Source organism: Bradyrhizobium sp. WYCCWR 12699, from assembly GCF_032144035.1.
In the GTDB taxonomy this organism is placed as follows: Bacteria; Pseudomonadota; Alphaproteobacteria; order Rhizobiales; family Xanthobacteraceae; genus Bradyrhizobium.
Genome location: NZ_JAVTJN010000005.1, coordinates 111736 through 227078, shown reverse-complemented (window position 1 = coordinate 227078; position 115343 = coordinate 111736). Strand labels below are relative to the sequence as shown.

Annotated in this window: 93 protein-coding genes, 1 tRNA gene and 3 pseudogenes (2 of these 97 only partly in view); 50 read left to right on the top strand and 47 right to left on the bottom strand. The window is 61.7% G+C overall.

Annotated elements, in window-relative coordinates; genetic code table 11:
- Positions 1–1572, top strand: the 3' portion of a protein-coding gene (gene rbbA / locus RPS27_RS05765; RefSeq protein WP_313753927.1) for a ribosome-associated ATPase/putative transporter RbbA. It extends 1191 nt beyond the left edge of the window; only the last 1572 of its 2763 coding nucleotides appear in the window; its start codon lies beyond the left edge, outside the window; its stop codon occupies positions 1570–1572.
- Between the two features lie 2 nt (positions 1573–1574).
- On the top strand, positions 1575–2687 hold the full coding sequence (locus tag RPS27_RS05760; RefSeq protein ID WP_212067823.1) for an ABC transporter permease: 1113 nt from the start codon (positions 1575–1577) through the stop codon (positions 2685–2687).
- A 16-nt stretch (positions 2688–2703) separates the two neighbouring features.
- Here RPS27_RS05760 and RPS27_RS05755 read toward each other — a convergent pair whose 3' ends face one another.
- The 3 genes from RPS27_RS05755 to RPS27_RS05745 form a co-directional block, all read right to left on the bottom strand.
- Positions 2704–3192: a DUF2059 domain-containing protein gene (locus RPS27_RS05755; protein WP_212067822.1), complete on the bottom strand. Its 489-nt coding sequence runs from the start codon at positions 3190–3192 to the stop codon at positions 2704–2706.
- A 25-nt stretch (positions 3193–3217) separates the two neighbouring features.
- Positions 3218–4432, bottom strand: a complete 1215-nt coding sequence (locus tag RPS27_RS05750) for an OpgC domain-containing protein (RefSeq protein WP_211415799.1) — start codon at positions 4430–4432, stop codon at positions 3218–3220.
- Positions 4433–4734: 302 nt separating this feature from the next.
- Entirely contained in the window at positions 4735–7791 is a 3057-nt protein-coding gene (locus RPS27_RS05745) for an AAA family ATPase (RefSeq protein ID WP_212067821.1), read from the bottom strand.
- Positions 7792–8069: 278 nt separating this feature from the next.
- On the opposite strand from RPS27_RS05745, the gene RPS27_RS05740 reads away from it, so the two are divergent.
- Positions 8070–8564: a hypothetical protein gene (locus RPS27_RS05740; RefSeq protein ID WP_249132017.1), complete on the top strand. Its 495-nt coding sequence runs from the start codon at positions 8070–8072 to the stop codon at positions 8562–8564.
- Between the two features lie 30 nt (positions 8565–8594).
- A pseudogene (locus RPS27_RS05735) lies at positions 8595–9177 on the top strand (MATE family efflux transporter); the annotation flags it as partial.
- A gap of 168 nt (positions 9178–9345) precedes the next feature.
- Here the strand turns inward: RPS27_RS05735 and RPS27_RS05730 are convergent.
- Positions 9346–10242, bottom strand: a complete 897-nt coding sequence (locus tag RPS27_RS05730) for an alpha/beta hydrolase (protein WP_313753926.1) — start codon at positions 10240–10242, stop codon at positions 9346–9348.
- Positions 10243–10643: 401 nt separating this feature from the next.
- Between RPS27_RS05730 and RPS27_RS05725 the strand changes: the two genes are divergently transcribed.
- Together RPS27_RS05725 and RPS27_RS05720 are read left to right on the top strand one after the other, a co-directional pair.
- On the top strand, positions 10644–12263 hold the full coding sequence (locus tag RPS27_RS05725) for a primase-helicase family protein (RefSeq protein ID WP_313753925.1): 1620 nt from the start codon (positions 10644–10646) through the stop codon (positions 12261–12263).
- Positions 12264–12608: 345 nt separating this feature from the next.
- Positions 12609–12863 carry a hypothetical protein gene (locus tag RPS27_RS05720; RefSeq protein ID WP_313753924.1) on the top strand — a complete coding sequence of 85 codons (255 nt, stop codon included), beginning with the start codon at positions 12609–12611 and terminating at the stop codon, positions 12861–12863.
- Between the two features lie 529 nt (positions 12864–13392).
- Here the strand turns inward: RPS27_RS05720 and RPS27_RS05715 are convergent.
- A pseudogene (locus RPS27_RS05715) lies at positions 13393–13677 on the bottom strand (transposase); the annotation flags it as partial.
- 689 nt (positions 13678–14366) lie between these two features.
- Here RPS27_RS05715 and RPS27_RS05710 point away from each other — a divergent pair.
- The 7 genes from RPS27_RS05710 to RPS27_RS05680 all read left to right on the top strand — a co-directional run bounded on the left by RPS27_RS05710 (position 14367) and on the right by RPS27_RS05680 (position 24000).
- A complete protein-coding gene (locus tag RPS27_RS05710; RefSeq protein WP_313753923.1) occupies positions 14367–15260 on the top strand; it encodes a hypothetical protein in 894 nt (297 codons plus the stop codon).
- Between the two features lie 103 nt (positions 15261–15363).
- Positions 15364–15753 carry a hypothetical protein gene (locus RPS27_RS05705; protein WP_313753922.1) on the top strand — a complete coding sequence of 130 codons (390 nt, stop codon included), beginning with the start codon at positions 15364–15366 and terminating at the stop codon, positions 15751–15753.
- Positions 15754–15794: 41 nt separating this feature from the next.
- Complete coding sequence (locus RPS27_RS05700; protein WP_313753921.1) at positions 15795–17111, top strand: HlyD family secretion protein; 1317 nt, start codon at positions 15795–15797, stop codon at positions 17109–17111.
- Between the two features lie 2645 nt (positions 17112–19756).
- The gene (locus RPS27_RS05695) at positions 19757–21004 is read left to right on the top strand and encodes an SIR2 family protein (protein ID WP_313753920.1); all 1248 of its coding nucleotides are present in this window, start codon (positions 19757–19759) and stop codon (positions 21002–21004) included.
- Positions 21005–21086: 82 nt separating this feature from the next.
- The gene (locus RPS27_RS05690; RefSeq protein WP_313753919.1) at positions 21087–22808 is read left to right on the top strand and encodes an ATP-binding protein; all 1722 of its coding nucleotides are present in this window, start codon (positions 21087–21089) and stop codon (positions 22806–22808) included.
- Between the two features lie 3 nt (positions 22809–22811).
- Positions 22812–23024: a KTSC domain-containing protein gene (locus tag RPS27_RS05685; RefSeq protein WP_313753918.1), complete on the top strand. Its 213-nt coding sequence runs from the start codon at positions 22812–22814 to the stop codon at positions 23022–23024.
- Between the two features lie 97 nt (positions 23025–23121).
- Entirely contained in the window at positions 23122–24000 is an 879-nt protein-coding gene (locus tag RPS27_RS05680) for a restriction endonuclease (protein WP_313753917.1), read from the top strand.
- Between the two features lie 425 nt (positions 24001–24425).
- Here RPS27_RS05680 and RPS27_RS05675 read toward each other — a convergent pair whose 3' ends face one another.
- The 4 genes from RPS27_RS05675 to RPS27_RS05660 all read right to left on the bottom strand — a co-directional run bounded on the left by RPS27_RS05675 (position 24426) and on the right by RPS27_RS05660 (position 30577).
- Positions 24426–25373 (bottom strand): hypothetical protein, encoded by a 948-nt coding sequence (locus tag RPS27_RS05675; RefSeq protein WP_313753916.1) that lies wholly within the window; start codon positions 25371–25373, stop codon positions 24426–24428.
- 494 nt (positions 25374–25867) lie between these two features.
- On the bottom strand, positions 25868–28579 hold the full coding sequence (locus tag RPS27_RS05670; RefSeq protein ID WP_313753915.1) for a family 16 glycoside hydrolase: 2712 nt from the start codon (positions 28577–28579) through the stop codon (positions 25868–25870).
- Positions 28580–29083: 504 nt separating this feature from the next.
- On the bottom strand, positions 29084–29323 hold the full coding sequence (locus RPS27_RS05665; RefSeq protein ID WP_313753914.1) for a hypothetical protein: 240 nt from the start codon (positions 29321–29323) through the stop codon (positions 29084–29086).
- 321 nt (positions 29324–29644) lie between these two features.
- The gene (locus tag RPS27_RS05660; RefSeq protein ID WP_313753913.1) at positions 29645–30577 is read right to left on the bottom strand and encodes a transcriptional regulator GcvA; all 933 of its coding nucleotides are present in this window, start codon (positions 30575–30577) and stop codon (positions 29645–29647) included.
- Positions 30578–30706: 129 nt separating this feature from the next.
- Between RPS27_RS05660 and RPS27_RS05655 the strand changes: the two genes are divergently transcribed.
- On the top strand, positions 30707–30943 hold the full coding sequence (locus tag RPS27_RS05655) for a hypothetical protein (RefSeq protein ID WP_313753912.1): 237 nt from the start codon (positions 30707–30709) through the stop codon (positions 30941–30943).
- 41 nt (positions 30944–30984) lie between these two features.
- Complete coding sequence (locus tag RPS27_RS05650) at positions 30985–31677, top strand: glutathione S-transferase family protein (RefSeq protein ID WP_313753911.1); 693 nt, start codon at positions 30985–30987, stop codon at positions 31675–31677.
- Positions 31678–31720: 43 nt separating this feature from the next.
- Here the strand turns inward: RPS27_RS05650 and RPS27_RS05645 are convergent, their stop codons facing one another.
- The 4 genes from RPS27_RS05645 to RPS27_RS05630 all read right to left on the bottom strand — a co-directional run bounded on the left by RPS27_RS05645 (position 31721) and on the right by RPS27_RS05630 (position 33583).
- Positions 31721–31990 carry a hypothetical protein gene (locus tag RPS27_RS05645; RefSeq protein ID WP_313753910.1) on the bottom strand — a complete coding sequence of 90 codons (270 nt, stop codon included), beginning with the start codon at positions 31988–31990 and terminating at the stop codon, positions 31721–31723.
- An 82-nt stretch (positions 31991–32072) separates the two neighbouring features.
- A complete protein-coding gene (locus RPS27_RS05640) occupies positions 32073–32399 on the bottom strand; it encodes a hypothetical protein (protein WP_313753909.1) in 327 nt (108 codons plus the stop codon).
- Positions 32400–32423: 24 nt separating this feature from the next.
- The gene (locus RPS27_RS05635; protein ID WP_313753908.1) at positions 32424–33332 is read right to left on the bottom strand and encodes a DUF1259 domain-containing protein; all 909 of its coding nucleotides are present in this window, start codon (positions 33330–33332) and stop codon (positions 32424–32426) included.
- A 17-nt stretch (positions 33333–33349) separates the two neighbouring features.
- On the bottom strand, positions 33350–33583 hold the full coding sequence (locus RPS27_RS05630; RefSeq protein ID WP_313753907.1) for a hypothetical protein: 234 nt from the start codon (positions 33581–33583) through the stop codon (positions 33350–33352).
- A gap of 527 nt (positions 33584–34110) precedes the next feature.
- On the opposite strand from RPS27_RS05630, the gene RPS27_RS05625 reads away from it, so the two are divergent.
- From RPS27_RS05625 to RPS27_RS05600, 6 genes are all read left to right on the top strand, one after another.
- Positions 34111–35145: a Cj0069 family protein gene (locus tag RPS27_RS05625; RefSeq protein WP_313753906.1), complete on the top strand. Its 1035-nt coding sequence runs from the start codon at positions 34111–34113 to the stop codon at positions 35143–35145.
- Positions 35146–35148: 3 nt separating this feature from the next.
- Complete coding sequence (locus RPS27_RS05620) at positions 35149–35745, top strand: ABC transporter ATP-binding protein (RefSeq protein WP_313753905.1); 597 nt, start codon at positions 35149–35151, stop codon at positions 35743–35745.
- Positions 35742–36542, top strand: coding sequence for an ABC transporter permease (locus tag RPS27_RS05615; RefSeq protein WP_313753904.1), 801 nt, complete (start codon positions 35742–35744; stop codon positions 36540–36542). The genes RPS27_RS05620 and RPS27_RS05615 overlap by 4 nt, the downstream gene beginning before the upstream one ends.
- Positions 36543–36685: 143 nt before the next feature.
- Positions 36686–36979 (top strand): helix-turn-helix transcriptional regulator, encoded by a 294-nt coding sequence (locus RPS27_RS05610; protein WP_313753939.1) that lies wholly within the window; start codon positions 36686–36688, stop codon positions 36977–36979.
- Positions 36980–36997: 18 nt separating this feature from the next.
- Entirely contained in the window at positions 36998–38311 is a 1314-nt protein-coding gene (locus tag RPS27_RS05605) for a DUF2130 domain-containing protein (protein WP_313753903.1), read from the top strand.
- Positions 38312–38524, top strand: coding sequence for a hypothetical protein (locus tag RPS27_RS05600; RefSeq protein WP_313753902.1), 213 nt, complete (start codon positions 38312–38314; stop codon positions 38522–38524).
- A 43-nt stretch (positions 38525–38567) separates the two neighbouring features.
- Here RPS27_RS05600 and RPS27_RS05595 read toward each other — a convergent pair whose 3' ends face one another.
- The 5 genes from RPS27_RS05595 to RPS27_RS05575 form a co-directional block, all read right to left on the bottom strand.
- On the bottom strand, positions 38568–40007 hold the full coding sequence (locus tag RPS27_RS05595; protein WP_313753901.1) for a S8/S53 family peptidase: 1440 nt from the start codon (positions 40005–40007) through the stop codon (positions 38568–38570).
- Positions 40007–40810 (bottom strand): hypothetical protein, encoded by an 804-nt coding sequence (locus tag RPS27_RS05590; protein ID WP_313753900.1) that lies wholly within the window; start codon positions 40808–40810, stop codon positions 40007–40009. Before RPS27_RS05590 ends, RPS27_RS05595 begins: the two co-directional genes overlap by 1 nt.
- Before the next feature lie 840 nt (positions 40811–41650).
- Positions 41651–43627, bottom strand: a complete 1977-nt coding sequence (locus tag RPS27_RS05585) for a RiPP maturation radical SAM C-methyltransferase (RefSeq protein WP_313753899.1) — start codon at positions 43625–43627, stop codon at positions 41651–41653.
- Positions 43609–43842: a hypothetical protein gene (locus RPS27_RS05580; RefSeq protein ID WP_313753898.1), complete on the bottom strand. Its 234-nt coding sequence runs from the start codon at positions 43840–43842 to the stop codon at positions 43609–43611. The genes RPS27_RS05585 and RPS27_RS05580 overlap by 19 nt, the downstream gene beginning before the upstream one ends.
- A gap of 555 nt (positions 43843–44397) precedes the next feature.
- Positions 44398–44562 carry a hypothetical protein gene (locus RPS27_RS05575; protein ID WP_313753897.1) on the bottom strand — a complete coding sequence of 55 codons (165 nt, stop codon included), beginning with the start codon at positions 44560–44562 and terminating at the stop codon, positions 44398–44400.
- A gap of 342 nt (positions 44563–44904) precedes the next feature.
- Between RPS27_RS05575 and RPS27_RS39645 the strand changes: the two genes are divergently transcribed.
- From RPS27_RS39645 to RPS27_RS05560, 4 genes are read left to right on the top strand one after another with little or no spacing between them, the layout of a single operon-like run.
- Complete coding sequence (locus tag RPS27_RS39645; RefSeq protein WP_409517543.1) at positions 44905–45390, top strand: DUF4236 domain-containing protein; 486 nt, start codon at positions 44905–44907, stop codon at positions 45388–45390.
- 8 nt (positions 45391–45398) lie between these two features.
- Positions 45399–46064: a VWA domain-containing protein gene (locus RPS27_RS05570; protein ID WP_182872398.1), complete on the top strand. Its 666-nt coding sequence runs from the start codon at positions 45399–45401 to the stop codon at positions 46062–46064.
- A gap of 4 nt (positions 46065–46068) precedes the next feature.
- A complete protein-coding gene (locus tag RPS27_RS05565; RefSeq protein WP_313753896.1) occupies positions 46069–46872 on the top strand; it encodes a PP2C family serine/threonine-protein phosphatase in 804 nt (267 codons plus the stop codon).
- A complete protein-coding gene (locus RPS27_RS05560) occupies positions 46859–48796 on the top strand; it encodes a hypothetical protein (protein WP_313753895.1) in 1938 nt (645 codons plus the stop codon). Before RPS27_RS05565 ends, RPS27_RS05560 begins: the two co-directional genes overlap by 14 nt.
- Positions 48797–48802: 6 nt before the next feature.
- Here RPS27_RS05560 and RPS27_RS05555 read toward each other — a convergent pair whose 3' ends face one another.
- Complete coding sequence (locus RPS27_RS05555) at positions 48803–49561, bottom strand: lysozyme inhibitor LprI family protein (RefSeq protein ID WP_313753894.1); 759 nt, start codon at positions 49559–49561, stop codon at positions 48803–48805.
- A gap of 641 nt (positions 49562–50202) precedes the next feature.
- Between RPS27_RS05555 and RPS27_RS05550 the strand changes: the two genes are divergently transcribed.
- Positions 50203–53106, top strand: coding sequence for a DNA methyltransferase (locus RPS27_RS05550; protein WP_313753893.1), 2904 nt, complete (start codon positions 50203–50205; stop codon positions 53104–53106).
- A gap of 251 nt (positions 53107–53357) precedes the next feature.
- Here RPS27_RS05550 and RPS27_RS39640 read toward each other — a convergent pair.
- A pseudogene (locus RPS27_RS39640) lies at positions 53358–53474 on the bottom strand (transposase); the annotation flags it as partial.
- 108 nt (positions 53475–53582) lie between these two features.
- Positions 53583–53789 carry a hypothetical protein gene (locus RPS27_RS05545; RefSeq protein ID WP_313753892.1) on the bottom strand — a complete coding sequence of 69 codons (207 nt, stop codon included), beginning with the start codon at positions 53787–53789 and terminating at the stop codon, positions 53583–53585.
- A gap of 658 nt (positions 53790–54447) precedes the next feature.
- Here RPS27_RS05545 and RPS27_RS05540 point away from each other — a divergent pair.
- Together RPS27_RS05540 and RPS27_RS05535 are read left to right on the top strand one after the other, a co-directional pair.
- Positions 54448–55266, top strand: coding sequence for a hypothetical protein (locus RPS27_RS05540; protein WP_313753891.1), 819 nt, complete (start codon positions 54448–54450; stop codon positions 55264–55266).
- A 140-nt stretch (positions 55267–55406) separates the two neighbouring features.
- The gene (locus tag RPS27_RS05535) at positions 55407–57146 is read left to right on the top strand and encodes a recombinase family protein (protein ID WP_313753938.1); all 1740 of its coding nucleotides are present in this window, start codon (positions 55407–55409) and stop codon (positions 57144–57146) included.
- On the opposite strand, the gene RPS27_RS05530 is transcribed toward RPS27_RS05535, so the two are convergent.
- Positions 57103–57179 (bottom strand) — tRNA-Met (locus RPS27_RS05530). The genes RPS27_RS05535 and RPS27_RS05530 overlap by 44 nt on opposite strands.
- Positions 57180–57549: 370 nt before the next feature.
- Here RPS27_RS05530 and RPS27_RS05525 point away from each other — a divergent pair.
- Positions 57550–58926 (top strand): coniferyl aldehyde dehydrogenase, encoded by a 1377-nt coding sequence (locus tag RPS27_RS05525; RefSeq protein WP_249132040.1) that lies wholly within the window; start codon positions 57550–57552, stop codon positions 58924–58926.
- A gap of 160 nt (positions 58927–59086) precedes the next feature.
- Positions 59087–60685 (top strand): choline dehydrogenase, encoded by a 1599-nt coding sequence (locus RPS27_RS05520; RefSeq protein ID WP_313753890.1) that lies wholly within the window; start codon positions 59087–59089, stop codon positions 60683–60685.
- Between the two features lie 230 nt (positions 60686–60915).
- Here RPS27_RS05520 and RPS27_RS05515 read toward each other — a convergent pair whose 3' ends face one another.
- Complete coding sequence (locus RPS27_RS05515; protein WP_212067818.1) at positions 60916–61677, bottom strand: SDR family oxidoreductase; 762 nt, start codon at positions 61675–61677, stop codon at positions 60916–60918.
- A 130-nt stretch (positions 61678–61807) separates the two neighbouring features.
- Between RPS27_RS05515 and RPS27_RS05510 the strand changes: the two genes are divergently transcribed.
- Both RPS27_RS05510 and RPS27_RS05505 read left to right on the top strand, forming a co-directional pair.
- Positions 61808–62320 carry a CvpA family protein gene (locus RPS27_RS05510; RefSeq protein WP_194404557.1) on the top strand — a complete coding sequence of 171 codons (513 nt, stop codon included), beginning with the start codon at positions 61808–61810 and terminating at the stop codon, positions 62318–62320.
- 125 nt (positions 62321–62445) lie between these two features.
- Positions 62446–63228 (top strand): SDR family oxidoreductase, encoded by a 783-nt coding sequence (locus RPS27_RS05505; RefSeq protein ID WP_212067817.1) that lies wholly within the window; start codon positions 62446–62448, stop codon positions 63226–63228.
- A gap of 144 nt (positions 63229–63372) precedes the next feature.
- Here RPS27_RS05505 and RPS27_RS05500 read toward each other — a convergent pair whose 3' ends face one another.
- Entirely contained in the window at positions 63373–63849 is a 477-nt protein-coding gene (locus RPS27_RS05500) for a DUF3775 domain-containing protein (protein ID WP_194404559.1), read from the bottom strand.
- Positions 63850–63963: 114 nt separating this feature from the next.
- Here RPS27_RS05500 and RPS27_RS05495 point away from each other — a divergent pair, with 114 nt between their 5' ends.
- From RPS27_RS05495 to RPS27_RS05450, 10 genes are all read left to right on the top strand, one after another.
- A complete protein-coding gene (locus RPS27_RS05495) occupies positions 63964–64812 on the top strand; it encodes an MBL fold metallo-hydrolase (protein WP_212067816.1) in 849 nt (282 codons plus the stop codon).
- 246 nt (positions 64813–65058) lie between these two features.
- On the top strand, positions 65059–65901 hold the full coding sequence (locus tag RPS27_RS05490; protein ID WP_194404561.1) for a fumarylacetoacetate hydrolase family protein: 843 nt from the start codon (positions 65059–65061) through the stop codon (positions 65899–65901).
- 156 nt (positions 65902–66057) lie between these two features.
- Positions 66058–66669 carry a glutathione S-transferase family protein gene (locus tag RPS27_RS05485; RefSeq protein ID WP_212067815.1) on the top strand — a complete coding sequence of 204 codons (612 nt, stop codon included), beginning with the start codon at positions 66058–66060 and terminating at the stop codon, positions 66667–66669.
- A 14-nt stretch (positions 66670–66683) separates the two neighbouring features.
- A complete protein-coding gene (locus tag RPS27_RS05480) occupies positions 66684–67553 on the top strand; it encodes an MBL fold metallo-hydrolase (RefSeq protein WP_212067814.1) in 870 nt (289 codons plus the stop codon).
- A gap of 122 nt (positions 67554–67675) precedes the next feature.
- A complete protein-coding gene (locus RPS27_RS05475) occupies positions 67676–68824 on the top strand; it encodes an alpha/beta fold hydrolase (protein ID WP_212067813.1) in 1149 nt (382 codons plus the stop codon).
- Positions 68825–68890: 66 nt separating this feature from the next.
- Positions 68891–69862, top strand: coding sequence for an iron exporter MbfA (gene mbfA / locus RPS27_RS05470; RefSeq protein WP_194404565.1), 972 nt, complete (start codon positions 68891–68893; stop codon positions 69860–69862).
- A gap of 170 nt (positions 69863–70032) precedes the next feature.
- Positions 70033–71505, top strand: coding sequence for an amidase (locus RPS27_RS05465; protein ID WP_212067812.1), 1473 nt, complete (start codon positions 70033–70035; stop codon positions 71503–71505).
- 171 nt (positions 71506–71676) lie between these two features.
- Complete coding sequence (locus RPS27_RS05460) at positions 71677–72030, top strand: nuclear transport factor 2 family protein (RefSeq protein WP_212067811.1); 354 nt, start codon at positions 71677–71679, stop codon at positions 72028–72030.
- Positions 72031–72422: 392 nt separating this feature from the next.
- Positions 72423–73733 (top strand): hypothetical protein, encoded by a 1311-nt coding sequence (locus RPS27_RS05455; RefSeq protein ID WP_409517542.1) that lies wholly within the window; start codon positions 72423–72425, stop codon positions 73731–73733.
- Positions 73734–74029: 296 nt separating this feature from the next.
- Positions 74030–75439 (top strand): hypothetical protein, encoded by a 1410-nt coding sequence (locus tag RPS27_RS05450; RefSeq protein WP_249132015.1) that lies wholly within the window; start codon positions 74030–74032, stop codon positions 75437–75439.
- On the opposite strand, the gene RPS27_RS05445 is transcribed toward RPS27_RS05450, so the two are convergent.
- Together RPS27_RS05445 and RPS27_RS05440 are read right to left on the bottom strand one after the other, a co-directional pair.
- Positions 75436–76524 carry a Zn-dependent alcohol dehydrogenase gene (locus RPS27_RS05445; RefSeq protein ID WP_313753889.1) on the bottom strand — a complete coding sequence of 363 codons (1089 nt, stop codon included), beginning with the start codon at positions 76522–76524 and terminating at the stop codon, positions 75436–75438. The two genes, RPS27_RS05450 and RPS27_RS05445, sit on opposite strands and share 4 nt — an antisense overlap.
- A 45-nt stretch (positions 76525–76569) precedes the next feature.
- Complete coding sequence (locus RPS27_RS05440) at positions 76570–78354, bottom strand: acyl-CoA dehydrogenase family protein (protein WP_212067809.1); 1785 nt, start codon at positions 78352–78354, stop codon at positions 76570–76572.
- Between the two features lie 229 nt (positions 78355–78583).
- Here RPS27_RS05440 and RPS27_RS05435 point away from each other — a divergent pair, with 229 nt between their 5' ends.
- Both RPS27_RS05435 and RPS27_RS05430 read left to right on the top strand, forming a co-directional pair.
- Positions 78584–79285: an SDR family NAD(P)-dependent oxidoreductase gene (locus RPS27_RS05435; protein WP_211415781.1), complete on the top strand. Its 702-nt coding sequence runs from the start codon at positions 78584–78586 to the stop codon at positions 79283–79285.
- 119 nt (positions 79286–79404) lie between these two features.
- Positions 79405–80235 (top strand): enoyl-CoA hydratase, encoded by an 831-nt coding sequence (locus tag RPS27_RS05430; RefSeq protein ID WP_212067807.1) that lies wholly within the window; start codon positions 79405–79407, stop codon positions 80233–80235.
- A 59-nt stretch (positions 80236–80294) separates the two neighbouring features.
- Here the strand turns inward: RPS27_RS05430 and RPS27_RS05425 are convergent, their stop codons facing one another.
- Positions 80295–80918, bottom strand: a complete 624-nt coding sequence (locus RPS27_RS05425) for a GNAT family N-acetyltransferase (RefSeq protein ID WP_212067806.1) — start codon at positions 80916–80918, stop codon at positions 80295–80297.
- Between the two features lie 67 nt (positions 80919–80985).
- Positions 80986–81189 carry a DUF1127 domain-containing protein gene (locus tag RPS27_RS05420; RefSeq protein ID WP_194404574.1) on the bottom strand — a complete coding sequence of 68 codons (204 nt, stop codon included), beginning with the start codon at positions 81187–81189 and terminating at the stop codon, positions 80986–80988.
- 110 nt (positions 81190–81299) lie between these two features.
- Here RPS27_RS05420 and RPS27_RS05415 point away from each other — a divergent pair, with 110 nt between their 5' ends.
- Together RPS27_RS05415 and RPS27_RS05410 are read left to right on the top strand one after the other, a co-directional pair.
- Complete coding sequence (locus RPS27_RS05415; protein ID WP_212067805.1) at positions 81300–82199, top strand: transcriptional regulator GcvA; 900 nt, start codon at positions 81300–81302, stop codon at positions 82197–82199.
- A gap of 140 nt (positions 82200–82339) precedes the next feature.
- Entirely contained in the window at positions 82340–83671 is a 1332-nt protein-coding gene (locus RPS27_RS05410; RefSeq protein ID WP_194404576.1) for an MFS transporter, read from the top strand.
- Between the two features lie 51 nt (positions 83672–83722).
- On the opposite strand, the gene RPS27_RS05405 is transcribed toward RPS27_RS05410, so the two are convergent.
- From RPS27_RS05405 to RPS27_RS05395, 3 genes are read right to left on the bottom strand one after another with little or no spacing between them, the layout of a single operon-like run.
- Positions 83723–84136: a Rieske (2Fe-2S) protein gene (locus tag RPS27_RS05405; protein ID WP_211415777.1), complete on the bottom strand. Its 414-nt coding sequence runs from the start codon at positions 84134–84136 to the stop codon at positions 83723–83725.
- Positions 84136–85245, bottom strand: coding sequence for an amidohydrolase family protein (locus tag RPS27_RS05400; RefSeq protein WP_212067804.1), 1110 nt, complete (start codon positions 85243–85245; stop codon positions 84136–84138). The genes RPS27_RS05405 and RPS27_RS05400 overlap by 1 nt, the downstream gene beginning before the upstream one ends.
- Before the next feature lie 24 nt (positions 85246–85269).
- Positions 85270–86328 (bottom strand): amidohydrolase family protein, encoded by a 1059-nt coding sequence (locus RPS27_RS05395; protein WP_211415775.1) that lies wholly within the window; start codon positions 86326–86328, stop codon positions 85270–85272.
- 143 nt (positions 86329–86471) lie between these two features.
- Between RPS27_RS05395 and RPS27_RS05390 the strand changes: the two genes are divergently transcribed.
- Positions 86472–86954: a CinA family protein gene (locus tag RPS27_RS05390; protein WP_211415774.1), complete on the top strand. Its 483-nt coding sequence runs from the start codon at positions 86472–86474 to the stop codon at positions 86952–86954.
- A 56-nt stretch (positions 86955–87010) separates the two neighbouring features.
- Here the strand turns inward: RPS27_RS05390 and RPS27_RS05385 are convergent, their stop codons facing one another.
- The 12 genes from RPS27_RS05385 to RPS27_RS05330 form a co-directional block, all read right to left on the bottom strand.
- Positions 87011–87286, bottom strand: coding sequence for a DUF1488 family protein (locus tag RPS27_RS05385; RefSeq protein WP_194408463.1), 276 nt, complete (start codon positions 87284–87286; stop codon positions 87011–87013).
- A gap of 77 nt (positions 87287–87363) precedes the next feature.
- Positions 87364–88833 carry an AMP nucleosidase gene (locus RPS27_RS05380; RefSeq protein ID WP_212067803.1) on the bottom strand — a complete coding sequence of 490 codons (1470 nt, stop codon included), beginning with the start codon at positions 88831–88833 and terminating at the stop codon, positions 87364–87366.
- A gap of 87 nt (positions 88834–88920) precedes the next feature.
- Complete coding sequence (locus tag RPS27_RS05375) at positions 88921–90255, bottom strand: HlyD family type I secretion periplasmic adaptor subunit (RefSeq protein WP_212067802.1); 1335 nt, start codon at positions 90253–90255, stop codon at positions 88921–88923.
- Entirely contained in the window at positions 90252–92000 is a 1749-nt protein-coding gene (locus RPS27_RS05370) for a type I secretion system permease/ATPase (RefSeq protein WP_194404583.1), read from the bottom strand. Before RPS27_RS05370 ends, RPS27_RS05375 begins: the two co-directional genes overlap by 4 nt.
- Positions 92001–92260: 260 nt before the next feature.
- A complete protein-coding gene (locus RPS27_RS05365; protein ID WP_194404584.1) occupies positions 92261–92530 on the bottom strand; it encodes a GlsB/YeaQ/YmgE family stress response membrane protein in 270 nt (89 codons plus the stop codon).
- A 113-nt stretch (positions 92531–92643) separates the two neighbouring features.
- The gene (locus RPS27_RS05360) at positions 92644–93621 is read right to left on the bottom strand and encodes an ABC transporter ATP-binding protein (RefSeq protein WP_212067801.1); all 978 of its coding nucleotides are present in this window, start codon (positions 93619–93621) and stop codon (positions 92644–92646) included.
- On the bottom strand, positions 93618–95033 hold the full coding sequence (locus RPS27_RS05355) for an amidase (RefSeq protein WP_211415771.1): 1416 nt from the start codon (positions 95031–95033) through the stop codon (positions 93618–93620). The genes RPS27_RS05360 and RPS27_RS05355 overlap by 4 nt, the downstream gene beginning before the upstream one ends.
- Positions 95030–95227, bottom strand: coding sequence for a hypothetical protein (locus RPS27_RS05350; RefSeq protein WP_211415770.1), 198 nt, complete (start codon positions 95225–95227; stop codon positions 95030–95032). Before RPS27_RS05350 ends, RPS27_RS05355 begins: the two co-directional genes overlap by 4 nt.
- The gene (locus tag RPS27_RS05345; RefSeq protein ID WP_194404588.1) at positions 95224–96285 is read right to left on the bottom strand and encodes an ABC transporter ATP-binding protein; all 1062 of its coding nucleotides are present in this window, start codon (positions 96283–96285) and stop codon (positions 95224–95226) included. The genes RPS27_RS05350 and RPS27_RS05345 overlap by 4 nt, the downstream gene beginning before the upstream one ends.
- Positions 96286–96287: 2 nt before the next feature.
- Positions 96288–97190, bottom strand: coding sequence for an ABC transporter permease (locus tag RPS27_RS05340; protein WP_194404589.1), 903 nt, complete (start codon positions 97188–97190; stop codon positions 96288–96290).
- Between the two features lies 1 nt (position 97191).
- The gene (locus RPS27_RS05335) at positions 97192–98145 is read right to left on the bottom strand and encodes an ABC transporter permease (RefSeq protein WP_313753888.1); all 954 of its coding nucleotides are present in this window, start codon (positions 98143–98145) and stop codon (positions 97192–97194) included.
- 197 nt (positions 98146–98342) lie between these two features.
- Entirely contained in the window at positions 98343–100001 is a 1659-nt protein-coding gene (locus RPS27_RS05330; RefSeq protein WP_212067800.1) for an ABC transporter substrate-binding protein, read from the bottom strand.
- A 199-nt stretch (positions 100002–100200) separates the two neighbouring features.
- Here RPS27_RS05330 and RPS27_RS05325 point away from each other — a divergent pair, with 199 nt between their 5' ends.
- A complete protein-coding gene (locus RPS27_RS05325; RefSeq protein WP_212067799.1) occupies positions 100201–101796 on the top strand; it encodes an ABC transporter substrate-binding protein in 1596 nt (531 codons plus the stop codon).
- Between the two features lie 122 nt (positions 101797–101918).
- Here RPS27_RS05325 and RPS27_RS05320 read toward each other — a convergent pair whose 3' ends face one another.
- Positions 101919–104150, bottom strand: a complete 2232-nt coding sequence (locus RPS27_RS05320) for a CHASE2 domain-containing protein (RefSeq protein WP_212067798.1) — start codon at positions 104148–104150, stop codon at positions 101919–101921.
- A 131-nt stretch (positions 104151–104281) separates the two neighbouring features.
- Complete coding sequence (locus RPS27_RS05315; RefSeq protein WP_409517541.1) at positions 104282–110551, bottom strand: VCBS domain-containing protein; 6270 nt, start codon at positions 110549–110551, stop codon at positions 104282–104284.
- A gap of 619 nt (positions 110552–111170) precedes the next feature.
- Here RPS27_RS05315 and RPS27_RS05310 point away from each other — a divergent pair.
- Positions 111171–111899 (top strand): transglutaminase-like cysteine peptidase, encoded by a 729-nt coding sequence (locus tag RPS27_RS05310; protein WP_212067796.1) that lies wholly within the window; start codon positions 111171–111173, stop codon positions 111897–111899.
- A 90-nt stretch (positions 111900–111989) separates the two neighbouring features.
- Positions 111990–113102, top strand: a complete 1113-nt coding sequence (locus tag RPS27_RS05305; RefSeq protein ID WP_212067795.1) for a lysozyme inhibitor LprI family protein — start codon at positions 111990–111992, stop codon at positions 113100–113102.
- A 177-nt stretch (positions 113103–113279) separates the two neighbouring features.
- Here RPS27_RS05305 and RPS27_RS05300 read toward each other — a convergent pair whose 3' ends face one another.
- Both RPS27_RS05300 and RPS27_RS05295 read right to left on the bottom strand, forming a co-directional pair.
- Positions 113280–114479, bottom strand: coding sequence for an ABC transporter substrate-binding protein (locus tag RPS27_RS05300; protein ID WP_212067794.1), 1200 nt, complete (start codon positions 114477–114479; stop codon positions 113280–113282).
- Between the two features lie 139 nt (positions 114480–114618).
- Positions 114619–115343 carry the 3' end of an AMP-dependent synthetase/ligase gene (locus RPS27_RS05295; RefSeq protein ID WP_212067793.1) on the bottom strand. Its footprint extends 1114 nt past the window's final position, so 725 of the gene's 1839 nt are visible here — the last part of the coding sequence; its start codon lies beyond the right edge, outside the window; it ends in the stop codon at positions 114619–114621.

Genomic DNA, 115343 nt, shown 5'->3' with positions numbered 1-115343 from the left:
CGGTTCGATCTCGCCGCCGTCGCCGATTCCCTGCCCGATGCGCTGCCGCTCGGGCTGCGGCAGCGGCTGTCGCTGGCGGTCGCCATGATCCACGCGCCCGACATCCTGATTCTCGACGAGCCGACCTCCGGCGTCGACCCCGTCGCCCGCGACGGCTTCTGGCAGATCCTTGCCGAGCTCTCCCGCAAGGACAACGTCACCATCTTCGTCTCGACCCATTTCATGAACGAGGCCGAGCGCTGCGACCGGGTTTCGCTGATGCATGCCGGCAAGGTGCTTGCATCGGACACGCCGGCCGCGATCGTGGCGGCGCGCGGCACCGCGACGCTGGAGCAGGCCTTCATCGCCTGCCTGGAAGAGGCGATCGCGGACACCACGGTGCCGGCCAGCCAGCCGCCGGTCGTGGCGGCCGAGACAACGGCCGCGCCGCGCAAGCGCAGCATGACTTTCAACCCGACCCGCATGCTCGCCTATTCCCGGCGCGAGGCGCTCGAGCTGCGGCGCGATCCGATCCGCGCCACGCTCGCGATTCTCGGCAGCGTGCTGCTGCTGTTCGTGCTCGGCTACGGCATCAGCATGGATGTCGAGAACCTGACCTTCGCCGTGCTCGACCGCGACGACAGTGCGATCAGCCGCGACTACAGCCTGCAGATCGCGGGTTCGCGCTATTTCACCGAGAAATCCCCGATCGTCGACTATGCCGATCTCGACCGCCGCATGCGCGCCGGCGAGATCGGCCTCGCCATCGAGCTGCCGCCGGGCTTCGGCCGCGACGTCAGCCGCGGCCGCCATGTCGAGATCGGCGCCTGGGTCGACGGTGCCAATCCGACGCGGGCCGAAACGCTGCGCTCCTATGTCCACGCGATCCACGCCAACTGGCTCGCGCAAAAGGGCCGCGAGCTCTATGGCGAGGCGGCGATCGCCGGCGCCTACCAGCTCCAGCTGCGCTACCGCTACAATCCTGACGTCATCAGCGTCGTCGCCATGGCGCCGGGCATCATCCCGCTGCTGCTGGTCATGATTCCGGCGGTGCTCGCCGCCCTCGCGGTGGTGCGCGAGAAGGAGCTCGGCTCGATCGTCAATTTCTACGTGACGCCGGTGACGCGGCTGGAATTCCTGCTCGGCACGCAGCTGCCCTATGTCGTGCTGGCGTTCGGCAATTTCCTGCTCCTGGTCGGCTTTGCCCTCGCGGTCTTCCGTGTTCCCTTCACCGGGAGCTTTCCGACCTACGCGCTCGCCGCGCTGCTCTACGTCACGGCGACGACCGGCATGGGACTGGTGATCTCGGCCTTCATGAACAGCCAGATCGCGGCCTTGTTCGGCACGGTGCTGATCACGCTGATTCCGGCCATCCAATATTCCGGGCTGATCGATCCGGTTTCATCCCTGCAGGGAGCTGGCGCGCTGATCGGGCGGCTCTACCCAACCACCTATTTCGTCACGATCTCGCGCGGCACCTTCTCAAAGGGACTGGCGTTCGACACCCTGCACAACGACCTCCTGATGCTCGCCATCATGGTCCCCGTCCTGGTGATCGCCGGCGCGATGCTGCTGAAGAAACAGGCCCGCTGATCATGCGCATCGACAACGTGCTCCAGCTCGGCATCAAGGAACTGCGCGGCCTCGTCCGCGACCCCATGCTGCTCGTGCTGATCGTCTATTCCTTCACGCTGGCGGTTTATGCCGGCGCCAAGGCGCTGCCGGAAACGTTGAACCGCGCCGCGATTGCGATCGTCGACGAGGACCATTCGCCGGTCTCGACCCGCATCGAGATGGCGTTCACACCGCCCTATTTCTCCGAGCCGCGCCTGATCTCGCAATACGAGATGGACCGGAGGATGGACGCCGGCCTCGACACCTTCGCGCTGGACATCCCGCCCCACTTCCAGCGAGACCTCCTGGCACGTAAATCACCCACCATCCAGCTCAACGTGGATGCAACGCGAATCTCGCAGGCGTTCAACGGCGGCGGCTATGTCGAGCAGATCGTCGGCGCGGAAATCGCCGAATTCCTGGCGCACACGCGCGACGCCCAGACCGTGCCGATCGAGCTCGCGCTGCGGGCGCGCTTCAATCCGGAGCTGAAGAAATCCTGGTTCGGCGCCATCGACCACGTGATCACCTCGATCACGATGCTCTCGATCATCCTGACCGGCGCGGCGCTGATCCGCGAGCGCGAGCACGGCACGATCGAGCACCTCCTGGTGATGCCGGTCACGCCGCTGGAGATCATGGTGAGCAAGGTGTGGTCGATGGGCGCCGTGGTGCTGGTCGCCTCCGCGCTGTCGATCGCCTTCGTGGTCAAGGGATGGCTGCAAGTCACGATCGACGGGTCGCTGGCGCTGTTCCTCGTCGGCGTCGCGCTGCAGCTGTTTGCCACCACCAGCATGGGCATCTTTCTTGCCACCGTCGCCGGCTCGATGCCGCAATTCGGGCTGCTGCTGATCATGATCCTGCTGCCGCTGCAAACCCTGTCGGGCAGCATGACGCCGCGGGAGAGCATGCCGCAATTCGTCCAGGACATCATGCTGGCGGCGCCCAACACGCATTTCGTGATGCTCGCCCAGGCGATCCTGTTCCGCGGCGCGGGCCTGGAGGCGGTATGGCCGCAGCTCGTCGCGCTCGCGGTGATCGGCGGCGTCTTCTTCGTGATCGCGCTGCGCCGGTTCCGTGCATTTCTGGCGTGAGACGCGCGGTGCGGCTTTAGAGCTTGTGGCCTTTCTGGCGCAGCGCCTCGATCAGGCGCTGCTTCAAGTCGTCGGCGGCCTTCTGGCTGACGTCCTGGCCGATCTGCGCACTCGCCTGCGCCAGCGCATCCGACTTCTCCAAAAACTTCTTTCCGGCCGGCTGGGCATAGAACGCCTCGATCTGGCGCAACTCGTCCACGCTGAAGCTCTGGGCGTAGAGCGCCGCGACCTGGTCGATCATCGATGCCAGCAACGGGGCGTAGACCTCGGAGCCGGGCGCCGTCATCGCGTCGTAGTCCCGCTCGATCTCCGGCCGATCCTGCGCCACCACCGGCCGGAGCCTGAGCAGGAGCTGCGGCAATTGGGCGCGATACTGGTCCGCGATCCTCAAGGTGAGGACGAGCTTGCGGGCCGCGGTCATCGCCTCGGGTGCGGGTGCTTGCGCCGAGGCGCCGCAGACCAGAAGCAGGAGGACGCCGGCGATGGTCAACACGCGTCTGGACATGGATGTCTCCGTGGGCTGGCGATGCTCAATGCGCCGCAGGCGCGGCGGCGGTCGTCGTCGGCGCGCTGTCCAGGGCGGCCTCGTCCTCTTCGACCTCGGTCACCTTCACGAACAGGTTCGGCACGCGCTTGGCCCGGTCGAGCAGCCAAGCCGCGCCGATCATGATGACGATGCCGAGGGCGGAGACGGCGAGCTGCTCCCAGATGCCCCTGCTGTACTGCGTCAGGATCCAGTGCGCCGAGAACGACAGGAAGACGCCGAGGCAGAAGATCGGCAGCGAGTGCTGGCCGCAGAGGATGATCGGGCGCAGCCAGACCCCATGCAGCGCGCGCCATTTGCGCGAGATGAGGTGAGTGACCCAGATCGCCAATGCAAGAAAATGCGTGAAGCGCAGCATGTCGAGGTCGGTCTTGTCGATCGGGTAGATCGACTTGATCATCCATTTCGGGATCAGGGCCTCGAGCGCATGGATGTGCCAGGTCATCACGATGAGGAAGGCGAAGACGAGCCAGGCCGCCGCCAGCACCATCGCCGTCCTCGACCAGACCCATTTGGCGATCGTGTCGATCTGTCCGATGCCGCACCAGGCCGCGAACACGAACATCAGCTGCCAGCAGAACGGGTTGAAGTACCAGGTCGTGCCGGGCGGGTAGGAGGCGATGTTCCAGTTGAACCAGCGCGACAGGACGTAGAGCAGGACGGACGCAGCAAGCGTCAGGTTGGGCCGGCGCACCAGGCACCACACGACGAAAGGCGAGGCGACCACCAGCGCGATGTAGAGCGGCAACACGTCGAGATTGACCGGCTTGTATTTCAGCACGATCGCCTGCCCGATCAGCTCGTCCGGATGCGACAGGAAATTGAAGACGTTGAACTCGTGCGCGTACATCGGATTGTCGAAGCGGCGCACGGTTCGTGCGATCTGCGCCGTGAACAGCAGGAACAGCATGATGTGGGCGACATACAATTCGAGCGCGCGCCGCCACAGCCGCTTGAGGGCCGCGAGAAACCAGCCGCCCGCGACGACAGGCCCGTAGATCCAGCCGACCAGGTAGCCCGAGATGAACACGAAGAACTCGGCAGCGTCGCTGAAGCCGTAATTGCGCAGCGTCAGCCAGGCCACGACGTCCTGCGGGATGTGGTCGAGGAAGATCATCCACAGACCGATGCCGCGGAAGAGATCGAGCCGCAGGTCGCGCTCGACCGGCGACAACAGAGCTGACTGGTCCCGAGTGATCATGGCCCCGCCTCTCCCGCTGGGCGTCGCGCCATCGCGGCGCCGGCAAAATGGATGCTAAAAAGAATCTCGCAAAAGTCACCTGGCCCTGCGGCCGGGGGCCGACGGTAGCCCAGCTTGGCCTTGGTGCAAGGGCTCTGCGGGCCGTCCCTCAGCGCCGCCGCCGACACGGCACCTGATCAAAATGTCGAAAAACAACCCCATGCACAGTAGCTAACTCATTGTGCTACCTGCGAGATTTATCCGGCATTTTAAGCCAAAGGCCGATCCGGGGCGGCCCTGTGCGGACTTGGCCGGGAGCAGCGTCAGATCAACTCGCCGCCGCGCGCCAGCACCTCGTTCAGCATCGCCTCGGCCTTGCGCTGCAGCGGCTGGGCGCCGCTTTCGGACGCGATCGCGATCGTCCCGCGCAAGGACGCGAGGATGGCCGCCCTGTTGTCCTCGGAGGTCACGGGCGTCACGACGGCTTCGCCGAACAGGGCCTCGGCCTCGAGGCCCGAAAACCCCTGCTGGCGCGCGGTGTTGCGCGCCTCGCGCAGCATGTTCTGCGCCGCCTGGACGTCGCCGAGGCGGCAGGTCGCGAGCGCAAGATAGATCGAGCTGCGCAGCACCGCCGAGGTATAGCCGACCGCCTTGGCCTCCTCGCGCGCCTCGGTCAGCATGCTGCGCGCCCGGTCGAACAGCCCCTGCTCGAGATAGGCCATGCCGAGGTGGCAGGCGAGCACCGGCACGAACAGCCGGATGCCGTGCTTCTGCGCCAGGACGAAACCGTCTTCGAGAATGGCGGCAGCCGCCGCCGGGTCGCCCCGGCCGAGCATGAGCCAGCCGCCGCTATAGGCGGCGGCGACGCGATCGTACGGGCGTGCGGTCTCCTCGGCGATCGCGGCCGCCTGTTGCTGGAGCTGCTCGGCGGCGGCGAGCTGCCCCATGACGGTATGGGTGAAGCTCTTCATCATGCAGCAGAGGAGGAGTGTGTATTTCGGGGGCGTGGCGAAAGGCGCAGCCTCTTCCATTCCCATGAGATGAACACGGGCCCGCGCGAATGTCTGCTCCGCCTCGCGATAACGCCCCGCGAGAAAATACGCTTGGCCAAGATTGTATAGTGCAAGGTTGCGCCACCCCGGATTAGCTGTCTCCTCGGCAAGACCGACAACCTCCTCACCGAGCGCAACGGCTTCGGTGGGTGTTCCGTAGAAGTTTTGCCCGCCGGCCATGACGGTCATGGCGGCAACCTTCCTGCCAACGTCGTCGATCTCGCTGGCCCTGCACTCGGCTTCCTTTCCCAGATCGACCCATTCAGCGATCCGACCGGACCAGATAAACGCCATGCGCGCTTCCATGCGGAGATCGATGGCATTTGTCTCTCGCGGACGCGTCAGCGGAGTCTTGTCCAGCGAACTCATCGCCGTCTGGAAATAATCGACTGCATCGGCATATGCGGAGCGCAAGAGACACTTTTGTGCGGCGCTTCTCCCGTAGCTGAACGCCTTCAACCAGTCTTTGGCACGCACAGAGTGATAACAGAGTGCGTCGGGATCATCTCTCAATGTTTCGTCGCTTTCGAAAGCAGCGAGAATGCGCGCATGGACGCTCTCGCGCACCTTTGCGACCATCGATTCATAGGTTACTTGGCGAACCATTTCATGCCGAAACTCAAGCGAGTACTCGAGATCGCTATCGATCCGGACGAGAAGCTCAGCGCGGTCGAGCGCCGCGAGGCAATCCTCGAATGCATTTCCAGGTAACTCCGAAACCTTCTGTACGACCGCTTCTTTCGACCGCGGCCCCAAGGCGGCGGCCACCTGCAAGACGAGGCGCTCCTGTCTCGACACACGATCCAGCCGCGCCGCAATCACGCCTTGGATGCTCGCGGGGATACCCAGTTCTTCGATGGGACGAACGAGAGCCAGGTCTCCCCACTGGCCGCGCAGCGTACCGTTATCTTTCAGGCCCCGGCAGACCTCCTCGAGGAATAGTGGGACATTGGCCGTGTGAGAAATGATCCGATTCTTCAAGTCGGCGTTTGTCGCAGATGTGCCAAGCATATCCGCCAGCATCGCCAAACCCGAATCATCGTCCAATGGGCGCATCGCGATCACCTCAGAGTGACAACGCGCGATCCATTCCGGCATTCCGTTCGCACGACTCGTGAGAAACACGAAGAGATTGGGCGCCTGGAGCGACGCAATGGCAGCAATAACGTTGTCGCTGGCTCGATCGACCCAGTGCAGGTCCTCGATGAGAAGAACGGCAGTCTTGCGTCGCGCCACGCTTTCCACGATCGCGCAGCTTGCCTCGGAGATCGCACGACCGCGCGCGTATGGCTCCAATTCGCTCCAACGCGGATCGGAAATGGGTAAGTCCAACACCGCATCGATTGCAAGCCGATGAACCGTCGACAAATCCGCTCGGGGATCTCCTAGGCGATCCGGGTCTTTTGCGACGGCCTCCAAGGTAGAAAGCACCAGGCGTTTCAGCGTACTGAACGGCGCCCCCTGAAGATTTGGGCTGCATTCGGCGTCCAGTAGCAACCAGCCATTGGTCCGAAGGTCCTGCACGAATTCGTGTGCAAGCCGCGATTTTCCGATGCCGGCATCACCCATCAGCAGGACAGTCTGCCGGGTAGCGGCAACCCTTTCCGCGGCACGCCACAGCAGAGCCCGCTCAGTTGTGCGATCAACAAACCGGGACATGCTGCGCGCACGCCGCACCCGCCAGCTCGAAAGATCGCTCGCTCCAACAATGCGATACACAGGCAGAGCTTCGCTGAAGCCACGCAAGCTCTTGCGGCCGAGAAAGTCAAAGCGAACGTGCCCGTCTGCTAGCTTTTGGCAGGCTTCGGACACATAGATCTGGTTTGCCTCCGCCGCCGACTCCAGCCGCGCGGCGAGATGCTGAGCTGCGCCACCAATCTCGTAGACCTTGGAAAACTCGCTGGAGACCATGTAGGCCACCACATGACCCGAGTGGAGGCCGACCCGGACTTGAAGTCCGGGATCGCCAAGGCTGCCTACACGCCGGACCAGCTCGATCGCCGCGTGGCAGGCCAAGGGTGCGTGGTTGTCGTCCGCGATCGGGGCGCCAAAGACCGCCGCCAATCCGTCCCCCAACTCCTTGCTAACAATACCGCCAAACTGACGTACCGCGGCCCTCATTGCCGCCAGCGCCGGCTCAAGGCGCGAAACGGCCGCCTCCGGTTCTAATTCGGCAACAAGACCCGTGGAGTCGACGACATCGGCTCGCAGGATTGTCACAAAACGACGTTCGCTATCCGGATCGGCCTGCTTACGCACTGCGGCTCCGCACTTGGAGCACCAGCTATCGTCCGGATCAATCGCCGACTGACATGCGAAGCAATGCATTCCTGCGCCTCAAAGGTCGCGGCCCTTCTGTCGACCAGAATCCACCGGCAACTTTCGACAACAATACCTATCAAGAACCGCTTAGCAATCGGACTCGCTCCTCCTTCCGCGGGCACGGTGCAGTTGGCAATCTGGACGAAACACAGTCCTGAGTGGTAGCGTGGGTCATCCCAGCAAAGATGGGGCACATTTTCGACGGCGTGGTCGGCCAGATAGATCAGCGCCGCCGGAGTTGTATGTATTTTGGCAAAGCCAAGAAAATATTGAGGATAAAGGCGATGGGCTCGAGAACTTACACCGGCGCGTCATTCAAAGATTTGATGAACGACAATTATTTTCCCCTGGAAAACATGCAGAGAAGCGCGGACGTCCTGAAGGCGTCGCCGGACATTCATCTGCCGACCGTGGAGTATGGCCAGTACCATCTGATCCTGACGCCTGCCGACAGATGGCCGGACGGGAGCGCAGCCTATTGGCACAAGGAGAAGGGCCGGGCTCGCGTCGATCTCAGCACCCAGCCGAACTGTACGCCGCTTTCCAACGACGAGCCCGGCGTCATTCCGCTAACCCGCTGCGATCTGCTCGATGCCAGCGTCCGGAAGTGCTTCAATTCCGAGCCGCCGATCCCGATGAAGACCAATATCATCACCCATGCGGCCAGCGACGCCTACGCGAACAGGCACGAGATCCGGCTGAAATGGGAATATGCCAACGGCGATGACAAGGCGCCGACGCTGCTCTATTTGACGATGGTCTGCCCCTACAGGGATTGAACGCTCGTCAGCCAGGAAAGGAAAGGTCCGTTGCCGCCGCCTGCGCAATCAGCCGCGAATCCGCTGCTCGACGGACCGATCCTGCCTACACTGCTCTCGCTGGCCTGGCCGAATGCCATCGCGTTCTCGGCCGGGACGCTGGTCGCAATCGCCGAAACCTCCTACATCGGCCGGCTCGGCGTGGAGGCGCTGGCCGCCATGGCGCTGGTGTTTCCTTGCGTCATGTTGGCCATGAGCATGTCCGGCGCGGCCAATCGGCGGCGGAGTGTCATCGGCGATCGCCCGTGCGCTCGGTGCGGGTGACCGCGACCGTGCCGAGAGCCTCGCCACCCACGCGCTTCTGATCGCCGTCTTGTTCGGCCTGGTCTTCATGCTCGGCATGCTGGCTGGAGGCCCGCGGCTGCTGGAATTGCTGGGCGGTCGCGGCAACGTGCTGGCCCAGGCCATCGCTTACAGCCATATCTATTTCGGCGGTGCGGTGCTGATCTGGCTCGTGAACATCCTGGCGAGCATCCTGCGCGGCACCGGCAACATGAAATTGCCGTCGCTGATGATCGTCAATTCGGCCATCTGTCAGATTATCCTCGGTCGCACGCTTGGCCTCGGCCAGGGGCTGCTCAACCTCACCATGGTCTGCCCTTCACGACCAAGTCGCGGAAGGCGGATGCCTCGGCCGAGGCGCGGCAGGAGCACTCCGAGACATAAGCTGCGTCTTCGCGACGTCACGTTCTGATGGGCGCGGGCCGATGCTTTGTCGGCCCGCGCTTTTGTTGTGTGGTGCCTATTGCCTGCCGAAAAACCGGTGCAATTCGTTCGCGGTCTGCTGCGGAAGCTCCTCGGGGAAGAAGTGCCCTCCGTCGAGCGGCTTGCCTCGCACGTCGTCGGCCCAGGCCCGCCATACGCCTAAGGGGCCTCCCTCGCTCGCATACCAGGAATTCAACGGGCCGCGGCCGCTCCAGAGCACCATGACGGGGCAATTAATCCGCCGGCCGGAAGTGCGATCCGCCAGATCGTGCTCGTGATCGATGGTCGCCGCCGCGCGATATTCCTCGCAGATCGCATGAACATGCGCCTCATCGCGCAACGCCTCGACATAGGCTGTGCGGACGGCCGGGCTGAAACTGTCTGCCGTCGATCCCCAGCCATGGAGCGCATTGTCGACGACGGCATCGGGCGCTGCGGACAAGAGTCGCTCGGGAAGAGGTTCAGGCTGCGCGAGCAACGACCAGGGCCAATAGCCGACCGCCAGCTTCTTGTCGGCGCGCTCCCAGGCATCGGCGATCGGAACGATGTCGAGGACGGCGAGACGCTCGACGCGTTCGCCATGGTCGAGCGCCAGCCGATAGGCCACACGGCCACCGCGATCATGGCCCGCAACCGAGAAGCGGTCGAAGCCAAGCCGCGTCATGACGGACGCCATGTCCTTGGCCATTGCACGCTTCGAATATGGCGCGTGATCCGGGCTGGAGGGCGGGCAGGTGCTGCGCCCATATCCGCGGAGATCGGCGCAGACCACGGTGAAGTCCCGTGCGAGCAGCGGCGCAGCGTCGCGCCACATTAGGTGGGTCTGGGGAAATCCGTGCAGCAGGAGAAGCGCCGGACCCGAGCCGGCCCGGCGTATGAAAATCCGCGCTTCCTCCGCCTGCACATCGGCGGCCTCGAAATACTCGAAGTTCATGGGAGCGGCCCTTCCGAACGATGACAGCCGGAAAGCGAACGCCGGACGAATCCGGCAACAATGATGACACGAGGATCGATATTACGTTCCCTCGCTCATGCCATGCTGCTGGGACGACGCACGCTGGCGCGGCATCGACGCCGGTGGACCGCTGGCCTCTCATGCTCCGTGCAAAATCGGGTGCGGCGCTGCGGCGTATGACCCAAACAAAAATGGCCCGCGTCAAGCGGGCCATTTTCGTATCGGAACCGGTCATTCCGAATTTGGTTGCGGGGACACGCAACAGCCGCCCCCTGCGACTGCCTCGGCTGCGATTTTACGCATGAATTCAATAGATTACAAAGGCGGAAGGTTGGCGGCACGCTCTTAGCGGTCCTTGGCCTCCAAAGGTAAAAACCAACATGACCGACACTTCAAACGGTGGCCTCCCTGAGGCCGCCGCAAGACCCGTTCGCGCTGAAGGTGGCCGACAGAACTTCGACGACGCCCTGGCCACGACGCCGGCCGAGCTGATTGCCAATTGGATCGAGTCAAAGGACATGGAACCACACGAACAAATCCTCGCAATCGTCGAATCTGACGACGAGGAGCCCGCCTTTCCCCGGCAGAAGGAGCAAGGCGGTCGGGACGCCGTCCATACGTCCCAAGTCTCGCCGCGTTCGTGGGGGTTCGATGTCGAGGAACTCAACCGTAGCTACGCACTGGCAATCTGGGGCGGCAAAGCCGTTGTGGTCAACGAACAGCCCGCTGGGCCGGTCAATGACCGTGTTCGAGTAATGTCCTTCGAGTCGATGAACTCGTGGTTTGCAAACAAGCATACCGAGGTCGTCGCTTCGGACGGAAAAATTCGACTTGTGACCTGGGCGAAGGCCTGGCATTCGCATCCTGATCGCCGTTCCTATGACGGCGTCGAGTTTTTTCCGAACCCAGACGGCGCAGAGGGAACGCCGGGCTACCTTAATTTCTGGCGCGGCTTCGACGCAGCGCCCGCGCCAGTGGGATCATACAAGACGTTTCGCGACCATCTTCTTACGAACGTTTGCGATGGAGATCCTGCGCTGTTCGAGTACGTTTTCGGTTGGATGGCGCACATCGTGCAAAAGCCGCGCGAGCGGCTCGGCACCGCGATTGTGCTCCGCGGCCGACGCGGCACAGGCAAAAGCAAGTTCGGCGAGGTGCTTGGATCACTATTTTCATCGCACTACTTCCAAGTGGACGATGGCCGCTACATCACCGGTCAATTCAACGAGCACATGGCGAGCTGTCTGCTCTTGCAGGCTGACGAGGCGGTTTGGGCGGGCGATAAGGCGGCCGAGGGACGACTCAAGGGCTTGATCACGAGTGAGATGCAGATGATCGAGTCCAAAGGCGTCAATGCGATCCGCATGCGCAATTTCGTTCGGGTTGTCATGTCGTCGAACGAAGGCTGGGTAGTGCCCGCGGGCATGGATGAGCGCCGGTTCGTCGTTCTCGACGTAAATCCGCGATGCGCGCAAAATCGCGCCTACTTCGCCGAGATGGATGAGGAACTGAATAGCGGCGGACGCGCGCGGTTGCTTCACGACTTGCTGGCATTCGACCTGGCTCAAGTGGATTTTTGGCGCCTTCCTCAAACCAAAGGGCTCCTTGAGCAAAAGATCAGATCGCTCGATACAATCGACGATTGGTGGTTCAACCGGCTTCATGAGGGCAACGACTGGCCTGAGCGAATCCCCTGCGATCATCTCTATGCGGACTACTTGAAGGCCGCGTCACAGCTCGGCGTTGGGCGCAAACGCGGTTCCGCGGAATTTGGAAAGCGTCTCGCTCAGCTCGTCCCCGACTTGCGCAGAAACCGCCCGACGATTGAAATGGATCCCGGCGTGGTTAAACGCGTGTGGTGCTATTCAATGCCGCCACTCGACACTTGTCGCGCGGCATTTGACGAACTGCTCGGCCAGCCCGTTGATTGGCCGGCGCCTTCCCCGGAGAGGGGCGGGCGAGCGCAGCAATCACAGCCGGACGATTTCGCTCCGATGTAGAGTCTGTCCTAGGACGTCCCAATGCGTCCAGGAGCTAGAAATTCAAAAAACCACTGTGCCGCAGGGATTAGTCCTAGGTGTCCTAGGACTCCTCAGACTCTCTTGCGCGCGCCAAGATGCCATAGATTTTAAGATGAAGGGTGGTGTCTTATCTCAACCCTGAAGAACTCTAGGACAGCTAGGACACCTAAGACCGCGGCCTGTCTTACGGCGACTTCTTGAATCTTGCGAACCTAGTACACGCAAGGACCAACTAGGACCATCTCCAACCCAACCATCGGCTCTGTCTCCGAGGTGTCGCACGGACACCGCGGCGGCGGAGCCGTTTCTTTATGAGGAACTAAAGTGGCTAAACCGACCAGAACTCAAATCGACTTCGCCAAAGTGATGACCATGAAACAGCGTGGCGTCCTGCGCTCACTTGTGATGTTTGATTGCTACATGAGTGCTAGTGAGATCGCAGACGAAGAACTGAGAGACATTGTCCGTCATCAACTTGCCCGCTATTCTGTGCAACCTGGCATCGATGGTCGTCTTTCATGGGGCGCCACGGATGCCGGACGGATCATCTCGCGCCTGATTCAAACGGGCAAGTTGTAACGTGGGCGGGTCCCTCTGGAGGCCCCCTCCCCTACGGCACAAACGCGCCCCAAAAACGCTCCAGCGGCAGGACTCGTTTTTTGGGTTGACAGGGTTGACATGTTGACACGTCATCTGGGCTCATCAGATATCAAGGTCTTGCGGGGCAATCGCGCCTACAACTAAGCTAGCACGCCTCCGGCATTAAGAGACGCGTGCGGCGCTGTTGTTATCTGCAGCCGACAACACCCGCGAAAAAGTCGAGAACGCGACTGATGAGGCCAATTCCTTTGTCCATCAACGGAGTTCCTATGAGTTCACCGGCGCAACGAATGGACAATTGCAGCAAACCTATCAGTGCGATTGCGGTTATTCGCAGCAATCCCGTCGACAAGCAGCAGATGTAGTGCATCGTTGCCGAACCAGCAAAAGCAACCAGTCGACGTTTACGCATGTTATTTTCCCTGCCCGTCTAGATCGTCCGACGTCCAGACAGTGGACCGGCGGTCAAGCTGACTCCATTCGCCGAAAGGGGCCGTCGCAAAATGCGAGCCTTGCGCAGGATCTCGTTAGCCTGCCGGAGCTCCCGGTTCTCCCGATCGAGAGCCTTCAGCTTCGCCGCCATGTCGCTCGGAAGGCCGGCCCGCTGTCCGCTGTCCGCTGTCAACCTCGGCCTTCTTGACCCAGTCATGAAGCGTCTGCGGCGTGCAGCCGATCTTGGCCGCAATGGAGGTCACCGCTGCCCAGCGCGGCGCGTGCTCGCTGGCGTGATTCAGAACCAGCCGAACCGCTCGGACCCGGACCTCGCGTGAAACTAGTTCGTTGTCTTGCTCAGCTCCACCTTTCTCAAGGGTTAGAGCCTCCGGCAATCCCGCGTCTGACCATGTAAAGGAGACGATTAGTCGGGTCATTTCGATCTAGTGATCTGGTCACCAGCCTTACGAAGAGATAACCGACTGCGTTCTAGATCGACTTCCCGGCTTAGAACGGAGCTCGACGCGCGCCGATGTCCAAACTGAGCTGTTTACGTTCATTGAACAATACCTCGATCGCGAGGCTTCGACGATCGCTACAAATCAGCATCTAGTATTCGTCGCAAAAGTGGCGGGCAATATTATTGCGGCCTTGGTGACGGCGGCAATCGTTGCCCGGCTCGGCCCCACCTTCCGGAATGGCAATTCGAGAGGATCGCTGATGGGTTAATTGCCTAATCTGCGCGGCGGATAACGATCTCGAGGCCCTGCAAGCAGCTTTGAAGAACCCTGATCGCCAGCAGGCAGTTCTGGCCGCTCTTCTTTTGCTTTCACGTGTTTAGAGGCCCCCGGCTCCGGGCGCGTCTTTCTTTGCAGCTCGTTCAATCTCAATGGAGATCGCAATCACTGGGTGCCTCTGTCTTGACCGTACAACCGCTTGCAATTAGGCTCGTATGTCTCGCGGGGGTGAGAGATGAAGTGGGTCGGGTGCCTGGGCTTTATTGTCCTGGCGGGGTGCACAGCTTTCCCAAGTTCGCCGGAACGGGGAAGGGTGGAAATTCGCAATATCGTCGACTCAATCGAGTGCGAATTGGCCGCCGTTGCCACCAGCGACGATCAAGACCTCGTAGATCGTAGGATCAGAGACTGGACGGCAGCAACGGATCTCGACCTGACTCTGGTGCGCTCATTTGGTGGAGATGGAAGTGCCAAGATCGGCGCGCCTGCGGGGCTTGCTGTTTTGTCAGCAACGCCGAAGCTCGGATTGTCCGATACCGATACAAGAACCAATCACATCAAGTTCGCCAACTCTTTCCAAAAGGCGATCAAGCGTTACCCTGACAATTGCAAAGGGGTTGATCCGTCTGAGACCGGCATGGGCCTGGCTTTTTGGCTCATTGCGAGCATCAAGGCGATCGACAAGGACGATCTCGTCGGAGTGAGCTTCACCAAGCAGTTCGAAATCGTCGTCAGTGCGAGCTCAAGGTTTGGCTATACGCTGGAGCCCGTCACCAATCCAGTTTCTGCCGAAGCGGGACTTGGAGGATCGCATGACTACACAAACCGCTTTACCATTGCGCTGACCCCTCCGCCGCCGCCACCGCTTCCCACGAAGCCTACGCGAGTCATCGTGGTGGGTTGGCAGCAGCCTAAAGCGACCCCGGTGCCTTCGCCTTCGCCTACGCCAAGGCCGACCCCAACTCCTGCACCAAGCCCTGATCTAAACAAGGGAAAAGAACCGGAGATTAAGACCTTCCAGGCGCCGGCGCAGACCGATGCCGATCTAGGTGTGTCGAACCGACCTAAGCGGCCGCGAACGCCTCAAGTCATCCGGCCTGCCCAACCGCAACTTACGCCACGTCAACGTGTCTTGCAGGATCCGGAGCTCAATCAAATGCTTCAACGGAAGTCGCCGGTCATCCTTGCGCCGGAGACCCTCAGATAGGGGTAGCTGAATTGTCGGACTGAACGTTTAGGAGGCCACGCTAAACAGTGCGTGACGTGAGCGCCAGGCGCGACAATTCGCCGCGCGGCTGTCGGTTCATTGGATGCAACGTGAGATTGACAACACCGAAAGCCCGTCAAAGATCGGTAGAGTGATTTCCGAATTGATTGATCTGTTCTTTTGTAGTGGGGACGGCATGTTTCAATACCGTGTCAAAGTTCGCGGCAAGGTCTATTTGTGGGGTGGAGAGGATATTGAGCAGGGATTTCACGAAGAAGCGATTTTAGTACTCCGGGTTGATGAGCTCGGTGAGAGCGTGAAACTATCCTCCAGGAAAAATATAGCTGGCGTGGAAACCACAACGGCTATCGGAACCCTCAAACGAGGTGAGGCCCTCTGCATTGATCTCAATGCGCTTGCGGGCGTATGGGCCGAAGTCGCAAATCCGGCTCTCGATACCAACATCGATTGCATGATTTTACCGAATAGCTAATCAACGAACAACTGACACCGCAGCATTGGAGCGGGAAACCGATGTCGACTGCCGGAAAGATTCGCAGCCTCGTAACGCGTCCCTTTCAATCGAGCGACTTAGCTTTTGAGATACCAGGGGTGCTCGACTGGCAGAACAGCGCTCTCAAGGTTGGCAAAAGACTAGCGCCAGCCGACGTTATCTCGGTTGACGCCATGATCACGCAATTTGCGCAGCGAGCGGGTGATGAGAACAAGTCCGTCACCTACTCGGCGTCAAAAATACAAAGCGACCTAAATGCAAAAGCCGCATTTCGCTTGCGAAATCACCAAGAAGCGATCGGGTTGAGCCAAACGATTTTTCAGCGCGACCAACAGTATTCCAGGGTTTACAAACACTCGACCCAAGTCGCCCAGATTGTGGGCAATGCCACAAACACTCAGCTCGCGCATACACGGAACGTCAAGTCTGCGAACGTTGACCGCTTCTCTGCCGTCGACGCGGCTTATGCGAGCGATCCTGATGTATCGTGGCAGGGCGTAAAGAAGGCCACCCAGACGGTTCATAAGTCCAAGGGCGACGTCGTAAATAAGCTCTACGTAACTCCCGTTGGGATGATGACGCCCACCTATAAGATCAGAGCCTTCCCTCAAGGAGCCGAGTCTCATCAAGAGTTGCAAGAAAGTCGAAATATACCCACTTGGAACAGTCAAAATCAGTGGCAAGAGCTCAATGCAGCGGCGGCCGATGCATCGGGCGCACATCCTCCAGCGTTCTATTCCCAACGCACCATTATCTCGGAAGATGCAAACGAGCGGACCAGCACTAACTTTTTGAACGAATTTTGGCATCCTCGGCTAGAAAATAAGCTGGAATTCGAGCGTCTCCAGTCCGTAGTCGTTCAGGAAGAAGCGCGAAACGCTATCAACGCATTGGGTGTCTCCAGTCTCGAAGCGTCGCTTCGTCGCGAGCTCGAGTTTATCGAGCTCGAGGTCTTGAAGAACCAAGTCAAGCTTCTAAACACCTATTTGCTCCCCTCGTTTCCGGGGGTCATCACCGCGATCTACAAAGACCTGGGTGAACACGTTCAGGCCGGCGAACCGGTGTTGCGCATCGAGAACGATCGTCGTTTGTACCTCTACGGATTCATCCAGCTTCGCGCGTTGCCCGCGATCGACCAGACAGTCACGATCAAATCGAAGATATTCGAGGGGACTGTCGAAAAGACCTACTCAGCGAAGGTCGTCTCTGTCCGCGGTCATAACACTGACGATGACGAGTGGGAACTCCTGCTGGAATTAGACAATCCACCAGGCGCCAATTTCCTTCCGCTGAACTACGGGTTTGACCCGCTGAGCAGCAGCATTTCATTCGATTGACCTAATGACACATTCGACAAATGCTGTTCTTAGCCGCCGCGAGTTCTTGGCACTCTCGGCGCTTGCATCCGCAAGCGCCGTTGTCCCATGGCCCATCGCTGCGCAGAATACAACTGTTGATCCTCCGCTAACGCCGCCGGCGCTTTCGTCCTCACTTAGTCGAGCGGACATCGACTCGATCCATATCGAGTGGGATGCGATCGATCCCAGCTGCGGCGCTCGATTAGAATTAGCAGGGGTTTTTGTTAGCGTTCCAGAAACGCGGACCTTAGACAACGCCGTGTCGGGCGTGACAATCAGTGGGTTGCCGTCCCACTCCCTGTATACGATCCGTTCGAAGTCGGTTTGTTCACAAGGGGAGAGTGATTGGTCGGCTCCACTATTGCTGTGTACTGGCCTGCCTATGCCAACTGGACTCGCGGCGGATGTACTACCCGCGGGCGGAGGCGCGAACCTGGCGTGGGACGTCAAATTCGGCCGGGTTGTGCTCAACACTGAGACATTGGGCGTTCGGATTGTGCGGGATCGCGGAGGACAGAAAGCCAAAGTGCTCGAGGTTCAACCGACTGGCGTCCTTACGGGTCGTCACTTTGATTGGACGTTCGGCCCCGGCGACACATACCAGCTCCAGGTGTACGGAATAGATTTGTCCGACACTGGTAAGTTGCTGGATTCCGAATTTGGCTTTGCTACTCAATCTACTCTGCTTTCAGGATTACCTCCCGGCCGCATAGCCGACCGGTTACCTATGGTGCCTTCAATGGGGCTCGCTCGTTGGAATGGGTTCTAGGAGCAACCAATGCCAAGGGAGCGTGAACCTCGGGAGCGTGCGGAGCGACCTTCGCGGGAAGCTCGCGGCGAACGTGCCGTGCGCGAACCACCTGCGCGCGAGCGGCCAGAACGACCACAGCGTCAGAACGAACGCCCCTCCCGACCGGAGAGACGGGAGCCAGCTGTGCGGGAAGCACCATCACGGCGCGAAGCAGGCACGTTTAGGGAGCGTAATTTCGCAGAACGTCATGAGCGTCCGGCGCGTGAGATTGCGCGTTCGGATCGTGGGCCTCGTGCGAATGACCGGCAGGGCAGGGAAGCTAGAGGGCAGGACCGTCGGTCAGGCGATCGCCACGAGACACGCTCTCATGAGCGGAACCATAGTCGCCGGGCTGAGGATGCTCCTCGGGAATCATCAGAGGGTCGAAGGCGCGAGCAGCAGAGATCTAGGGATGCGCGAGTCACCCAGCGACCTGATCGCCAAACGGCCCCCAACCGCGATGCCCGTTCGGGTTCCACACGGCAGGCCATCGACTATCGCTCCGTCGATCACCGCTCGACTCGCACGAATTACAAAACCGGCACGACGGAGAAGTGGCACGTCAATATCAAGACTGAGAACGGACAGACTACTGGTACCGTGGAGAGAACTGTTACCACCAGGGATGGACGAACTCGGACTGATCGCTTAACCATCAGCGGGCGCCAGGGGCACGAGGTAATACGAAATTCTCGAGGCGAAGTTATTTTCCGTGCGGATAGGTCCGCGCCAACAAGGGGAGCGGAGCCGGGTCATTTCTCAGAGTTTGGCCCGGGCATGAGAAGCGTCGATAACCAGCGTATCGAGCTTCCGCGTGATCAGAGTCCGCGGAGCCCGCGTAACTATCCGCACAAAGATCCGCCCAACAAGCCAGAAGCAAGGCAACCGGATCAGCCGCCGCCGCGCGAGCGACAGCAGGCTCCCGAGAGAAACGTGGATTTGCGTCCGGAGCGTCCCCCACCTGGAGAAAGAGACCGGCTGGACCGGCCGCCCCGCCCTGAATCGAGACCACCCAGGCAGGAAGAGCATCCTGAGACGCCTAATCCATGGCTTCCGGTATTCGAATCTCAAGGCGCGCAAGCCGCATGGGCTGGTATGGTTCGCCGTATTTATACTACGAGCGTTTCTGGCCTAGACGTGGATGACGGCTTCCAAAGAACCCTGTTTAAGGGCATCGCTCGAACGTTTACGCCAAGGATGTTTCCCGTCGAATTTTCTCGCCCGGATCTAGGACCTGCCCCACATCCACTGGGGTATGTGGCAGAGCTATTTCCTGAAGGGATGGGCGAGCCTGTGGGACGCGCCAACTTCACTAATCCATCCTATAATGCATTCGGATCTGCCTTAAGATGGGGCGGGAGCGCGTTGCTCGTGGTCAGCGCGGGCTTTGAGATCGCTCAAGTCTCTCAATCAGACAACAAGGTCCGCGCAGCAACTGGCGCCATCGGCGCATTCGGGTCGGCCCTTGCGGGAGGCATAGCTGGTGCCGCTGCAGCAGGCGCAGTGGCCGGATCTATCGTTCCTGGGATTGGTACGATTGCTGGTGGCCTAGTGGCACTTGGCGGCTCGGTGGCCGTAAGCTACTTCACGGGCAAGGCTGGCCGCCAACTGGGATACGAGGTTTACGATTCTCTCTCCGGCGCGGACGAAAAGTGATGTTAGCAGCAAAAGCGCCAACCCTGGCGCGTTTAACATAACGAAGATTATGCGAGCTTAAGTCTTTGATTTGGCGTCTGTGTGTTGGTGCTAGTCAGGCGAAATCTTGAACCGGCGCGAAATTTTGTTACAATACAATCGTCGGTAGCCAGAAGCTACGACGGAATGGGGGGGACAATTGGCGGCGCACGATCCTCGCAAGGTTTTGGAAAGCCTTCGTAATCATCTGACACAACCTGAAGCGAATATCGCCTTTTTGCTGGGCGCGGGGACATCATGCGCGGTTCGTATACCGGTTACAACCATCGGCGCTGCCGAGCAGCAGCAAGGCGAGCCCAAAACCCGGTCGCTTATCCCGAACGTCGCCGAACTGACTGAAATCTGCGTTAAAGAGATACGGAAACTGGATCCTGACGGTGAGGCGAAGAGGTTTGGTCTCGCCTATGACGCGATCGAGAAAGAGATAAAGCCACCTCATCGAGCGGCAAATATTGAAGATATTCTATCCTGCGTTCGCCGAAAGCTCCATGCAATCGGGGCTACGGACACATTGTCCGGCCTGTCCTCTGATGATCTTGGGCGGTTAGAAAAAGTCATTCGAGCCACGATAGCTGCACAAGTAAACCCAGATCCCACGAGCTTCCCAGCTAAGCTGCCCCATGAAGACTTCGTGCGTTGGATCGCACGTATGCCGCGGTCGCAGCCGATAGAGATCTTCACGACCAACTACGACATTCTCGTGGAAACGGCTTTGGAAGCCGAGAGAGTGCCCGCCTTCGACGGCTTTGTCGGGTGCAATCGACCATTTTTCTCCCACGATAGTTTGACGAGACCTGAGAGTGCGCCCGGCCCTGCATGGACACGGCTTTGGAAAATCCATGGATCGATCAACTGGAGATTAGACACCATTGGAGGTCGGCAGCGGGTTGTCAGGACCGAGCCCCACAATGAAGGCGAAATGATACTTCCCTCTCATCATAAGTATGATGAATCGCGCAAGCAGCCCTACACGGCGCTATTGGATCGTCTCACGCGTGTCCTTGAAAGAGACGACGCCATCTTGTTTGTGTGCGGCTATAGCTTTTCTGACGATCACATCAACGCAATAATCTTTGACGCATTAGAAGCAAAGCGCAGGCCGCATGTCGTCGCGATGCAGTATGCCGAAGTGGAAGCCGGATCGGTTCTGGCCGACCGAGCCAGCCGCTATCTCAATCTCATGGCGCTTGGACCGCGTACCGCTCATATAGGCGGACGGCACGGGGGGTGGCGGTTGGGCGAGCTGCGGGGAGCGTCCCATATTGCCAGAGCATTCGACCTCGACGCAGCGCCTGAAGGCGAGCAGCCTACCGGCGATGGGACCTTCCGACTCGGAGACTTTGCTCGTTTCGCTGAATTCTTAGGTGCTCTTACGAGGCCTGATTGACGTGCCCAGCTCTGATCCAACATATGTAGGCCAGGTTGCGTCGGTCGCGGGCGGCGTTTTAAGAGTCAGGCTACGTAGCGACTTGCCGACCACGCTTGTGCTTGTAGAAGGCGAATCGTATCGCGTAGGGCAAATCGGTGGTTTTTTCCGGATTCCAGTTGGGTATACCCAACTTTACGCTGTTTGCTCGCAAGTTGGTGCTGACGCCGCTCCACCGACAGCGGTTGGGGACCTGGCTCTTGAGCGAGATCTCGCTAAAGACGAAAGCTTGGCAGGCTACCGGTGGATGACCATTGTACTTTTTGGTGAGTCCACGGGAGGCCTCTTCGAACGCGGTGTAGGCCAATATCCGACCGTCGGAGATGAAGTCCATTTTGTAACCGCAGCCGACCTCGCGGTCATATATGGCCGATCTCATTCGACCACGGGCATTACCGTCGGTACAGTCTCCTCCGCGAGCGGGATTTCCGCAACACTCGATCTGAACCGGTTCGTGAGTAGACACTGTGCGATCGTGGGCTCCACGGGCGCAGGAAAATCAAATCTTGTCTCCGTGATTTTGGAGGCTGTCAGTTTAAGCCAATTTCCCTCTGCCAGAGTTTTAGTTATCGATCCACACGGAGAATACTCGAAAGTCTCTCCAGGGCGATCTAGAGTCTTTCGCGTGTCTCCAGCCGATGGCGAACACGACTTGGTCGTTCCATACTGGGCACTGCCTTTCGACGAATTGCTCGCGATTACATTCGGAGCGATGTCGCCAACGAACGAGGCCGTCGTTCGCGACATGGTCCAGGAGATGAAGCGGACCTCAGCCAAGCTCCTAGCGAATCCGCCTCCTGCCGAGGCGATTACGGCCGATACGCCCATACCGTTCAGCATTCGAAAATTGTGGTTTGAACTCGATGATTTCGAGAGGCAGACGTTTAAGACAGAAGCGGGGCAGCGTGTTCTGACCAAAGTGGAGGAGCAAGGCGACCCAGAAAAGCTGATCTCAAATACCTATCCGCTGCACGGGCCCGGGGCGAAGGAGCCATTTAAGAATCCTGCGCCTCGCGGGATCGGTCGTCAACTTGAGCTTGCTCGTAGCCGCCTGACCGACTCTCGGTATGCATTCCTGTTTAATCCCAAAGGCGGATACGCTCCTGATCTGGCTGGTAAGGTCGCGGCGGATATCGACGGCCTGGTGGCGTCGTGGGTAGGACACGACAAACCTCTGTCCATCATCGACGTCTCAGAGTTGCCCTCGGACGTCGCCACGGATGTGGTGGGACTTCTCTTGCGAATTGTTTATGACACCCTGTTTTGGGCCAGTTCGCTCGCAGTCTCGGGGAAGTCTCAGCCGTTGCTGTTGGTCGTTGACGAGGCGCATCGATTTCTTCCGGAGGGTGGATCCAGTAGCTGTCAAAGGATTCTGACCCGGATAGCGAAGGAAGGCCGCAAGTACGGCGTTGGGCTGACCGTTGTCACGCAACGCCCCAGTGAGATTGACACCACTATCATTAGTCAGTGTGGCACTATGATCGCACTTCGAACGACGAACCCAAGCGACAGAAGCCGCGTAGCCGCCGCCTTTCCCGATGATTTGGGCGGTCTGGTGGATCTGTTACCGTCTTTACGTACCGGAGAGGGCCTGTTTGTAGGAGAAGCAATGTTCGTCCCTTCGCGGGTCCGAGTGTGGCTTACTCAGGCACCCGAGGGGGGCGCGGATCCCAACGTTAGAACGGCGTGGGCTAACGACCCCCGGCCAGATCCCAAGCAATACGCGCAGGCTCTGCGGAACTGGCGACATCAACTCAAGGGCTAGCCCATGGACTTCGTCTACGTGGATTCAAGCAGTGTGGACCAAATCGCCTATGACGAAGAGCAGGGTGAAGCGCACGTGATTTTTAAGCGCGGCGCCTATTACATCTACAGCGGCGTGACTCAGGAAGTCTGGGAGCGATTCCGGGATTCCACTTCCAAAGGCACCTTCGTGAACGAAGAGTTTCGAGCGAAAGGCTACATGGTCCGAAGGGCGTGAGCTTTGCTCGCAACGAATTTCGTGCTACGATGCTAAGGCATTGATTTTATTCGCATAACATAGATTATGAGATGTTTTTGGACCGGCACAGGATGCTATGGCAATTTGGACATACACGACTTCGCGAAGCGGATCGCTAAACCGAGACTTCTATAGAGCGGACAAGTGTCCCTATTGTCGGACAGACATCACAACTCTCGAAGAACTCGGTGACGTACACTCGGGCAAAGACGGCTTCGACTCCGACTTCAGAGGCGTCGCGTGCGGTGTTTGTGGGTGGTGGCTAATCAAGCTGTACAGAATTAATAACAATCCGCCGGCCGACCAAGAGGATGGATCCGGACCGGACTTCGTCCACGGTTGGAGTTGGACTCACGCTACACTTCGAGAATTCGACGTAGCTGACATCTCGACGCCCATTGAGGACGTCCAGGATTACCTGCTTGCAAAGTACGATAAGCGCTTCGACGTGGCGCCGCGTTTGATGGAAGAAACGGTCGGAAGTATTTTCCGAAACATGGGCTGGGACGTCGTGGTCACCTGCTATTCGAATGATGGAGGCATCGATGCGATTTTAACGAAAGGTACGGAAACGGTTGCCGTCCAGGTCAAGCGATACAAGAATACTATTGGTGTCGAGCAGATCCGCGAGTTTACGGGCGCGCTCGTTGCTGAGGGGATCACGTCAGGCATTTTTGCGACAACCTCCACGTTTTCGAAGGGCGTGAGAGACCACGTCGAAAAGGTCAGCAAAAGGATGATCCAGATTGAGCTCCTGGATGCGCCACGTCTTTACGACGCTCTAAAAATTGGCCGCCGAGAAAAGCTCAAATCGATCAAGGAAATTTTCGAGATGATGGAGTTTCAGACGATCTTCGATAGCGACGGCGTAAACAGGGAGTTGCTGAACCGATACTTCGTGAGCGAGGGCGAGTTCTCAGTCATCGATCTGCAGCCTTGGAAACGATTCATATGACAGCTTGCGGCGATTGGCCCACATTTGCTGCAGTCTCTTGGCCGCCAGCCAGACAACGGCACCTGACCTATGTGGCGCTTAAGGTTTGATTAGCGATTGCGCCATTGAACCGCCTCAAACTGAGCCTATCTTCAAGTTGAGTTTAGCGAAATACGCGCGGCGTGTTGGGGGACAAGCCCACAAACTTAAACCCCTGCTTGCTGGCCTGCTGTGTGATGGCGCGTACCGAAAGGGACCCTCACGCACTAGACAAGGAGAGCGCTCATGGGCGTCTTTCTGCATCTAGAAGCCAGCCAGCCGAACGGAGCGACGTATCGTCTCGGCCTTGGATGCTTCGTGCATCCGAATTGGGCTTCGATGATGCTTCTGCTTCATAGGCTGTTCTAACGGAACGGGCACCTCATCTCTGAGGTGCCCTTTTCGTTTTAGGTGGTCATGCCGGCCAAGGCCGGTCGGAACGCCTCAAGGGGCCTGCGACTCGGCAGTTCAAATCCCTTCGGCATCGTGATTGTCGACTTATCACGATCCCTTTTGCAGGTGATCGATAGCAGACCGGCCTCGTACCTTCTTCGCTTCGGATTGTCGTGCTCGTTGGCCAGCTTGCAGATTGCGGCCAAGGCGGCGGGCTGGAAGAAGTCCTCCACTTCCCGAAGCGTTTCAAGGACGGCTTCAACCCGCTTTGCAAGACCATCCATCTTCATGCGGATGGCGCCGATCGTTGCCGCGACCTTTTCTGGCTCTCCTGCGAGGACAACTGAAGCGGCCGCAAAATCCGCCATTAGGCGGCTGAACTCTTGCCGCACGTCGGTGCTCGAGGCGCAAAGCCGCTTTGGCAGAGCTGCGCCGATCACGCGCCAATCCATGGCGGCAGCGGCCGGAAGCGTGTCATACACCCAGGGCATTTGGGTCTCGAGCTGACCGCGAAGCCGGTTGAAGTGCTTGAATACGTCCGAGCTGGAGATGGAATTTAGATAGGCGATAAAGGGGTTCACTGCGGAGCGGATCTCGCGTACTCGCTTGAGCGCATCTTGCCGAACCACGGCCGCATCGAAGTCGGCGGTGTACCTATCGAAGTCCTCGCCGTAGATGGTGCCGGCGCAGATCCAGCCGACCAAGAAGCGCGCCTCTCCTTTCCGCATGACGAAGCCGGCCAGGTGTTGATGATGGCCGTGGACGCAGGAGAACTTCTCCCTGTCCGATTTCCGAAGGTCGTATTTGTACTCGACGTAAGGCTCCTCGTCGCCGGGCGGTATCTCGTAGACGAGGCTTGGTAGGTTTTCCGGGTCATCCGTCATCAACTCCGTTTCGAGGAGCTGGTCATCGCTCAATGTTTCCCAATGGCGCCGCGTTTGGCGGGCCTGCGGCTTCAACATCAACTCTCCTGTTGTTGGTTGCGCGAGTCGACTCAGTACTTAGGGCATTATAGCAGTTCGCGATTTCTTCTTTTCGCCTCGTCGCCGGTCATCCCGCTATTCACAAAGGTGATGTTCGCGAGTAGCAGCCGCCGTCAGGGGTCCAGACGAGCGGCAGAGCCGCCCTGGACGGCGGGCTGTTATCGGCGCAAGGAGGCTGGCCATCGCAAATGCCGAATTCTTGGCTTTGCTGCCGACGAGCTTTTCCATCGAGAAGGACCGCTTGCGCGGTGAATCCAGTGGTCTCGATGCGCCCCTGCCCTCGCCCGAGCTCCATTCGTCCGCCGCCCAGGTCATCGCGTTGATCGGGAGGGGCTGAGGACGTTGCGCCGGGCTGCTGGCCACTTGGCCGGCGAGCAAGCCGGCGCCGTGCTCAGAACTCACGTCAAGATGGTCGCTTACTTGCCTGTCGCGCCCATCGTCGGCGGCCTCGCCGGCGGTGACAAAATGATGGGTCAAGCCGTCAGGGGAACGTTGGATCGGATGCGGACATTTGCGAAAGCCACGGTGCCGGTGTGTACCTGCAGGCCGATGAACCCGGAATCCGGATCCTCGCTCCTCATGCGCCCGCGAAAGCGCTCGTTGGGGTCGGTAGGATCGGCCGTGAACTTCGTGGATGGTTGACCGTTGAGCATAACTTCATACGTTCGATCAGTCACGGTGATGTCGAAGCTGTGCCACGTGCCGGCCGCGAGCCTCTGGCCGTTCGTATAGTTCTGCTGCCCTGGCGAGGTACCGATCGTCTTAACCTTGTATATCGCACCCGTGCGGTTGAAGAGAAAGCCGTCGAGTTCTCCCTTACGCGTGTCGCCCCGCGCTTCCTCGTCGATCTGAACCTCATAGCCCGTGTCGACCGCAACAGTAGCGAGATTGCCTGGAACGTCGGGCCCGGGCGTCCCCGGCGACTCGGGCAATTTCGGATTGCGGAAGCGCAGGAACACCCCCGAATTGTCGTTGCTGCTGCCCCGCGGATGCGGAAGGCAGAAGTCGAGCCGGAGGGTGAAATCGTCGAACTGTTCGGCCGCATAGTAAAGGAGCCCGATGCCGTTCGAGTCGGGCTGCGCGATGAGGGTGCGCCGGACAAAAGCGAAATTCCCGCCGCCCACTCGATTCCACTTGGCAAAGAGATCGGTGGATTTCTCCGTACCATCGAACAAATAACGGAAGCCAGTCTCGGCGGCCGCAGCCGGCGGCGGCGGCAGCAAGTGGTCGCCGAGGCGCCTGGCGAGCGCGATGCCCGTCAGCATCGGGTTTGGCGAACCGATCGTTGGAAACAGGGCGGGCCCCACCACATAGGCGTTTTTGATGCCGTGAAAGCGGCAATTTGCGTTTGTGACGGACGCGGTCGGGTCGTCCCCCATGCGCAATGTGCCCGCTTCGTGGTGCGTCGAGCCGAGCGGATCGCGCCGCCCGTTCGGGTGCTGATCGCGCCGCATGTGAGGAATGACGGCCGCAGCGCTCGTCGCATCGGCGCCGAGCTGCACGCCCGCGCCCGTGACGGGATGCAGGAAGTCGACCTTGTGGCCGTTTGCAAAGGCCACCGCGAGTTCGTCGGATGCCTTGTCCATGGCCTCCCAGAGTTGCTCGTCCTTCGGGTTCGGTTGCAGGTTCACGAAGGCCTTGCGTTCGCCGTAGTCGACTTGACCGGGGTCGAGATCAAGCGTGACGTTGCTCGCGGCGTTGTCCGGTTGCATCTCGCCGATACCCCGAATCGTCACGATGACATGCGAATCTGAGGCATTCAGATGTTGCTGGAGGGTATCGATGTCGGGGACCTTCTGAAATAGCTCCGCCTCCGAATTGGATCCCGCATTGCCGAGACCCGACGCGGTGATCTGGAAATGGAAGTGGCCGAAAGTGCCGTCCGGGTTGTTGTCCGCCCCCAGGAACTGATGTCGGCCCTTGAGCAGCAGCGCAGAGGTTTGCAGCGTTTTCACGCTGGGAGAAATGGCGCTGAATGCCTCGCGTGGCACACGCAACGTGACGTTGGAACGTAAGTGAGCCATGAGGTTCGTGCCGATCCGACCGTCGGCTCCGAAGGACGAGAGAGCAAGCCGCGTGCTCTCGATGGTACCGAGGGCCACGATCACCTTCGCATCGGGCGAGAGCGGAATGCGTCCGCGCTCGGTGATTACACCATCGACACGCAGGCCATCCGGATCGTTGGTCACGCTCAATCGCGACACGTGGCAACGCGGCACGATCATCAAGCGCTTGCGCACGTCATCCCCAGGCGCTTCACTGAAGGCCCCCCTCGCCGCCTTGATTAGCAGCGGCACCGCGCTGAATTTGTTGAGCGGGAAGAAGCCCGAGTGTTCGGGCCGCGCCTGGACGGCGAGCGGTGCTTCCAGTTTCAGCTTGTTGCGCATCTCGGCCTCGATCTGCTGGCTCTGGGCCGGATCCGAGGGCGGGTTAGGTGGCGTAAGTCCCAGAAGACTGGCGAGATCATCTAGGGTGGGCGGCGTATCGAGAATTTCTACCGGCGGGGCCTCCGGCAGAGCGGCAAGGTCGACGGCGCCGGAAATCCGATTGGCGATGATCGCGCTGTAGAGCTGCTCGCGCATTCCGTGATGCAACTCTCCGAAGATGTAGTCATTCGTCGCCGTGACGCCGATCTGCTGTCCGGATTGGCGGAAGTAGCCGTTGTCGCCGTTCGGCAGCTTCTTCGCGTTGAGGTCGTCCAGCACGGCTTGCGGCCAATCGGTGCGGGTCTCCGTATCGAGTAGCCGCGGAGACCACCCGCCCCACCAGATCGAGCGGCCGCCGACGCAGTAGGCCAATCCGGATGCGGCATAGCCGAGTACAGGGGCGGCGTTCCACGACAGTCCCCAAACCTCTCGACCAAGGTTGATCGACGGGAGGTTCTGCATGTGCTCCGCAAGCAAAATCGGTCCAGCTTCGAGGACAAGGATTCGTTCGGACCGGCCGGAACTGCGGAACCTCAGATGCTCTGCGACGGCAGAGCCGAACGTGCCCCCGCCGATCACGACGAAATCGAACGGCCGCATGTCGCCACGAGCCGGCAAGGGATTGCCTTTGATGTCCCGGGCGTTGGCGCGATAGGCCGGATCAGAATTGGCGAGGGCTTCGTCGAAAGTGTTGCAGACGTAGCGCCCCAGCACGTCCAGAGCGAAGTCGGTTGGTTGCGAGGCCGAGCCGATATTCATGGTGGACTCCAATCCCGGGCTTCGCGCTCACATTGGGACCGACGGCGTAGGCCCTCACTTCTTATAGATGCACAGCGACGTTCCTGACGTGAATTAGTTCACAATGCCGATTAAAGGTTGTTTCCGGCGCGCAAGTGCCAATTGAGGGGCACCGAAGATGTGGATCGCCTTCCCGGCGTCCTACTGTGGCGGAAACACCGGACAATCTGCCGGCGAGGCAAAAGGTGCGCGAGATGCAGGCGGCGATCAGACACGTCGATTGACCCGGCGAAAGAACATACGTCGGCAAGTTGGGCATGCGCAGCCGAAGCTGTCGGGCCGCCGATCTGGGATCTCGTCGAGAGTTAGATAGCGCGCGATAAGATCAGTCGCGCCGGCGCGTGCTTCGACTATTGGCATTCAGCAGTAATGCGGCTTCGCGCCACGCTCAACAATCTAAAATACTCTCATCAGCCGACGGAGCCGGGGGCGCGCAAGATTAGATCGGATGCGCCCCCTGCTCTTCTAGCAATCTGACGCTCGTTTTTCAGACGGTGCGGCCTCGGCTCCTCCGGCCGTCGCCTTCTTTGATTGTTCGGTAGGCGCAGGACGGGTCTGCTCGACCGTGCCCGCCGTCTTGTCCGGCTGCTGTGCGGATGGTGCTGGCTTGGTCATCGTTGATTGCTCGGCAGCAGTGGGCTGACTCTGCATCTGGCGTTGCGCGTCTTCCGACGAAGTTGCGGCATGCTCTGAGGCTTTGCTCATCGACGATGTCGGCGGATGCTGCGTGGAATCAGTTGCCGTGGAGCCAGTAGTTTGCCCGCTATAACCTGGGACATTCCCTGACCCTGCATCGCGACTTGCCGTGTTACATGGACCGGCATACGCAGACGAGACGCTGACACCGAGCACCGCTGCCAAGGTCATAAGTCTGTAAGTAATCATGGCCCTTCTCCTAGTTGAACGTCAGACGATTCAACAAAAGTATCGAGCCATCAGTTCCTGAAAGTGACACCTGAACGGGCAACTTCCCACGCTGACAATCGGGCCGGACTTCTCTTAGCACAAAAGTAAGAGGTTCGATCGTTACCGCCTCGTTTTCGAGACGCCGCCGAGAGATTTGAGCTGCCGCAGGTCATTCGACGCCTCCGCAAGCAGCCAATCACGAAAAGTCCTGATCTTCGGTAGTGACGCAGTCGCTTTGGGGCAAACAATCCAATAGGACTTCGACAGGGGCACTGACTCCGGGAAAGCTAATGCTAACCGGCCGTTGAGGAGATCCCAAGCTGCCAGCGTCGTGCGAGCAAGAGCAATTCCCTGCCCATTGATCGCTGCGTCAATGACCATGCTTGCACGATTGAGCACCGGACCGTGCATAACGCCGGCGTCGTCGATACCGACGCCGCTCAACCAATTTGTCCACTCGGATCGGCTGTCCAGATGGATCAGGGGAGATTTAAGAACGTTAGCGACGCCATTGATGCGGCGCCGACTCGATAGCAGCTTTGGACTGCACACAGCGTATAACCGTTCCGCGCAGAGCCTGACGGCATCGAGACCTGGCCAATTGCCGTCGCCGTGGCGCACAGCGAGATCGACCTCCTCGCGGGCGAAATCAACGTGATGCATCGTGGCCGAGACGCGAAGGTCGATGCCAGTATTTGCCTCCGCGAAATGGCCCAGCCGGTGCACCAGCCATTTGGCGGCAAAATCTGGCGAAGTACTAACGGTGAGGACTCCCGCGCTCTGCCGTTGTAACAAGCGCTCTGTGCCGGCAGCTATACGATCCAGCGCATCCCGGATGACGGCAAGATAGTCCCTTCCTGCCTCGGTGATGATCAGGCGCTGTCGCTCACGATTGAAGAGCTTGATTGAAAGCTCTGCTTCCAGCGCCTTCACCTGGTGGCTCACCGCCCCCTGGGTGACACACAGTTCTTCGGCGGCCCGTGTGAAGCTCTCATGCCGGGCCGCGGCCTCGAAGGCCTTGAGCGCATTCAGCGGCGGCAGATGTGGGCGCATTTCACACCATCCTTGGCAGCTTCATGAGAAAAACTCGGGCAGGCCCGAGAAACGATGCTTTGCGAACTGCAGCCAATCGCCCCTATGCAGTCGGCGACAATGCAAAATCATGCGATTTGGAGGCCAGAAATGTCAACGCTTATTACAAATAGCGACCCGCCACCGCAAGCTTGCCGCGATGCAACGGCGGCAGATCATCAATCAAGCTCATGGCTGGCGATCCTCGATCGTTGGCTTACCCGGTTCGAGCGGATGCATCAGCGCGTCGACCTTCGCGAGATTGCCAACGATCCTCACCTCCTTGCCGACATCGGGTTCACCCGCGAGGAAGCTCTCGACCAGGCCAATAAGCCGTTTTGGCGCTGAACGAGCGTAATTGACCGCCCAATAAACCGGGAGAAGAAAAGATGTCCGCGCCTGTTGTTTACGGCTTTCCGCGCAGCACGTTTGTCAACATCGTACGGCTGGTCCTCACTCACAAAGGCATTGCCTATTCCTTTCAGGACCTTGAGCCTGTGATGGGCAAGGCCGAGCATCTCGCGCTGCATCCATTCAACAGCGTCCCGATCTTCAGGCACGACGAATTCATCGTCTATGAGACGGGCGCTATCGTCAGCTACGTCGATGAAACATTCGACGGGGCAAGGTTAACGCCCAAAGATCCCCGCGCGCGTGCGCGCATGAACCAGTGGATCGGCGTCGTCCATTCCTACGTCTATCCCTACATGATCTATCACGTAACCCATGAGCGACTGGTCTTTCCGGAACTTGGCATTCCATCCGACGAGAAAGTGGTTGCTCACGCCTTGCCGAAAGTCGAAACAGTGCTCGCGGTTCTTGAGCGCGAATTGGTCGATGGCCGGCAGTATCTGATCGGCTCCGAGCTATCGATCGCCGATTTCTTCCTCTTACCGAGCACGTTTGCGTTCAGCCTGACGGAGGAAGGCAGGCGCCTGTACCCGAAATATCCCGCCTTCTGCCGATGGCGACAGCGTATGGAGAGCCTACCCACGACGCAGAAGCTTCGCGCAATTCTGCCGCCACGTGAACCAATTCAACACGCGCGAGAATGGGCAAAGTCTCACCGCCCGAAGTATTAGCCCGCAGCCGACTATCCCCGGCAGAGCTGGACCGGACAGAGAGCTATCTGACCTCACCATATGCCAGATCGTCGAAGAGGGTCACGCTATCTGCCTTGGTCCACAAGCCGATCATGCCGGCGTCCGCAAGCGTGGTGTCTTCCACCTCGAATAGCGGCTTTCCGTCGTAAGTCACCTTGAATCGATTTCCTGTGAAGTCGCAACGCAGCGCGTGCCATTGACCGGTCGCCACCGGCGTGTTGACCCCATAGCCGCCCTTTCGTCCGACAATCTCCAGCGAGGTTCGAACGCCTTTGATGGTCTTGTAGAGCACGACATTGTCCTCCAGCGCGTTGGCTCGCACGACATAGTAATTGTCCGCGTCCTTCGCGCGCCAGATAATCCCCGCGGCCCGATCATTCTGAGCCGGCGACGGCCTTAAATTTGACCTCGACAAAGCCGTCACCGATCCTGGTATCGCTCTTGATGGCCACGGGAAAAGTCGCCCGCCCGGATTGCTTGAGAACGTTCGGCTTGCTCGGCGCGGTGGCGTCGGTCTCGATGGTCCATTTCGATTGTCCCTGGCCGGTCTTCGTCAAAGTCCATCCTTCCGGAGGTTTTCCGGCAGGACTGTCGTCAAAGTTCATAGTTTCTGCCACGGCGCTCCCTCCCATCCACCAAACGAGCATGAGCGTCAAAGCAAGCCTCGCCCGCGCGGGCGACGGTTTGACTTCGAAAGGCATCACGCGCTTCCTCCTTGATCCTTCTCAACTCTTTATGCTGGCAGTCTTGTCCAAAGCCGCGCGCAGGCCTTCGGCCAGCTTAACGGCGTCGTCGTTCGCCCAGAAATGCATGAAGAACAGCCGCGGCTGCTCGTCCAGCATGTGGCTGTGAAGCGCGGTCACTTCGATTCCGTGCGTCCGAAGCGCCAGAATGACCGGGTTGACCTCGTCGCCGGTCAGCACGAAGTCACCCGTGATGGCGGCCTTCCCGCCTCCCGTCGGCTGGAAGTTGATAGCGATCGCGACGCCCATCGGGCCGACGGGAGTCAGCGGCATGCCGTCCTGCGTGATCGGGTCGCGCCGCTTGACGTTGAACTGATAGACGCCGCCGTTCGCCTGGCCTTTCACGCCGATGATCTGGTCGAGCTTCGCCGTGTCAAGATCGACGGCCGGCGGCGGACTCGCCGGCGCCGCGACCGTCAGCGGCGTGTTGCTCTCGGCCAGCGCATCGTGGATCGTCGACGCAAGCTTGACCGGGTCTCCATGGCCGGCGACGTGCATGTAGAAGGTCGCCGGATTCGCCCGCAGAAGATGATTGTGCACGGCCGTAATCTCGAGACCGCTCGCGATCATCTTCGCCATCACTGGATTGACCTCGGTCTCCAATAGCACAAGATCGCCCATTACCATGGCGCCGCCGTGCCCAGGCTTGAATGCAACCCAACCGCCAAGCGCCAACGCCGGCTTGATCGCTACGCGGTCCAAAGTGACAGATAGATCGGCCCGGGGAAAGCCGTAGCGGTGGACGTCATCCGAAACGGCTGCCTTGCGGCCAAGCGCTTCGTCGACCTTTGACCAGTCGACGCTCTGTGCGCGTGCCGCTGATACGAAGGGCCCGGGAGGAAGTGCAAAGAGGCACGCGCCGAGGGCGATCAATGCTCCAATTTGTTTCATCGTGCTGCTCCTCGAACTCAGTTGCGCTCTTTGATCTGGCCGCTGCTGTCGATCACCAGGCGCACTTCCTTGCCATTCTTCATCGCCTTGGCCGTCGTACCTTCGGCCGTCGACTTGACCTCGCTCACCTGCGAGTAGCCGGCGGCCTGGATTTTGGCGATTAGCTCTTCCTGGGTCAGGGCGTTGGCAGCCGAAAGTCCGATCGTTGTCGCAAGCAGGATGACTGCCTGGAAAATTGTCCGATTTCGCATGGTCGTTCTCCTGGTCGTGTCCCGGCCCCAGGTGAAGTTCGATGCGTAGCCCTCCCTTGCATGTGTCGGCCAGCTGCCCCGCGGTCCTGTTGGTCCGCCAGTTGCGCAGCAATGCGTGCGTCGATGAACGCCGACGCGGCCGCCGTACTGATCAACCGAAACTGGTCGTCGGGTAAAATGGGTATGAATATTGCTGACATGCTGCGCCCTTGGTGATCAGGACGCGATTCTTGGGCATGACGCCTCGCGGGGAGATCGCATTTCCCCGAGCCCTGAATAAAGGCCCGGATGGCACGGCTGTCAACCTGCGTGTGCCGAAGCATTCCAGGAAAACTCGGACCTGCATCACGAAACCTTTAGCGACCGAATGGAACGAATTGATTTCTCGGCACGGGATCGGCTTGTATCCGAAGAGGGCACTTGATGGTGCCAACCGACCTCACGTAGACTTACGAAGCGGGATCAAGCAGACTCCCGGCGAGACTTCGGTCCAAGTTCTGCGCAGCACGCAACAGTGGAGCTTGCGCATGGTTACCGAAAGACACCCCTCCTCTCGACGTACCGTCGCCATCCTTTCGCGAGGAGACGCCGCCGCACGTCGCGATGCCACTTCGAAGAACGGCCGCTTCGTCGACGTCTTCGAAGCGCTCGCCGCCGTCGGCGTCGACGGTCGCCCCGCTATCTACGACGAAAGCTTTGCCGACGCCGTCCGCGAACAACTGCTCGCAGTTGATGGCGTGCTCGTCTGGGTTAATCCGATTCAAGACGGCCGAAACCGCGCGGGCCTCGACGCCCTGCTGCGCGACGTCGCCGCGCAGGGCGTGTGGGTGAGCGCTCATCCTGACGTCATCCTCAAGATGGGCACCAAGGAGGTCCTCTATCGCACCCGCTCGATGAGCTGGGGAACCGACACAGCGCTGTATCAAACCGCTCAGGCAATGCGCGCCGAGCTGCCGGCGCGGCTCGCCGCCGGTCCGCGCGTGATCAAGCGCAACCGCGGCAATGGCGGCCAAGGTGTCTGGAAGGTCGAGAAGCTGCCGACCTCCTCCATGATCAAGGTCATGGATGCGACCAAGGATGCGCCCGAGGAACTGACCTTGGATGATTTTGTCCGTCGGTGCGCGGAGTATTTCGAGAACGGCAACGTGATTGACCAGGCGTTCCAGCCTCGCCTGAGCGAGGGGGTGATGCGTTGCTACATGGCAGGCGATCGCTGCGCCGGTTTTGGCCATCACAAAGTCAAAGCCCTGGTCGAGTTGCCGGCCGCACGTTCCGAGGCTGGGCCGCGGCTTTACACGTCAAACGCGGATCCACGCTTCCAGCGGCTCCGGCGGCTGATGGAAGACGAGTGGACGCCGCAGCTAACTTCGCTGCTGGACATCGATCGAAGTGACCTGCCCGCGATCTGGGACGCCGACTTCATGCTCGGCCCCGTCCGGGCCGACGGGAGCGACAGCTACGTGCTAGGCGAAATCAACGTCAGCTCGGTGCATCCGTACCCGGACCAAGCGCCGGCGGAGATCGCCAGGCGTGTTGCCGATCGGCTGCAACTTAAGCTCTGACGCATGCTGACGGTCAGCGGGCTCAAGCGCCTGCACCTCTCCGTTTCATTCGACCTGCAGGACGGCGAGTGCGTAGCCCTGCAGGGGCCTTCCGGAGTCGGGAAGACCTTACTGCTCCGCTCCATCGCGGATCTGGATCCCAACGAAGGAACGGTCAAGCTGGACGGCGTGCTCAGAGAAGCAATCCCCGCCCCGGCCTGGCGAAGGCGGGTGACCTACCTCGCCGCCGAGCCGGGCTGGTGGTCCGACGCCGTGCAAGAGCACTTCGCGGCCTGGGAGGAGGCCCTTCCGCTGGTCATGCGCCTGGGGCTGCCGGTGGACTGCGGACCTTGGTCGATCCAAAGACTTTCGACCGGCGAGAGATTGCGGTTGGGACTTGCGCGGGCGCTCATGCTGCGATCGCGGGTGCTTCTGCTGGACGAACCTACCTCGGCCCTCGACCCGGCAGCCGCTTCGGCCGTGGAAGCTCTGATTGCCGAACGCATCTCGGATGGAACGAGCGTCCTCTGGAGTACCCACGACCGCGCCCAAGCCCGCCGCGTCGGGTCAAGGATTTTTGCGATGAGGTCCGACGGCGGCATCGAGGAAAGCTGGCCGTGACCTACATCCAGCTTTCGTACGGCGACCTGGTCCTACCCGCGCTGCTCGTCGTCATGGACGGCGTCTTTTCGCTTGTTCTCCGTCTCAGGCTAGAGAAGCAACTGGCTATTGCGACCGTGCGCATGGTGGTTCAACTCGTCCTCGTCGGATACGTGCTGACTTTCCTGTTTGCCGAGGTGTCGCCGCTCTGGACCGCTCTCGCCGCCCTGATCATGGTCCTCTTCGCCTCGCGGGAGATCGTCGCGCGGCAGAAGCGCCGCCTTCAGGGCGTTTGGAAGTACGGCTTGGGCGCGGGATGCACGCTGCTCGCCGCGGGTACTGTCACGATGTTCGCGCTCCTGACGGAGCTACGCCCCGATCCTTGGTACCACCCGCGCTACGCGCTGCCTTTGCTCGGCATGATGCTGGGTAACACCATGACCGGGATAAGCTTGGGCCTGGACGTGCTGACGAACAGCCTGGTGCGCGAACGAGCCGCCGTGGAAGCTTGTCTTGCGCTCGGCGGCACCCGACACCAAGCCCTGCTGCCGGTAATTCGGGACGCTTTGAGAAGCGGCTTTATGCCGATCATGAACAGCATGGCGGCAATCGGGCTCGTTTCGTTGCCAGGGATGATGACCGGCCAGATCCTTGCAGGGGTCGAGCCTGTCGACGCAGTCAAATATCAATTGCTGATCATGTTCCTGATCGCGGGAGGGACGGGGCTGGGGACGCTGACGGCCGTCCTGGGCGGCGCACGCCTGTTAACGGATCACCGGCACCGGCTGCGTCTCGATCGCGTTCTAATCGAAGGATAGAAAGGCCATCCATCTCGAAGCGGATTGAGGAGCCCATTGAATCACAATGGCGTTTTGGCTGGTCGCTCCTCAACAGGCGCCGTCAAGGGTCCAGACGAGCGGCAGAGCCGCCCTGGACGGCCCATACCACGGGCTCCGGGAATATATTCGCGGATCTCGGCTTGCCCAACGCCGAGGAGCATCAGCTGAAAGCTGCACTTGTAGTGCAGTTAAAGCGGCTGATGGCCGAGCGGGAGATCACCCAGACCGAGGCCGCCAAGATGGTCGAGATGAAGCAACCGGATCTCTCGAAGTTGCTCCGGGGCCAGCTGAAGCTCGTTTCGGTGGAAAAGCTGATGCGGATGCTGACGGCCTTCGACCATGACGTCGAAATCACGGTAAAACCGCATCGCAAACGTGGGGAGGCCGGCCGGATCACGTTCATTCCGGCGGCGTAGAACGAGAAGGAAGGGCTCATGAACTTCAAAGCAACGGCCGCCGGCGCCGCTCCTGAGCCCCTCCTCCACTGCCCGAACTGCAATCACGAGATTCACCTGACGGAGTCGCTCGCCGCGCCTCTGATTGAAGAGACTAAGCGGCGCTTCCAGCAGCAGCTGGCGGAAAAAGACGCCGAGGTCACCCGCAAGACCGACGCGCTCCGCCAGGAACGGGAGCAGCTGGCCAAGCAGCGCGAGAGTATCGAAGACCAGGTCAAGCAAATGCTGGCGGCCGAGCGCGCCCAGCTGGTCGCCGCCGAAGGCAAGAAAGCACGGGAGGCCGCGGCGGCCGAGCTGCAGGCCAAGGCGAATGAAGCGGCAGAGCTACGGCAGACGCTGGCAGCCAACAACGCCAAGCTTGCCGAGGCCCAGCAGCAGCAGGCCGAGCTGATGCGCAAGCAGCGTGCGCTCGATGACGAGAAACGTGAGCTCGACCTGACCATCGAAAAACGTGTCCAGGCCTCCGTTGAGCAGATCCAGACCAAGGCCCGCCAGGAGGCCGATGAAGCGGCGCGGTTGCGTGTTGCCGAGAAGGATCAGACGATCGAATCGATGGCGCGGACGATCGAGGAGCTCAAACGTAAGGCGGAGCAAGGTTCGCAGCAGTCGCAAGGCGAGGTTCTCGAGCTCGAGCTCGAGGAGCTCCTGCGCGGCCGCTTCCCGACCGACTCCATTGAGCCCGTCGGCAAGGGCGAACTTGGCGCCGACGTGATCCAGCAGGTCAACGGAGCTGTGGGCCAGCCCGCCGGCATCATCCTGTGGGAAACCAAGCGTACCAAGGCGTGGAGCGATGGATGGCTCGCCAAGCTACGCGACGATCAGCGGCGGTCCGGTGCTGACGTCGCCCTCATCATTTCGCACGCCCTTCCGAAGCATATTGAACAGTTCGACTTGGTCGATGGGATCTGGGTGGCTCATCCCCGCTGCGCGATGCCCGTCGCGGTCGCGCTTCGCCAGGCGCTGATTGACGTGAGCAACTCGCGTCTTGTTCAGCAGGGCCAGCAGACCAAGATGGAACAGGTTTATCACTACCTCACGGGCAACAAGTTCAGGCAGCGGGTCGAGGCGGTGGTCGAGAAGTTCAACGACATGCGCAAGGACCTGGACAGCGAACGCAAGTTCATGGTGCGCCAGTGGGCCAAGCGGGAGACTCAGATACTGTCCGTGATCGATTCCACGGTGGGAATGGTGGGCGACCTGCAGGCCATCGCCGGCCAAGCCATGCCGGAGATACCGAGCCTTGAGATGCCCCTCCTGGAAGACGCGACCGAGCCATCAAGGAAAGCAGTGTGATTGCACGACATTGACGCAGAGCTGAGTCCCCTCCCCTCGCCGCTTGAGGTCGCGGAAGGCTTCTACCTGGCCAACCTTCGCGACGAGGGGCTTGATCACCATGGAGCCGTTGCAAAGGCTGTGGAGCAGCTCTTGAATACCTTTCCGGAATTGTCGCCGCTGCAGGCGACTCTCGTGATGGCTCGAGTCCTCAAGGCCTCGATTCCAACCTAGGAATAGCGTGGCCCAACTGATCGCTGGCCGCCGCAGATTGGCATCATTGCTCGATCACTAACAAGCCATGACCCAGCTTTCCTACAAATTCTGGATTGGCTTCATCAACGGAGACCGAGCAGTTCCTTTTGGCATACTCAATCAACTTCTCGCTGCTAAGTTCAGGGTGGCGTGACCAAATTGCTGCAAGCACGCCGGCCACGTGCGGCGCGGCAAACGATGTCCCGACATCATACGCATGATGATTATTGATGCTGGCAGCATAAATGTCGTCGGAGTCCATCGGAAGCCCCGTTCCACCGGGTGCACACCAATCAATCCGTGCTCCAAAATTTGAGAGATCCAACTTCTTACCCTCCACATTAACAGCAGCGACGCTGATGACCCCAGGGTAATCGGATGGATAATGCGAAGCATCCGAAGTGCCGTTTCCGGCCGAACAGACAGCTATCGCTCCACTCTTTACAAGCCTATCGAATGCCATCGCGACACTGGTAAGGTCCTCCGCGATCCGCAACTGCCAGCTGCAATTGACGATCAATCTTGGAATAGACGCAATAAGCTGCTCGCCGTCTCGCAATTCCTTTCGGGCAGCCACTTCTGCAAGGAAGTTTATTGCGACCGCCCGCGCGGCATAGCTCGACATGCTGTAAGTGCTTATCGCGATAGGTAATAACTTGGCCGAGGGTGCTAATCCTAGGTATTTCCCGTCTCCGAGTCGAAGCTGACCTGCAATCACGCTCATAACCCCCATGCCGTGATCGATTACAGGGAGATCCTTAGAAAATTGGAGGGACGGAGAATTCCACAGCAGCGCGGGAGCCAGTTCTGGATGTCCTGGGTCGGCGAGCCCATCAACTACCGCGATGACGACCCCCCTTCCGTCCTCATCACGGCCATTGCTATCACATCTGACCATTGACCTATTCCAGAGACGGGCTGGCGTAGGAAGGTCAGGCGTCCCCTCCTCAATATCCATCTGGATTTCAAAGCTGTCATCTCCGTCCAGGATGTTCGGCTCAGCAAACAGAACGTCCGGGTCGTCATGCAATCTATTTAAGGTGTTCGCGGGGTCCGCGTTCAACAATTTGAACACGCCGAACGCGCCGCGTGCATCGAACCACATTCGACGCAGACCATACGCCGCCTCAACGCGAGCGATAGAGTCTTCTTGCACAGATTTGAACCCGATTACGAGCTCGTCAGATGGGGCCAAAGACTGTTTGCCGTCGGGACCGAGCAAAGTAAGCATTGGCTGCGCGACGGCCAAAGTGGCATCTGCCGAGGTAAGCCTTACCGATTTGGGCCGCGTGTTTAGAAGGGCGGTACGGGCGATGGACTCATTAAGCTCCACGGGCAGGATAGCCCAATTCAAGCTGCTGTCCCGATCAAATCGCCACAGCTTGCTTTCCCCAACGACATCAAATCGCTTCGCTGTTCGTCCCTTCAGTGAAGTATTGTCGATGGTTTGTAGATATGCCATCACGCCCCTCCCCATCTCATTAAGCAAAACCATGCGGGCACTGCTTCGGTCGCGACCCAATACATCGACGGATAGAGCGTTAATGAGGCCACGAGAAAGACAGGCAGTCGCATGAGGACCGCGACGGCGCCGTGGAAAAGTAGCCCTACGCAAATCCAAAGAAAGATGTAGTGCCCAACCAGAAGCATCGCTGGTCCAAAGGAGAGCTCCCAAACGATGACCGCCCAGCTGATCGCGAGCGCAGCAACCTTGTGCTTGGCAAGTGCCGCCGCAAATTGTTCGTTCCCAAAAAGACGTGTCGAAAACGCAATCGTTATTGCTTCGCCCGAGCGCCATTTAGGGCTTAACACTTTTACCCATCCGGCGCCGAAGTAGAAGGAAGCACCAAGAGCGGCCAGCGCGGCGAGCAGGACAGCTTTTGAGATAGTTGTCTCGTCTGATCCAACCAGAGCGGCCCCGAATAAAATGACATTAGCGTACAGCCTAACGTGATCACTGCCCTCGTGGCCGTATCGTTGCAGGTGAAACAGAGCGGCTGTCACCATGAACAGTGCACCACTGAGCACCTTCATCGCAAATGGGGCGCTACTCGCGAAGGGAAGCAGAACACTAAAGGCAACCAGAATCGCAAGGTGGCCCAATGGCCCGTTTGAATGATATCGCGCAACATTTCCGGCCCGCGGTCGATTTTGCCAGCCCAGCAAGAACCACTCTTTCCGAAACGAAAGCACGGCTAACTCGCAAGCAAAGACGACATTGAGGGCTGCAATAAGCCATACCGTTTGGGCAAACGCGGTACTCAAAGTGACCCACCGTCGTTCCGGATGGAAAAGCGTATGAGTTCGTGCGGCGGCAGCCCCTCCATGTGAGCAAACACAAGGATCTGCACCGTGTCAGCTCGGCTAGTTGCCAAGTCGGCCAAGACGTATCTGCGAAGTTCCGGAAATAGCCGTGGGTCAGAAATATCCGTGATCTTCTCAATTAGGCTCGAGAATACTCGACACGAATCTACAAGAGCCTTTCCAACTCTCCGCTCGGGATGCCACAAAATAGACCGCAAAAGCGGCTTGCCCGGTGACAGAGTGATCCACTCGCCCGCGGAGGCTCCCACAATCGGACGATAGGCGACAAGCACGTCCCATGAGAGCGGCGAAGGCCCAAAAAATCGAAAGGATGGCAGCCATCTTGCGACGATCGCCGGAAGCCTCGAGATGACGCCGAACTGGCTTACGCCAAATCCGACGGAGCACAGCGCAAACACAGCAGCGCTCACCACTACCCAAGATTGGCATTGATCGATCTGAGAGGTCATTTTTTGCGCAACTCTGCTGCAATCCACGAACCTAGCGCTTTGCCAATGTCCCAGGGGAAGCCAAACAGCTTCGGCTCAGCAATGTGGGGCGAAACAGTCGCTAGGATTTTCTCAATATCCGCCGATAGGTGGGCACGCAAATTGCGGTCTGGCTTTCCGCTCAGTTGGCGAAACTGTATCCCATTCGATACCGCAGTTGAGGATATGGATACTCCGCGGGCGTCAAACTCGCCACGCTCCCCGACAGATGATAACGATTTAAGCCCACTGCTGGTCTGTGGCCTATCGGGCCCGGGTCTCGTGGCATTGCTTAGACGTTTACGAAATAGCTTCATGGACTTGCCAGCTCCAAAAGCGATTTATCGCCCAGGTCATTGTTGGCTTGATCGTCGCGAAGGCGCTTCATGTCGTTCGCATATATCAGCGCTGCGGTGGGTAGGCGAAGGGCGCGCGGGAGACTTGCTAAGTCGCTCGCAGAGTATTCGACGATGAGTGAAAGCCAACGCCCATCGAGAAGTACGATAAGTGAATAATCGGACAGTTCATGGAGTGACTGTTCGATCATTGCGGGGCTCTCAGCAGAAAGCTTCTCCCTGAGATCGTGCTCTGTGATGCCATCCCGGCTGAGTATCAAGATATTCCGACGACAACCTACAAAGTGGTGGGTTTGTTGCGGCTGCGGACCCCTCGTATCCAGTACCGAGAAGACACCCCCATCGTCGAGTCCCACAAGCGCAACTCGCCCTGAAACGTCCCTCCAAGTCTCCAAAGACCTCCTGAGAGGCCTTATGTATTCGTCGGGCGGAATGGGAAAATCACCATCGAACTCAAAGAACACTGCGATTTCGCGCAGCCCGTCTTCTGGAAGATCGTAGATCTCACGGTACGCTGCCGACGGCACGATATTTTTAACGCCGAGCTCCTCCGAGCGGAAGTACAGTGGGCTGAACCGGTCAAGTCGCACTGGGCTGCCCGAACTCAGCGGAGGTTGCAAGTGCAGCAACTTTGGAATCAAGCTCGACTGGGTTCGATATTCATCTGGCGCTTCCTTGGGGAAGCCATAGAGCACATTCCAAACCAGATTTAGGCCGAATTGAGCGGCATATTTAAGCAATCGCACGTTGTGGAAGGAGGTCGTACCTTTTTTCATAAGGCGAAGGATGGGCGTCGACAAACTCTCGATTCCGGGCTGGACCGATTTGACGCCTGCCTTGACCAGGGCTTGAACCTGTGCAGCGGTCAAGTTTGCCTTCACTTCGTAAAAAATTTCGGCACGTGGATGCAGCGCAGCGAGCTGAGGCAAGAGAGCATTGAAATACGGCTGAGGCATTATGTTATCAACTGCGAAAATGCGCGAAGCGCCCAATTGGCTTAGAGCTGCAATCTGGCTGTAAGCTTGGTTAGGTGGCTTTGCACGGAAAGCCATCCCCTCGCCGTTCAAGCCACAAAATGTGCAATGGGATTTTTCGCCAAACCAACATCCACGGCTCGTTTCGATGGGAAATTCTGGAGCATGTATGTCTTGAAATTGGATGCCGCGGCGCTGCGTCAGCCAATCGTGAAAGTGCGGCTGGGGTAACGCTCTTAAATCCGGTGACCTCGCTCGGCCAACCTGGGAAACGCTTTTTTGCCCGCGCCATGCGAGCCCCTCGAGATGATCAAACTCTTCTTCGGCGTTGCCCAACGCCTTGATCAGGGCGGGGAGCAGCAATTCGCTTTCGCCACTACAGACAAAATCTATCCACGGGAAGTGCTTCAAGATAGATGGCCCCAGTACCCCGTCGCAATGAGAGCCACCCAACACAATCTTGGTTGACGCACTACGCCGCTTTATCTCACGCGAGAACGCCAGTGCGGGGAGTAAATTGAACGTCGTGCTGAAACCCACGAGATCGTATGACTTAAAATCCAATTGGCTGCAGCGCTCTTCAACCCACTGCGTAGCCACCGTGGCAAATGAAGGAAGTATTCTGATTAGATGACTGAGGTGCACAGAATCGAAGCGCTCGCTCCGCAAAAGAACCTTGGAAATGAAACTCGCCCAATCGATTTTGCGGGAGAAGGTACTTTCTGAAAAAAGCGCATCGCCCAACAGCATTGCAGTGGGATATTGCTCAGCGATCATTGTGTAGTTCTGCGCGCCGATAAGGCGCGCAAAATCTAGATTGGCGTACTCAATGCTTGCCGAGATGCTTTGTTCGCTTAGCACCTCGCGAAGTTGACTGAGCGCTAGATGAGGTCGTCGAGTAGAATCAAATGGCAGACTAAGGAAAAGAACCCTCGTTGCTGCTATCGGTCCTTGATCCATACCGATCCTATTGACAGCTCGGCATCATTGAACTGGTTGAGGAACTTAGCTGTCTTCAACAGACAGTCTACGGATAGAGTGTCGAAAGACTTCTTCTCTTCATCTGAGAGTGGGAATTTCGTCAGGTAGCCTTCTTTGTCTTTGCTAAACGCGTCTCGGGCAGAGGGGCTGCCCACTAATTCTTCAAGGACCTTCTGAATCTCTGCGACAGCCATGGGAGTGCCTCGTCACGTTGTGCAAAAAAGGAAGATGATAAAATGTGTGAACACATCCTACACGAGAATGGCTCAATGACAAGATTGAGTAACCCGCTCTTGTTGTAGTCAAACCGCGGTTGCGGTTTCCTACGGCCCTAGCTGCATCTCCTGATTTGACCCTTCCGCGATTGCGACTGCAACGAGCCGAAGAAGTGGTCCGCCATCGTTGTCCCCATCTCCTCACGCCGGTCGACGCGCGCGGCCGGGAAGGGTGCTCCGAAAACAGGCGCGATCATCAGCCGCGACTGTCCATCCCCCTCAGTCATTTTAAGGGGCAGTCAGATGGCCGGCCTTATCCAGGCCTCCCGGGTACCGCCGCCCTCGACCAGGTGGGGTCGAGAAGGCGCGCTGAAGACGGGCCAGGTCAACGGCTTGCACGCCCCTTTCGCTGCGCTCCCCTGTGGGCCGTGTGACTGCCGCCGCCCCAGGGCTCGTCTCTACAGCGCTAAGAACTCCCGACCGGCCGCGATGGGCGTGGTTGATATTTGACAAGTATATCAAGGACGCCGGATATCAATTTAGGCGAGTCAAACAGGCGCTACGGTTGAGCATGCGTCGCGGCCATTCAGCGGAGTTCAGCAAATTTGTCCGCCATCGTCGGATGCCGCGGGTCAGCTTCTTAATCGTCACATCCTGCGCCTTCTCGGTCGCAAGGCGCAGATTGCGATCGGTACCCATGGTTCCTGTCCGGCTCATGGCAGGCGCTGTTATCATCGCAAATGGCATGGGCCATAGAAGCGGACCAGCATAAGAACAAAGTTAGAACCGGCGAAATTGTAGGGCAAGGGTCAAGCCAGGAGCGGTTTGCGCACCTTGCTTTAATAATCCCTGCTTTTCGAACCTGAGGCGCGCTCCTTCGCGCATGCGAGGCATCTGAAAGGTACAGCTGAACCCACGACAAAAGACGGCTCTATTAGAGCGGTACTATCCTGCTCTCAGCGCAAAGTCGTATCTGCGGAACGCTACGGAAGGTTGAAAACCCTTCCCTTTTGGTCAACTATTTCAACCAAGGGGAGAGAAATGGGGCTGAGCTTTCGTAAATCGATAAGGCTGATTCCCGGCGTGCGCCTCAACGTCGGACTGAGGCGCTCCAGCCTGTCCTTCGGCGGAAAGGGCTTTACCTACAATGTGGGTACGAACGGGCCCCCGCGGCTGACTGTCGGTATTCCCGGGTCGGGCCTATGCTATTCGACGACCGTGCAGCACCAAGCACCGGCAGCATTTGTCGCCAATGCACTGCCCACGCGCAGGCGTTACTCGGCCACACCATTTGTGATCGTCGCCTTCGTGCTCGGGCTGGTTTATATCCTCAGCCGCCCACAGCCTGGCCCAGGTAGCTCCTCGCTATCCCCGACGTCAGTCGTCGAGACCACCGGGTCGCTCGCTCAGTCTTCCCCCGATCAATATTCGGCCATCGAAGGCCCCGTTCCGCTGCCACGGCCTCGGCCGAAATTGCGGACGGATTCCATCGGTCCGCCGCTGCAATTGGCACCACCTCAACAGTGAGAGAACTAATGTCGGGTTTTGAACAGGTCGGCTTTGGAAGCGACGACTTCACCTCTAATCCAGAGCCACGGTGCCCCTGCCTACTACTTTTGGATACATCGCACTCCATGCAGGGGCGAGCGATTTCCGAGCTGAATCGCGGCATCGCCACACTGAAGGATCAGTTGGCGAATGATGCTCTGGCGATGAAGCGCGTTGAAATAGCGGTCGTCACCTTTGGTCCCGTCAACATCGATTCCGGCTTTCAGACTCCTGATTTCTGGCACCCACCGACGCTGTCGACAACCGGCGATACGCCTATGGGCGCAGCGATCGAGCAAGGCGTCAGCATGCTGCGCGAGCGCAAGCAGCGATATAAGGACAACGGGGTCTCCTACTATCGGCCGTGGATCTTCCTGATAACCGACGGTGCCCCGACCGATAGCTGGCAGCACGCGGCGCAGCTCGTCAGAGATGGCGAGGAAAAGAAGGAGTTCTCGTTCTTCGCGATCGGCGTCGCCAACGCGGACATGGGAATTCTGGCCCAGATCGCGCCGCGCGGTCCGCTCAAACTCGATGGCCTCAACTTCCGCGAACTGTTCATGTGGCTATCGAGCTCGTTGAGCCGTGTTTCAGCCTCAAACACGGGCGACCGCGTGGCTTTGCCGCCGCCAAGCGGCTGGACCGAAGTCTAATCCAATGAACTGGCGGATAGCCGCCACGTCTGCGATCGGCACGTCACACATCAAGAACGGTCAGCCGTGCCAGGACAGCGTGGACGTAAAGCTTGTTCGGTCCCTCAGCGGACCGGTGCTGATTTCCGCGGTCTCGGATGGCGCCGGCAGCGCAGCGCACTCCGAGATCGGATCGCGTGCCGCGGTGACAACCGTCGCCAATCTGATCGAGAACTTCCTTCAGGCCGGTGGCCAGGTTGGATCAATCGATCGCGAGGCCGCGCTAAAATGGCTGTCCGAGATCCAGTCGGCGATTTCAATCATTGCATCTGAGTCCGAAGCATCGACGAGAGAGTTCGCCTGCACCCTCCTCGTCGCCGTGATTGCACCTAAAGAGGCCGTGTTTTTTCAGGTCGGCGACGGGGCGATGGTCGTTCGCGAGGAAGGGGACGAGGGCTGGGCCTACATTTTCTGGCCTCAGCACGGCGAGTACATCAACAGCACGAACTTCATCACGGCTAGAAATGCGACTGAGTTCATGGAGTTTGCCGCAGTTTCGCGGCGCATTGAAAGTTTTTCAGCTTTTTCGGACGGCATCGAGAGCCTCGTGCTTCACTACGCAACCAAGACTGTTCACGATCCCTTTTTCAACAATATGATCGTCCCCCTGCATGAAGCATTGAATGAAGGATTGGACGATGGATTATCGGCCAGCTTGTTGAACTATTTGAACTCAGACCGCATTTGCGCGCGTACGGATGATGATAAATCGCTCGTGCTCGCGACACGATCCCAACTCAACCTTCCCTCCGCCGATGCTGCTTCCTGAAGTTATTGACCTCTCAGGCCGTGAGATCCATCTCGAAGCCTTGATCGGCCAGGGTGGAGAAGGCGCGGTCTATGGTATCCGATCATCGGAAGACCTGGTCGCGAAGGTCTATCATCGGCCTTTGACAGCCGAGAGAGCGGCAAAGATACAGTTCATGTCATCGCTCTCCAACAGCGTCTTGAACCAAGTCTCAGCCTGGCCGACCGGCCTACTGCTGGCAAAATCGGGGCGCGCGCCTGTCGGTTTGTTGCTGCCGCGCGTTAAGAACGCCAAGGATATTCATAAGCTCTACAGCCCGAAGAGCCGCCTTTCAGAGTTCACACGTGCGGATTGGCGCTTCCTCGTCCGCGCTTGCACGAATACCGCGAGGGCGTTCGGTGCAGTGCATGCTACAGGCAGCATCATTGGTGATATTAACGAAGGAAGCGTTCTGGTCGCCCCCGATGCGACGGTTAAGCTTATCGATTGCGACAGCTTTCAGATTACAGATCAGGGTAAGCGCTATCTTTGCGAGGTCGGCGTCGAGACGTTCACGCCGCCCGAGCTGCAAGGCAAGAACCTGCGCCAGACCGTGAGAACCGTGAACCACGACAGCTTTGGCCTCGCTGTGATGCTGTTTTTGCTTCTATTCATGGGCCGGCACCCTTTTGCGGGACGCTTTCTCGGACGTGGCGATATGCCGATCCCCAAGGCGATCTCCGAACTTCGGTTCGCATACAGCGCAATGCGCGCCGACGTACAGATGGACCGGCCACCAAATACGCCGGCTCTTTCGACTGTCGGCGACGAGGTCGCCTTTCTATTCGAGCGAGCTTTCGCGAAGCAGATGATTAGTGGCGGCAGGCCGGAGCCGCAGGAATGGATCCAGGCACTTGTTGGTCTCGAAAAGAATCTTACCCGATGCCGCACCAATCCGGCTCACTGGCACCATAAGGCCGTTGCCTGCCCGTGGTGTCCGATGGAAGCGGCCACCCGGGCCGAGCTATTCCCGTTCGTTTCACTAGGGGGCGACATAGGCGCGCTCGACCTTACGACGCTTTGGCGCCAGATCGAGGGTTTGCAAAGCCCCGGCCCTGCCCCGAATATTCAAGGCACCCGGCCGTCACCCAGCGGTGAAGCGGTATCAGTCGCGAACTCATTCCGCCGCGCAAACATATTGGCTTTCGTCATGGCTCTCGCCATCGGCGGAATCGGCGTTTTCGGTGGCCTGAGCGCCCCGGCACCACTGCTGTTTCTGATTGCGGCGCTGATCACGTTCTTTGGCGCGCGCAGATGGCTCGACAGATCCAGTGACGTCTATAAATTCCGGGATGCCGAAGCCACCGCACGGAACACGTGGCTTCGCGCTCAGCAGGAATGGAGCGAGCGGGCTGGCTCCGCCTCGTTCGATAGCAAGAAACAAGAGGTATTGCGATTGAAGGCATTGGTTGATCACCTTCCGACGATGAGGAAAACAAAGCTTGATCAACTCAGAACGTCAGTGAGACAGGCACAGCTATCGCGCTATCTGGATCAGTTCGAGATTGATAAGGCCAGCATTGAGGGAATTGGCAACGGCCGTAAGCGCACCTTGCAATCGTACGGAATAGAGACCGCAGCCGATCTAATGAGCACTGCGGTCGAGAACGTGCCTGGCTTTGGGCCGAAGCTTTGTGGAGCCCTCTACGCGTGGCGCCAGTCCGTCGAAGCGGGCTTCAAGTTCAACCCAGCGACCGGCGTCGACAAGCGCGACATCGACAAAATCGAGCACGAGATCACCGTTGAACGGCGAAAGCTGGAGCAATCGGTCCGGACCGGCTACGAAGAGCTGAAACAGCTTCATGGGCGTGTAGTCAACGCCAGAGCGCAGCTGCTCGGCCCCGTCGAGACCGCATATGCCGAGTACCTTCAGGCCGATGAAAACTACAAAGCTGTTTCGAGGTGAAAACACTCATTCTTTCCACCCGGTGACGATGCCATTTTCGAGAAAGATGCGGTTGCTGAAACGGTTCTTGCCAGTTTGGCCGTATTTCCAGGTCTCTTTGGTGACAGACTTCCTGACCTCATAGTCTTTATCGGCAGGATCGCCGCGCGATTCCAACAATTGCTCAAGTGTCATTCCCTGCCAAACGATCCGTGCCAGGATTCGATCGGCGATCTCAGCGCCATATTTTGCGACCAGTCGCTGACGTTCGGCTGCACGTCGCCGCTCCTCTTCTCGGCGTTGAATGTTGTTGTAGACCGCGATCGCTCCGGCAATGGCGCCAACGATGAAAATGAGTGTCAGCAGTGGATTTGTGCCGCTTGACGATTCCGTAGCGGCATTCGACTTCGGAGACGATGGCTCGGTGGCTCTTGGGGCGCTGGACGAAGAGGGCGCAGGGACGTTTTGACTTTGTGGCCGAACCAGCATTTGCGGCGAAGGCGAAGCTGTGGGAGTGGGATCGAAGTTTGAAGGAGGTGCCTCGGATAGGGTGGCGAGGCGCTGCTTCGTTGCTTCAAGGACGCAAGTCCAAACAGCATTGCCGGCCGCGGCGCCACACCCCGTGTTTCTTTGTTGTATCCACAACCGTTGGCTCTCGATGAGGGCCTGACGATCGGGTCCCTTCCTGAGTCGAAGGGCTTGCTGATACTGCTGCCCCATCCGCAGGTCCCACTCCGAAAGCTTTGCATCACCACAGATCGCACGCTCGATCGATGCTGTTGCCATTCGGCAGTCGTAGCTCGGCCCAAGCTGTGGGGCTCTGGCGAGTCCGGGTGTGGGCGCCCCGACGTCGGGAGCGCTGCTCCTCCCCTCCAGACATTCGATCCGCTGATCCACGTCCTGAATGGTCACACAGCGGGAAATGCGCCCCGCATCTTGGGCGGCGGCCGAACATGCTAATACTATATACGTAAGGATAGCCGCAGCACCGACGTAAAACGTCCTTAGCAGAAGCAAGAAGTTCCTGATGTTCGAATCGACAGCCGAAAATATCAATTTGGGTGATCCCAACCCGGACAATCCGCAAAATCGCAAATGCAGAATACGATTTTGCTCAACCAGGCCTCCGCGTCAATCTTGGCGTGCAGGGGCGGGCGCCTGAATATTGGCGGCGGAGTTGGCCATTTCGGTCCACCGAACGGCCAAGCAGGGGTTCCGCCGCGACCTATTGAATATTTGGGATGGGAGATGCGCCCTCACAGGGATGAACATTCCCGAGTTATCGCGCCTCGCACAAAAAGCCGTGCTGCGACTGCAGCTCTAGGATTGCCGTCTGCCCAAAGCAAGAAGAGATAGCGAAGCCGCGCTGCGAATCAGGCAGAGTTCGGCAACCTTGATCAACCCCACCGATCCAATACAGTTGAGCCATGTCGAAAATCGTCGAAGACCTAATCCATTTTATCAATTACGCGAGCGTACTTGAGGGTGACGAGAAGGGAGAAGCGCAGGTTTTCTGCGATCGTCTTTTTAAAGCCTTCGGTCACGATGGGTATAAGGAAGCTGGAGCAACACTCGAGTTTCGTATCAAGAAGGCGTCGTCGAAGGGGACCAGCTTCGCTGATTTAATGTGGAAGCCACGGCTTTTACTTGAGATGAAGAGGAGAGGCGAGAAGCTTCATCTGCATTACGGGCAGGCCTTCGATTATTGGCTAAACGCTGTGCCCCATCGACCGCGTTATGTGGTGCTCTGTAACTTTGACGAATTCTGGATATACGATTTTGATAAGCAGCTTGATGAGCCTGTCGATGTCGTCGAGCTAGTAGAACTTCCCAAGCGCTACACCGCACTCAACTTCCTATTTCCGGATGACCGGAAGCCCCTTTTCAACAATGACCGGGAGGCCGTTTCCCGCGAAGCTGCTAACTCGATGGCAATGCTCTTCAAGAAGTTGACCCATCGCTTATCCAACCCCGTTCCCCGCGTGCAGGCTCAGCGCTTCGTTCTGCAAACGGTTATTGCGATGTTCGCGGAAGACATTGATCTGCTCCCCGCAGGCACCGTTAAAAGCATCGTCGACGACTGCTTCGAACATAAGCAGAGTTCGTACGATCTTTTCGGCGCGCTTTTCAATCAGATGAACAATCCCAAACCGGCCTTGGCCGGACGATTCAAGGGCGTTCGCTACTTCAACGGCGGTTTGTTCTCAAAGGTCGAGCCTATCGAGTTGACGAACGCGGAATTGGAGTTGATCGGTGGTGATGACGGCGCGGCCCTGATGGATTGGTCAAAAGTCAGTCCGGTCATTTTCGGCTCGCTGTTCCAGCAGAGTATGGATGCGAACGAGAGGCATGCGTTAGGCGCGCATTTTACGTCCGAAGCCGACATTCAACGGATTGTAGGACCGACGATCGTTCGGCCGTGGCGCGAACGCATCGACCAAGCCAAGTCAGCGAAGGAATTGTTCGAGCTGCGCCGTGAGCTAATGGACTTCAAAGTTCTCGATCCGGCCTGCGGAAGTGGGAACTTTCTTTATGTGTCCTTTCGCGAATTGGCGCGCCTCGATCTTCGCATCCTCACGCGGGCTGAGGAGATGTTGACTCCAAAGGAGTTTGCAAACCGGGCGAAGCCGATCTGCGCGATCAGTCCTACTCAATTCTACGGGCTCGACATCGATACTTTCGGCGTTGAGCTGGCAAAAGTCTCCTTGATGATGGCGAAGAAGCTGGCTCTAGACGAAGCAATCACAGTTTTGTCCCATGACCAAACCCAGTTTTCTTTCGTAGATGAAGATGCGCTGCCGCTCGACAATCTCGATGGCAACGTGCAGCGCAACGACGCCGTTTTTTGCGAGTGGCCTAAGGTCGATACGATTATTGGCAATCCGCCATTTCAGTCCAAGAACAAGATGATAGACGAGTTCGGGCGAGCTTATGTAAACCGGGTTCGTACCGCGCACCCGGAGGTGCCCGGCAGAGCTGATTATTGTGTTTATTGGCTGAGGAAGGCTCATGACCAACTTCAACCAGGACAGCGCGCAGGCCTAGTTGGCACTAATACAATCCGACAGAACTACAGTCGCATTGGCGGGCTTGATCATATCGTTCGCAACAACGGTACAATAACCGAAGCAGTAAGCAGTCAAGTGTGGTCTGGCGATGCGGTCGTGCATGTCTCCATTGTCAACTGGGTCAAAGGTGAACAACCGGGCCCCAAAAAGCTATTCAAACAAAATGGAGACCAACTTGAAAGTCCTTGGGAAGTTCGGGATGTCGACACAATCAACTCAGCGTTATCCTTCGGTATAGACCTGAAAGATGCAAAGGCACTAACCGTCAACGCCAAGTCAGATGCCTGCTACCAGGGCCAGACGCATGGACATGATGGCTTTCTGATGAGTCATAGCGAAGCAACGCTCATGATAGCAGCAGAGCCGTCATTCGGTGAGGTGCTTTTTCCCTTTCTGATTACGGACGATTTAATCGGGACTACAGCAGGTAAACCTTCGCGATACGTTATCGATTTTGGCAAACGCGAGCTTCTGGAGGCGCAAAGCTACAAGGAGCTTTTCAAGAGAGTCGAAAAGCGTGTATTGCCCGACCGAGAAAAATCAGCCGCCAAAGAAAAGGCCGAAAATGAAGAGGCTTTAAAGGACAATCCCAAGGCGAAAATCGCTAAAGACCACTCAAGCGCGCTTGAAAGATGGTGGCTGCTATTTCGAGCTAGAGAAAAAATGCTAGCCGCGACTGCAAAGCTACCGCGCTATATTGCATGCGGCCGCGTAACCAAGCGCCCCATTTTCGAATTTATCGACCCGGCGATCCATCCGAATGACTCTCTAACAGTATTTCCCCTGGCCGACGATTACTCTTTTGGTGTTTTGCAATCTGGAATCCACTGGCAGTGGTTCAACGAACGTTGTTCTAGTATGAAAGCCGATCCGCGATATACCTCCAACACTGTATTCGACAGCTTTCCTTGGCCACAAGATCCAAAGCCAAAGACAGTAAAGGCAGTTGCTGAAGCAGCCGTTGCGCTCCGAACTTTGCGGCACAAGCTTGTGGAAAAGCATAATATGGGACTACGCGAATTGTATCGCACCACTGAGAAACCTGGTGCGCATCCTTTAAAAGATGCGCAGGCAAAGCTGGACCATGCGGTACGCGAAGCCTTCGGAATGCCGAAGGGCAAAGATGCCGTCCAATTCTTGTTCGATCTCAACCAAGAGCTCGCCGTGAAGCAGGAAAATGGGCAGGAGGTGCGTGGCCCGGGACTTCCCTCGTTCATCAATGATCCAGCCGCTTATATTACGTCGGATCGCCTAACCGCCTGAGGTATTGGTCCGGTGACAGCCCTAGTTAGGCCATCTTGAGCGGACGGCTAACCGCTCTTATGCGGCCTGAGCGACGTTCTCAGGTCACCAATCTTAGGGCATGAGTTCGTGGATGCGCTTGGCCAGGAGATCATATGGTACGGCAAGCCGGGCGTGCGGGTCGATGTCGTTGAGCTTAGCGGTGGCGACGAGGCGCAGATAGCAGCCGAACGCCGGCCGCCCTCATCGGCCCCGGCGAAGGTCCAATTTTCTCACCCCACAGGGACCGCCCGTAGCTCACGCTCAGCAGCATTTTCCGATTTGCAAAGCCGTCCGTCATCAGGGAAGCGGCCAAATGTATCCCAGCGGCTGAGGCAGCAATTTATCGCCTTGGTCGTGTCGTTATTCTAAGAGAGGTTGGCGCGCTGCTCGTACAACTACTCCTCCAGCTCGACGATCGGGGGGCGGCTACATTTCTGGCGCGCCCGCAAATGCTCCTACGCAGTAAAACCGTTGATCTCGAGCTCGGTGGCGAACAGCACATCGATGCGCTTGACCGCCTCGGGAGCGATCGGCGCTTTGCTGAGCCGCGCGAGATCAATAACTCGCGCCTGCCCTGCGCTCAGCGCGGCCTCGATGATCGGCGACCGTTGCGGTTGACCTCGTAGAGCCTGCCAAAAGCCAGCGTAGACGTTGGCCTGCATCAGTCAGACATCGCCCACCGGATGCTGCTCCGGGTGCGCATCGGCACCATCGGGCGAGTAGAAGAACACAGCCGCCGGCGGATCTGGGCCGGGAAGCGGACGGTCGTCGCGCACACAAGTCCAGGGCCGGCCGGTCCGGGTCTTGCCCTTGCTAGGACCGGCATCGTGGTGTCATCCACGTGGATGCGCTCGGCTGCGAAACCGTGGCTCCGGGTCGCATTGACCAGAGGCATCAGGGTTGCCGCTGAGGCACTGCCCCGTCGGCGAACGTTAATACGTTCAGGTCGATGCCTTCACACTGGTAGACCGTCGAGTGATTTGATTTGCGCCCAACTTTTGTATCGTACGAAACAATCGAGCGAGTCTGCCTTTTCGGCCACTTTCGCAAGGAGAATGCGAGCAAGTTAAGGCGAAGGCAACACGAGCGAAATCTCGTTTACCCGCCAACGCGTTATCGACATAGCGACTGCGTGATTCGCCCTGAGCCCAATTTCGCTGACTCAAAATTCAAAAAAAATAAATGGAAGATGTTGCTGTGGCACAGAGGCCTTTTGCATTTTGTCTGCGACCCGAGTGACCGGGTTCTTTGACTGGAAGGGAAGGTTCAAATACCCAATGTGCACCTCAAGTAAGTTGCCCGCAAAAGAAGCTAGGAAGCATGAAAGCCGCGATCGACGTCGAAAAGCTGGTGCAGTGGGCCGTTCGTGAAGAGCTGCCGAAAGGGCGCCCGGTGTTGGCTGACATCGGCTTTGCAATCGGTCGCAGCCCGATCCGTCCGGGCAGCATCGCTCGTAGTCTGGGCCGAACGCCAACCATCGATATTAGATCGATGGGTTATGTGCCGGGCGAACCATGTGCTGACGCTCGCCGCGTGGCGGATGCTATCGGAAGACTTGATACTGAGGTCCGGCTCTCAGGCCGATCTGAGGCACTGCGGTTATTCGGCGAACTCGGCAACATCGTCGCCGATGATGCCCTGATCGCAATCCTGTCATCGACTTTTAATCCGCAAGCAATCGTCGTTAGTAACGCTGCGCAGGGTAAGCGGCCTAATTGGCGCTTCGACCCGCCTAAACCGCATCAGAGGTTCGTGCCGACAGCAGGACGCCCACGGCCGTTAGTGTACGGCATCGACACTGCGGGCGATCTGATCGAATTGAAACGCAACGAAGGCCGGGCGCGCAAACGTGACGGGGAATATGCAATCGCTCTCTCGCCTCGGTCTCCGCTGGAATGGTGCGATCCATCTCCTCTCGCGGTTGCTGAGGCGCGCGCAGAATATGTGGCATGGTACCGCGCCATGAGCACCCTTGCGCTTGGGCTCGCCGGAAAATTAGACGCGTTCGAGCCAACCCGGCCAACGGTCGCGGCGATGCCCTGGTTGGGCGTTACCAGCGTTGATTTTCTTCCGCCGAAATCGGCCGCAAGATACGTCGGGGTACGCACCGACAAAGCTGTTGAGACCACCGCAATTTAACGAGTGCTCCAGCCGCCCAGCTTACTCAACGTATTCGAGGGCCTCAGGCCAAACGCTGACCTTCGAAGACCCCGCCCTCACCGGCGGGGTTTTTGCTTTCTACGGACCCAAAATCCACATGACTTCGAATCGCTCAACCGATGCGCGCGCTAAGAAAAGCGCCGCCAGTGGTGGGCCGAGCGAGGCTATGCGGGCGTTTGTACGGGCGCTTGCGCGAGCCGACGCGATCGAGGATTATCAGCGCCGGAATGGCAATGTTGAGGGGGGCGGCGTTGAAAGCAGCAATCTACGCCCGGTTTAGCGACAAAGAGAAGCAAACCGACAAGTCGATCGAGGATCAAGTCGCGCTCTGCCGGGCGATGTGCGAACGCGACGGCCTGCTCGTGACGGAAGTCTATGCCGATCACGGCATCTCTGGCGCGAGCACAGTCAACCGGTTCGACCTGCAACGCATGATGCGCGACGCCAAGGCCGGCAAATTTGCTGTCGTCGTCGCGGAGTCCCTCGATCGCATCTCGCGCGATCAGGAAGATTTGGCTGGCATCCATAAGCGGTTGAATTTCGCGCGCGTCGAAATCCGGACATTCGTCGACAACACCGTCGGCGAAATTCACGTCGGCGTCAAAGGCCTCCTCGGCGCGCTGTATCTGAAAGACCTCGCGCAAAAGACGCGGCGCGGCCAAGCCGGCGTGGTGCGCGACGGCCGCCACAATGGCGGGCGCAGTTTCGGCTATCGGCCGGTGCTCGGCCGGCCCGGCGTGCTCGAGATCGACGAGGCTGAGGCCGAAATCGTGCGCGAGATTTTCGAACTTTATCTCGACGGCTACACCGCACGCGATATCGCCGCGCGCCTCAACAAACGCGGAGCGCCTGGTCCGCGTGGCGGTCACTGGAATGCCTCGACGATCAACGGCAGCCGCACACGGCGCAATGGCATTCTGCAAAACGATCTCTATGCCGGAAAGATCATCTGGAATAGGCAATCTTTCGCCAAGAACCCGGAGACGGGAAAGCGCATCAGCCGTCCGAATCCGCGCGATCAGTGGATGACGGCAGAGGCCGAGCATCTGCGGATCATCGACGCTAAGACATGGGAGCGCGCGCAAGGCCGCGTCGGTGATCGCGCCGGCACTCCGCATAAGGCTCGGCCGCAGCATTTGCTTTCCGGCCTCGTGAAGTGCGGCAAGTGCGGCTCAGGCATGATCGCATGCGGCACCGACAAGCGCGGTGTGCGCCTGATGTGCTCGCGTCGGCGCGAGACTGGCCTTTGCGACAATGCGATCGGCGTGCCGCGATCGGTCGTCGAGGAGCGCGTGCTCGCCGGGATCGAGGAACATCTCGCCGACCCTGATCTCGTCGCCGAGTATGTCGCCGAGTATCACCGCATGATGCGCGAGCTCAACAGCAAGGCTGCGGTGCAAATCCGCGCGATCGAGAAGCGCCTCACGACGGTCAACACCCAGATCGGCCGACTGGTCGATGCGATTGTGGGTGGCTCGTCGGCGCGCGCGCTGCAAGACCGGCTTGCGGCCCTTGAGGCCGAGCGCGACGAGATCGAGCGCGAGAAAGCCGCCGTCGGTGCCGATCCCGTCGAGTTTCACCCGAACGCCGCCAATGCCTACCGGCTCAAGATCAAGTCGCTTAAGAAGTGGTTGGCTGGTACGGGGGATGAGGCGCGTCAGGCCGCGTTCGCTGGCATCCGTGAGATTGTCGAGAAAGTGACGATCCATCCGCACGGACCGGGCGAGCCGGTAGGGATCGAGATCGACGGCCAACTCGCCGCGATCCTGCGACTTTCCGACACCGTGACCTGGGCCAGAGAGTCGCAGGGGGCGATGGTTGCGGGGATAGGATTTGAACCTATGACCTTCAGGTTATGAGCCTGACGAGCTACCGGGCTGCTCCACCCCGCGTTAAACACTTGCTTTGCCTTCGGCTAGATCCTGGGGACGATCGGTTGAGGCCGGCGCTGTTCGCGTGGCTTGTCTCGTCCGTCCCAAAGGCTTCCTTGGAAGGCAACCCCGGGGCAAAAGCCCGTCGGGTGCGGGGCGTATGTATCAAGGCGGGCTGGCTTTGGAAAGGGCTGCGGGAACGTTTTTTTCGACTTTATGACAGGGCAAGCGACCGATTTCCGCAGTATTCCCCACGCTCTTGCCAGAAGTTCCACAAAGAGCCAGCTTGCGGCAACAAGATGAGGGCCGAACGCGCCCTCGAGGGAGGAACGCCGTGGACAAATCCCTGACGAGCGCCCCGGCCGGAGCGCCGGAGGAGGCCTTCCACGCCATGGTCGCGCGGTCCCGGGACGAGCCGTCACCCGGCCTTGCCGAGCGGCTCGACCGGCTGGCGCGGCTGCGCAGCCTGGTCGCCGACAACGAGGAGCGGTTCCGGCAGGCGATCTCGGCCGATTTCGGCCACCGCTCGGCCGTCGAGACCACCATCGCCGAGACCATGCTGCTGTTCTCCGAGATCCGGCATGCCACAAAGCACCTGAAGAGCTGGATGGCGCCGCAGCGGATCGCGACCGCGCTGCAATTCCTCCCCGCCCGCAACCGGCTGATGCCGCAGCCGCTCGGCGTCGTCGGCATCATCGCGCCGTGGAATTATCCGCTGCAGCTCACGCTCGCGCCCGCGATCGGCGCGCTTGCCGCCGGCAACCGCGTCCTCATCAAACCGAGCGAGCTGACGCCGCATTTCGCAGCCCTGCTGAAGGAGACGATCGCCACGAGGTTCGATGCGACCGAGTTGCTCGTCACCGGCATCGAGGGCGGGATCGCGGAGGCCTTTGCGCGTCTGCCGTTCGATCACCTCGTGTTCACCGGCTCGACCCGGGTCGGGCGGCTGGTCGCGGAGGCCGCGGGGCGCAACTTGACGCCTGTTACGCTCGAACTCGGCGGCAAGTCGCCCGCGATCATCGACGCCTCGGCCGACCTCGATGAAGCGGCCGAGCGCATCGCCTACGGCAAGTTGCTCAATGCCGGACAGACCTGCATCGCACCGGACTATGTGCTGGTGCCGGAGCCATCCTTGCAGGCTTTTGCCGAGAAGGTGCGCGCGCAGATGCGGCGGATGTTCGGCACCGATCCCTCCAACAAGGACTACACTTCGATCATCTCGGACCGGCATTATGCGCGGCTCGAAGGCCTGGTCGCGGATGCGGCGCAGCGCGGTGCCAAGATCCTGCAGCCGGCAAAGGCCGACGATCCGAACTGGAAGGCACACCGCAAATTCCCGCCGACGCTGATCGTCAATGCAAGCGAAGCGATGGCGGCGATGCAGGAGGAGATTTTTGGCCCGGTGCTCCCCGTTTTGGCTTATCGCGATCCGGCCGACGCGATCGCCTTCGTCAACCGTCGCGACCGGCCGCTCGCGCTGTACTGGTTCGGCAAGGACGGTGCCGCGCGGGACGAGGTGCTGGCACGCACCGTCTCCGGCGGCGTCACCATCAACGACTGCCTGTTTCACTTCACGCAAATCAACCAGCCGATGGGCGGCGTCGGCGCATCCGGCACCGGCGTGTATCACGGCGAGTGGGGCTTCCGCACCTTCAGCAAGCTGAAGCCGGTGTTCTATCGCTCCAAGTTCAACCGCCTCGCCGACCTCTATCCGCCCTATGGCGGCAAGATCGCGCGGCTGGAGAAGCTGATGCGGTTCATGTCGTAGGGCGCGACGCAAATGGTGTCGTTCCGGGGCGCCTCGAAGAGGCAAGCTTTGGTGCGCAATTGCGCACCTGAGAATCCATCTGACAATCACAATGCGGCCAAATGGATTCCGGGTTCGATGCTCCGCATCGCCCGGAATGACGACAATGGGGGAAACAACATTGACCGATACATTCGATTTCATCGTCGTGGGCGCGGGCTCGGGCGGCTGCACCGTGGCGGGGCGGCTGTCGGAGGATGCAGGGATATCCGTCGCGCTGCTCGATGCCGGCGGACGCAACGATAGCTGGCGGATCACCACGCCATTCGGGCTTGCCCTGCCCTACAAGACGGCCAACTGGGCTTTCGATACCGTGCCGCAGAAGGGATTGAACGGCCGTATCGACTATCAACCGCGCGGCAAGGGGCTCGGCGGCTCCTCGGCGATCAACGCCATGGTCTATATCCGCGGTCACAAATGGGACTACGACCACTGGGCCTCGCTTGGCAATGAAGGCTGGTCGTATGCGGACGTGCTGCCCTATTTCAAGCGCTCGGAGAACAATGCCGATTTCGACGGCGAATATCACGGCAAGGGCGGCCCGCTGCATGTCAACCGGCTGCGCACGGACAATCCAATCCATGACGTGTTTCATCAGGCCGCGCGCGAGGCGCAGTTTCGCATTCGCGAGGACTTCAATGGCGAGGACCATGAAGGGCTGGGCAGCTACCAGGCGACGCAACACAATGGCGAACGCTGGAGCGCGGCGCGCGCTTATCTCGATCCCCATATGGGCAAGCGCGCGAATCTGCGTGTCGAGACCGGCGCGCATGCCACGAAAATCCTGTTCGAAGGCAATCGCGCGGTCGGCGTCGAGTACGTGCAGGGCAAGCAGACAAAGCAGCTGCGCGCCCGCCGCGAGGTGATCCTCGCCTCCGGCGCCTTCCAGTCACCGCAATTGCTAATGCTCTCGGGTATCGGCGATGGCGACGCGCTCCGTACGCACGGCATTGGCGTCGTGCATCATCTGCCGGGCGTCGGGCGCAATCTGCAGGACCATCCGGATTTCGTGTTCGTCTATGCCTCCGACTATCCGCACTTCGTCCACGCCTCGCTCGGCCGGTTGCCGTCCCTGCTTCGCGCCATCCAGCAATACCGCCGCGAACGGCGCGGCCTGATGACCACCAATTTCGCCGAGTGCGGCGGCTTTCTGAAGACCCGGCCTGACCTCGACGTACCCGACATCCAGTTGCACTTCGTCATCGCGATGCTGGACGACCACGGCCGCAAGAAGCACAAGGAGGCGGGTTTCTCATGCCATGTCTGCCTGCTCAGGCCCAAGAGCCGCGGCAGCGTATGGCTGAAAAGCGCCGATCCGCTCGCAGCTCCCATGATCGACCCGAATTTCCTCGGCGAGGCAGAGGATCTCGAGGCGATGGTCGCAGGCTTCAAGACCACGCGGCGGCTGATGGAGACGCCGGCGCTGCGCGCGTTGCAGAAGAAGGACATGTTCACGTCCGGCGTGCGAACCGACGACGACATCCGCGCCATCCTGCGCGAGCGCGTCGACACCGTCTATCATCCCGTCGGCACCTGCAGGATGGGGACGGACGCGATGGCGGTGGTCGATCCGGCGCTGAAGGTGCACGGCGTCGAGCGATTGCGCATCGTCGACGCCTCGATCATGCCGACGCTGATCGGCGGCAACACCAATGCGCCGACCATCATGATCGGGGAGAAGGCGGCGGATATGATCCGGGGAGAGATGCGGGCGAGTTGAGCGATGGTGCCGCCTTGTGAAGTGCGAAGCTCCCACCTCGTCAACCGCGGTCGTCCCCGCGAACGCGGGGATCCATAACCACAGGGAGAAGTTGCTGCGCGAGGTGGTCACTCCGAAGTCCTCGCCAAACTACTCTTTGTGGCCACGGGTCCTGGATCTGCGCGCGCTCGAGGCGCGCTTGTCCGGGACGACAGCGGAGTGAAAATCGCCTGTTCGGAGGACGGAGAAAATCAATTCAACAAAAACCCGCCATCCACGGTCACCACACTCCCCGTCATGTAACGCGACGCCTGTGACGCCAGCAGCAGGATGGCGCCGTCGAGATCGGACTCGGCGCCGACGCGGCGCTGGGGGATGCGCTTGGCAAGGCGCTCGCCTGCCGGCGTCGACCAGAAGGCGTGGTTCATCTCGGTGTCGATATAGCCGGGCGCCAGCGCATTGATGCGAATGTTCTGGCCTGCGAGCTCCAGCGCCATCGCCTTCGTCGCCTGGATGATGCCGGCCTTGGAAATCGCGTAGGACGACACCGCCTTCAACACGCCGGTCCCGAGCACCGAGGCGATGTTGACGATGTTGCCTTGCTGCTTGCGCGCGATCATGCGCCGCGCGATTTCGGTCGCCAGGAAATAAGCGCCCTTCAGATTGGCGCCGATCACGGCGTCCCAATCGGCCTCGGTCTGCTCGGTCGCGAGCTTCTCGATCGCGATGCCGGCATTGTTGATCAGCACCGTGACCGGACCGAGCGCCGCTTCCGCGGCATCCACGGCCGGCGCGATCGAGGCGGTGTCGGTAACGTCGAGCGCGACCGCCGCGGCGCGACCGCCTTTGCCGCGGATTTCCTCTTCCAGGCTCTTCAGCTTGTCCGTCTGCCGCGCCGCGAGCACCACGGCCGCGCCATGTGCCGCCAGCACCCGGGCGAATTGCCGGCCGAGCCCCTGGCTCGCGCCAGTGACGAGGATGGTTTCTTGACTGACGTCGAATAGGCCTGACATGACGATTTCCTCGAACGATTCCCGCGCGTAGCCCCGGATTTTGGAGCCATCAATACAGACGATTTTATCGATCTGAAACCGGAATGATCGGACTTGCGTTCACTTGCTCCGTCAAGGCAGGGTTGTGCTCATGAACAGTTTCGATCTCGCCGTCTATGCCGCCCTCGCCATCGCGGTCGGCTTCGGCTTCAGGACCGGCCTGCTGCGCAGCGCCATGACCATCCTCGCCTATCTCCTCGCCGCGCCGATTGCGGTCGCGCTGATGCCGCTGATTGCGCCGCAGATTGCAGGCAACCCGAATTCACCGCTGCTGCAGAACTGGATCTGGTTCTTCGGCATCTTCGTCGTAGTCGGCATGCTATTCGGGCATATCGGCCACATCACGCTGAACGATACCATCGGCGAGGCCGGCATCGGCGACCGGCTTGGCGGCGCCGCGCTCGGCGCCATCAGGGTCGGCCTCGTCGCCACCACGCTGGTGCTGGTGTTCGACCAGATCGTGCCGGCCAATCGCCAGCCGCCGTTTCTCGCCGGCTCGCATCTGCGGCCGCTGTTCTCCATGGCGGGGCAGATGGGCTTCAAGTCGCTGCCGCCGGAAGCGGCCTCCGCGATCGACCGCCTCAAGCAGGAGCGGCGGATCTAGAACGCATTTGCATCGCTGGCCCCCGGTGCATGCATTTTGGTGCGAGCCCGTCCCTTATCAGCGGCGCGGCGATTGGCTAGAGTGCCGCCATCCAAAACCTGCCTGACATTTACGGGAGTGAAACAGTGGATCTTGGGATCAAAGGTCGCCGCGCCATCGTCTGCGCATCCAGCAAGGGCCTCGGCCGCGCCTGCGCCATTTCGCTGGCGGAAGCCGGCGTCGACGTCACGCTGACCGCGCGCGGCGCCGAAGCTTTGAAGAAGACCGCGGACGAGATCCGGAAAGCCTATCCTGACGTGAAGGTCACCGAGATCGTCGGCGACATCACGACGCCGGCGGGCCGCGAAGCCGTGCTGAAGGCATGCCCGGAGCCCGACATCCTGATCAACAATGCCGGCGGCCCGCCGCCCGGCGATTTCCGCAACTGGACCCGCGACGACTGGATCAAGGCGATCGACGCCAACATGCTGACCCCGATCGAGCTGATCAAGGCGACCGTGGACGGCATGATGGCGCGCAAGTTCGGCCGCATCGTCAACATCACCTCGGCCGCGGTGAAGGCGCCGATCGACATCCTCGGCCTCTCCAACGGTGCGCGCGCCGGCCTCACCGGCTTCATCGCCGGCCTGTCGCGCAAGACCGTGATCAACAACGTCACCATCAATGGCCTGTTGCCCGGCCCGTTCGAGACCGATCGCCTCACCAGCACCGCGAAGGGCGAAGCCGAAAAGCGCGGCGTCACACCGCAGCAGATCCTGGCCGAGCGCGCCAAGCTCAACCCCGCCGGCCGCTTCGGCCAGCCCGACGAGTTCGGCTATGCCTGCGCGTTCCTGTGCGGCGCCAAGGCCGGCTTCATCACCGGGCAGAACATCCTGCTGGACGGCGGCGCGTTCCCGGGGACGCTGTGAGGCGTCGCGCCTGAAACGGCGCGATGCACGAAAGATCGTCATGCCCGGGCTTGTCCCGGGCATCCACTTTCTTTGCGCTGCGTAGGAAGATGTCGATGGCCGGGTCAAGCCCGGCCATGACGATGTGGGGGCGTCGGGTGCCCCTCAACGCTGTTTGGTCGGCTCATCCTCGTCCTGCTGACTCGGCCCGGACGAATCCGCCGTCGTGCGCTCGTCGGTCCAGTCGATGCCGAATGCGTCGAGCCCGTCGGCGAGCAGATCGCCCAGCATGGGCTCGCCGAGCAGATAGTGCACCGTTTCGCGGCGCGGGCTGCGATACTCGGTTCGCGCCTCCGCCGCGCGTGCGCGCAAATCGCCCCATTCATCGATCGTGCCGTCGCCGCGACCAAGCCAGGTCAGCGCGACGAGATCGACCTGCTCGTCCTCGTTCAAGGCGATCATGAAGCTTCCGAGCTCTTGGACGACAGGATCGGAGCCGTCGTCCTCGAGGACATCGAGCGCATCGTCATCGCTCGGGTTCGAGCCGGAATCCGGATCGGAATCGCCCTCCTTGACGTCGAATTCGCGCGCCTTCTCGATGATGAAGGCGACCTTATCAGCGGAAATCGCAAGCTCTGGCATGGCTCCTCCTCCGGTTCCGGCGATAACGCCGCAGCGCGTCAGATGATCCATTGCGCATCATGGCGGAAACGGCGCATGTTTCGCCACCAACGCGAGGAACATGGGAAACGCCGGATGCAATGGAAGGTCGGTCGGGTCAAAATCACGAAAGTGGTGGAGTTGGAGACGGTCGGCTCGACCCGCTTCATCCTGCCCCTGGCGGGCCATGCAGAGATTCAGAAATTGCCCTGGCTGATCCCGCATTTCGCCACCGAAGAGGGCCGGCTGAAAATGTCGATCCATTCGCTGGTTCTGGAGACGCCTTCGCGCCGCATCGTGGTCGACACCGGCCTCGGCAACGACAAGCAAGGCCGCAATGTTCCGACCTGGAACAACCGCACCACGCCGTTCCTGGCGACGATGATGGCCGCGGGCTTTGCACCCGACAGCATCGACACGGTGCTGTGCACGCATCTTCATGTCGACCACGTCGGCTGGAATACGAAGTTGGTCGACGGCAAATGGGTGCCGACCTTTGCGAACGCGCGCTATGTCTTCGGCAAGACCGAATACGAGCACTGGCACGACCACTCCACCGAGCCGGACAAGCGGGCCGTGTTTGAGGATTCCGTGCAGCCGATCGTCGCTGCCGGCAGGGCCGATCTGATCCCGAGCGACCACCGGCTTTGCGAGGAGATCAGCATGATCCCGACGCCGGGCCACAGCCCCGGCCATATGAGCATTCTCATCCAGTCCGACGGCGAGCAAGGCCTGCTCACGGGGGACGTCGCCCATCACCCCTGCCAGATGGCGCATCTCGACTGGTCCTCGACCGCGGATTCCGACCAGGCGCAATCGGCCACGACACGGCGCGAATTGTTCGGCCGCTTCGCCGACACCCCGACGCTAGTGATCGGCGGGCATTTCTCGGCCGGGCACATCAAGCGGGACGGCGACGCGTTCAGGTTCGTGGCGCTGGATTAGGCCTCGTGCCCCGGATGCTGCGCAGCACGAAGTGATGCGCTGCTAAGCAGGGGCCATGCTCGGGGCATTCTGGGTCCCGGCTCTGCGCCGCACCGCTTCGCGCTGCGTCGCGTCCGGGACACGAGAACGCCCTTGCCCACCGAATTGGGGGGCTGCAATGCGCCCCCTTTTCGGCGGTTGAATTTCCCGCCGCCCTGTTCCATGAAGCTGTTAACCGATCGGTCCAATCTCCAGGGAGAAACGAGAATGAAGCTTGTTCGTTACGGCGAGAAGGGTGCGGAAAAGCCCGGCCTGATCGACAAATCCGGCCAGTTGCGCGACCTGTCGGCGCATCTGAAGGACCTCACGGGCGAGGCCTATTCGCCGGAGAGCCTGAAGAAGCTGGCAGGCCTCGATCCTGCCTCGCTGCCCGCGGTTTCCGGAAAGCCGCGGTTCGGCGCCCCCGTCACCGGCATCTCGAAATTCGTCGCGATCGGCCTCAACTATTCCGACCACGCCAAGGAGACCGGCGCCGACATCCCGAGCGAGCCGATCATCTTCATGAAGGCCAACACCTCGCTGTCCGGCCCGAACGACGCTGTCGAGAAGCCGCGCGGCTCGACCAAGCTCGACTGGGAAGTCGAGATCGCCGCGATCATCGGCACCCGTGCGAAATATGTCTCGGAAGCCGACGCGCTGAACCATGTCGCCGGCTACTGCGTCTGCAACGACGTCTCCGAGCGCGCCTTCCAGATCGAGCGCCTGGGGCAGTGGACCAAGGGCAAGTCGCACGACACGTTCGGTCCGCTCGGACCGTGGCTCGCGACCAAGGACGAGATCAAGGACGTGCAGAACCTGTCGATGTGGCTCGACGTCAACGGCCAGCGCCGCCAGACCGGCTCGACCAAGACCATGATCTTCTCCATGGCCAAGTGCATCTCCTACGTCTCGCAGTTCATGACTCTGCTGCCCGGCGACGTCATCACCACGGGCACCCCGCCCGGCGTCGGTCTCGGCATGAAGCCGCCGACCTTCCTTAATGTCGGCGACGTCATCACGCTCGGCATCGAGGGCCTCGGCGAGCAGAGGCAGGAGATCGTGGCGGCGTAAGCTGCGCCTACACGCTCCGTCGTCATGCCCGGGCTCGACCCGGGCATCCACGTCTCACAGTCTTGCCACGCGGCGACGCGTGGATGGCCGGGTCGAGCCCGGCCATGACGGAGGAGACACCGTTCGTACAAGATCGATTGCAGGGATTGGTCCATCATGAAACTCTCCTTCTCCCCCGCCTCGCCCTTCGCCCGCAAGGTGCGCATCGCGGCGATCGAGCTCGGGCTGATCGACAAGATCGAATTCACGCCGGCGGCCGTCGCGCCGGGCACGGCCAATGAGGACTATTCGAAGATCACGCCGCTGAAGAAGCTGCCGGTGCTGATCACCAATGACGGCGACGTCATTTTGGACTCCTATGTCATCGTCGAATATCTCAACGAGATGGCCGGCGGCAGCCTGATCCCGGACTACGGCCTGCGACGCTGGAAGGCCAAGACCAATCACTCCCTGATCAACGGCATGCTCGATTCCATGCTGCTGTGCCGCTACGAGAAGATGGTGCGGCCGCAGGGCCTGCAATGGCAGGCCTGGTCGGACGACCATTGGAACAGGGCCTGGACCGGCATGGCGCGCTTCGAGAACATGCCTGAGGTGCTGGACGGCCCGTTCGACATCTCGCAGATCGGCCTCGTCTGCGTGCTCGGCTATGCCGACTTCCGCTTCGCCGATTGCGGCTGGCGCAAGGCCTATCCAAAACTCGACGCCTTCCACCAGAAGATGCTGGAGCGGCCCTCGGTCAAGATCTCGGTGCCGCCGGCCGCATAATTGCTGGAGTTTTCATGAGCCTGAAGTTCTCGGTCGGCGATCTCACCATCCATCGCATCATCGAGCAGGAAACCTCGTTCGTCCCGGCACTGGAGATGCTGCCGGGACTGACGCCGGACGTGCTGGCCGAGAACCGGGCGTGGATGCGCGAGGCGAAGGCGCTGGACGAGCAGGACGTGCTGCTGCTGTGCTTCCAGTCTTACGTGGTGAGGACGCCGCATCACACCATTCTGGTCGACAGCTGCATCGGCAACGACAAGCCGCGGCCCAATCGCCCCAAATGGAACATGAAGACTGACGACACGTATTTGCGTGCTCTGGGTGCCGCCGGCTTCTCGGTCGATGACATCGACTTCGTTATGTGCACGCATCTGCATGTCGATCACGTCGGCTGGAATACGCGGCTCGAGAACGGCCGCTGGGTCCCGACCTTCCCGAAGGCGCGCTACGTCTTTTCCCGGCAGGAATTCGAGCATTGGTCCGCTCAGAACGCGAAGACGGAGATTCCGCCCTTCGCCGACAGCGTGCTGCCGGTGGTTGAGGCGAAACGTCACGAACTCGTCGGCAACGATCATGAGATCGGCGACCATGTCCGCATCCTGCCGACACCCGGCCACACGCCCGGCCATATCGCCATCACCATGGGCCGCGGCAAGGACGACGCCGTGTTCTCCGGCGACCTCATGCACTCGCCGCTGCAGACACTCTATCCGGAGCTGTCGATCAAGTTCGACGTCGATCCCGCGGCCGCCGCGAAGACGCGACGGAGCTTCCTGGAACGCTATTGCGACACGGATACGCTGTGCTGCACGGCGCATTTCCCCTCGCCGTCGGTCGGGAAGATCCGGCGCAAGGGCAACGCGTTCGTGTGTGAGGCGGTGTAGCGACGATGCAGTAGGGTGGGTTAGCCGAAGGCGTAATCCACCACTTCTGCCTCCTCGGAAACGCAAGAGGTGGGTTACGCTACGCTAACCCACCCTACGATAATGCCCGTGTGGAGAAACCTATGACGGCACTCCCCGAAATCCCCCTGCCCGCCGGCATCCGCTCGCGTTATGTCGACGGCATCAACGGCCTGCGCATGCACGTGCTGGAGGCCGGCTTCGAGACCAAGGGGCGGCGCTGTATCCTTTTGCTGCACGGCTTTCCGGAGCTGGCCTTCTCCTGGCGCAAGGTGATGCCGGCCCTGGCCGCAGCCGGCTATCACGTCATCGCGCCGGATCAGCGCGGCTATGGCCGCACCATAGGATGGAGCGCGGACTACGACGGCGATCTCACGCCGTTCTCGCTCCTCAACCTCGTGCGCGACGCGCTCGCTTTGGTGTCGGCATTCGGCTACAGGCAGGTCGACGTCGTCGGGCATGATTTCGGCAGTCCGGTTGCGGCCTGGTGCGCGCTGATCAGGCCCGACGTGTTTCGTTCGGTGACGTTGATGAGCGCGCCGTTCGGCGGAGCGCCGCCCCTGCCTTTCAATACGGTCGATGCACCGGCCAAGCCTGCGATCGAAGACCCTGTGCATCGCGAGCTTGCCGCGCTGCCGCGTCCGCGCAAGCATTATCAATGGTACTACGCGACACGCGCGGCCAACGCCGACATGCAGCACGCGCCGCAGGGCATGCATGATTTCCTGCGCGCTTATTATCATCACAAGAGCGCCGACTGGGCCGGCAACAAGCCGTATCCGCTGACATCGTGGTCGGCGAACGAGCTGGCGAAGCTGCCGACCTATTACGTGATGGACGCCGGCGAGACCATGGCCGAGACGGTGGCGAAGGAGATGCCTTCGCCGGCCGCGATCGCCGCCAACCAATGGCTGCCCGACAGCGATCTCGCATTTTACAGCGCCGAATATGGCCGCACCGGATTTCAGGGCGGCTTGCAATGGTATCGCTACGGCACGTCGGGCACGCTGAACAGCGAGATGCAACTGTTCTCCGGTCGCAGCATCGACGTGCCCTCCTGCTTCATCTCGGGCCAGCAGGATTGGGGCACGTATCAGCGCCCCGGTGTGTTCGAGGTCATGCAGGGGCGCGGCTGCACGAAGATGCTTAGTTGCCATCTCGTCGACGGCGCGGGCCATTGGGTGCAGCAGGAGCAATCGGCCGAGGTTAGCCGGCTGCTGCTGGCGTTTCTCGCCAAAGCCGATACGGCTTGATTTGACCCGTGAACAACGGCCGCCTATATAGTTTAGAATAATTCTAAACTCTAAGACAGGGCTGCCGTGAAGACTTTTGCCGAACTAACCGAACGCGAGGTGCTGGCGGTCGCGATTTCTTCCGAGGAGGAAGACAGCCGCATCTACATGGCCTTCGCTGAGGATCTGAAGGAACGCTATCCGGACTCGGCCAAGCTGTTCGAGCAGATGGCCGAGGAAGAGCGCGGCCATCGCCACATGCTCCTGGAATTGTACGAGCAGCGCTTCGGCCAGCATCTGCCGCCGATCCGTCGCGAGGACGTCAAGGGCTTTCTGCGCCGCCGCCCGATCTGGCTGACCAAGAACCTGCCGCTCGACACCATCCGCCGGGAAGTCGAGACCATGGAGCTTGAGGCCGAGCGCTTCTATGCCAAGGCCGCCGAGCAGGCCGAGGACGTCAACGTGCGCCGGCTGCTGGGCGACCTCGCCGAAGCCGAGAAGGGCCATGAGCACACCGCCGCCAGATTGACCGACGAGATCCTGAAACCGGACGTACGCGCCGAGGAGGATCGCACACGGCGGCGGATGTTCGTGCTGCAATATGTGCAGCCGGGCCTCGCCGGCCTGATGGATGGTTCGGTCTCCACGCTGGCGCCGCTGTTCGCGGCCGCCTTCGCCACCCATCAGAATTGGCAGACGTTCCTGGTCGGCCTTGCGGCCTCGATCGGCGCCGGCATCAGCATGGGCTTTGCGGAAGCACTGTCCGACGACGGCTCGCTGACCGGGCGCGGCTCGCCCTGGCTGCGCGGCGTCACCTGCGGTGCGATGACGACGCTCGGCGGCCTCGGCCACACCGCGCCCTATCTCGTGCCCGACAGTTGGGCCAACGCATTCTGGATCGCAACGGCGATCGCCTGCGTCGTGGTGTTCTTCGAATTGTGGGCGATCGCCTTCATCCGCTCTCGCTACATGGACACGCCGTTCCTTCAGGCCGTGTTCCAGATCGTGCTCGGCGGCGCCATCGTGCTGGCGGTGGGGATATTGATCGGAGCGGCGTAGGCCGCCTCACATTCCGCTGTCATCGCCCGCGAAGGCGGGCGATCACACCAACTCTGTCGTTGGATCTGCCCGATAGCCAGCAGCCGGCACGGCAATCGCGATCAAACAACCGTTGCAGCATTCGGCCAAACTGCGCATCATCCTCCGCCAATAAGAACAGGAGACGCGCCATGACCAAATCGGACTGGAGTTTCAAGAGCGCGGTCGAGCTGTCGGCCGCATTGAACGCGAAGAAGGTCTCCGCAAGCGAGCTCACGCGGGATGCGATCGACCGCATCGAGCGTCACGACGGCAAGGTCAACGCGATCTGCGTGCGGGATTTCGAGCGCGCGCTCGGCGCTGCGCGCGAGGCGGATGCCGCCTTGGGCCGCGGCGAGCGCAAGCCGCTGCTCGGCCTGCCCGTGACGGTGAAGGAGTCGTTCAACGTCGCAGGCCTGCCGACGACCTGGGGCTGGACCCCGCAGAAGGATTTCAGGCCGGCGGAGGACGCGCTCTCGATCAGCCGGGTGAAGAACGCCGGCGGTGTCATTCTCGGCAAGACCAACGTCCCCGTGGGGTTGGGGGATTGGCAGAGCTACAACGACATCTACGGCACGACGAACAATCCTTTCGATCTAGGCCGCACGCCGGGCGGCTCATCGGGCGGCTCGTCGGCAGCACTTGCGGCCGGCTACGGTCCGCTCTCGCTCGGCTCCGACATCGGCGGTTCGCTGCGCGTGCCCGCGTTCCATTGCGGCGTCTATGCGCACAAGCCGACCTACAATCTCTGTCCGACGCGCGGCCATACGCCACCGCCGTTTCCGGCGATCCCGATGGAGCGCGACATGGCGGTGATCGGACCGATGGCCCGGAGCGCAGCCGATCTGACGCTGCTGCTGGACGTAATGGCCGGCCCCGATCCGCTCGACCTCGGTGTCGGATACAAGCTCGCGCTGCCGGAGGCGCGCCATGCCGGGCTGAAAGATTTCCGCCTGCTGGTGATCGACAGCCATCCATTGCTGCCGGCCAATGCCGAGATCCGCGGCGCGATCGAGAAGCTGGCAGGGCAACTGGCGAACGCCGGCGCGAAAGTCGCACGCGAAAGCCCGCTGTTTCCAGACTTCCGCGAGGCCTCGCGCCTCTACATGCGCATGCTGATGAGCTTTCTGGGCGCGTTCTTTCCGCCTGATATTCTCGCCGGCGCACGTGCCGGCGCGGCGCAGCTCTCAACCGAGGACACGAGCCTTGCGGCCGAGCGGCTGCGCGGCATGACCAGCACTCATCAGGCCTGGGTGTTCGACGAGGGCGCGCGCGCCGGCTTGCGCGCGCAATGGCGGCAATTGTTCAGGACCTTCGATGCGGTAATCTGCCCGATCATGCCGACCCCCGCTTATCCGCATGATCATTCGCCGGAGCAGGAGAAGCGGCGGATCAACATCGACGGCAAGGATCATGTCTACCCGGACCAGCTTGCCTGGCCCGGCATCGCCACGCTGACGGGACTGCCGGCCACGGCCGTTCCGCTCGGTCTGTCGAAGGACGGCCTGCCGGTCGGCGTGCAGATCATCGGCCCCTTCCTCGAAGACCGCACGCCGCTCAAGCTGGCCGAGCTGATCGAGCGCGAGTTCGGCGGATTCGTGCCGCCGCCTTTGTTCAACGACTAGCGCTCGTCCCACGAGTCATTGCAAGCGCAGCGAAGCAATCCAGACTGCATCCGCGGAAACATTCCTGGATTGCTTCGTCGCAAGGGCTCCTCGCAATGACGGAGCAATATAATGTCGAGATTCCGGGTTCGTGCTCCGCGCCCCGGGAATGACAGCGAGGAAGGAACACCCATGAGCCAGGACCTCGAACAGCTCAGCGCCCTCAATCGCGACTATGTCGCCTCGGTGCAGAACTGCGACGTCAAGCGCTTCGACGAGATCCTGGCGCCGGAGTTCTATTGCTCCAATCCCGACAAGACGCTGGTCGACCGCGCCGCCTTCCTGGAGCAGACCGCGCGACCGATCGCGATTCGCGATCTGCACGCGCATGATATCGTCATCCGCATCATGGGCGATTTCGCCATCATCCACGCCGCAACGAGCTACACCACGGCGGACGGTCAGCATGCGACGGGAAGATACACCGATTGCTGGACGAAGAAGAACGGCAAATGGCTCGCGGTGTCGGCGCACGTGTCTCGGTGAGACCCCTTTGCCTCGCGCCGCAACGCGGCCCGAGGCTAATGCGAGTTCCCCCTAAACATTTGCTAACCAAATAATCCCTTCGCGAGCCTTCGGTCGGTTGCACAACCGAAATTTATACAACCCGCAATGAATGCGCGTATAGGTAGACGAGATGTGACACCCCAACGTCTTGTTTTGCCATGGATCGAAGCTCTGAAAACCTCTGTGTTCCAGAGGGCCGCAAGAACCAACCGCGTTCTGAATACCGAAATCCATCTCCTCCTGATTGCGCGGACCTCACCTGTGGTCCTCGATGGTCACTCACAGATCCTGCACAGAGTGATGGCGTAACAAACATCACTATCGGGGCCGGTACGCCGGGCGAGTTCGAGCGCAGCATCCAGCACGAGGAGGTGTTGCGGACGAAGCCGCTGGCAATCGCCCTCATGCTGGTGTGCGGGCTTGCAGGCCTTGCCCTCCGATACCTTCTCCGGGAATACGCCAACAGCGACGCCTTTCAGTTCCTGATCCCGTGGTACACATTTGCCCGGGATCACGGCCTTGGCGCGCTGGCCGAGCCTTTCACCAACTACACCCCGTTTTACAGCTACCTCCTGCTGATCGCGGCGCCTTTTGATTGGCTCGGCCAGCCACTTTCGCTGGTGAAGACGATCTCGGCAATCTTCGAGCTCGGTTGCGCGATCGTTGTCGCACAGATCGTCTGGCGCACGACAAAACTACCATTGCGCGCGTCCCTGGCCTTCTGCGCGGTCTGGCTTGCACCGACGGTGATCTTCAATGGCGCCATGTGGGGACAGGCTGATTCGATCTGGACCTTCTTTACGCTGGTTTCCGTGGCGCTGTTCATGCGGGACCGAAACGGCATCCTGCCGTTCGCGGTGGCCTTTTCGGTGAAAGCCCAGGGCGCTTTCCTGGGCCCCTTCGTGCTGGGCATGATTCTGCGTCGCAGGATGCGCTTCGCATGGCTCGCCGCTGTTCCCGGGGTCTATGTGGTCCTCGCCCTTCCGGTTATCGTCGCGGGCAGATCATTTGTCTCGGTGCTCGGCGTTTACATAGACCAGGCCAACACCTTTCACCGGCTCTTCATAAGTGCAGCGAACATCTGGATCTTCGCTGCGGGCATGCCCTACGCCATCGGAGTTGCCGCCGGCCTCGTTCTCGCTTCGGCAGGCGGGCTAGCCCTTTCGATCTTCATCGCGCAGTCCAGGCGGACGGAACCGGAGTTTATCCTGCTCGTCGCAAGCGTATCGCTCATGCTCATGCCCTACCTTCTGCCGAAGATGCACGAGCGCTACTTCTACGCCTTCGAGCTTGCGTCCATTGGTCTGGCCTGCATCAATCTGCGCTATCTACCATTCGCAGTCATTGCCCAGGTCGACGGCGTGTTGTCCTATCTCGCTTTTGACCGCGGGATCGTCATGAGTCTGCTGCCGGCGGCGCTCTGCAACACCGTTCTCGTGTGCTACCTCGTGCTCGATCTCCGTCACGGCGAACGGGTATCTCGCTTTCCGAGACTGGCCTGGCTCGGCTTCATCGCGTCGACTGCGGGACTGTTCTCCTATTTGCTGTTCGCGGGTGCCGGAATGAACGTATCCCCTGCCTATGTGCTCGCCTCGGGGCTTGCCGCGCTCATGACGCTGCGGCTCCTCAAGGAGTCGCATCGCGGCTCGGCCCACGATCCGGCCCCGTCGCATCGAGCTTGATTTTCGGAGCGATGCGCCCGTCTTGGGCAGAACCGTACGGATATCCCGCTTCCTCGAGCAGAATGCCCCCGTAGGCGCCTGATCGGGCGGCGCCGGCATCAGCCGTGCCAGCTGTCGGACACGATCACGCGACGCAGCGCCTCTCCGGCCTTCATGCCGGCAAAACGCTTCCGTCTTCGTTGCAGTCGTTCCGGTGGCTGCCGTAAAGCAATCGCTAACCAAACAATCTTTTCCCGGGCAATGTAAAACCTGCACATCCGACATTTATGCAGCTGGCAATTGTTCGCCCCTAGAAATTGCAGGTTACGGCTCAGGGCACCGCCCAATCCAGCACGAGTGATTGCGTGACAAAGGACACAATCGAGATAGGCGCGGTCGGCCAGCCCTGTCCTCGCGTCAATCCGGTCGAGGCCCTGCCCGAGAGATGGCGCATTCCAATTGCCGTAGCTGTCGGGTGCGCGCTGATAGGCATCGCGCTGCGTTACCTCGCGCGGGAACACGCGACCGCCGACTCCGCCGAGTACATCACCTGGTATATCTTTGCGCGAGATCACGGCGTTGCCGGGCTCGCCGAGGCTTTCACCAACTACACGCCGTTCTACAGCTACCTCCTGCTGATCGCCACGAAGTTCGACTGGCTGGGCCAGCCGCTCTCGCTCGTGAAGGCGATGTCGGCCGTATTCGAACTCGGCTGCGCGGTCGTCGTAGCCCAGATGGTCTGGCGATTTACAAAGCTGCCGTTGCGCACGTCTCTCGCCTTCTGCGCGGTATGGCTTGCGCCGACGGTGCTTTTCAACGGCGCGATGTGGGCGCAGGCCGATTCGATCTGGACCTTCTTCGCGCTGGTCTCCGTGTCGATGTTCATGCGGGACCGAAATGGCGTTCTGCCATTCGCAGTCGGCTGCTCGGTGAAAGCCCAGGCCGTATTCCTGGGGCCGTTCGTGCTGGGCATGGTTCTGCGCCGCAAGCTCCACCTGGCGTGGCTCGTCGCTATTCCGGGAGTCTATGCGATCCTCGCCATTCCGGTCCTCGTCGCCGGCAGATCCCTGGTCTCCGTGCTCGGGATCTATCTCGGCCAGGCCAACACATTTCATCACCTGACCATGAATGCCGCGAACCTCTGGGTATTCGCCGGAGCAATGCCGTACGCGGTCGGCGTGGCCGCAGGCCTCGTGCTCGCCGCAGTGGGCGGGCTTGCCCTGTCGATCTTCATCGCACAGTCCAAGCGGACGGGGCCGGAATTCATTCTGCTCGTCGCATGCGTATCGCTCATTCTGATGCCGTACCTGCTTCCGAAGATGCACGAGCGCTACTTCTACGGGTTCGAGCTTGCGTCCATTGCGCTGGCCTGCCTCAATCTGCGCTATCTGCCATTCGCCGTGATCGCCCAAGTCGACGGCGTGCTTTCCTATCTCGCGTTCGAGAGCGGGATCATCATGGGCCTGTTGCCGGCGGCGCTCTGCAACACCTTTCTGGTGTTCTACCTCGTGCTGGATCTCCGCAGCGGCGAACGTGGATTTCGCTTTCCGAGACTGGCCTGGCTTGGCTTCATCGGGGCGACGGCGGGATTGTTCGCCTATCTGCTATTCACAGGTGCCGGCTTGAACATATCCCCCGTCTATATGGTCGCCGCGGGGCTTGCCGCGCTCATGACGCTGCTGCTCCTTAAGGAGTCGCGCTTCGCCTCGGCCGATGGTTCGGCCTAGCTGTCGAACACGATTACGCTGCGCAGCGTCTTGCCGGCCTTCATGTTGGCAAAGCCCTCGTTGATCTCGCTGAGCTTCAGCTTGGCCGAGATCCAGTCCTCGAGGTGCAGCCGGCCTCGCAGATAGAAATCCACCAGGCGCGGCATGTCGACGCGAAAATGGTTCGAGCCCATCGACGAGCCCTGGATCCTGCGCTCGCGCAGGAAGTCGAAGCCGTGGAGCTCGATCTTCTGCCCGAAGGGGATCATGCCGACGATGGTGGCGGTACCGCCGGAGGCCAGCATGCCGAAGGCCTGCTCGGCGGTCTCCTTGCGGCCGAGCACCTCGAAGGAATGATGCACGCCGCCATTGGTGAGGTCGCGCACCTGCTTCACGACGTCGCCATCGGCGGGGTTGATGATGTCGGTGGCGCCCAGCTTGGTCGCGAGCTGGAGCTTTGCCGGGTTGGTGTCGATGGCGACGATGCGGCCGGCGCCAGCGATCTGCGCGCCGTTGATCGCGGCCATGCCGACGCCGCCGCAACCGATCACGGCGACAGTCTCGCCGGCCGTCACCTTCGCCGTGTTCACCACCGCGCCGTAGCCGGTGATGACGCCGCAGCCGATCAGCGCGGCGAGATCGAGCGGCATTTCTTTCCGGATTTTGACGATGGCGTTCTCGTGCACCAGCATCTGCTCGGCAAAGGACGACAGGTTGAGGAACTGGTGCAGCTTGTCGGGCTTCGACCATTGCATCCGGTTGGAGGCACCGGGCAGCATCTTCACCGTGGTGTCGGTGCAGAGCACGGTGCGGCCGGTGGTGCAATTGTCGCAGGTGCCGCAGAACACCGACAAACAGGTGACGACGTGGTCGCCAGGCTTGACGTAGGTGACGTCGGAGCCGACCTGCTCGACGATGCCAGCGGATTCGTGGCCGAGCACCGCGGGCAGCGGATGCGGATAAAGGCCTTCCATGAAGTGGAGGTCGGAATGGCAGAGGCCGGCGACCGCCGTGCGGATCCGGACCTCGCGCGGGCCCGGCTTCGGCAGGCTGACATCCTCGATGACGAGCGGCTGATTGACTTCATAGAGGACGGCGGCCTTCATCGAGCACTCCCTATCGCTTCTTTTGATTTGAGCGTGGAGCGCAGCCTACGCTGCCAGAACCAGTTCGCCAACCTCGCTCATGCCGGCGTTGCGATCGCCCAGCAGCAGCTCCGCGATCCTGGCTTGGGCCGCATTTTCCGTCAGCCGGAACGGGTCGTTCGGCAACACCCTGTGATCGACGACGAGCCGCGACAGCAGCAGCCGGCGCGCGTCGCCGCGCATCTCGTGAATGCGGTGCGCTTCCCAGGCGAGCGTCACCGCGCTCGCGACATGATAGAGCAGGCTGGTGGCGCGACGCGCATCGGCCTCGTTCTCGGATTTCGCCGCGACCTCCCGCGCGAAACCTACGGCGCGGTCGACGAGACTGCTCAACTTGTCGCGCCAGGCCTGCGGCACGGACGAACTGTCGTCGAGCCGGGCATGCAGATCGGCGGCGAGTGCGGATTCGGCCCCATGGCGGCCGACCGCGCGGCGGAGCGCATCGATGGCGACGATGTTGCCGGTGCCTTCCCAGACCGAGCCGAGATGTGCATCGCGCAACAGGCGGGGCGTGGCGAATTCCTCGATATAGCCGATGCCGCCGCGCATCTCGAGCGCATCGCCGCAGACCTTTCGCGCATCGCGGGTGGCGCGGAATTTCAGCGTCGGGGTGAGGATGCGCAGCAACGCCGCCGCGTCCTGGCTGCCGGCCTCGGCGCGGTCGAGCGCGTCCGCGGTGAGGAAGCTCATCGATAGCGCCTGCTCGACCGGCAGCATGATCTTCAGCATCTGGCGACGGCCGAGCGGCAGGTCGATGATGCGGCTGCCGAACACGACGCGGTTCTTCGCAACCGTCATGGCGTCATGATAGGCCCGGCGCATCAAGGCGGTGGATTTGACGCCGTTGGAGAGCCGCGACGAGTTCACCATCTCGGCCATCTGAACGAAGCCCCGGTCGAGCTTGCCGACCGCATAGGCGATCGCGCCTTCGAGCTTGATCTCGCCCGAGGCCATCGAACGCGTGCCGAGCTTGTCTTTGAGGCGCACGATCCGGTAGTGGTTCTGCGCGCCGTCATCGAGGAAACGTGGCATCAGGAACAGGCCGACGCCGCGCGTGCCGGGCCCGGCGCCTTCGGGACGCGCCAGGAGCATCACGACCTTGGCGTCCGCATTCGAGCAGAACCATTTTTCGCCGTAGAGCCGCCAATGATCGCCCTCCTGCACCGCGCGGGTGGTCAGCGTGCCGACGTCGGAGCCGCCCTCCTTCTCGGTCATGAACTGGCCGCCTTGCGTCAGCTTGCTCATGTCGGTCGAGGTCAGGCCATCGAGATATTTCGCCTTCAGCGCCTCGCTGCCGAAATTCGCCAAAAGCTTGGCGCAGCCATCGGTGACGTTGATCGGGCAACCCATGCCGAATTCGGTCTGGTTGAACAGGAAAGTGAAAGCGTGCTTGGCGACCACGGGATATTTGTCCGGCCAGCCCATGATGCCCTTGCGGATCGAAAGCGCATGGATGCCGAACTCGCCGAACGCGGCGTTCTCCAGCTCGCGATAGGCTGGATGATATTCGATCGACTGCACGTCGCGGCCGAACTTGTCGCGCTGGTGCAGAATTGGCGTGTGCCGGTCTGCGAGTCGCGCGCATTCGTCGAGATGGCCGCCGGCGAGCTCGCCGAGCCCGTCGAGATGCGGCTCGATGTGGCGAAACAGATTATCCGGCAGATGAATGCGGAGCAGATCCGTCAGCGCGGGATCGGCGCGGTAGAAATTCATGCCTGTGGTATCGGGCGCCAGCAGGCCGGATGGCTCGGCCGCGACGTCTTTCGGCTGTGCTGTGGCCGGCTTGTGCATGATCGCCCTCTTGGTTTCCGCCTTGCGGACATTTTGCGCTGATTTGGCGCTTGCCGCTTGAGATGATGTCGATCATGCTCCAGTCGCGGAGAGCAATAAAGCCGCAAATTGTCAGGGAGGCATGATCGCAACGGTGGAGCAACTCGCTCTGCGGAATTGTGGTCGCCCCGACTGGTTGTTCGCGTAGGCATGCATAGATCAACGGCTCCCTGTCCCAAGAGATCACGCCATGGAACATCCGAAATACAAGATCGCCCTCATCGTCGGTGCCGGCGAAGGCCTCAGCGCGTCGCTGGCGCGGCTGCTCGCCGCCCAGAATATTCGCGTCGCGCTGGCTGCGCGAAAGATCGAGAAGCTTGGTGCGCTCTGTAGCGAGACCGGCGCGAAAGCCTATGCCTGCAACGCGGCGGAGCCGGAGGAGGTCGAGCGGCTGTTCGGCCTCGTCGAGCGCGAGATCGGCACGCCCGACCTCGTGGTCTACAATGCCAGCGGCCGCACGCGCGGACCATTCGTCGATCTCGTCCCGGCCGACGTCGCCAATGCCATCGCGGTCAGCGCCTATGGCGGCTTCCTGGTGGCGCAGCAGGCAGCCAAGCGCATGCTGCCGAACAAGCACGGCGCGATCCTGTTCACCGGCGCTTCGGCAAGCGTCAAGGGCTATGCGCAGTCGGCCTCCTTCGCGATGGGCAAGTTCGCGCTGCGCGGGTTGGCACAGAGCCTGGCGCGCGAACTGTCGCCGCAGGGCATTCACGTCGCGCATTTCGTGATCGACGGCGGCATCCGCAGCGCAGCGCGGACGGAAGCTGCGGACAAGCCGGATTCGATGCTCGACCCCGATGCGATCGCGCAGAGCTATTGGAGCGTCTTGCAGCAGCCGCGCAGCGCCTGGAGCTGGGAGCTCGAGCTGCGCCCCTGGGTGGAGAAGTTTTAAGGGCGAGCTGCCGTAGGGTGGGCAAAGGCGCAAAGCGCCGTGCCCACGATCTCCTCGAAATTGCGTAAAGACGTGGGCACGCTTCGCTTTGCCCACCCTACAGAAGTCAGGGAGGCGATATGACCACCGAAACCACCATCGACACCGGCACCAATGAGCTCCTCTGCGTCATCCGTGACCGCGTCGCCATCATCACGCTGAACCGGCCGGAGGCGCGCAACTCGCTGTCGGATGCGCTGACGCCGGCGCTGCGCACGATGATCCGGAGCTGCGGCGAGGATCGCGACGTCGGCGCGCTGCTGCTCACCGGCGCGGGCGATGCCTTCTGCGCCGGCGGCAACGTCAAAGGCATGGGCGCGCATCGCGACCCGAAGAAGCTGGAGATGTCGCTGGAGGATCGTATCGCCGATCTGCAGGAGCGGCAGCGGCTGCTCACGGGCGCGCTGGTGTCGGTGCGCAAGCCAACCATCGCGGCGCTGCCCGGCCCCGCGGTCGGCGCCGGGCTTGCCATCGCCATGGCCTGCGACATTCGCATCGCCGCGCAATCCGCCTTCGTTGCGACCGGCTATGCCCGCATCGCGCTTTCCGGCGATTACGGCATCGCCTGGCTGCTCACGCGCCTCGTCGGCACCGCGCGGGCGCGCGAATTGATGTTCACCGGCGACCGCGTCGATGCCGCCCGCGCCGAGGCCATCGGCCTCGTCAACCGAATCGTGCCCGACGACAAATTGCAGGCTGAGGCGTTTGCATTGGCGAAGTCGCTCGCCGAAGGCCCGCGCCTCGCGCTACGCTACATGAAGGACAATCTCGACGAGGCCGTGTTGTTCGACTTCGAGACCGCCCGCGACCACGAGGCCGAGCGGCTGGTCCGCCTGACCACGACCGCCGATCACAAGGAGGCGGTGCAGGCGTTCATCGAGAAGCGCAAGGCGGTGTTCGCGGGGAAGTAGGCGTTGGAACCACAAAAAAAGCCCGGCTCTGTTTGACCAGAGCCGGGCTCTCAGTGGTGTCAGGCCGAGGCTGAGGGGCGTTCGGCCTGACGGGAAAGCGCGGCAAGGCGCCAGCTCGCACAGGGAATGTCTTTCGGTGCGACCGAGATCTCCTTGTCGAAGCGCACCAGCTTCCAGTCATCGGGGTGATTGACGAAGGCGAAGCCGGATTTGCGGGCGAGCGAGACCATGGTCTCGTTGGAACGCAGCGTCTCTCCGAACATGTGCTCGGCGCCGAGCGCAGCCGCGCGGCATTCGAGATTCTTCATCAGCGCGGTGGCGATGCCGCGGCCCTGCCAGCGGTCGCCGACAGACAGGCCGAATTCGAGCGTCGCGGTTTCCGGGTGCAGCGCGTAGCGCGCTTCGGCGACGATGGTCTCGAAGCCGTCGACCACCAGGGTCGCGACGACAGTGAAGCGATCGCGCTCACCGATGTCCAGGAAATCGCGCAGCAATCCTTCAGGCAATTCGCTGATGGCGCCGAAGAAACGGTTGTAGCGGGAGCGGGTCGAGAGCGAACGGAAGTAATGCTGCAGCTCGTCGGTGTCGCGCGGCTCTGCGAAGCGAACGTTCAGCGCCTCGCCATGCCGGGTGCGCAACGTGTCCGAATATTGCTTCAGGTCTTCCAGGCGGAGAGTGCTCATGACATGCCCAAAAAGAAAAGGGACCGCCGGCGCCCCTGTGCTCAGGCGGCGCCGGCCTGGCGGCCAATCAGGCCCGCCAGAAGGGTTTGTCGGCCTCATAGGCGATGTCGCTCCAGGACAGTCCGACGTCCTGGAGATCACGCGCGGTCCATTGGGTGAGCTCGCGCCTGTTGCGATAGCGCTCGTGCCACAGATGAAGGGTCTCGCTGACCTGCTGGATCAGGCCTGGCGCATGATGATTTGTCATCGAGGTGTGGGTCAAAGTAGACATCTTGAGCTCCTAGAGCTAACTTGACCGCTAATATCTGCTTCCTACTGCACTGCGACAAACGACAATTTGTACCCGTTCGCATGAAATAACGTCATGTATCCTGCTGCCAAATGACTGCCAGATTGCCGTCCCTGAACGGCTTGCGGGCGTTCGAGGCCGCCGCGCGCCATCTCAGCTTCACGCTGGCGGCCGCCGAGCTGAACGTGACGCAGACCGCGATCAGCCATCAGATCCGCAGGCTCGAGGAGGAGCTCGGCATCCGCCTGTTCATCCGGCAGAACCGCGCGCTGGCCCTGACGCCGGAGGCGCGCGACTATCTGCCGGGCGTCCGCGCCGCCTTCAACGACCTCCGGCTTGCGACCGACCGCCTCTTGCGCAAGGACGACGACAAGGTGCTGACGGTGTCGACGCTCGCCTCGCTCGCGGCAAAATGGCTGCTGCCGCGGCTGACGGATTTCCAGGAGCAGCATCCCGGCATCGACGTCCGCATCACCACGTCGACCAGTCTCGTCGATTTCCAGCGCGACAATGTCGATGCGGCGATCCGCTACGGCCGCGGCCAATGGCCGGGCCTGCGCGCCGACTGGCTGATGGCGGACGAGTTGTTTCCGGTGTGCAGTCCTTCGCTGCTGCGCGGCGACAAGCCGCTGCGCCGTCCTGAAGACCTGCGAGACCATCCGCTGCTGCACACCTCGAACGCCAACAGCGACGACTGGCGGCTATGGCTGACCGCAGCGGGCCTGCCGGCCGACATCGCAAAGCACCCCGGCATCACCTTCGACATGATCTTCATGACCATCCAGGCCGCCATCGACGGCATCGGCGTCGCGATGGGACGGACCTCCTATGTCCGGGACGACATTGCCAAGGGCCGGCTGGTGGTCCCCTTCAAGATCGCGCTGCCGACCGATGCCGGTTTCTACCTGGTCGCTCCGGAAGGCCGCCGGGAGGCGCCGAAGCTGACCGCGTTCCGCCAATGGCTGATTGCTGCGACGCAAAATAAGACCTGAAAAATCAGCAGCTTCCTCCGCAAAACGGATTGACTCGCCGCCTCCCCCGCGGGAAGAGGCGTGGCAGATTGTCGCAGTCTGTCGCCTGACCGAGAGATGACGTCCCGGTCCGGCCACGCCTTTCCCAAGGGAGTAACGCCATGGCTGGACCGGCCACCTCGACCAATCCGCCCGCGATCAAGTCGCGCATCGGCGCGATCCTGCGCGCAACATCAGGCAATTTCCTCGAGCAGTTCGACTTCTTCCTGTTCGGCTTCTATGCCGCCGCCATCGGCAAGGCGTTCTTCCCGTCCTCCGACGAGACGGCGTCCCTGCTCAACACGTTCGGCGTGTTCTGGCTCGGCGCCTTGATGCGGCCCGTCGGTGCGATCGTGCTCGGGGCCTATATCGACCGGATCGGCCGCCGCCAGGGCCTGATCGTCACGCTCGGCATCATGGCCTTCGGCACCGTGGTGATCGCGTTCTGCCCGAGCTATGCGACCATCGGCATCGCGGCGCCGGTCATCGTGCTGATCGGCCGCCTGCTGCAGGGCTTCTCCGCCGGCGTCGAACTCGGCGGCGTCTCGGTGTATCTCGCCGAAATCGCAACGCCCGGCAATCGCGGCTTCTACACCTCGTTCCAATCATCGAGCCAGCAGGTCGCGATCTTCGTGGCCTCGATCCTCGGCTACATCCTGTCCGAGGTGATGCCGGCCGACACCGTCGCCGCGTGGGGCTGGCGCATTCCCTTCTTCGTTGGCTGCCTGATCATTCCCCTGATCTTCGTCCTGCGGCGGACGCTCGAGGAGACACCGGCCTTCCTCGCCATGAAGAAGCACCCGACGGCGAGCGAAGTGTTCGCCTCCGCGCTCGCCAACTGGCGCATCGTCGTGCTCGGCATGATGATCGCGATCCTGACCACGACGACGTTCTACTTCGTCACCGTCTACACGCCGACCTTCGGCAAGACCGTGCTGAAGCTGTCGACGCAGGACGCGCTGCTGGTCACGTTGCTCGTCGCTGTCACCAACTTCTTCTGGAATCCGGTCGGCGGCGCGCTCTCCGACCGCATCGGCCGCAAGCCGGTGCTGATCGCGATCGCCAGCCTGTCGCTGGTGACGGCCTATCCGGCGCTGCACTGGCTGGTGGCGGCGCCGAGCTTCGGCAAGCTGCTCGCGGTCGAGATGATGTTCTCGTTCTATTTCGGCGTCTACAGCGGCACCATGCTGGGGGCGCTGGTCGAGATCGTGCCGGCGCATGTGCGCACCACCTGCTTCTCGCTCGCCTTCGCGCTCGCCGCCGCCTTGTTCGGCACCTTCACCCCGCTCGCCTCGACCTGGCTGATCGAGCGCACCGGCGACAAGGCCTCGCCCGGCTTCTGGCTGATGTTCGCCGCGCTGCTCGGCATCATCGCGGCGTCGACGGTGTATCGCGGCGGCGGCAAGGCGGTGCCGACTTATGATGCGGTGGCGGAGCCGGTTGCGGGGCATTAGCTGGATGTCGTTCCGGGGCGCCTCGCATCGCCCCGGAATGACGGCCAGCGCTTACAGCTCCACCACCACGTAATCGCTCTCGACCCGTACCGGGATCGTCTCCGCGACATACGGGCCCTTCACCACGCTCGCGCCCGGTTCGACATGGGCTGGATAGGCCCTCACGCGGAAGCGGCGGGGGTCGCAATAGGATTGGCCGGTGCGGATGTCGAACTCCCAGCCGTGCCAGGGGCAGCGGATGATCTCCCCGAGCTTGGTGTATTCGATCTCACCGGGCTCCCTTGATTGGGCAAGGCCAATCAACGGGCCTTCGCACAGCGCCGCGCCCTGATGCGGGCAGCGGTTCATCAGGCCGAAATATTCGCCCTTGATGTTGAAGACCGCGATCGGCCGTCCGTCGATCTCGAGGAATTTTCGCGTTCCCGGTGGCAGTTCATCCACGGCGGCAATCACATGACGCGCCATCAAGCAAGTCCATACAGCTTCTGCGCATTGCCGAGATAGAATGCCGCCCGGTTATCCTCGCTGACACCCGCCGGCAGAACGCGCGACGGCTCGTCATAGTCCCAATGCGGATAGTCGGTCGCGAACAACAGCCGGTCCCAGCCGATCCAGTTGATGACGTCGAACAGATCCTCGCGCCTTTCAGGATCCTCCATCGGCTGCGTGGTCCACCACACCTGCTCGCGAATATATTCCGAGGGCGGCCGTTTGACATGCGGGACTTCGCTCCTGAGCCGCTGCCAGGCCTTGTCGAGCCGCCAGGCCAGCGACGGCGCCCAGCCGAAGCCGGCCTCGATCATCACCATCTTCAGTTTCGGGAAGCGCTCGAACACGCCTTCCAGCACGAGGCTCGCCAGCGCCGATTGCTGGCACTGCGAGTGACCCACCATCTCCTCAATGTAATAGGACGGCCAGCCCGAAGGCGTGATCGGATTGCCGCCGAAGCCGAAGGCGTGAACGCCGACAGGAAGTCCCGCTTCTTCCGCGGCCTGATAGATCGGCCAATAGCGGCGCTGACCGAGCGGCTCGACATTGCGGCTGAGCAGCAGCACCTGCACGAAGTTCTTGTCGCCGGCGCGCTCGCGGATCTCCGCGGCGGCCGACAGGCCATCCTCATTGCCGACGACGATGGACGCCTTCAGCCGCTTGTCCTTGCTGGTCCATTTGTCGATCTGCCAGTCGTTGATCGCCGAGCACAGCGCAGCCGACAGCTCGTGATTGCGGATGCCCTGACCGGTGTTGAGCGGATTGAGCACGCCCAGCTGCACGTTGTTGGGATCGAGCAGCTGCTTCTGCATGAAGGACAGCGAGGAGCCCTGCGGCCCTCCCTCGGGCGGATAGGCGTCGCGGCGCGAGGCGTTGGGCTGAGCTTTCGGGTAGGGCGGGCCTTCCATCATGCCCTGATAGGCGTGGACGCCGTAGACTTCGAGATGATGCTGCCAGCGTTTGGCGAGATAGGGATAGAGCTCGGTGCGGGTGGCGCGAGCCGGATGGATGTCGCAGTCCGCGATCGCGGTTTTGACGGTCAGTGGGGAAGCGGCTTCTTGGTTCTCGCGGAACTGGATATTCATCGCCTTGCCTCCTCTGGCAGCGGCTCATTTCAGGCGGGGATAGGTTGCATGCGGATTGTCGATCATGATCTTGCGCACGAGATCGGGGGACAGACCTTCGGGCAGCGCGTCCTGGCCGTCGAATTGCCAGTGCGGATAGTCCGTGGAGAATAGGACCAATTCGTCGGACTGCATATGATCAAACAGGCGATTTAATGTCGCCTCGTCCGGCGGTGCATCAAACGGCTGTAACGAGAAGCGGATGTTGCTGCGCACAATGTCCAGCGGCGCACGATCGACCCAGGGCGTTTCCATCCGCACCCCGCGCCAGAATTTGTGCAGGCGCCAGAGATAGGGCGAGATCCAGGAGACACCCGACTCCAGCAACACCATTTTCAGCCGCGGATATTTGGCGAACACGCCTTCGACGATCAGGCTGGTGAGCTGGGTCTGGAACGCCTGGGCCTGACCGACATAGTCCTCGATGTGGTAGGAACCCCATCCCACGGCGGTCGGCGGATTGTGATAGGCGGAACCCGCGTGGATGCCGATTGGCAGTTCCAGCCGTTCCGCGGCCTCGTAGATCGGCCACAGCGCGCGCTTGCCGAGCGGGGTGTCGCCCATGACCAGCATCAGCACCTGAACGAAGCGCTTGTCCTGCGCACAGCGCTCGATCTCGGCCACGGCCTTCTCGACGCTTTGCGTGGGAATCACGATGGAGCCGCGGAGCCGCGGATCGCGATCGAGCCACTCCTTCACGAGCCAGTCGTTCAGCGCGCGGCAGAAGGCCGCCTGCATGTCCTCGGAGAACACCATCTGCACGCCGTAGAGCGGATTGCAGATGGCATAGCTGAGCTGGAAGGCATCGAGCACATGACGCTGCATGTCCTCCAGGTTCTCGCCGGGCTTGCCGCTCTCGGGGCGCCAGTCCGGTCGCGCCGTGATCGGCGACCTCTCCGGGTAGGATTGCGAGATGAGGTCGACCATGCCGCGCGTCGTCACCTGATCGCGCCAATAATCGTTCAGGTAGGGCAGCAGGCTGGTCAGATGCGGCACGGCCGGATGCACATCGCAATCCACCCCGCCGGCGATCAGGGACGCCATGACGTCTCCCTTCTCACGTTTCCTCGCACGTCTTTTTGTCCCCGCCATTCAAGCAGGCCTGCCGGTCGCCCGCAACTCGGCCAGAGCTGCTGGCATATGCTAGGAAGGCGCAGCTCGGTTGCGGGGACATCGGAGGTTCAGGAATGAAAGAGCTCGTCGGCATTGCGGAACAGGTTGCCGCCAAACTGATCGCGCGCAAACAGACCATTGCGGTGGCGGAATCCTCCACCGGCGGCCTGATCGCGGCAAGCCTGCTCGCGGTGCCCGGCGCGTCCGCCTATTTCCTCGGTGGCGCGGTGGTCTACACCCGCGATGCCCGGCGCGTGCTGATGGATATTTCGGACGAAGGAATGAGGGGCTTCCGCTCCTCATCCGAGCCCTACGCGCAACTGCTGGCCGGGCAGATGCGAACGCGCTTTGGCAGCGATTGGGGCCTGTCCGAGACCGGCGCCGCCGGCCCCACCGGCAACCGCTATGGCGATGCCGCCGGCCACAGCTGCATGGCGGTTGCGGGGCCTGCGTCAGAGGTGATGACGCTGGAGACAGGCAACAACGACCGGTTCGGCAACATGCAAATGTTCGCGGCGACGGCGCTGAGGTTGTTGTTGAGGAAGCTGGGGGAGTGACGCTGGCGCGGGATTCCCCGCCTTCGCGGGGAATGGCAGCAGAGAGTATGGCGACGTCACCGCCCCAAATGCCGCATGAAGATCCGCACCACATAGCCCTGCACTCGCGGCGCCTCGTCATAGATATCCGACGCGATCCGCTCGATGGTCTCGCGCAGCGACAGGAATTGCGCCTGGCGGGCGCTGCTTTCGGTGCCCTGCATGCCCGCGAGCTCGTCCATCGCCGCGTCGCTGATCTGGCATTGCACCGCCTCGCCGTCGTTCAGCATGGTGAAGCGAAAGGCCAGCCGTTCAAGGTCATGGCCAATGATCTTGTCGCGCGTCAGTGGCATCAAGTCGTCCCGGTCGAGCCCCCGCCGGACAATGCTGAAAATCGCTCCGATTGTCAGCAGCAAAGAGCAATCTCGCCCTACTGGAACGCGACTTCGGCGAAACTGCGGAGCTTTCGCGAATGCAGCCGCTCCGATTCCTGCTGCTTGAGGCGCTCCAACGCCTTCAGGCCGATCTCGAGATGCTGGCCGACGCGGCGGCGGTAAAATTCGCTGGCCATGCCCGCGAGCTTGATCTCGCCGTGCAGCGGCTTATCGGAGACGCAGAGCAGCGTGCCGTAGGGCACGCGGAAGCGGTAGCCATTGGCGGCGATCGCGGCCGATTCCATGTCGAGCGCAACGGCGCGCGATTGCGACAGGCGACGGATCACCTCGGGCCCGGAGATCTCCCAATTGCGGTTGTCGACGCTCGCCACCGTCCCCGTGCGCATCAGGCGCTTGAGCTCGAAACCTTCGAGGCCGGTGACGTCCTCGACTGCCTCTTCGAGCGCGACCTGCATCTCGGCCAGCGCCGGGATCGGCACCCATAGCGGCAGCTCGCGGTCGAGCACGTGATCCTCCCGCACGTAGCCGTGCGCGAGCACGTAGTCGCCGAGCCGCTGCGTGTTGCGCAGGCCCGCGCAATGGCCGAGCATCAACCAGGCATGCGGGCGCAGCACGGCGACGTGGTCGGTGACGTTGCGCGCGTTGGACGGGCCCGTGCCGATGTTGATCAGGGTGATGCCGCGGTAGTGCGGCGCGACCAGATGGAAGGCCGGCATTTGCGGTGCGCTAATAGGCGCGGCGCCGCTGACGGCGCCGCCATTGCGCATGATGATGTTGCCTGGCGCGACGAAGGATTCGAGGCCGGCCTCACCGGACTGGAGCCGCTCCTGGCAGGCCTGCGCAAAGGCGTCGACATAGAACTGGTAGTTGGTGAAGATGACGAAGTTCTGGAAATATTCGGGATCGGTGCCGGTGTAATGATAGAGCCGGCGCAGCGAGTAATCGACGCGGGCGGCGCGGAACAGCGACAGCGGCTCGGGCGCGCCGGGCTTGAGCTCGAACGTGCCGTCGGCGATGGAATCGTCCATGGTCGAGAGATCAGGCACGTCGAACGCATCGCGCAGCGATCGCGTCACGGGCGAGTTCTCGCTGGTGGTGATGGCGGCTTCGATGTTGATGTCGCGGCGATAGGCGAAGTGGATCGGGATCGGCTCGTTGGACTCACCGATCTCGACGGGCACGCCGTGATTCTGGATCAGGAGTCCGATCTGCTCGACGAGATAGCTGCGGAACAGATCCGGCCGCGTCACGCTGGTTTCATGCACGCCGGGCCCGGCGACGAAGCCGTAGGCGAGACGCGAATCCAGCCGCGCATGCGTCGCGGTGGTGATGCGCACGAAGGGATAGTAGGCCCGCACCCGCGTCGTGATCGCCTCACCGCCGACATAGGCCTCGAACCGGTCGCGCAGGAATTTTGTGTTGCGCTCGTAGATCTCCTCGAGGCGGGCGACGGCAAGGGATGCGTCGGAGAAGGATTCGGTGGCTATGACGGGGAGAGATTGCATGGTTCGACCGGCCGGGTTTCTGTTTGCAATGCCAGTATAGCAAACTGGCGGCCAAATCGTCATTGCGAGAGGACGCGCTTTCGCGCGTCACTTCTCCCTGAACGCCCGCATCAGCTGGTCATGCAGCGGCTTCATCAGATAGGACAGCATGGTGCGGTCGCCGGTCTGGACGAAGGCTTCCACGGGCATGCCGGGAATCATCTTGACGTCGCCGAGGCGGGCGATCTCTTCGGCTGGCATCGTGACGCGGATGGTGTAGTAGCTCTGGCCGGTGCGCTGGTCGGTGGTGACGTCGGGCGAGACGCGGCTGACGAGGCCATTGAGCTCGGGCGTCGTGCGCTGGTTGAAGGCGGAGAGGCGCAGCAGCGTCTTCTGGCCGATCTGGAGCTTGTCGATGTCGACCGGGTTGACCTTGGCCTCGACCTGGAGATCGTCCGCCTGCGGCACGATCAGCATGAGCGCGTCGCCGGCGGTGACGACACCGCCAATCGTGTGCACATTCGATTGCAGCACCATGCCGTCCTGCGGCGCGCGGATGTCGATGCGGCGAAGCTGGTCTTCGGCCGCGACCTTGCGCTCGATCAGCTCGCCGATCTTGTCGTTGGTCTCGCGCAGATCCTTGGAGACCTCGCTCACCACGTCCTTGTCGACCTGGATGATCTGCAGCTCGGTCTCGGTGATCTTGCCCTTGGCCTGGGCGCGCGAGGCGATGTACTGCGCGCGCTCGCCGTTGAGGCGCGCCGAGTCGCGTTCGAGCTGGGTCAGGCGCGAGATCTGCACCAGACGCTTGTCATAGAGCTCCCGCACGCCGGTGAGCTCGTTCTGCACCAGCGCGATCTCCTGGTCCTTGGCCTTCTCCTGGGCGCTGAGACCGGCGATCTCCTCGTTGAGCTGCGTGATGCGCTCGCGCAACTGCGCCTTCTGCCCGGCGCGGCCGTTGACGCGGACGTCGAACAGCTTGGTTTCGGCGGAGAGCAGCAGCTTGACGTCGGGATCGCCAGCGCGATCGAGCAGGCTTTGCGGAAATTCGATCCTGTCGACGCCGCGCTGCTCGGCCTGCAATCGCGCCGCGCGCGCCTGCGCGGCGTCGAGATTCTTGCTGACGATGGCAAGGTTGGCCTTGGTGACGGTGTCGTCGAGCCGCACCACGATGTCACCGGCCTTGACCAGGTCGCCGTCGCGGGCGCGCACCTCGCCGACCACACCGCCGGTCGGATGCTGCACCTTCTTGACGTTGGATTCGACCACGATCTGCCCCGGCGCGATCAGCGCGCCCGAGATCAGCACGGTGGACGCCCAGCCGCCGAGACCGACGACCAGGACCAGCACGATGCCAAGCCCGAGCAGGAGGTGAAACTTGATCGAATCCCGAACGGTCTTCTTCGCTGCGGGCTTCGGACCGCCGATGGCCATCGTGCTCATGGTTTGGCCACTCCGCCTTCGCTGACGATCTTGATCGGTGCCGGCGGCGTCACGCGCGGCTGCAGCACCTGGGCGAGCACCTGATCCTTCGGGCCGAACGCCTGCATGCGGCCGTCGCGCAGCACCAGGACCTGGTCGACCGCCTCGACGCCGATCGGGCGGTGCGCCACCACGATGACGATGGCGCCGCGCTCGCGCGCGGCGCGCACGGCGCGGGTCAGCGCCTCATCGCCTTCGGTGTCGAGGTTGGAGTTGGGTTCGTCGAGCACGATCAGGAAGGGATTGCCGTAGAGCGCGCGCGCCAGCGCCACGCGCTGCGCCTGGCCCGCCGAGAGCGCGGTGCCCTGCTCGCCGACTTGCGTGTTGTAGCCCTCGCGCATCTTGATGATCATCTCGTGCACGCCGGCTTCTTTCGCCGCCGCGATGATGCCGTCGGACGTCGCCTCGGGATCGAACCGGCTGATGTTCTGGGCGATGGTGCCGCCGAACAATTCGACGTCCTGCGGCAGATAGCCGATGTGGCGGCCGAGCGCGTCGGACGACCATTGATCGAGCGCCGCGCCGTCGAGCCGCACCTTGCCGCGCACCGGCTGCCAGACCCCGACCAGCGCACGGATCAGCGACGATTTGCCGGAACCGCTCGGGCCGATCACGCCGAGGCCGTTGCCGGCGGTGAGCGCGAAGGTGATGTCCTGCACGATGAGGCGCTGATCGCCGGGCGGCACCATGGCGACGCCCTCGACCGAGAGCCGGCTGGTGGGCGCCTGCAGCTGGGTCGGCATCGTCTGCGCCGGCATCTGCTCGAGGAGGCGCGTGAGGCGGTGCCAGCTCTGGCGTGCCGCGACGAAGGATTTCCAGTGCGCAATGGCGAGATCGACGGGCGCCAGCGCGCGGGCGGAGAGGATCGAGCCGGCGATGATGATGCCGGCCGTCGCCTCCTGGTGGATGACGAGATAGGCACCGACCGCGAGCACGGCCGATTGCAGCATCATACGCAACACCTTCGCGACCGCGCCGAGACCGCCGGCGACGTCGCTGGCGCGCTGATTGCCCGCGAGGTATTTTTCGTTGGCCTCGCTCCAGCGCGCGTTCATCCGGCCGGCCATGCCCATCGACACCATGACTTCGGCGTTGCGGCGGCTGGCCTGCGCGAGATCGTTGCGCTGGGCGGCAAGGCCCATCGCCTCCTTCGCCGGCTGGCGGGACATGAACTCGGTGACCAGCGTCAGGCCGACCAGGATGATGGCGCCGACCAGAGCGGTGACGCCGATCATGACGTGGAAGGCGAAGCAGATGGCGAGATAGAGCGGCAGCCAGGGCAGGTCGAAGAACGCGCTCGGGCCCATGCCGCCGAGGAAGGAGCGGACATTGTCGAGATCGCGCAGCGGCTGGAGGCCTTCGTTGCGACTGCCGACCAGCAGCGGCAGGCGCACGACGGTGTCGAACACGCGCTTGTTGAGCGCCTCATCCAGCGCGGTGCCGATCCGCCCCAGGATCCGGTTGCGGATCATGTCGAGCACGCCCTGCGCCATGTAGAGGAAGCTGGCGAGGATGATGAGGCCGACCAGGGTGGGAATGCTGCGGCTCGGCAGCACCCGGTCGTAAACCTCCAGCATGAAGATCGACCCGGTCAGATAGAGCAGGTTGATCATGCAGCTCATCAGGCCGACGCCGATGAACGCCGTGCGACAGGCGCGCAAGGCGTCACCGAGCTCTGAACGGCGGACGCCAGGACCGGCTGCCATCAGTCTGATCTCTTTCGGCTGGGGGGCAAAGCCCCTGATTTCACGGGCAATTCAGGCTACTCGCCCCGGATTAACATCATGTTGGCGCGGCGTCCAACGCGGGCCGAGTTCATCCAGAACCCCCGAGGCCACATCTACCCCTGATGGCCCGTCACGCAAGTCCGGTATTTCACAGTCTTTGCGGCTTTTTGGTGCAGCGACCGCCGCCTCTCCCCAGCAATGAGAGGCGGCAAGTTCCGATCGGTCGAACCGGGCGGCTGCTAGAGCCGACCGCCACCCCGCACCAGCCGCACCACGAGCAGCAGGATCACCGCGCCGATGGCGGAGTAGACAATCTCGGAGACCAGGCCCGTGCCGAGACGAATACCCAGCTTCGGAAACAGAAGGCTCGCCACCAGCGCACCGCAGATGCCGATCACGATGTCGCCGATAATGCCGAACCCGGCGCCCCGCACGATCTTGCCGGCAAGCCAGCCAGCGACGAGGCCGACGAACAGGATGACGAGCAGGCCTTCGTTTGAAATGTGCATCCTTGAGATCCCTCTCCTTCAATGCCCGGCATGGAACGGGAACCGGGATGAATGGGGTGTGAATGGCAGGATGAGGCTCCCGTTGCCGCGAACTTGGTTCACCTCATCCGAAACTATGACACCGCGGTGACGGGCTCCGCCAGCACACATCGCGCCGCCCGACCCCGCCCGACCTCCACATTGGCAGGTAACTGCTCCAGGCAACGCGGCTCGGCGAGCTTGCAGCGGGGGGCGAAGGAGCAGTTGTGCGGCTTTTCGGCCAGCGAGGGCGGCGTGCCGGGGATGGTTTCGAGGCGCTGTCCCCGCTTCGCACCGTGAACGGTCGAGGCAAGCAGGCCCTTGGCATAGGGATGCACCGGGGAACGGACGATATCGCGAAGGGTCCCCTGCTCCACGATCTGGCCGGCATACATCACCGCGACACGGTCGCAGATCTCGATGGCAACGCCGATGTCGTGGGTGACGAAGATCACGGACATGCCGAACTCACGCTGCAATTCGCGCAGCAACAAAAGGATCTGGATCTGCACGGTGGCATCGAGCGCCGTGGTCGGCTCGTCCGCCAGCAGGATTTTTGGCCGGCAGGCCAGCGCCAGCGCGATCATCGCGCGCTGGCGCATGCCGCCGGACATTTCGTGCGGATAGGCATCGAGCCGCCGCTTCGCCGACGGAATGCGCACGACTTCGAGCATTTCCAGCGCGCGTGCCCTGCCCTCGGCGTAGCTTTTGCCCTCGTGGCGCACCACGCTTTCGGCGATCTGCGCGCCGATCGTGTAGACCGGATCGAGCGCGAGCGCGGGCTCCTGGAAGATCATCGAGACGGTCTGGCCGCGGAACGACGACAGCTGCTCGTCGTTCATGGCGAGCACGTCGCGGCCCATCACGTTGACCTTGCCGGAAATCTGCGTGCGCTTCTTCGGCAACAGCCGCATCAGCGCCCGCAAGGTCACGCTCTTGCCCGAACCGGACTCGCCGAGCAGCCCCAGCACCTCGCCATCACCCAGCGACAGGCTGAGATCGTTCACCGCATAGACCGTGCGCTCACCGGTGAAGCGAATGTTGAGGCCTGAGATCTCGACGAGCTTGGTCATGACGGCAGTTTCGGCAATCGATCGTGATAGTCGGTGACGCGCTGGAAGGCCGCGCCGATGGTGAGCAGGGTCGCTTCGTCGAAGGAACGGCCGATCAGCTGCATGCCGATCGGAAGACCGCTTCGGGTGAAGCCCGAGGGCACGGTGAGCGACGGCAGGCCGAGGAAGTTCACCGGGCGGGTGAACAGCGTCAACCGCTGCAACAGCGCCGGCGCGTTCGGTCCGCCGCCGACATCGCTCTCTTCGATCGTCGGCGCCGGTACCGGCGAGGCCGGCGCGATCACCGCATCGACGCCCGCGGTGGCGGCATGGTGCGCAGCCAGGGCCGGACCGCGCCAGCGCATCGCCTCGAGATAGGTGATGGCGGGAACGGCGAGGCCGTTCTGCAGCCGCATCAGGACCTGCGCGCCATAATCTTGCGGACGCTCGATCATCCAGCGCTTGTGGAAGGCGGCCGCTTCCGCGGCGAGCACGAGCTGGCTCGCCGAGGACAATTGCCGCTGGTCGGGCAGCTCGACCTTGACGATGTCGGCGCCCTCGCGCTTGAGCACCGCGATGGTCTCGTCGAGCACGCGCGCGACCTCGGCGTCGAGATCGTCGACATAGAACGAGGCGGGCACGCCGATCTTGAGGCCCTTCAGCGAGCCCTTGGTGGCGGCGACGTAATCCGACAGCGGCTCGTGGCTGCAGGTTGAATCAGCGGGGTCAGCGCCGGCCAACAGCGCCAGCAACAGCGCGCAATCCTCGGCGGTGCGGGCCAGCGGGCCGACCGTGTCGAGCGATTGCGACAGCGGCATTGCACCGGCGCGACTGACCCGGCTCCACGTGGTCTTGAGGCCGGTGACGCCGCAGAAATGCGCGGGCATGCGGATCGAGCCGCCGGTGTCGGAGCCGAGCGCCGCATAGGTCAGGCGCGCCGCGACCGCCGAGCCGGAGCCCGAGGACGAGCCACCGGTGATATGCGCGACGTTCCAGGGATTGCGCACCGGACCGTAATGCGCGTTGTGGCCGGTCGGGCCATAGGCGAATTCGGCGAGATGCAGCGTGCCCAAGCGGATCTGGCCGGCGTCCTTCAGCCGCTGCAAGGCGGTGGAGGTCACGGTCGGCACGAAGTCGCGGCGGATCAGCGAGCCGCAGGTCGCGACGTGGCCCGCGTCGTAATACATGTCCTTGTGCGCAAGCGGCACGCCATGCAGGGGACCGCGGACCTTGCCCTTGGCAAGCTCGGCGTCGGCGGCCTCGGCCGCCTTCAGCGCAGCCTCCGCCTCGACCGACATGAAGGCATTGAGATGCGGCTGCCATTGCCCGATGCGGTGCAGCAGTGCGCGCGTCACCTCATGCGAAGAGACCTGCTTCATCGCGATCGCACGTGCGACCTCGGTGAGCGTCATGAAGGCTGGCTCAAGGCTCATTTCGACACCTTTTGCGTCTGCGCGATCGGATAGAGCGCGGGCTCGAGGTCGAACGGCAGCGTGCCGGCGATGGCCGCAAAGCCTTCGAAGGCGGGCCCTATCGAGTTGGAGATGCGGGTTGCGACCTCGTCGTCCACGGGCACGCCGGCGATTTGCGCCATCGGCCTGATCTCTTTCGGTGTCGGTCTCGTCATGCGGTTGTCTCCCTGGGCGCGCGGCTATGGCCTGAACCCGGTATCGCCATGTAGCACGCGGCCTCGTGGCCCATTCTATCGAGCGCGGTGAGCTTTGGTGTCGCATTTGCGCAGAGCGGCTCCGCAAACGGGCAACGGGTGTGGAAGCGGCAACCCGAGGGCGGATCGATCGGATTGGGCGGATCGCCCGTGATCGGCGGCGTCTCGGTGCGCCTGTCAGGGTCGGAGGACGGCATCGCAGCAAGCAGCGCGCGCGTATAGGGATGCGCAGGGCTATCCCAGACCTGATCGACCGGCCCGAGCTCGACGACTTCGCCGAGATACATCACCAGCACGCGGTCGCTAATGTATCGGACGACGTTGAGGTCGTGGCTGATGAAGAGATAAGTCAGCCCGAACTCGCGCTTGAGATCGGCGAGCAGATTGAGCACCTGTGCCTCGACAGATTTGTCGAGCGCGGAGACGGCTTCATCCAGGATCACCAATCGCGGCGACAGCGCCAGCGCCCGCGCGATGTTGACGCGCTGGCGCTGGCCGCCGGAAATCTCGTGCGGATAGCGGTTGGCGAAGTTTTCGGGGCGTAAGCCCACCTTACCTAGCAGCTCGCGGGCGAGGGTGCGTGCCGCGCCGTCGGCCATGCCGTGGACTTTTGGGCCGAAGGCGATGGATTCTTCGATCGTGAGGCGCGGATTGAGCGAGGCGTAGGAATCCTGGAACACCATCTGCATGCCGCGCCGCAGCTCGCGCAAGCTCAGCGACTGACCCACGGTCATGCCGTCATAGATGATGTCGCCGGTATCGCGCGGCATCAGGTGCATCAGAAGCCGCGCGGTGGTCGACTTGCCGCAACCGGATTCACCGACGATGCCGACGGTCTCGCCCTTGGCGACGGCAAAGGAGACATTGTCGACGGCGCGCACGGTGCGTTTGGCGGCGAACAGCCCGCCGCGCACGGGAAAATGCTTGGTCAGCCCGTTGACCTGCAGCAGCGGCTGCGCGGCGCCGCCGCGGTCTTCGACCGGCTCGAGCATGGAGACAGATGCGTTGCTCTCGCTCATGGCTAGTTCCTGATGTCCATGGCGCTGCGCAGGCCGTCCGAGAGCAGGTTGAAGCAGATCGACACCGCGAAGATCATCGCGCCCGGAAGCGCGGCGACCCAGGGATTGACATAGATCGCGGTGCGCAAGGTGTTCAGCATCAGGCCCCATTCCGGCTCCGGCGGCTTGGTGCCGAGGCCGAGGAAGGACAGACCCGCCGCCAGGATCATCGAAACCGAGATCAGGCTCGTGGCGTAGACGAAGATCGAACCCAGCACGTTGCCGAGGATGTGCACGCGCATGATGGTGAAGGGCCCGGCACCCGAGGCGCGCGCGGCTTCGACGAAGTCCATGTTGCGGACGCCTGTCGTGACGCTTTCGGCGACGCGGGTGATCTGCGGCACGAACACGACGGTCAGCGACACGATGGAGTTGAGGATGCCGGCGCCCAATGCGCCGGAGATCGCGATCGCCAGCAACACCGAGGGAAACGCATAAAACACGTCGATCGTGCGCATGATCGCGGTGTTGAGCTTGCCGCCGACATAACCGGCGACGAGGCCGAGCGAGGTGCCGATGCCGAAAGCGAGGATCACGGGCAGGATGCCGATCACCAGCGACAGCCGGCCGCCATAGACCAGCCGCGCCAGCATGTCGCGGCCGAGCTCGTCGGTGCCGAGCGGATAACCCGGCGTGCCGATGTGGCGCAGGCGGCGGATCATCGAGCCCTTGTAGGGGTCCTCGAGGCCCAGCCACGGCGCGAGAATCGCCGAGAGGAAGATCAGCAGCAGCACCAGCGCGCAGGCCATGCTGACCTTGTCGCGGGCGATGCGGCGGCCGACGGTCGCCCAATAGCCCCGCGCCTTGGTCGCAGGCGCGGCCTGCAGAGCGGCGTCAGTGGTGGCGATTAGCGGAAGCTCGCTCATCTCAGCCCCGCTTGATACGCGGGTCGATCGCGGCTTGCGCGATGTCGACCAGGAGATTGAGGAAGACGAAGAACAGCGCGAGGATCAGGATCGTGCCCTGGAGCAGCGGCAGATCGCGCTGGAAAATCGCGGAGTTGAGCAGGAAGCCCGAGCCCGGCCAGGAGAACACGGTCTCGATCAGGATGGAGCCGCCCAGCATGTAGCCGAGCTGGAGCCCCATCACCGCCAGCGCGGTCGGCGCGGCGTTCTTGATGACGTGGCGGAATACGCCGCGCTCGTGCAGCCCCTTGGCGCGCAAGGCCTCGACAAAATCCTGGCTGAGGATGTCGCCGGTGAGTGCGCGCACGGTGCGGGTGACGATGCCCATGGGAATCACCGAGGTCGTGATCGCCGGCAGCACCAGATATTTCAGATGGGCCCAGTCCCACGCCCAGGAGTTGGAGCCGTTGGGCCCGGCGCCGACCGCGGGGAGCCAGTTGAGCTGCACCGAGAAGATGATGACGAGCAGCATGCCGAGCCAGTAATGCGGCACCGACACGCCGGCGATGGCGAAGGAGGTCGCGACCTTGTCGATCCAAGTCTCGCGGAAATAGCCGGCGATCAGGCCGAGCAGGATGCCCATCGTGAAGCCGATGATGGCGGCCGCGATCGCGAGCGTCACGGTGTTGCCGACCGCGCGCATGACCTCGGCCAGAACGGGGCGCCCGGTAGCGATGGAATTGCCGAGATCGCCATGCAGGGCACGGAGCAGCCAAAGCCCGAACTGCACCGGCAGCGGGCCGTCGAAGCCATAGGCGGTGCGCAGCTGCGCGGCGAGCTCCTGCGAGGCATCTGCGGGGAGCACCGCAACGAGCGGATCACCCGGCGTGATGTGCACGAGCAGGAAACACACCAGCGCGACGCTGATGACGATCGGGACGACATAGACGATGCGTCTGGCGATATAGGCGAGCACGTTTGGTTCTTTCTTCCTTCTCCCCTTGTGGGAGAAGGTGGCGCGCACTTAGCGCGCCGGATGAGGGGTTGTCTCCGCGGACGATCTTGCGACGGTCGAGGGGTCTGCTCCAGCGGAGAGAGACCCCTCACCCGGCTTCGCTTTGCGAAGCCACCCTCTCCCACAGGGGCAGAGGGTGCATCGCGCAAGCCGCTAGATTACTGCGCGATCGACACCGGCGAGAAGTCGATGAACCAGCTCTTCGGCTGCACGACGCCTGTGACCTTCGGGCTCATCGCGCGCGGGCCGACGTCGTGGGCGACGTAGAGGAAGGCGGCGTCGTCGACGGAGGCCGCGTGCAGCTCGGCGAGCGCGGCGTCGCGCGCGGCGGGATCGAAGGTCTGCCGCGCCTTCTTCACCAGCTCATCGAACTTGGGATTGTTGATGAAGCCCCAATTGTTCGAGACCGGCGGCGCCATGCCCGACTGCAGGAAGCGCACCAGTGCGAAGAACGGGTCCATCGCGGCATAGGTGACGTTGGTGGCGTTCGAGCCGTTGGCGCTGGGATCCTTGGCGCCGCGGCGCCAGTTGGTGAACAGTGTGTTCCACTCGATGACGTCAAGCTTCACGTCGAAATAGCATTCGGCGAGCGCCTGCTGCAGATATTCGTTCATCGCCAGCGGCTGCATCTGGCCGGAGCCGGAGGCCGAGGTCTGCGTCTTCACCGTCAGCTTCTTGTTTGGGCCGAAGCCCGCTTCCTGCATCAGCTTCTGGGCGGCGGCCTTGTCGTATTTGATCTCGAAGCTCGGCTTGCCGCGCCAGGGATGACCGGGCTCGAATGTGCCGGTCGCGGGCACCATCAGTCCGGCAAGCAGGCCGTCCTTGAGGCCTTCGCGATCGATGCAGAGATTCGCGGCCTTGCGCACGCGGATGTCGTTCCAGGGCGAGCCCTCGACGCGCGAGAATTGCCAGGGCCAGACATGCGGCTGCTCGTTGGCGTAGAGCTTGAAGCCGCGCTGCTTGAGCTCGGGCAGCGCATCCGGCGCCGGCGCCTCGACCCAATCGACCTGCCCGGAGAGCAGCGCCGCGGTGCGCGCGTTGGCTTCCGGCATCGGCAGCAGCACCATCTTGTCGACCTTGGGCACGCGTGCCTTGTCCCAATAGCTCGCGTTCTTCACCAGCTCGAGCCGCTCGCGCGGCGTGAAGCTCGCCATCTTCCACGGACCGGTGCCGGCGGCGTCCTTGGCAAACGCGGTCCAGGCCGCCTGCGACTTCGCCTTGGCGTCAGCGCCTTCCGCCTTGTCGTAGAAGTGCTGCCACTTCGCCGGACTCGCCATGAACAAATTGGTGAGGTTGATCGGCAGGAAGCTGTCGGGCTCCTTGGTGGTGAGCTCGACCGTCATGTCGTCGATCTTCTTCGCCGAGGCCAGCGTCGGCATGCGCGACGCCGTGACGCCGACCTGGCTGGCGTCGAATTGCGGCGCATCCTGCTTCAAGACCTTCTCGACGTTCCACACCACTGCATCCGCGTTGAACGGGGTGCCGTCGTGGAAGGTCACGCCGGGACGCAGCTTGAAGATCCACTTGGTCTTGTCGGCATCGTCGACCTTCCACTCGGTCGCAAGGCCGGGGATCACCACGCTCGCCTTTTCGGCAGACGACAGGTCCCAGCCGGTGAGCGCGTCGTACATGGTGAGGCCGGTGAAGCGGTTGCCTTCAAAACCCTGATCAGGCTGGCCCAGCGTGCGCGGAATATCGGCAGCGGTCATGCCGATGCGCAGCACGGTCTCCGCGCTGACCGCACGCGGCCAGGCCGCCGCCGTCGTTAGAGCGAGCACCGCGATCAATGCCGCGCGTGTGTTCTTCTTCGTAAGCATCGCCTCAATCCTTTTCCGGCTTCGATGACTATTTTTGATGCAATCGTATGCAATGGCTATGCCAGAGAGAAACTTATTCTGCAATTTGGCCCTGCGACGACAAGTCCTTGTGTGCCGGAGGCGGGTGTACGCGCCGCGCTGCCTATTCTGGCATCAAGATTGCAGGTTCGCTCCCGCAATCCCCTGGGAGCTCTAGGCCATGCGTATCCGTCTATCGATTTGTCTCGCCGTGCTTGCGCTGGCGTCGTCCGCAATCTCGACGCGCGCCGAAACCGTGGTGCGCTACGGCATCTCGATGGCGGACATTCCGCTGACCACGGGTCAACCCGATCGCGGTGCCGGCGCCTATCAGTTCACGGCTTACACGATCTACGATCCGCTGGTCGCCTGGGAGATGGACGTCGCCGACCGGCCCGGCAAGCTGGTGCCGGGGCTTGCGACCGAGTGGAAGGTGGATGACGAGGACAAGACCAAGTGGCGCTTCACGCTGCGCAAGGGCGTGACCTTTCACGACGGCAGCGCGTTCAATGCCGATGCGGTGATCTGGAATCTGGACAAGGTGCTCAACGACAAAGCGCCGCAATTCGACAAGCGGCAGAGCGCGCAGGTGAAGACCCGCCTGCCCTCCGTCGCCAGCTACGCCAGGATCGACGATTTCACGGTGGAGATCACCACCAAGACGGTCGATTCCTTCTTCCCCTATCAGATGCTGTGGTTTCTGGTGTCGAGCCCCGCGCAGTACGACAAGCTCGGCAAGGATTGGGACAAGTTCGCCAGCCAGCCCTCCGGTACCGGGCCGTTCAAACTGACAAAACTCGTACCGCGCGAGCTCGCCGAGCTCAGCAAGAATCCTGACTATTGGAATAAGAAGCGCATTCCCAAGGCCGACAAGATCGTGCTGGTGCCAATGCCGGAAGCGCTGACGCGCACCAATGCGCTGCTCGCGGGCCAGGTCGATCTGATCGAGACGCCGGCACCGGACGCGGTGCCGCAGCTCAAAGCCGCCGGCATGAAGCTCGTCGACAACGTCACGCCGCATGTCTGGAATTATCACCTGTCCGTGCTGCCGGGCTCGCCCTGGACCGACATCCGCCTGCGCAAGGCGCTGAACCTTGCGATCGACCGCGACGCGGTGGTCGGGCTGATGAATGGCTTGGCGAAGCCGGCGAAAGGACAGGTCGACCCGTCCAGCCCGTGGTTCGGCAAGCCGAGCTTCGAGCTGAAATACGACCTCGCCGCCGCGAAGAAGCTCGTCGAGGAAGCCGGCTACTCCAAGGCGAAGCCGCTGAAGGCCACCTTCATCATCGCGCAAGGCGGCAGCGGCCAGATGCTGTCTCTGCCGATGAACGAATTCCTGCAGCAGAGCTTCAAGGAGATCGGCATCGACATCGACTTCAAGGTGGTCGAGCTCGAGACGCTCTACACGCATTGGCGCAAGGGCGCGGCCGACGAGATCAACGCCGGCATCACCGCCAACAACATCGCCTATGTCACCTCGGACCCGCTCTACGCCATCGTCCGCTTCTTCCATTCCGGCCAGATCGCGCCCGTGGGCGTCAACTGGGGCGGCTACAAGAACCCGAAAGTCGACGCGCTGATCGACGAGGCCAAGCAGACCTTCAATGCCGCCAAACAGGACGAGCTGCTGGCGCAGGCGCACGCTTTGATCGTCGACGATGCCGCGCTGGTCTGGGTCGTCCACGACACCAACCCGCACGCGCTGTCGCCGAAGGTGAAGCAATTCGTGCAGGCCCAGCACTGGTTTCAGGATCTGACCACGATCGGGATGGAGTGAAGGCGGCGATCACCGCTGCCGTACGGTGGGCAAAGCGTAAGCGTGCCCACCATTTCTACATTGCAGGATAAGATTGTGGGCACCGCGCTTCGCACCAGCGGGCTGGTTATACGCTCGAAACACTACTTCGTCAGCAGCGCATACGCCCCGGTCCAGCCCTCCGGCGGCGGGTTGAGCTGGAAATCCTCGATCCGCGCCTCGTAGAGCCTGAACAGCTTCTCCAGGGTGTCGGCGTCCTCGCTTCGGCGGCCGCGCTCGATCGCATCGAGCGCGCCCTGCCAGTCGCGGCCGCGGTAGCAGCCGAGCATCTCGATGGTGATGTTGCGCAGGCGCTGGAAGGCGGCCGAATGCATCACGTCCTCGCGTCCGGCGATGGCGTATATCACCTCCGGCTCGGTCTTGCCCTTGACCATGATGAAGTCGAGCTCGAGGATCGCGAACCTGTCCTTGGCGGCGAGCGCCGTGCGGGAGCCGACGATGATGGGAAAACCGTATTCCTTCGACTGGCCTTCCAGCCGCGAGGCGAGGTTCACGCTGTCGCCGAGCACCGAGTAGTTCTTCTTCAGGTCGGAGCCCATGTTGCCGACCACGCCGATGCCGGTGTTGAGACCGATGCCGACATTGAGCGGGATGTAGACGCGGCCGCCTTCGGCGGCTTCCTCCTCGCGCTCCCTGTTGACCGTGTCGATCTTCTCCAGCATCTGGATCGCGGCCTCGCAGGCGTTGACCTCGTGCTCGGCATCGTCGAGCGGCGCGTTCCAGAACGCCATGATGGCGTCGCCCATGTATTTGTCGATATAGCCCTTCCGTTCGATGATGACGTCGGTCAGCGGCGTCAGGAAGCGGTTCATCAGCGCGATCAGGCCTTGCGGGTCGTGCTTGTAGCTCTCCGAGATCGTGGTGAAGCCGCGCACGTCGGAGAACATGATCGTCATCTCGCGCTCCTCGCCGCCGAGCACCAGCTTTTCCGGCGACTGAGCCAGCTGCTCGACCAGGACCGGCGACATGTATTGCGCGAACTGCCCGCGGATCTGCACGCGCTGGCGCTGCTCGCGGACGAAGCTGGCGAAGATCAGCGTCAGGTAGACCGCCGTGGTCGAAAGCAGCGGATAGGTGAAATCGATGAGGTAGCGGTACTGCGCATAGAAGAACCAGGACACGCCGACCAGGATGGCGGCGAAGGTCGCACCCGCGAGCACGAGGCGCACGGGACCGAGATTGGGCGTGAAGATGATCACCAGCAGGCCGATGATCAACGCCGCGAGCAATTCGACGCCGAGCGCGTAATTCGGCTGCGAGATCACCGCGCCGCTCAGCACGCTCTCCAGCACCTGGGCATGTATCTCGACCCCCGGCATGGTCGCGGACACCGGTGTGGTCTTGATGTCGTTGAGCCCGGCGGCGGAGGTCCCGACCAGCACCAGCTTGCCGGCAAACCTGCCCGGCGGCTCGCTGTTGTCGAGCACATCGGCCGCCGAGACGTAGATCGAGGGATCCCGACGCGCGTAGTGCACCCAGAACTGGCCGTTCTTGTCGGTGGGGATCTCGGCGCCCTTGAGGCGGATCGACCTGACACCGGTCTTGTCGGTCCGGACCAGCAGCGTCGGCGTGCCCGTGACGACGCGCAGGATCTCGAGGCTGAGCGAGGGCATGATGTTGCCCTGTGCGCGCATGATCATCGGCACGCGGCGGATGAACCCGTCCCGCTCTTTCCTGATCGAAAACAGGCCGCGGCCGGCTGCAACCTTCTCGATGACAGGCACGTTGCGCAGCAAGCCCGGAAATTCGAACAGGAAGCGTTCGGCCCCCTCCTCCCCGACCGTCGCCACCCCGGTAAACGGCAGCGATTTGTCCAGCTCCGACAAGACCGACGGAAGCCCGGTCTCGCCCAGCACCACGCGCGAGCGCTTGATGGCGTCGGCGAGAATCTGGTCGTTGGTCGGCAGCTCGCGCAGCTTGGCGCGCGTGGCATCGTCGAGATAGCGCATCTGGCTCGCGACCAGATCCGGGTTGAGCCGGTCGGGTTCGGAGAACACCACGTCGAAGCCGATCGCCACCGCGCCGCTATTGGTGAGGTTCTGGATCAGGTCGGCGATCCGCGTGCGCGGCCACGGCCACTGCCCGAGCTTAGCCAGGCTCTTGTCGTCGATGTCGACGATCACGACCGGACGCGCCGCCTTGTGGCGCGGGTCGATCAGCTGGAACATGTCGAAGGTGCGCAGCCGCAATTCCTGGATCGGCGGCGGATCCCACAGGCGCGCGCCGGCGAACAGCACCAGCAGCGCAAGGCACATCAGCCGCGCGAAGCCCAGCTTCCGCGCAAACCACCGCCGCAGGATCTTGAGACGTTTCATTCCAATCGGACTTCCTGGCCTGCACCATGCCGTGCGTGCCGATCATGGAGCGTCGGCGCGCGGTTGGCTATTCCCCGAACGCCAGGAACTAAGGGTTTTTTGCTGCGGTCAAGGCGGCAAGGCCGCCGTCACTAGGTGACATGAGGACCGAAGATGAAGTCGCTGGCCTGCAGGTTCGCGCTGACCATGCCCTTCAGCAGGAGAGTCTCGTGATTGTCCAGCGTGAGGAGCGTACCGCCATCCTGCGACGCCGGTGACAGATCGCCGATCGAGCTGATGCCGCTGAACTGGCGCAGGTCGATCTTGTCGAGGCCAATCTCGAAATCGTTCACGGTGTGCTGGATGGCATCCTGCGATGCGGCCGGCGCGAACACGAACTGGTCCTTGCCGCCGCCACCGATCAGCGTGCCGCTCGACTCGGTCGCGAAAATGACGTCCTTGCCGTCGGCGCCCGAAAGAACGATCTGCTGGCTGGTCTCTCCCTCGACAAAGATGAAATTGACCGTGTCGGAGTGGCCGGACGAGTCGGCGACGGTCAGCGTGATCTGGTCGAATTCGGGCGGCTGCGGGTAGTCATCGGTGCTGGCGCCCGTCGGATCGTAGACGACGCCGGTGCCGCCGCTCGCGAGGCCGGCGTTGATCTGCTCGAGCGAACCCGTCATCGGAGCGAAATAGACGCTGCTGACGTCCGGATGTGCGGTCGACAGCGTGACGGTGAACGTATCTGCCGCCGCGCCTGCATCTGTGTCGATGACGACGAGATCGTTGACGATGTCGTTGCCGTTCTCGATGATGTGCTCGACCTGGAAGCTTGCGGTATCGATGACCGGGCCGTTGGCATCGTTCGCCCCCGTCACGTCGACCGTGAGCGTGGCCGTGCCGGTCGCGCCGTGCACATCCGTGGTCTGGACCGTAAAGGTATCGGCGTAGGATCCTGCCGCCAGCGCGTTGATCGCCGCGGCGTTCGGGACGTAGCTGTAGCAGCCGTCGGGATTGATCGTCAGCGTGCCGTACAATCCGACAGCCGTCGTTGCCGCGTGATGATCCGCATTGAGGACGGCATAGGTCAGCGTCGCCGTCTCGCCGGTATCGACGTCGTTCCCCGTCAGCGTCCCGTTCAGATCCGAGAAGGTGTCGGCAGCGGCCGTGTCCGTGAGCGGACCGATGTGGAGATCGGCGAGCGTCGGCGCATCGTTGCTGCCGGCGATGTTGACGGTGACGATCGCGCTGGTGCCCGCACCGTACCCGTCATCCGGAACGATGGTGTATTGCAGCGACAGCGTCTGGCCGGCGGCGAGGAAGTCGAAGGCATGGCCTTGCGAATCGAAATTCCAGGTGAGTTGCGTCTGCGTGGCCGTGCCGTCGAGGATATCGCCGGACGGAACGCTGAGATAGTTTAGGAGGTCCGCATGCGACAGCCCGCCGACGCTGCCGGACTGCGGCGCGCCGTCGAGAGCAACCTGCAGCTCGCCGACCGACACCGTGACATGATCGGTCGCGTCGACGTCGGAGAGCGCCAGCACGCCGTGCGCAAGCTGGCCGGCATCGGTTTCCACGAGATCGGCGACGGCGCCGCCCGGTCCTGACGTGCTGCTTGCCCAGTCCGCATCGCCCTCGATGGCGAGGCTCTTGGCGGGATTGACCGCATTGGCGGCCGTGGTCCCGCTGCCGTCGCCGAGCTGGTAATACGCGGCGAGGTTCGTCTCGCTGCCGGTGAGCGCCGTGAAATCGAGCGACTGGATCTGCGCCTGCGTCAGCGCGGCGTTCCAGACGCTGACATCGGCGATCGAGCCGAAGAAGCCTTCCGCGCCAAAGCCCGCCGCGCCCGGCTCGCTCGCAGCGCCGATCATCATGTAGGACGCCGACGGATTCGACGGACTGCCGTCGATGGGGTTGATCGACCAGGCCTGCGAATATTCGAGGTTGCCGTCGAGATAGAGCGAGAAGGTGCCGTTGTCGCGGGTCAGCGCGACGTTGTGCCATTGCGATGCCGCGAGCGCCACGCCGGTATCGGCGATCTGAACGCCGCCTGCGAGGATCTGCAGCTCCATCGTGCCATCGGCATTGACCGTACCGAGCAGGCCGAAGCCCGTCGTCGAAGTGTTGCCGTTGTAGAACAGGATCTGGCCATGACCGGCCTCTGCGCCCCCGTTCCAGTTCACCCAGCCGTCCAGCGTAACCTCGTCGGAAGCGACCGTCGGCAGCTCGCCCACCGCGATGGTCTGGCCGTCGAAATTCATGTAGTCCGACGTGACATAGGAGACCGCCGGCGCATCGTTGGTGCCGGTGATCGTGACGGTGACGTCCTGGCTGACCGTGCCGCCATGCTGGTCGTCGAATGTGACGGTGTAGACCTGGGTGATGGTCTGCCCTTCCGCCAGCGATTGCAGCACGGGATCGTTGTTGTCCAGCGTGAAGTGCCAGCCGAGCGTCGCAGCGTTGCTGGTATCGCCGCCGGATTCGGACACGGCGTCGATCGTGAAAGTGCCGATATTCGTGCTGTCGTCCTCGAAGCCCGGCAGGGCCGAGCTGACCGACGACGACTTGAACACCGCCTGCGCGGTGTGGGTGTCGATCAGGTCGACATCCTGGATCGCCAGCGTGCCGCCGGCCGTCAGCGAGGCGTCGTCATCCTCGGTCACCGCGCCCGTCGCCGCGGCGGCATCGCTGGTGATGGTCGGCGCATCGTTGGCGCCGTTGATCGTGACGGTCACGTCCTGCGAGACATACGCGCCGTGATCGTCGGTGAAGGTGACCGTGTAGACCTGGGTGATGGTCTGGCCCTGCGCCAGCGACTGCAGCACCGCATCGTTGTTGTCGAGGCTGAAGTGCCAGCCGAGCGTCGCACCGTTGCCGGTGTCATCATTGAACTCGGCGATTGCGGAATCGATCGTGAAGGTGCCGAGCGGCGTGTCGTCGTCGAAGCCCGGCAGATGCACGCTCGAGGTCGACGATTTGAACACCGTTTCCGCAGTGTGGGTGTCGACCAGATCGAGGTCCTGGATCGCCAGCGCGCCGTCGATCGACAGCGTCACGCAGGCGTCCTCGGTCACCGCTCCGGCGGCATCCGCGGCACTGCTGGTCATCGTCGGCGCGTCATTGGCGCCGTTGATGGTGACGGTCACGTCCTGCGAGACGTATGCGCCGTGATCGTCGGTGAAGGTGACCGTGTAGACCTGGGTGATGGTCTGGCCCTGCGCCAGCGACTGCAGCACCGCATCGTTGTTGTCGAGGCTGAAGTGCCAGCCGAGCGTCGCACCATTATCGGTGTCGATGATGGATTCGAGCACTGACGGATCGATCGTGAAGGTCCCGAGCGGCGTATCGTCGTCAAAGCCCGGCAGATGCACGCTCGACGTCGACGACTTGAACACCGCCTGCGCCGTATGCGCATCGATCAGGTCGAGATCCTGGATCGCCAAAGTGCCGTCGATCGACAGCGTCACGCTGGTGTCGTCCTCGGTCACCTCTCCGGCGGCGTCCGCGGCACTGCTGGTCACCGTCGGCGCGTCGTTGGTGCCGGTGATGGTGACCGTGACGTCCTTCGTGACCTCCGCACCGTGATTATCGGTGAACGTGACGGTGTAGATCTGGGTGATGGTCTGGCCCTTGGCCAGCGACTGCAGCACCGGACCGTTGTCGTTGAGCGCGAAATGCCAACCCAGCGTCGCGCCGTTGTCGGTGTCCCCGCTGGATTCCGTCACCGACGGGTCGATCGTGAAGGTCCCGAGCGGCGTATGGCCGTCGAAGCCCGGCAGATGCGCGTTCGACGTCGCCGACTTGAACACCGCCTCCGCGGTGTGGGTGTCGATCAGGTCGAGATCCTGGATCGCCAGCGTGCCGCCGGTCGACAGCGTCGGCGTGGCCGCATCCTCGGTCACGGCCCCGGCCGCGGCGTCTGCATCGCTCGTGATGGTCGGCGCGTCGTTGGTGCCGGTGATGACCACCGTGACGTCCTGCGTCACCGTCCCGCCGTGATGGTCGTCGACGGTCACGGTGTAGACCTGCGTGATGGTCTGGCCTTCCGCCAGCGACTGCAGCACCGGATCGTTGTCGTCGAGCGTGAAGGTCCAGCCCACCGATCCACGGGAGCTGACGCCCGGACTCTCGACCACCGGATTGAGCGCGAACGTGCCGATATGCGACGTGCCGTCGCCGAACCCGGGCAGGTGCGCGCTCGAAACCGTCGACTTCAGGACGTAGCTCGCAGTGTGCGTATCGGTGAGATCGGGGTCGTTGAAGGCAATGGTGCCGTTCGCCGCGAGCGTGGCCGCACTATCCTCCGTCACAGCGCCGGCCGGATTGGTATCGTCCTCGACGATCGTCGGCACGTCGTTGGTGCCCTCGACATTGACGTCCGCACCGTTGATGGACACGGTGATCGGCGTGCTGACGACGCCGCCGTGTCCGTCATCGACCTGCACCACATAGTTGAGGGTCAGCGTCTCGCCTTCGGCGAGGAAATCGAAGAGATGGTCGGAAACGCTGTAGGTCCAGATGGCCGAGCCGTTGTTGCCGTTGCCCGCACCCTGCAGCACGGTGAGCGGCACCTCGACGGCGGCGATCGCCGCGAGTTGCTGCGGCGTCAGCGTCGCGCTGATATCGTGGCCCTGCGCATCGAGATATTTGAAGGGCTGGCTGGACGAGAGCGCCGCGCTCACGATGGGCCGGTCGGTCAGATCGACGTCGGTGAAGGTGACCGTTCCCGTGATGGTGTCGAGAGCCTCGTTGCCGGTGCCGATCTTCTCGATGACGGTTCCGCCCGACGTCGCGACGGTGGGCTTGTCGTTGGTCCCCGTGATCGTGATGGTGATCGGGATGAGCCTCGACTCGGGGCTCACCGAGAAATTGGTATCGACGCGGACCATGTAGGTCAGCGTCAGCGTTTCGCCGGCGGCGAGGAAGTCGAAGACGTTGTCCGGGATCGTGTAAGTCCAGACCGCCGAGCCGTTGTTGTCGTTGCCGGCGCCGGGGACGACGTTGATCTGGATCTGCGTCGCTGCGATGTCCTGCTTCTGGAGATCGGTGAGCGAGCCGGTAACGTCGTGCTGTCCGGCGTCCTTGTAGGCATAGTTCGGCGCTTCGGCGAGGCTGATGCTCACCGTCGGCCGGTCGCCGAGGTTTTGGTCGACGAACCTGATCAGGCCGGAGATCGTATCGGCATGGGTGTCGCCGGTCGCGTCAGCACGCTCGGTCAGCGAGAACGCCGTCTTCAAATTGCCGCTGGAGTCGAAGCTCTGCGCAATCGGTTGGCCGGGAATACGCAAGGCGGGCGGCGTGGAGGTGCTCGGCCCTTCCGATCCCTGCGTATTGAGATTGACGAAGGTCGCGGTCACGATGGGGCCGGACGCCGACTTGAACACCACGTCCAGGCTCATCGGCGTGAGCGTGTCGGTGAAGTTCGTGGTCAGCTTGGTGTTGGTGTTGTTGTCGGTGAACTTCAGCGTGAACACGTCCGTGATCAGCTTCTGAACGTCCGGCGACATCAGCGCATTGGAGATCGAGACGTTGCCGCCGCTGATCTGGATCATCTGGCCGGCCTGGTTGACCGTCGCGATCGGCAGCAGCGTGATCTTGTCGAACAGGATGTAGGAGCCCGTCGTGCCGTTCGGCTCGACCAGCACCTGGAAGCTGGCCTGCGGCTGCGGATCGCCGCCGCCTGCCGGAACGACGAAGTTGATCTGTGTCAGCACCGCCGTGCCGCGGATGCCCATGGTGGCGACCGGCGTGTCGATCTTCATGTCGCCGTGCTTGGCGGTCTCGCCGGCGACGAAGGTGATGGTGCCGGCGACGAGGCTCAGCAGCGAGGAATTGCTCGACCCGTTGGGGTCGTAGACCATCTCGTTCAGCACCATGCGCGCGTTCGAAGACAAGCCGAACACGGTGCCGTCGATGAAGGTGATGCCGAGGGTCGAATCGGCGCCGGTCGAAACCACGTCGCCCTTCTCGACGTTGTCGCCGTTGTTCAGGATGACCGAGACGCCGTTGCGGATCGCGGTCGCGCTTCCGGAGAGCTTGGTGACGTGGCCGATGACCTGGGCCGCGGCAGCGCCGGGCGCGGCTTGCGCAACCTGGACATAGCCGGTGAGCGCGTTGACGATGTCGCCGGTGAGGTGGGCGCCATCGGGCGAGGCGAGCGCTGCGCGCTTGTCACCCCGGAAATAATCGTGAACGACGAATTCATGCCCCTCGTGGGACAAGACGAGATCGAGGCCTGCGCGCTTGAACTCGCCGTTGAAGATCAGGTTGGGGTCGGGAACAACGAACGCGCCGTCAGGCACGTGACCGTGCGCCTTCGCGGTAAAGGAATCGACATGGGCATTGGTCGGGGCATTGAAGGGCGAGCGGGAACCCTGGCCGTCCAAGGAAATCGCGCCGTCAAATTGGCCAGCGTAATTCAACCGGGCACCGTAAAAAGGGTTAAAATTTAAGTAAGTATCGACTGCCTAAGCTTGCATAGCATTACCAAGTCCTTAGCGATACCACCTAATGCTTGTGTGATTTCGCATCACTTGGCCGTAGGCGCCCCTGCGGAGCGGCGCCGCCATAGAGAAGCCGAAGAAATCTTTCAAATATTCTGAAGTCGAATTCGGCCTATTTGCACGCATTTCCAGTCTTCCAAGGTAACCTGGAGTATAGTCACGGCACAGATACTTGCGTCATCTCTTGTTGGCGGGGTCCCGCCACATCCTGCGGTAAATACAGAGCTAAATCTGTGACCTAAGTAACAGACCCCGTGAAATAGCGGACTGTTAGGCATAGGACGCAGATTCGACGTCCCCACAACTTGTGCCTGCAATTGCCTCCATTTCGCGGCAGCAGAACACCTCCTAGCCCGAGAATCGTAAAATTTTACGCAATTTGGGCAGGTCGGTTTCAGCCTGTTCCCGGTTTTAGGAACCCCTGCCGGGCGCATTAAGCAGAACAAAACGGCCCGTCTCGCACTATCTCCCCGAAAGCAACAAAGCCCGGCGCGTCGAGGTCGAGGGGGACCCGACGAAGCCAGGAAGGGGATGTCAGATGGAGACCGCTGCTCGCTCGCGCGCCTGGCGCGCCATGCTTGTCCTGTGCGGATTGATCCTGTTCGGATCGGCCGCCGAGCTTCGCGCCGGCTCGCTGCTGTCGCCGGGAGCCGGCCTTCTCGTGCGCAAATCCGCCGAGCCGTTCGGCGTGTTCGCCTTCGCGATTTCGTCCGGCAGCCTGCGGCAAAAATGGCTCGCGCTGAAGGACAGGCTCGACGACGACATGGTGCAGCTTGCGCTGTGCGACGGCGACCGCGACAATTGCGCGTCGCCCGCGGCCCTGAAGCTGCTCGCCATCGTCGACCAGGCCCGTGCTCGCGACGGCCGCGCGCGGCTCGGCGAGACCAACCGCGCCATCAACCTTGCCATCCGGGCCGCCAATGACGGCATGGACGACGTCTGGAGCTCACCGCTTGCGACCTTCGCCAGCGGCACCGGCGATTGCGAAGACTACGCCATCGCCAAGCTGGCCGCGCTGCGGCTGGCAGGAATCGCCGCCGAAGACCTCCGCATCGTCGTGGTGCGGGACGCCAGGGCCGGTGAAGAGCATGCGGTTGCCGCAGCAAAGCTCGACGGCCGCTGGCTGATGCTCGACAACCGCCGCATGGCGATGGTCGAGGACGACGCCGCGCGCAGCTATCAACCGCTGTTCACACTCTACCAGTCGGCCGTGCTGAAATATGTCGACGAGCCCGCGCGGTTCTCGATGGCGTCCGGCGCAAATTGACCCTCTTGTAGACCAGACCTCCCCACACAACCCCATTCCACCACGCGATCCCAGACGCTAGCATGGCGCCTTCCATGCGGGGGCGAGGGAATGCGGTTCATCGTGCTGACTGTGATTGCGCTGCTGGCGCTCGCCTCATCCGCGTCAGCGCAGTCCGACCGCTCCATCGCCGACAGGCTGCCGCTGTTCGCCAAGAACAACTGCGCGCAGATCCGCGACCCTGGCAATCAATTGTTCTGCGGAGACGCCGCGCTTGCGGCCGCCGCCGAGACGTTGAGCACCGCGATCGAGGCGCGGCTTGCCCGCCTGCCCGATCGCCTGCCTGCGATCGAAGAGAATGCGATCTGGATCCGCCAGCGCAATCTCGGCTGCGGCATCGTCGGGCAGACCGCGGTCCGCCCCGACGAATTCGACCGGGTGAAGGCCTGCCTGCTCAAGGTGACCGAGGAGCGCGCTGCGATCGTGCGCGATCCCGACTTCGACTGCCTGGCGGCCAACACCGCAGCGGGCGCGCTGATCTGTGCGGACCCGTCGCTGACCCTGGCCGAAGCAGAGCTCAATGGCCTCGTGCTCGGACTGATCGGCAAGCTGGATCCGACCGCGGCGCGCTTTGCCTTTGCTGAATACGGCAGGTGGACCCGCGAGCGCGACCGCAAATGCAATTTGGTCGGCAAGGAGAACGTGCCGCTCGAGGAGCTCGAATCCGCGGAGGACTGTGTTGCGGAGCATTTGAAGCGCAAGACCGACGAAGTGCGCGCGGCGAAGGGAGATGCCAAGAAGGTGTTCGGCCGCCAAGTCGCGGCCCGCATCCCCGACACCGACGCGGTCGACTTCTGCGCCGCACGGATCCATGCGGCCAATTCGTGCGGCAACTTCCTGCGCATCAACCGCGTCTACGCGCTCGACAGCCAGGTGACCGAGCAGGAGGCGCAGGTCACGGGCGAGATCGAAATGGCGGTGCTGGCGCCCTTCACTGTGTGTAGCAAGGTCGCGACCACCTGCACCGGCACCTGCTGGGACGCCAGGACCGGTCGTCCGCAGCCAGGCGCCGCCAACAAGGAACGCTCGGCGGAAGCCTTCAACGTGACGCGCCGCCTCAGGATCCAGCGGACGTTTGCGTTCGTCAAAGCCGCCGACGGCTGGCGCTGCCGCGAGGACGAACTGGCGCCGGTGAATTCGGGGACGGCCGGCGGGGGATCGTAGCACTTACCCTCCCCTGGAGGGGGAGGGCCGGCTCACATGGAGCGCAGCGAAATGTGAGACGGGGTGGGGTGACGAACTCTCGGCTTTGCGGCACTGCCCGTGCTGAGAGATCACCCCACCCCGCTCGCGCTGCGCGCGATCGCCCCTCCCCCACCAGGGGAGGGTGAAAGCGAAGCATCAGAACATCAGATTGTCCTTCACCAGCACCCAGCGGCCGCCCTTGACCTGCTGCACCTGGGTGATGGTGTTCGCGAGGTGGTCGGTCTTGGAGAACTTGGTCGGCGGCGAGTTGAAGATGTCGAGGAATTTTTCACCCGACTCGAGCGCATCAAGCATCTTCTGGCCCGTGAGGTCCTTGCCGGCCTTCTGCGCGTAGAAGGCGAAGGTCATCATCGCATTGTAGCCGATGATCGCCTGCGTGTTGGCGTCGGTGCCGAACATCTTCTTGTAGTTGACGAGCCAGTCCTTGACCTTGCCTTTCGCGGTGTCCTCATAGGGGATCTCGAAGCCGCTCGCGGCGTAGAGGCCTTCGACGGCGTCCTTGCCGAGCATCGGCACTTCCATCACGTTGGTCGGCGTTGCGCCGAGGAAGGTGACGTCCCAACCGAGCTTCTTGGCCTCGGTCATGGCGCCGATGGGTTCACGCAGCACCGCGCCGAGCACGACGAGGTCACAGCCGTCGGACTTCATCTTGGCGACCTGCGCGCTGAAGTCGGAGGCGCCGCGCTTGTAGCTGGTGATCGAAGCCGGCTGCACCTTCATGGCTGTGAGCTGCTGGTTGAAGCCGTCGAGCACGTTTTTGCCGTACTCGTCGTCCTGGTGCATGATGCAGGGCTTCTTGAAGTTCTTCCACTCCATCATGTATTTCAGCGCCGCGCGCGTGCTCTCGACATAGGGCAGCAAATTGTTGAACTTGAGCCGCTCCTGCGGCTTGGCCGGATCGAACTTGAAGGTGAACTCGGCGGCCGTCAGCGGAAAGAGCTGAAGCACGCCGGCGTCGAGCAGGATGTCCTGCGCGGCGAGCACGGTGGGCGATCCCATCGCCCCGACCATCGCGAAGATCTTGTCGCGCTCGATCAGTTTTTGCGACGCCAGCACGGCCTTTTTCGGATCGTAGCCGCTGTCCTCCACGACGAGGCGGATCTTGCGGCCGTTGACGCCGCCGGCCGCGTTGATCTCCTCGGTCGCCATCTTCATGCCGTTGGAGACCGGAACGCCCCAGCCCTTGATCGGGCCCGAGAGATCCTGATGCGTACCGATGACGATCTCGCTTGCCGAGATGCCCTCGTTGGTGACCTTGGTTTGCGCCGCGGCCGGCAGACAGGTGAGCACCACGGCACTCACAGCAAGGCCGAACGCGCTGAACGATTTCGACATTGACGTCTCCTCTCCTAAAGGCCCGTGTTACGCGGAGGGCGGGGGCCGTCGCTCCTTCGCTTTCTCAGACGTGACTTTTCTTCAGCGCATGCCCCTTCTCGGAAAACCGGTTTCCACTCTTCCGGGGCATGCGCATGCCTCACGCCACCGCGCGTTGGCGATACATCGCTTCGATCTCGGCGGCGTAGCGCTTGTTCACGAAGCCGCGCTTCAATTTCATGGTCGGCGTCAGCTCCTCGTCCTCCGGCGTGAGCTGGCGCTCGATCAGGTAGAACTTCTTGATGGTCTCGACGCGGGCGAAATTGCCGTTGACCTGCTCGATCTCGCGACCGATCAGATCCTGAATCTCCGTCGCCCGACACAGGCTCGCATAATTGGTGAAGGGAATGTCGTGATCCTGGGCGAACTTCTCGACATTCTCCTGGTCGATCATCACGAGGCAGGTCAAATACGGCCGCTTGTCACCGATCACGACGGCATCCGAGATGTAGGGCGAGAATTTGAGCTGGTTCTCGATCTCGGACGGCGTGATGTTCTTGCCGCCGGAAGTGATGATGATGTCCTTCATCCGGTCGGTGATCCGAACGAAGCCCTCGTTGTCGATGGTGCCGACGTCTCCGGTGTGCAGCCAGCCGCGCTGATCGATCGCCTCCGCCGTCTTCTCCGGCTGGTTGAGATAGCCCATGAACAGGAAGTCGCCCTTGATCAGGATCTCTCCTTCGGGCGACAGCGCGACCTCGCCCCAGGACACCGCGGTACCGACCGAGCCGAGCTTGATCCGCTCCGCCGGCATCATGGTGGCCACGCCGCAATTCTCGGTCTGGCCGTAGAGCTCGTGCATGTCGATGCCGAGCGCGAGATACC

Bases quoted from the DNA above. Each gene is read 5' to 3' on its own strand.
- RPS27_RS05575 (WP_313753897.1), bottom strand. From the start codon at position 44,562: ATGGGTACCGATCGCAATCTGCGCCTTGCGACCGAGAAGGCGCAGGAT.
- RPS27_RS05440 (WP_212067809.1), bottom strand. From the start codon at position 78,354: ATGCACAAGCCGGCCACAGCACAGCCGAAAGACGTCGCGGCCGAGCCA.
- RPS27_RS05345 (WP_194404588.1), bottom strand. From the start codon at position 96,285: ATGAGCGAGAGCAACGCATCTGTCTCCATGCTCGAGCCGGTCGAAGAC.
- RPS27_RS05465 (WP_212067812.1), top strand. From the start codon at position 70,033: ATGACCAAATCGGACTGGAGTTTCAAGAGCGCGGTCGAGCTGTCGGCC.
- RPS27_RS05515 (WP_212067818.1), bottom strand. From the start codon at position 61,677: ATGTCAGGCCTATTCGACGTCAGTCAAGAAACCATCCTCGTCACTGGC.
- RPS27_RS05510 (WP_194404557.1), top strand. From the start codon at position 61,808: ATGAACAGTTTCGATCTCGCCGTCTATGCCGCCCTCGCCATCGCGGTC.
- RPS27_RS05550 (WP_313753893.1), top strand. From the start codon at position 50,203: ATGTCGAAAATCGTCGAAGACCTAATCCATTTTATCAATTACGCGAGC.
- RPS27_RS05705 (WP_313753922.1), top strand. From the start codon at position 15,364: ATGCAACGTGAGATTGACAACACCGAAAGCCCGTCAAAGATCGGTAGA.
- RPS27_RS05540 (WP_313753891.1), top strand. From the start codon at position 54,448: ATGAAAGCCGCGATCGACGTCGAAAAGCTGGTGCAGTGGGCCGTTCGT.
- RPS27_RS05435 (WP_211415781.1), top strand. From the start codon at position 78,584: ATGGAACATCCGAAATACAAGATCGCCCTCATCGTCGGTGCCGGCGAA.
- RPS27_RS05585 (WP_313753899.1), bottom strand. From the start codon at position 43,627: ATGGATCAAGGACCGATAGCAGCAACGAGGGTTCTTTTCCTTAGTCTG.
- RPS27_RS05405 (WP_211415777.1), bottom strand. From the start codon at position 84,136: ATGGCGCGTCATGTGATTGCCGCCGTGGATGAACTGCCACCGGGAACG.
- RPS27_RS05495 (WP_212067816.1), top strand. From the start codon at position 63,964: ATGCAATGGAAGGTCGGTCGGGTCAAAATCACGAAAGTGGTGGAGTTG.
- RPS27_RS05325 (WP_212067799.1), top strand. From the start codon at position 100,201: ATGCGTATCCGTCTATCGATTTGTCTCGCCGTGCTTGCGCTGGCGTCG.
- RPS27_RS05750 (WP_211415799.1), bottom strand. From the start codon at position 4,432: ATGATCACTCGGGACCAGTCAGCTCTGTTGTCGCCGGTCGAGCGCGAC.
- RPS27_RS05485 (WP_212067815.1), top strand. From the start codon at position 66,058: ATGAAACTCTCCTTCTCCCCCGCCTCGCCCTTCGCCCGCAAGGTGCGC.
- RPS27_RS05555 (WP_313753894.1), bottom strand. From the start codon at position 49,561: ATGGCAACAGCATCGATCGAGCGTGCGATCTGTGGTGATGCAAAGCTT.
- RPS27_RS05725 (WP_313753925.1), top strand. From the start codon at position 10,644: ATGACCGACACTTCAAACGGTGGCCTCCCTGAGGCCGCCGCAAGACCC.
- RPS27_RS05420 (WP_194404574.1), bottom strand. From the start codon at position 81,189: ATGTCTACTTTGACCCACACCTCGATGACAAATCATCATGCGCCAGGC.
- RPS27_RS05665 (WP_313753914.1), bottom strand. From the start codon at position 29,323: ATGAGCAAAGCCTCAGAGCATGCCGCAACTTCGTCGGAAGACGCGCAA.
- RPS27_RS05580 (WP_313753898.1), bottom strand. From the start codon at position 43,842: ATGGCTGTCGCAGAGATTCAGAAGGTCCTTGAAGAATTAGTGGGCAGC.
- RPS27_RS05430 (WP_212067807.1), top strand. From the start codon at position 79,405: ATGACCACCGAAACCACCATCGACACCGGCACCAATGAGCTCCTCTGC.
- RPS27_RS05355 (WP_211415771.1), bottom strand. From the start codon at position 95,033: ATGAGCCTTGAGCCAGCCTTCATGACGCTCACCGAGGTCGCACGTGCG.
- RPS27_RS39645 (WP_409517543.1), top strand. From the start codon at position 44,905: ATGGGGCTGAGCTTTCGTAAATCGATAAGGCTGATTCCCGGCGTGCGC.
- RPS27_RS05630 (WP_313753907.1), bottom strand. From the start codon at position 33,583: ATGCGAAATCGGACAATTTTCCAGGCAGTCATCCTGCTTGCGACAACG.
- RPS27_RS05730 (WP_313753926.1), bottom strand. From the start codon at position 10,242: ATGAACTTCGAGTATTTCGAGGCCGCCGATGTGCAGGCGGAGGAAGCG.
- RPS27_RS05310 (WP_212067796.1), top strand. From the start codon at position 111,171: ATGGAGACCGCTGCTCGCTCGCGCGCCTGGCGCGCCATGCTTGTCCTG.
- RPS27_RS05740 (WP_249132017.1), top strand. From the start codon at position 8,070: ATGGGCTCGAGAACTTACACCGGCGCGTCATTCAAAGATTTGATGAAC.
- RPS27_RS05595 (WP_313753901.1), bottom strand. From the start codon at position 40,007: ATGGCATATCTACAAACCATCGACAATACTTCACTGAAGGGACGAACA.
- RPS27_RS05685 (WP_313753918.1), top strand. From the start codon at position 22,812: ATGGACTTCGTCTACGTGGATTCAAGCAGTGTGGACCAAATCGCCTAT.
- RPS27_RS05700 (WP_313753921.1), top strand. From the start codon at position 15,795: ATGTCGACTGCCGGAAAGATTCGCAGCCTCGTAACGCGTCCCTTTCAA.
- RPS27_RS05305 (WP_212067795.1), top strand. From the start codon at position 111,990: ATGCGGTTCATCGTGCTGACTGTGATTGCGCTGCTGGCGCTCGCCTCA.
- RPS27_RS05525 (WP_249132040.1), top strand. From the start codon at position 57,550: ATGGTCGCGCGGTCCCGGGACGAGCCGTCACCCGGCCTTGCCGAGCGG.
- RPS27_RS05480 (WP_212067814.1), top strand. From the start codon at position 66,684: ATGAGCCTGAAGTTCTCGGTCGGCGATCTCACCATCCATCGCATCATC.
- RPS27_RS05360 (WP_212067801.1), bottom strand. From the start codon at position 93,621: ATGACCAAGCTCGTCGAGATCTCAGGCCTCAACATTCGCTTCACCGGT.
- RPS27_RS05385 (WP_194408463.1), bottom strand. From the start codon at position 87,286: ATGCCACTGACGCGCGACAAGATCATTGGCCATGACCTTGAACGGCTG.
- RPS27_RS05330 (WP_212067800.1), bottom strand. From the start codon at position 100,001: ATGCTTACGAAGAAGAACACACGCGCGGCATTGATCGCGGTGCTCGCT.
- RPS27_RS05380 (WP_212067803.1), bottom strand. From the start codon at position 88,833: ATGCAATCTCTCCCCGTCATAGCCACCGAATCCTTCTCCGACGCATCC.
- RPS27_RS05640 (WP_313753909.1), bottom strand. From the start codon at position 32,399: ATGCCTTTCGAAGTCAAACCGTCGCCCGCGCGGGCGAGGCTTGCTTTG.
- RPS27_RS05490 (WP_194404561.1), top strand. From the start codon at position 65,059: ATGAAGCTTGTTCGTTACGGCGAGAAGGGTGCGGAAAAGCCCGGCCTG.
- RPS27_RS05460 (WP_212067811.1), top strand. From the start codon at position 71,677: ATGAGCCAGGACCTCGAACAGCTCAGCGCCCTCAATCGCGACTATGTC.
- RPS27_RS05635 (WP_313753908.1), bottom strand. From the start codon at position 33,332: ATGAAACAAATTGGAGCATTGATCGCCCTCGGCGCGTGCCTCTTTGCA.
- RPS27_RS05755 (WP_212067822.1), bottom strand. From the start codon at position 3,192: ATGTCCAGACGCGTGTTGACCATCGCCGGCGTCCTCCTGCTTCTGGTC.
- RPS27_RS05320 (WP_212067798.1), bottom strand. From the start codon at position 104,150: ATGAAACGTCTCAAGATCCTGCGGCGGTGGTTTGCGCGGAAGCTGGGC.
- RPS27_RS05500 (WP_194404559.1), bottom strand. From the start codon at position 63,849: ATGCCAGAGCTTGCGATTTCCGCTGATAAGGTCGCCTTCATCATCGAG.
- RPS27_RS05535 (WP_313753938.1), top strand. From the start codon at position 55,407: ATGCGCGCGCTAAGAAAAGCGCCGCCAGTGGTGGGCCGAGCGAGGCTA.
- RPS27_RS05605 (WP_313753903.1), top strand. From the start codon at position 36,998: ATGAACTTCAAAGCAACGGCCGCCGGCGCCGCTCCTGAGCCCCTCCTC.
- RPS27_RS05400 (WP_212067804.1), bottom strand. From the start codon at position 85,245: ATGAATATCCAGTTCCGCGAGAACCAAGAAGCCGCTTCCCCACTGACC.
- RPS27_RS05370 (WP_194404583.1), bottom strand. From the start codon at position 92,000: ATGGCAGCCGGTCCTGGCGTCCGCCGTTCAGAGCTCGGTGACGCCTTG.
- RPS27_RS05340 (WP_194404589.1), bottom strand. From the start codon at position 97,190: ATGAGCGAGCTTCCGCTAATCGCCACCACTGACGCCGCTCTGCAGGCC.
- RPS27_RS05545 (WP_313753892.1), bottom strand. From the start codon at position 53,789: ATGCAGGCCAACGTCTACGCTGGCTTTTGGCAGGCTCTACGAGGTCAA.
- RPS27_RS05680 (WP_313753917.1), top strand. From the start codon at position 23,122: ATGGCAATTTGGACATACACGACTTCGCGAAGCGGATCGCTAAACCGA.
- RPS27_RS05655 (WP_313753912.1), top strand. From the start codon at position 30,707: ATGTCAACGCTTATTACAAATAGCGACCCGCCACCGCAAGCTTGCCGC.
- RPS27_RS05650 (WP_313753911.1), top strand. From the start codon at position 30,985: ATGTCCGCGCCTGTTGTTTACGGCTTTCCGCGCAGCACGTTTGTCAAC.
- RPS27_RS05415 (WP_212067805.1), top strand. From the start codon at position 81,300: ATGACTGCCAGATTGCCGTCCCTGAACGGCTTGCGGGCGTTCGAGGCC.
- RPS27_RS05620 (WP_313753905.1), top strand. From the start codon at position 35,149: ATGCTGACGGTCAGCGGGCTCAAGCGCCTGCACCTCTCCGTTTCATTC.
- RPS27_RS05365 (WP_194404584.1), bottom strand. From the start codon at position 92,530: ATGCACATTTCAAACGAAGGCCTGCTCGTCATCCTGTTCGTCGGCCTC.
- RPS27_RS05475 (WP_212067813.1), top strand. From the start codon at position 67,676: ATGACGGCACTCCCCGAAATCCCCCTGCCCGCCGGCATCCGCTCGCGT.
- RPS27_RS05675 (WP_313753916.1), bottom strand. From the start codon at position 25,373: ATGTTGAAGCCGCAGGCCCGCCAAACGCGGCGCCATTGGGAAACATTG.
- RPS27_RS05670 (WP_313753915.1), bottom strand. From the start codon at position 28,579: ATGAATATCGGCTCGGCCTCGCAACCAACCGACTTCGCTCTGGACGTG.
- RPS27_RS05760 (WP_212067823.1), top strand. From the start codon at position 1,575: ATGCGCATCGACAACGTGCTCCAGCTCGGCATCAAGGAACTGCGCGGC.
- RPS27_RS05410 (WP_194404576.1), top strand. From the start codon at position 82,340: ATGGCTGGACCGGCCACCTCGACCAATCCGCCCGCGATCAAGTCGCGC.
- RPS27_RS05350 (WP_211415770.1), bottom strand. From the start codon at position 95,227: ATGACGAGACCGACACCGAAAGAGATCAGGCCGATGGCGCAAATCGCC.
- RPS27_RS05565 (WP_313753896.1), top strand. From the start codon at position 46,069: ATGAACTGGCGGATAGCCGCCACGTCTGCGATCGGCACGTCACACATC.
- RPS27_RS05395 (WP_211415775.1), bottom strand. From the start codon at position 86,328: ATGGCGTCCCTGATCGCCGGCGGGGTGGATTGCGATGTGCATCCGGCC.
- RPS27_RS05390 (WP_211415774.1), top strand. From the start codon at position 86,472: ATGAAAGAGCTCGTCGGCATTGCGGAACAGGTTGCCGCCAAACTGATC.
- RPS27_RS05375 (WP_212067802.1), bottom strand. From the start codon at position 90,255: ATGAGCACGATGGCCATCGGCGGTCCGAAGCCCGCAGCGAAGAAGACC.
- RPS27_RS05425 (WP_212067806.1), bottom strand. From the start codon at position 80,918: ATGAGCACTCTCCGCCTGGAAGACCTGAAGCAATATTCGGACACGTTG.
- RPS27_RS05570 (WP_182872398.1), top strand. From the start codon at position 45,399: ATGTCGGGTTTTGAACAGGTCGGCTTTGGAAGCGACGACTTCACCTCT.
- RPS27_RS05560 (WP_313753895.1), top strand. From the start codon at position 46,859: ATGCTGCTTCCTGAAGTTATTGACCTCTCAGGCCGTGAGATCCATCTC.
- RPS27_RS05625 (WP_313753906.1), top strand. From the start codon at position 34,111: ATGGTTACCGAAAGACACCCCTCCTCTCGACGTACCGTCGCCATCCTT.
- RPS27_RS05300 (WP_212067794.1), bottom strand. From the start codon at position 114,479: ATGTCGAAATCGTTCAGCGCGTTCGGCCTTGCTGTGAGTGCCGTGGTG.
- RPS27_RS05660 (WP_313753913.1), bottom strand. From the start codon at position 30,577: ATGCGCCCACATCTGCCGCCGCTGAATGCGCTCAAGGCCTTCGAGGCC.
- RPS27_RS05745 (WP_212067821.1), bottom strand. From the start codon at position 7,791: ATGCATTGCTTCGCATGTCAGTCGGCGATTGATCCGGACGATAGCTGG.
- RPS27_RS05445 (WP_313753889.1), bottom strand. From the start codon at position 76,524: ATGAAGGCCGCCGTCCTCTATGAAGTCAATCAGCCGCTCGTCATCGAG.